This is a genomic window from Quisquiliibacterium transsilvanicum, assembly GCF_014202215.1.
Lineage (GTDB): Bacteria > Pseudomonadota > Gammaproteobacteria > Burkholderiales > Burkholderiaceae_E > Quisquiliibacterium > Quisquiliibacterium transsilvanicum.
The window spans coordinates 559,063-664,591 of record NZ_JACHGB010000002.1 but is presented as its reverse complement, the minus strand read 5'-3'; the positions used below and the strand labels follow the sequence as shown (position 1 = coordinate 664,591).

88 protein-coding genes, 1 tRNA gene and 1 pseudogene (1 of these 90 cut by a window edge) are annotated in these 105,529 nt (G+C 69.1%); 36 read left to right on the top strand and 54 right to left on the bottom strand.

The window, feature by feature from the left end; all coding sequences use genetic code 11:
- Positions 1 to 185: 185 nt before the first annotated feature.
- The 4 genes from HNQ70_RS06485 to HNQ70_RS06470 all read right to left on the bottom strand — a co-directional run bounded on the left by HNQ70_RS06485 (position 186) and on the right by HNQ70_RS06470 (position 3,229).
- Entirely contained in the window at positions 186 to 368 is a 183-nt protein-coding gene (locus HNQ70_RS06485; protein WP_183965424.1) for a hypothetical protein, read from the bottom strand.
- Between the two features lie 269 nt (positions 369 to 637).
- The gene (locus HNQ70_RS06480; protein ID WP_183965422.1) at positions 638 to 1,210 is read right to left on the bottom strand and encodes a hypothetical protein; all 573 of its coding nucleotides are present in this window, start codon (positions 1,208 to 1,210) and stop codon (positions 638 to 640) included.
- Between the two features lie 446 nt (positions 1,211 to 1,656).
- Positions 1,657 to 2,571 carry a restriction endonuclease gene (locus HNQ70_RS06475; RefSeq protein ID WP_183965420.1) on the bottom strand — a complete coding sequence of 305 codons (915 nt, stop codon included), beginning with the start codon at positions 2,569 to 2,571 and terminating at the stop codon, positions 1,657 to 1,659.
- A gap of 79 nt (positions 2,572 to 2,650) precedes the next feature.
- Positions 2,651 to 3,229, bottom strand: a complete 579-nt coding sequence (locus tag HNQ70_RS06470) for a hypothetical protein (protein WP_183965418.1) — start codon at positions 3,227 to 3,229, stop codon at positions 2,651 to 2,653.
- Between the two features lie 23 nt (positions 3,230 to 3,252).
- Between HNQ70_RS06470 and HNQ70_RS20610 the strand changes: the two genes are divergently transcribed.
- A complete protein-coding gene (locus tag HNQ70_RS20610) occupies positions 3,253 to 3,636 on the top strand; it encodes an addiction module protein (protein ID WP_425504336.1) in 384 nt (127 codons plus the stop codon).
- Complete coding sequence (locus HNQ70_RS06460; protein WP_183965414.1) at positions 3,633 to 3,929, top strand: type II toxin-antitoxin system RelE/ParE family toxin; 297 nt, start codon at positions 3,633 to 3,635, stop codon at positions 3,927 to 3,929. Before HNQ70_RS20610 ends, HNQ70_RS06460 begins: the two co-directional genes overlap by 4 nt.
- 113 nt (positions 3,930 to 4,042) lie before the next feature.
- On the opposite strand, the gene HNQ70_RS20360 is transcribed toward HNQ70_RS06460, so the two are convergent.
- From HNQ70_RS20360 to HNQ70_RS06440, 4 genes are all read right to left on the bottom strand, one after another.
- A complete protein-coding gene (locus tag HNQ70_RS20360) occupies positions 4,043 to 4,276 on the bottom strand; it encodes an excalibur calcium-binding domain-containing protein (protein WP_221302695.1) in 234 nt (77 codons plus the stop codon).
- A 181-nt stretch (positions 4,277 to 4,457) separates the two neighbouring features.
- Positions 4,458 to 5,078 carry a hypothetical protein gene (locus tag HNQ70_RS06450; protein WP_183965410.1) on the bottom strand — a complete coding sequence of 207 codons (621 nt, stop codon included), beginning with the start codon at positions 5,076 to 5,078 and terminating at the stop codon, positions 4,458 to 4,460.
- Positions 5,079 to 5,179: 101 nt separating this feature from the next.
- Complete coding sequence (locus tag HNQ70_RS06445; RefSeq protein ID WP_183965408.1) at positions 5,180 to 6,001, bottom strand: NYN domain-containing protein; 822 nt, start codon at positions 5,999 to 6,001, stop codon at positions 5,180 to 5,182.
- 7 nt (positions 6,002 to 6,008) lie between these two features.
- Positions 6,009 to 6,659: a hypothetical protein gene (locus tag HNQ70_RS06440; RefSeq protein WP_183965406.1), complete on the bottom strand. Its 651-nt coding sequence runs from the start codon at positions 6,657 to 6,659 to the stop codon at positions 6,009 to 6,011.
- Positions 6,660 to 6,936: 277 nt separating this feature from the next.
- On the opposite strand from HNQ70_RS06440, the gene HNQ70_RS06435 reads away from it, so the two are divergent.
- Positions 6,937 to 7,953: an integron integrase gene (locus tag HNQ70_RS06435; RefSeq protein ID WP_183965404.1), complete on the top strand. Its 1,017-nt coding sequence runs from the start codon at positions 6,937 to 6,939 to the stop codon at positions 7,951 to 7,953.
- A 9-nt stretch (positions 7,954 to 7,962) separates the two neighbouring features.
- On the top strand, positions 7,963 to 11,367 hold the full coding sequence (locus HNQ70_RS06430; protein WP_183965402.1) for an error-prone DNA polymerase: 3,405 nt from the start codon (positions 7,963 to 7,965) through the stop codon (positions 11,365 to 11,367).
- Between the two features lie 16 nt (positions 11,368 to 11,383).
- Here the strand turns inward: HNQ70_RS06430 and HNQ70_RS06425 are convergent, their stop codons facing one another.
- The 20 genes from HNQ70_RS06425 to aroC form a co-directional block, all read right to left on the bottom strand.
- Complete coding sequence (locus HNQ70_RS06425) at positions 11,384 to 12,550, bottom strand: acyl-CoA dehydrogenase family protein (RefSeq protein ID WP_183965400.1); 1,167 nt, start codon at positions 12,548 to 12,550, stop codon at positions 11,384 to 11,386.
- 99 nt (positions 12,551 to 12,649) lie between these two features.
- A complete protein-coding gene (locus HNQ70_RS06420; protein ID WP_183965398.1) occupies positions 12,650 to 13,864 on the bottom strand; it encodes an O-succinylhomoserine sulfhydrylase in 1,215 nt (404 codons plus the stop codon).
- Positions 13,865 to 13,948: 84 nt separating this feature from the next.
- A complete protein-coding gene (purF, locus tag HNQ70_RS06415) occupies positions 13,949 to 15,481 on the bottom strand; it encodes an amidophosphoribosyltransferase (RefSeq protein WP_183965396.1) in 1,533 nt (510 codons plus the stop codon).
- Between the two features lie 14 nt (positions 15,482 to 15,495).
- On the bottom strand, positions 15,496 to 15,993 hold the full coding sequence (locus HNQ70_RS06410) for a CvpA family protein (RefSeq protein ID WP_281381486.1): 498 nt from the start codon (positions 15,991 to 15,993) through the stop codon (positions 15,496 to 15,498).
- 6 nt (positions 15,994 to 15,999) lie between these two features.
- Positions 16,000 to 16,815 carry an SPOR domain-containing protein gene (locus tag HNQ70_RS06405; RefSeq protein WP_183965392.1) on the bottom strand — a complete coding sequence of 272 codons (816 nt, stop codon included), beginning with the start codon at positions 16,813 to 16,815 and terminating at the stop codon, positions 16,000 to 16,002.
- Positions 16,816 to 16,894: 79 nt separating this feature from the next.
- A complete protein-coding gene (gene folC, locus HNQ70_RS06400; RefSeq protein ID WP_343060666.1) occupies positions 16,895 to 18,223 on the bottom strand; it encodes a bifunctional tetrahydrofolate synthase/dihydrofolate synthase in 1,329 nt (442 codons plus the stop codon).
- Positions 18,220 to 19,089 (bottom strand): acetyl-CoA carboxylase, carboxyltransferase subunit beta, encoded by an 870-nt coding sequence (gene accD, locus HNQ70_RS06395; protein WP_183965390.1) that lies wholly within the window; start codon positions 19,087 to 19,089, stop codon positions 18,220 to 18,222. Before accD ends, folC begins: the two co-directional genes overlap by 4 nt.
- Positions 19,090 to 19,102: 13 nt before the next feature.
- Entirely contained in the window at positions 19,103 to 19,930 is an 828-nt protein-coding gene (gene trpA, locus HNQ70_RS06390; protein WP_183965388.1) for a tryptophan synthase subunit alpha, read from the bottom strand.
- Positions 19,930 to 21,129 (bottom strand): tryptophan synthase subunit beta, encoded by a 1,200-nt coding sequence (gene trpB, locus HNQ70_RS06385; RefSeq protein WP_183965386.1) that lies wholly within the window; start codon positions 21,127 to 21,129, stop codon positions 19,930 to 19,932. Before trpB ends, trpA begins: the two co-directional genes overlap by 1 nt.
- Positions 21,126 to 21,791: a phosphoribosylanthranilate isomerase gene (locus HNQ70_RS06380; protein WP_183965384.1), complete on the bottom strand. Its 666-nt coding sequence runs from the start codon at positions 21,789 to 21,791 to the stop codon at positions 21,126 to 21,128. The genes trpB and HNQ70_RS06380 overlap by 4 nt, the downstream gene beginning before the upstream one ends.
- 4 nt (positions 21,792 to 21,795) lie before the next feature.
- Positions 21,796 to 22,599 carry a tRNA pseudouridine(38-40) synthase TruA gene (truA, locus tag HNQ70_RS06375; protein WP_343060670.1) on the bottom strand — a complete coding sequence of 268 codons (804 nt, stop codon included), beginning with the start codon at positions 22,597 to 22,599 and terminating at the stop codon, positions 21,796 to 21,798.
- Between the two features lie 148 nt (positions 22,600 to 22,747).
- On the bottom strand, positions 22,748 to 25,822 hold the full coding sequence (locus HNQ70_RS06370) for a motility hub landmark protein FimV (RefSeq protein ID WP_183965380.1): 3,075 nt from the start codon (positions 25,820 to 25,822) through the stop codon (positions 22,748 to 22,750).
- Between the two features lie 185 nt (positions 25,823 to 26,007).
- Entirely contained in the window at positions 26,008 to 27,114 is a 1,107-nt protein-coding gene (asd, locus tag HNQ70_RS06365) for an aspartate-semialdehyde dehydrogenase (RefSeq protein ID WP_183965540.1), read from the bottom strand.
- A 15-nt stretch (positions 27,115 to 27,129) separates the two neighbouring features.
- On the bottom strand, positions 27,130 to 28,194 hold the full coding sequence (gene leuB / locus HNQ70_RS06360) for a 3-isopropylmalate dehydrogenase (protein WP_183965378.1): 1,065 nt from the start codon (positions 28,192 to 28,194) through the stop codon (positions 27,130 to 27,132).
- A 68-nt stretch (positions 28,195 to 28,262) separates the two neighbouring features.
- Complete coding sequence (gene leuD / locus HNQ70_RS06355) at positions 28,263 to 28,916, bottom strand: 3-isopropylmalate dehydratase small subunit (protein ID WP_183965376.1); 654 nt, start codon at positions 28,914 to 28,916, stop codon at positions 28,263 to 28,265.
- A 19-nt stretch (positions 28,917 to 28,935) separates the two neighbouring features.
- Positions 28,936 to 29,067 carry an entericidin A/B family lipoprotein gene (locus HNQ70_RS06350; protein ID WP_183965374.1) on the bottom strand — a complete coding sequence of 44 codons (132 nt, stop codon included), beginning with the start codon at positions 29,065 to 29,067 and terminating at the stop codon, positions 28,936 to 28,938.
- A 13-nt stretch (positions 29,068 to 29,080) separates the two neighbouring features.
- Positions 29,081 to 30,505 carry a 3-isopropylmalate dehydratase large subunit gene (gene leuC, locus HNQ70_RS06345; protein WP_183965372.1) on the bottom strand — a complete coding sequence of 475 codons (1,425 nt, stop codon included), beginning with the start codon at positions 30,503 to 30,505 and terminating at the stop codon, positions 29,081 to 29,083.
- Between the two features lie 97 nt (positions 30,506 to 30,602).
- Positions 30,603 to 31,445: a M48 family metallopeptidase gene (locus tag HNQ70_RS06340; protein WP_183965370.1), complete on the bottom strand. Its 843-nt coding sequence runs from the start codon at positions 31,443 to 31,445 to the stop codon at positions 30,603 to 30,605.
- A complete protein-coding gene (locus tag HNQ70_RS06335) occupies positions 31,445 to 32,587 on the bottom strand; it encodes an MFS transporter (RefSeq protein WP_281381498.1) in 1,143 nt (380 codons plus the stop codon). The genes HNQ70_RS06340 and HNQ70_RS06335 overlap by 1 nt, the downstream gene beginning before the upstream one ends.
- A 41-nt stretch (positions 32,588 to 32,628) precedes the next feature.
- Positions 32,629 to 33,729, bottom strand: a complete 1,101-nt coding sequence (gene aroC / locus HNQ70_RS06330; RefSeq protein ID WP_183965366.1) for a chorismate synthase — start codon at positions 33,727 to 33,729, stop codon at positions 32,629 to 32,631.
- 65 nt (positions 33,730 to 33,794) lie between these two features.
- On the opposite strand from aroC, the gene HNQ70_RS06325 reads away from it, so the two are divergent.
- Positions 33,795 to 34,781, top strand: a complete 987-nt coding sequence (locus tag HNQ70_RS06325; RefSeq protein ID WP_183965359.1) for a tripartite tricarboxylate transporter substrate binding protein BugE — start codon at positions 33,795 to 33,797, stop codon at positions 34,779 to 34,781.
- Between the two features lie 91 nt (positions 34,782 to 34,872).
- Here HNQ70_RS06325 and gltX read toward each other — a convergent pair whose 3' ends face one another.
- Positions 34,873 to 36,309 carry a glutamate--tRNA ligase gene (gene gltX, locus HNQ70_RS06320; RefSeq protein ID WP_183965357.1) on the bottom strand — a complete coding sequence of 479 codons (1,437 nt, stop codon included), beginning with the start codon at positions 36,307 to 36,309 and terminating at the stop codon, positions 34,873 to 34,875.
- A gap of 78 nt (positions 36,310 to 36,387) precedes the next feature.
- Here gltX and HNQ70_RS06315 point away from each other — a divergent pair, with 78 nt between their 5' ends.
- Together HNQ70_RS06315 and HNQ70_RS06310 are read left to right on the top strand one after the other, a co-directional pair.
- Positions 36,388 to 37,356 (top strand): magnesium transporter, encoded by a 969-nt coding sequence (locus HNQ70_RS06315; protein WP_183965355.1) that lies wholly within the window; start codon positions 36,388 to 36,390, stop codon positions 37,354 to 37,356.
- A gap of 70 nt (positions 37,357 to 37,426) precedes the next feature.
- Complete coding sequence (locus tag HNQ70_RS06310) at positions 37,427 to 39,082, top strand: Na/Pi cotransporter family protein (protein WP_343060665.1); 1,656 nt, start codon at positions 37,427 to 37,429, stop codon at positions 39,080 to 39,082.
- On the opposite strand, the gene HNQ70_RS06305 is transcribed toward HNQ70_RS06310, so the two are convergent.
- Together HNQ70_RS06305 and HNQ70_RS06300 are read right to left on the bottom strand one after the other, a co-directional pair.
- Complete coding sequence (locus HNQ70_RS06305) at positions 39,018 to 39,641, bottom strand: glutathione S-transferase family protein (protein ID WP_183965353.1); 624 nt, start codon at positions 39,639 to 39,641, stop codon at positions 39,018 to 39,020. The two genes, HNQ70_RS06310 and HNQ70_RS06305, sit on opposite strands and share 65 nt — an antisense overlap.
- A gap of 128 nt (positions 39,642 to 39,769) precedes the next feature.
- Positions 39,770 to 42,661 (bottom strand): adenosylcobalamin-dependent ribonucleoside-diphosphate reductase, encoded by a 2,892-nt coding sequence (locus tag HNQ70_RS06300; protein ID WP_183965351.1) that lies wholly within the window; start codon positions 42,659 to 42,661, stop codon positions 39,770 to 39,772.
- 259 nt (positions 42,662 to 42,920) lie between these two features.
- On the opposite strand from HNQ70_RS06300, the gene HNQ70_RS06295 reads away from it, so the two are divergent.
- From HNQ70_RS06295 to HNQ70_RS06265, 7 genes are all read left to right on the top strand, one after another.
- A tRNA-Val gene (locus HNQ70_RS06295) sits at positions 42,921 to 42,995 on the top strand.
- Between the two features lie 903 nt (positions 42,996 to 43,898).
- Positions 43,899 to 44,489, top strand: a complete 591-nt coding sequence (locus HNQ70_RS06290) for a restriction endonuclease (RefSeq protein WP_343060664.1) — start codon at positions 43,899 to 43,901, stop codon at positions 44,487 to 44,489.
- 168 nt (positions 44,490 to 44,657) lie between these two features.
- Entirely contained in the window at positions 44,658 to 46,403 is a 1,746-nt protein-coding gene (locus tag HNQ70_RS06285) for an N-6 DNA methylase (RefSeq protein WP_183965345.1), read from the top strand.
- The gene (locus HNQ70_RS06280) at positions 46,400 to 47,746 is read left to right on the top strand and encodes a restriction endonuclease subunit S (RefSeq protein ID WP_183965343.1); all 1,347 of its coding nucleotides are present in this window, start codon (positions 46,400 to 46,402) and stop codon (positions 47,744 to 47,746) included. The genes HNQ70_RS06285 and HNQ70_RS06280 overlap by 4 nt, the downstream gene beginning before the upstream one ends.
- Positions 47,743 to 48,609, top strand: coding sequence for a GIY-YIG nuclease family protein (locus HNQ70_RS06275; RefSeq protein WP_183965341.1), 867 nt, complete (start codon positions 47,743 to 47,745; stop codon positions 48,607 to 48,609). The genes HNQ70_RS06280 and HNQ70_RS06275 overlap by 4 nt, the downstream gene beginning before the upstream one ends.
- A 1,132-nt stretch (positions 48,610 to 49,741) precedes the next feature.
- Complete coding sequence (locus tag HNQ70_RS06270; protein WP_183965339.1) at positions 49,742 to 52,864, top strand: type I restriction endonuclease subunit R; 3,123 nt, start codon at positions 49,742 to 49,744, stop codon at positions 52,862 to 52,864.
- A gap of 420 nt (positions 52,865 to 53,284) precedes the next feature.
- Positions 53,285 to 54,319, top strand: coding sequence for a hypothetical protein (locus tag HNQ70_RS06265; protein ID WP_183965337.1), 1,035 nt, complete (start codon positions 53,285 to 53,287; stop codon positions 54,317 to 54,319).
- Between the two features lie 236 nt (positions 54,320 to 54,555).
- On the opposite strand, the gene HNQ70_RS06260 is transcribed toward HNQ70_RS06265, so the two are convergent.
- Both HNQ70_RS06260 and HNQ70_RS06255 read right to left on the bottom strand, forming a co-directional pair.
- Entirely contained in the window at positions 54,556 to 54,711 is a 156-nt protein-coding gene (locus HNQ70_RS06260; RefSeq protein ID WP_183965335.1) for a hypothetical protein, read from the bottom strand.
- A gap of 171 nt (positions 54,712 to 54,882) precedes the next feature.
- A complete protein-coding gene (locus HNQ70_RS06255) occupies positions 54,883 to 55,578 on the bottom strand; it encodes a TetR/AcrR family transcriptional regulator (RefSeq protein ID WP_183965333.1) in 696 nt (231 codons plus the stop codon).
- Positions 55,579 to 55,893: 315 nt separating this feature from the next.
- On the opposite strand from HNQ70_RS06255, the gene HNQ70_RS06250 reads away from it, so the two are divergent.
- The 4 genes from HNQ70_RS06250 to HNQ70_RS06235 all read left to right on the top strand — a co-directional run bounded on the left by HNQ70_RS06250 (position 55,894) and on the right by HNQ70_RS06235 (position 62,195).
- On the top strand, positions 55,894 to 57,117 hold the full coding sequence (locus tag HNQ70_RS06250; protein WP_221302658.1) for an ABC transporter substrate-binding protein: 1,224 nt from the start codon (positions 55,894 to 55,896) through the stop codon (positions 57,115 to 57,117).
- A 35-nt stretch (positions 57,118 to 57,152) separates the two neighbouring features.
- Positions 57,153 to 58,688, top strand: a complete 1,536-nt coding sequence (locus HNQ70_RS06245) for a class I adenylate-forming enzyme family protein (protein WP_183965331.1) — start codon at positions 57,153 to 57,155, stop codon at positions 58,686 to 58,688.
- Positions 58,689 to 58,755: 67 nt separating this feature from the next.
- On the top strand, positions 58,756 to 60,552 hold the full coding sequence (locus HNQ70_RS06240; RefSeq protein WP_183965329.1) for a thiamine pyrophosphate-binding protein: 1,797 nt from the start codon (positions 58,756 to 58,758) through the stop codon (positions 60,550 to 60,552).
- A gap of 74 nt (positions 60,553 to 60,626) precedes the next feature.
- Positions 60,627 to 62,195 carry a class I adenylate-forming enzyme family protein gene (locus tag HNQ70_RS06235; protein ID WP_183965327.1) on the top strand — a complete coding sequence of 523 codons (1,569 nt, stop codon included), beginning with the start codon at positions 60,627 to 60,629 and terminating at the stop codon, positions 62,193 to 62,195.
- Positions 62,196 to 62,298: 103 nt separating this feature from the next.
- Here the strand turns inward: HNQ70_RS06235 and HNQ70_RS06230 are convergent, their stop codons facing one another.
- The 5 genes from HNQ70_RS06230 to HNQ70_RS20605 form a co-directional block, all read right to left on the bottom strand.
- Positions 62,299 to 62,970: an SOS response-associated peptidase gene (locus HNQ70_RS06230; protein ID WP_183965325.1), complete on the bottom strand. Its 672-nt coding sequence runs from the start codon at positions 62,968 to 62,970 to the stop codon at positions 62,299 to 62,301.
- A gap of 36 nt (positions 62,971 to 63,006) precedes the next feature.
- Positions 63,007 to 63,798 (bottom strand): alpha/beta fold hydrolase, encoded by a 792-nt coding sequence (locus HNQ70_RS06225; protein WP_183965323.1) that lies wholly within the window; start codon positions 63,796 to 63,798, stop codon positions 63,007 to 63,009.
- A 639-nt stretch (positions 63,799 to 64,437) separates the two neighbouring features.
- Positions 64,438 to 65,292, bottom strand: coding sequence for a patatin-like phospholipase family protein (locus tag HNQ70_RS06220; RefSeq protein WP_183965321.1), 855 nt, complete (start codon positions 65,290 to 65,292; stop codon positions 64,438 to 64,440).
- A gap of 264 nt (positions 65,293 to 65,556) precedes the next feature.
- Positions 65,557 to 65,997: a hypothetical protein gene (locus tag HNQ70_RS06215; protein WP_183965319.1), complete on the bottom strand. Its 441-nt coding sequence runs from the start codon at positions 65,995 to 65,997 to the stop codon at positions 65,557 to 65,559.
- Positions 65,998 to 66,044: 47 nt separating this feature from the next.
- Positions 66,045 to 66,425, bottom strand: a complete 381-nt coding sequence (locus HNQ70_RS20605; protein ID WP_425504338.1) for a high-potential iron-sulfur protein — start codon at positions 66,423 to 66,425, stop codon at positions 66,045 to 66,047.
- 213 nt (positions 66,426 to 66,638) lie between these two features.
- Between HNQ70_RS20605 and HNQ70_RS06205 the strand changes: the two genes are divergently transcribed.
- Genes HNQ70_RS06205 through HNQ70_RS06175 form a run of 7 tightly spaced genes read left to right on the top strand, consistent with a single transcriptional unit; the run spans position 66,639 to position 73,099 of the window.
- Positions 66,639 to 67,310 carry a thermostable hemolysin gene (locus HNQ70_RS06205; RefSeq protein WP_221302657.1) on the top strand — a complete coding sequence of 224 codons (672 nt, stop codon included), beginning with the start codon at positions 66,639 to 66,641 and terminating at the stop codon, positions 67,308 to 67,310.
- Complete coding sequence (locus HNQ70_RS06200) at positions 67,294 to 68,811, top strand: AMP-binding protein (protein WP_183965313.1); 1,518 nt, start codon at positions 67,294 to 67,296, stop codon at positions 68,809 to 68,811. Before HNQ70_RS06205 ends, HNQ70_RS06200 begins: the two co-directional genes overlap by 17 nt.
- Positions 68,808 to 69,461 (top strand): iron-containing redox enzyme family protein, encoded by a 654-nt coding sequence (locus tag HNQ70_RS06195; protein WP_183965311.1) that lies wholly within the window; start codon positions 68,808 to 68,810, stop codon positions 69,459 to 69,461. The genes HNQ70_RS06200 and HNQ70_RS06195 overlap by 4 nt, the downstream gene beginning before the upstream one ends.
- 10 nt (positions 69,462 to 69,471) lie before the next feature.
- Complete coding sequence (locus HNQ70_RS06190) at positions 69,472 to 70,263, top strand: SDR family oxidoreductase (protein ID WP_183965309.1); 792 nt, start codon at positions 69,472 to 69,474, stop codon at positions 70,261 to 70,263.
- Positions 70,264 to 70,275: 12 nt separating this feature from the next.
- Complete coding sequence (locus HNQ70_RS06185; RefSeq protein ID WP_221302656.1) at positions 70,276 to 70,941, top strand: tetratricopeptide repeat protein; 666 nt, start codon at positions 70,276 to 70,278, stop codon at positions 70,939 to 70,941.
- Positions 70,942 to 70,976: 35 nt separating this feature from the next.
- Positions 70,977 to 71,636 carry a response regulator gene (locus tag HNQ70_RS06180; protein ID WP_183965307.1) on the top strand — a complete coding sequence of 220 codons (660 nt, stop codon included), beginning with the start codon at positions 70,977 to 70,979 and terminating at the stop codon, positions 71,634 to 71,636.
- Positions 71,636 to 73,099, top strand: a complete 1,464-nt coding sequence (locus HNQ70_RS06175) for an ATP-binding protein (protein ID WP_183965305.1) — start codon at positions 71,636 to 71,638, stop codon at positions 73,097 to 73,099. The genes HNQ70_RS06180 and HNQ70_RS06175 overlap by 1 nt, the downstream gene beginning before the upstream one ends.
- Before the next feature lie 16 nt (positions 73,100 to 73,115).
- On the opposite strand, the gene HNQ70_RS06170 is transcribed toward HNQ70_RS06175, so the two are convergent.
- Positions 73,116 to 73,472, bottom strand: a complete 357-nt coding sequence (locus tag HNQ70_RS06170) for an LPXTG cell wall anchor domain-containing protein (RefSeq protein ID WP_183965303.1) — start codon at positions 73,470 to 73,472, stop codon at positions 73,116 to 73,118.
- Between the two features lie 140 nt (positions 73,473 to 73,612).
- On the opposite strand from HNQ70_RS06170, the gene HNQ70_RS06165 reads away from it, so the two are divergent.
- The gene (locus HNQ70_RS06165) at positions 73,613 to 73,834 is read left to right on the top strand and encodes a CsbD family protein (protein ID WP_183965301.1); all 222 of its coding nucleotides are present in this window, start codon (positions 73,613 to 73,615) and stop codon (positions 73,832 to 73,834) included.
- Between the two features lie 122 nt (positions 73,835 to 73,956).
- Here HNQ70_RS06165 and HNQ70_RS19900 read toward each other — a convergent pair whose 3' ends face one another.
- On the bottom strand, positions 73,957 to 74,238 hold the full coding sequence (locus HNQ70_RS19900; RefSeq protein ID WP_221302692.1) for a helix-turn-helix domain-containing protein: 282 nt from the start codon (positions 74,236 to 74,238) through the stop codon (positions 73,957 to 73,959).
- Between the two features lie 75 nt (positions 74,239 to 74,313).
- Positions 74,314 to 74,511, bottom strand: a pseudogene (locus tag HNQ70_RS20510) (type II toxin-antitoxin system RelE/ParE family toxin); the annotation flags it as partial.
- Positions 74,512 to 74,832: 321 nt separating this feature from the next.
- On the opposite strand from HNQ70_RS20510, the gene recC reads away from it, so the two are divergent.
- The 5 genes from recC (at position 74,833) to HNQ70_RS06135 (ending at position 86,583) form a co-directional block, all read left to right on the top strand.
- Complete coding sequence (recC, locus tag HNQ70_RS06155) at positions 74,833 to 78,579, top strand: exodeoxyribonuclease V subunit gamma (RefSeq protein WP_183965297.1); 3,747 nt, start codon at positions 74,833 to 74,835, stop codon at positions 78,577 to 78,579.
- Positions 78,576 to 82,346: an exodeoxyribonuclease V subunit beta gene (recB, locus tag HNQ70_RS06150; RefSeq protein WP_183965295.1), complete on the top strand. Its 3,771-nt coding sequence runs from the start codon at positions 78,576 to 78,578 to the stop codon at positions 82,344 to 82,346. Before recC ends, recB begins: the two co-directional genes overlap by 4 nt.
- On the top strand, positions 82,343 to 84,382 hold the full coding sequence (gene recD, locus HNQ70_RS06145) for an exodeoxyribonuclease V subunit alpha (RefSeq protein ID WP_183965293.1): 2,040 nt from the start codon (positions 82,343 to 82,345) through the stop codon (positions 84,380 to 84,382). Before recB ends, recD begins: the two co-directional genes overlap by 4 nt.
- A gap of 151 nt (positions 84,383 to 84,533) precedes the next feature.
- Positions 84,534 to 85,733: a formate-dependent phosphoribosylglycinamide formyltransferase gene (purT, locus tag HNQ70_RS06140; RefSeq protein ID WP_183965532.1), complete on the top strand. Its 1,200-nt coding sequence runs from the start codon at positions 84,534 to 84,536 to the stop codon at positions 85,731 to 85,733.
- Positions 85,734 to 85,983: 250 nt separating this feature from the next.
- Entirely contained in the window at positions 85,984 to 86,583 is a 600-nt protein-coding gene (locus tag HNQ70_RS06135) for a Spy/CpxP family protein refolding chaperone (protein ID WP_183965291.1), read from the top strand.
- Positions 86,584 to 86,641: 58 nt separating this feature from the next.
- On the opposite strand, the gene HNQ70_RS06130 is transcribed toward HNQ70_RS06135, so the two are convergent.
- The 7 genes from HNQ70_RS06130 to HNQ70_RS06100 form a co-directional block, all read right to left on the bottom strand.
- A complete protein-coding gene (locus tag HNQ70_RS06130) occupies positions 86,642 to 86,995 on the bottom strand; it encodes a copper-binding protein (protein WP_183965289.1) in 354 nt (117 codons plus the stop codon).
- Positions 86,996 to 87,013: 18 nt separating this feature from the next.
- Positions 87,014 to 87,484 carry a DUF411 domain-containing protein gene (locus HNQ70_RS06125; RefSeq protein WP_183965287.1) on the bottom strand — a complete coding sequence of 157 codons (471 nt, stop codon included), beginning with the start codon at positions 87,482 to 87,484 and terminating at the stop codon, positions 87,014 to 87,016.
- A complete protein-coding gene (locus HNQ70_RS06120) occupies positions 87,471 to 87,962 on the bottom strand; it encodes a cupredoxin domain-containing protein (protein WP_183965530.1) in 492 nt (163 codons plus the stop codon). Before HNQ70_RS06120 ends, HNQ70_RS06125 begins: the two co-directional genes overlap by 14 nt.
- 104 nt (positions 87,963 to 88,066) lie before the next feature.
- The gene (locus HNQ70_RS06115; protein WP_183965285.1) at positions 88,067 to 89,479 is read right to left on the bottom strand and encodes a multicopper oxidase family protein; all 1,413 of its coding nucleotides are present in this window, start codon (positions 89,477 to 89,479) and stop codon (positions 88,067 to 88,069) included.
- Positions 89,480 to 89,492: 13 nt separating this feature from the next.
- Positions 89,493 to 90,980, bottom strand: a complete 1,488-nt coding sequence (locus tag HNQ70_RS06110; protein ID WP_183965283.1) for a TolC family protein — start codon at positions 90,978 to 90,980, stop codon at positions 89,493 to 89,495.
- Positions 90,977 to 91,390, bottom strand: a complete 414-nt coding sequence (locus tag HNQ70_RS06105; RefSeq protein WP_183965281.1) for a hypothetical protein — start codon at positions 91,388 to 91,390, stop codon at positions 90,977 to 90,979. Before HNQ70_RS06105 ends, HNQ70_RS06110 begins: the two co-directional genes overlap by 4 nt.
- A gap of 128 nt (positions 91,391 to 91,518) precedes the next feature.
- Entirely contained in the window at positions 91,519 to 91,896 is a 378-nt protein-coding gene (locus tag HNQ70_RS06100; protein WP_183965279.1) for a hypothetical protein, read from the bottom strand.
- Positions 91,897 to 91,985: 89 nt separating this feature from the next.
- On the opposite strand from HNQ70_RS06100, the gene HNQ70_RS06095 reads away from it, so the two are divergent.
- Positions 91,986 to 92,867: an HpcH/HpaI aldolase/citrate lyase family protein gene (locus HNQ70_RS06095; RefSeq protein ID WP_183965277.1), complete on the top strand. Its 882-nt coding sequence runs from the start codon at positions 91,986 to 91,988 to the stop codon at positions 92,865 to 92,867.
- A 59-nt stretch (positions 92,868 to 92,926) separates the two neighbouring features.
- On the opposite strand, the gene HNQ70_RS06090 is transcribed toward HNQ70_RS06095, so the two are convergent.
- On the bottom strand, positions 92,927 to 95,014 hold the full coding sequence (locus HNQ70_RS06090; RefSeq protein WP_183965275.1) for a 3-hydroxyacyl-CoA dehydrogenase NAD-binding domain-containing protein: 2,088 nt from the start codon (positions 95,012 to 95,014) through the stop codon (positions 92,927 to 92,929).
- Between the two features lie 182 nt (positions 95,015 to 95,196).
- Here HNQ70_RS06090 and HNQ70_RS06085 point away from each other — a divergent pair, with 182 nt between their 5' ends.
- Positions 95,197 to 95,442: an ArsR family transcriptional regulator gene (locus HNQ70_RS06085; RefSeq protein ID WP_183965273.1), complete on the top strand. Its 246-nt coding sequence runs from the start codon at positions 95,197 to 95,199 to the stop codon at positions 95,440 to 95,442.
- Positions 95,443 to 95,638: 196 nt separating this feature from the next.
- On the opposite strand, the gene HNQ70_RS06080 is transcribed toward HNQ70_RS06085, so the two are convergent.
- Entirely contained in the window at positions 95,639 to 97,060 is a 1,422-nt protein-coding gene (locus tag HNQ70_RS06080; protein WP_183965271.1) for a carotenoid oxygenase family protein, read from the bottom strand.
- Positions 97,061 to 97,146: 86 nt separating this feature from the next.
- Positions 97,147 to 98,568 carry an MFS transporter gene (locus tag HNQ70_RS06075; protein WP_183965269.1) on the bottom strand — a complete coding sequence of 474 codons (1,422 nt, stop codon included), beginning with the start codon at positions 98,566 to 98,568 and terminating at the stop codon, positions 97,147 to 97,149.
- A 406-nt stretch (positions 98,569 to 98,974) separates the two neighbouring features.
- Between HNQ70_RS06075 and HNQ70_RS06070 the strand changes: the two genes are divergently transcribed.
- Positions 98,975 to 99,727, top strand: coding sequence for an SDR family NAD(P)-dependent oxidoreductase (locus tag HNQ70_RS06070; protein ID WP_183965267.1), 753 nt, complete (start codon positions 98,975 to 98,977; stop codon positions 99,725 to 99,727).
- Between the two features lie 84 nt (positions 99,728 to 99,811).
- Here the strand turns inward: HNQ70_RS06070 and HNQ70_RS06065 are convergent, their stop codons facing one another.
- The 3 genes from HNQ70_RS06065 to HNQ70_RS06055 form a co-directional block, all read right to left on the bottom strand.
- Positions 99,812 to 102,319 (bottom strand): CaiB/BaiF CoA-transferase family protein, encoded by a 2,508-nt coding sequence (locus HNQ70_RS06065; RefSeq protein ID WP_183965265.1) that lies wholly within the window; start codon positions 102,317 to 102,319, stop codon positions 99,812 to 99,814.
- A 113-nt stretch (positions 102,320 to 102,432) separates the two neighbouring features.
- The gene (locus HNQ70_RS06060) at positions 102,433 to 103,518 is read right to left on the bottom strand and encodes an NAD-dependent epimerase/dehydratase family protein (RefSeq protein ID WP_183965263.1); all 1,086 of its coding nucleotides are present in this window, start codon (positions 103,516 to 103,518) and stop codon (positions 102,433 to 102,435) included.
- Positions 103,519 to 103,666: 148 nt separating this feature from the next.
- Complete coding sequence (locus HNQ70_RS06055; RefSeq protein WP_183965261.1) at positions 103,667 to 104,344, bottom strand: gamma-glutamylcyclotransferase; 678 nt, start codon at positions 104,342 to 104,344, stop codon at positions 103,667 to 103,669.
- A 117-nt stretch (positions 104,345 to 104,461) separates the two neighbouring features.
- Between HNQ70_RS06055 and HNQ70_RS20120 the strand changes: the two genes are divergently transcribed.
- Positions 104,462 to 105,520 (top strand): amidohydrolase family protein, encoded by a 1,059-nt coding sequence (locus HNQ70_RS20120; protein WP_246434745.1) that lies wholly within the window; start codon positions 104,462 to 104,464, stop codon positions 105,518 to 105,520.
- Positions 105,517 to 105,529 carry the beginning of an SDR family oxidoreductase gene (locus HNQ70_RS20115; RefSeq protein WP_246434743.1) on the top strand. Its footprint extends 740 nt past the window's final position, so 13 of the gene's 753 nt are visible here — the first part of the coding sequence; the start codon lies at positions 105,517 to 105,519; the stop codon falls past the right edge of the window. The genes HNQ70_RS20120 and HNQ70_RS20115 overlap by 4 nt, the downstream gene beginning before the upstream one ends.

Genomic DNA, 105,529 nt, shown 5'->3' with positions numbered 1-105,529 from the left:
GTTCAGTCCAAGGTCAGCTTGCTTCATGGCTCACATCGTCGCTCGCAACACGGGTCCCGGACAAGCTGATCGCGGGTCGATTTTGCAGACCTTCCCTAGGAAAGAAGACTTGCATTGAAGGCTCTGCGGAATGCGCGCAGCGCAAAGGGTTAGGACTGACTCCGGGAACGCTTGTCCGGTGAAGCTCAATTTGACAAGGGGCAATTCTGGTTGCCGGAAACGACCACTGTTTGCCCATCGCCATACTTGCAAAAAACCTTATCCGCGTCGACACCTGTGCCGCGCCATTGCTGAACGAGAGGCGATGAAAGAGTGGCGGCAGACCACAAAAGAAGCAAAGCGGTGAAAGCTAGTTGTGCATTCTTCATTTGTTACTTTCCAATCTAGTGGCTATAAAAAGCGATATGCGCCGACGGCGCATATCGTTTCGTAGGTGGGTGGAGTGTGCCAGATTGCAACCAGAAATACGTTCCAGTCGTGGGATAAACGTACTAGGTACTTTCGCTGTGTCACGACGGGGTGTTGTGATGCCTAACGTTGGAGTTGAGCGGCGCGCAACTGCATGGCGCCGCGTGGCCTATGATCACCTTCGGGCCTCGCGGCGCCATGCAGTTGCGTATCCGTCCCGAACGACCTGTTAGCCTGCATGCGCGCCTCCCTGGGTCACCGACCCTTTCCGGGTGAGGCGGAGAACTCCCGTTCGCGTACTCAACTCCATTTGCATGGACGTGCCGACGATCCGCTTGATATCTCGCACGGGAATCACGAACTTTTGAATCGGCGCCCGAACAGCCTTCGTGAGCCGCTGCAAGAAGCTCGGAGAGTCGAATACCTCGATCGTCAGCACCGCAGCATCAGATCCATGGAGTTCGTCCACTGCGAATGCGAAAATATCCAGATGGTTGCCGCGGTATCCCTCCAACAAGTCCGGGAGATACTTCGGAACCTCATCGCCCGAGAGATCAAACGTTAGCAGGTGTCCGACCTCGGCCATCCGCTGCCTAAGTCGCGCGATGAACTTCTGCTCCCACTCAGGGACTTTCGCTGCATGGGCTCTTGTCCCGACGGTGGACATTGAGACCGCCATCTTAAAACTGATGCGCTCGAAGGTATCTAGGTCCGGCAGGAGCTTTTCAACTAGGTCCGCGAAGTTGTTCTGGAAAACGGCGAGAACATGGCCGCCATCTCGAATGGCGATCATGTGCCACATGCTGTGAATTCGTCGATCGCTCATTCTGCAGGCTAACGTCTATGGTGAGCGGCCGGCCCGCTCGAAGAAACGTGCGCGGCGGTATCTCCGGCCGGTCCGCTCCACCTATGTGTTAGAGGCGCCCCGGATCCAGGCCCGCTCCGTTCATCGCAGGTGATCCGCCGGACCCAGCCCCGCGCCGGCCAACCGCGCGCTGGCGGCCCTCCCGATTCGCACCCGAATTGACAGAGACTGCGGCGCTTCGCGGCGGCGGAAATGCCCCGCGCGACTTTTACCCTGCTCGGCTGTGAATCGCTACGGCGCAACTTCATCGCTCCGACTTTCGGGTGAGCCAATTCGTGAATTGCCTCTAACGCCAGAGTTCAGCGGCGTTTGAGGAGACGACCGTTTTGCGGCAGCAAAATGGGCGGCGGGTCAAACGTCCGCTGCAACGAATTGTTATACGACTACTCCTCGAAGTAGTCGGAATCCAGCCGTTTGACCTCATACGTTGCAACCTTAGTAACTCCGACCCCGGCATCAATCATCAACCCCGCAAGTTGCTCACCATCGATTAGGACGATGCGCGAATCAATGAAAGAAGCGTACTCAATTGCTTCAGAGCTGAAGTTGGAGGTGGTCAGGAAAATTCCCTTTTTGGCCCTCTGGCCTTGAAGTGCGCCGGCGAACTTCTGAATTTCTGGCCGCCCAACCGTGCCATCCCAACGTTTCGCCTGGAGGTAAATGACATCCAGACCAAGCCGGTCTTCTTTTATTACCCCATCGATACCACCATCACCAGACTTGCCGAGAGTCTGACCGGCATCCTTCCTCGAACCGCCATAGCCCATCGACACGAGGAGTTCGACGACAAGTCGCTCGAAGAATGCGGGGGATGCTGATTTGATTTTGGAAATGAGCTCTTCTTCGAGCTCTTCACGAACCTGCTGGTACCCGAACTCGATGTGCTCAGACGGTGTGAGGCTGTCGGTTTCGACGGAAGTCGCGGTAGCCGATGACGCATCCGACTTCTCTGACTTGGAACCTGACTGAAACTCCTTGTACTCGTCGAATTGCCGCAGATACGCCATGTTTATCGGCTGGTCTTGCGCCAACGCGTCAAGGCCACGTTGTTTAATGCGATATTTGGCGCGGCTTGGGGCCTCAATGAGGCCAGCGCCTTTCAGGTGACTTTTGGCCCATCCAATTCGGTTATCGAATAATCTGGCGTATCCACTCGGCAGCATTTCGGCCAATTCATCCTCGGTCAATTCGAAGTGCTGGGCGAGATATTCATTGGTTTCGCGATTCCGTCGAATCTCGCCATCGGCAAGATGTTCCAGCAACGGCCGCATGATAGATTGAAAGTCAGGAATCGCCACTTATGTTTCCTTAGTCGTCTAACGCCTGACATGAGAGGCGGCGCCCGGCTTGCCGGGTGACGTCCTCTCGATGAACGAGTTAGGCGTTATTTTGCTGAGCCAGCGCAAAAGCCTCCTCAGGGTTGAAGCCTTCCATGATGAGCTCGACTACTTGATCACGACTTTCGCGGATCGATGGCGGCAGACTCGCCTTATGCAGCTGATAGTGAGCAGCCATGAGTTCAAGCGCCTTCGCCTCCTTGACGGGCTTGCGCGGTGCGATCACGGTTTCGGTGTGCTTCACGAAGCCATCGAAGTCAGTCGTCACGGCGCTCCAGTCGAACGAGAAGACTTCTTCTCGTGCAGCCTTTGGATCAAAGCTGCGGGTGAACCCAATTCCACATTCACCCGAGCCCTTATTGATAATTAAAGAAGTCAGGTCCGGAAGCTCGCGCTCAGTTGTAAACATGCGAACCACGTCCAGGCGGCGGCCTGTGGAGACAGCGATGGCCTTCTGTACTACGGGGCGATCCGGGTACTCCTTTCGTGCCCGCTCCACAAGCTCGCCATACGTAAGGCAATGCTTGTGCTTTGCGAGATCGATTAACAGAGGGTAGTAGGCAGACGCCAGTTGCACATCGACCAACGTGACATTGGTGTACTGGACTTGATTCGGCATTGGCATAGCAGACTCTCGATTGAATGGCGTCTAACGTCAGCGCTCAGCGGCGCTTGACGCGGCCGTGCGACCGCGCCAGCGGGCGTGCGGACGGGTCAAGCGTCCGTTGGAGCAACTGGTTAGACGCTGCTTGCGCCTCGGGAGGGCTCGCCGGCGATGGCCGCCCGGCGTACACTGCCGCTATGAATGCGTGGGTAGACCACATCCTGACAGAAGCTCTGGAACTGCCGGCGGACGAACGCTCCGCCTTGGTGGTGGCGCTACTCGACACCCTGGAAGGCAGTACGGACGCCTCGATCTCGGCTGCGTGGCGCGACGAGATTCGGCAGCGCAGGCAGGCCCTGAAGAGCGGGGCTTTGAAGCCAGTCCCCTGGGCTGAGGCCCGTGGACGCTTAAGCGCCCTGTGAGTCGATTCACGATCGGCGTTCTGCCACAGGCAGAGGCCGAGATCCGCGAGGCTTTTGTCTGGTACGCCGAGCGTAGTGCGATCGCGGCCGACGCCTTCCGAACCGAAGTGCTCAGCGCGATAGACAAACTTGCTGACTCGGCCGACATGTTGCCGGCCGACGAAGAGAACTTGCGGCGCTACGTACTTCGCCATTTCCCCTTCACCGTGCACTACGAACTGAACGGCCTGGATGTGATCGTGCTGGCGGTGGCACACCAGCGGCGCCGACCTGGTTATTGGCATGATCGCTGACAGGCTCACCGCTCGGTCGCCTTTCGTCTAACGCTTGAGTTCAGTGGCCGCGTTCAGCGGTCCGCTGCAACGACGAGTTAGAGCGGAGACGCGAGCCACGCGGGGGTGGAGTATCACCCGCACCACTGCTGCTCGCATGGGACACCGTCGCGGTTACCGTCCATCTTCGTTCCCGGGCAATTCTTGAGGAAGTACGTTGCCTCTGCGCAAGACGTCATTTGTGAACAGTACGTTCGACCATCGCAACTGAACCGCACTGCGCTCGCAGGGCTCGACTGCGAAAAACGATGAGAAATCGCGACAGCAGCCTCGGCGCCATCGACGGCCTCCTCATCCGCGTCAACCATGGATTGGTTCTTCGCATATCCGTGCCAGGCGAAGTAGCCGATTACGGCGATGATTATGAGTCGCTTCATTTTGTTCGCTAATCGAGAGAGCTCTAACGTCAACGCTCAGCGGCGCTTGACGCGCCCGTGCGACCGCGGCGGCGGGCGCGCGGACGGGTCAAGCGTCCGTTGGAGCAATAGGTTAGGCGCCAACTCTACGCCTGGGAACAAGGGTGCGCGCATCCGGCACAGCTGCGACAAACTCCGCAAAGAATGCCTCCATATCTGAGACCGCAGAGCGCGCCGTGTCAGGTACTCGCGAGTGAGGACGCGGGGTGCCAGCGGCAATATCGGAAATCTCGCGAGCCTTCGGATGCACTAGTGCATTTCGGCTCTGTGCAACTCGGTTCAATGCCAAAATCAATGGATCGTCTCCCGCAATAATCAAATTATCGCAGACGAGCAGCAGAGTTTTCGCCTTAGGCACCAGCGCTAGGCGCTCGAAGTTCTCGTTGAAGATTGCCTCGGTAAGCCGAAGAACGCCATACCAATTGAGGAAGCCCTCAGCCGCCATGGATGCATAAACCCGAACCGAGTCAGACAGGCGATCGCGCTCATCGACCATGGCATGCAGGTCTGGAAATTTTTCGGCCGCATCACGGACAGGCTCGTCGCGTGGAACCGGCCAAGCATCGAGAACCTCCCGGCATTTTGTCTCCAACGCGGGCAGCAGTTGTATTGCATATCTAAAGTAGCGCCCATGGTTGGACTCAAACCCTAGCGGTTCGTCGTGCGCTCTAAGTTTGAAGACTCCGCGTTCCATCAATTTCAGTGCCTAACGTCGGCGCTCAGCGGCGTTTGATGCGGCCGGGCGCCCGCGGAAGCGGGCACGCGGACGGATCAAGCGTCCGTTGGAGCAATAGGTTAGGTACGCTTTCTAGCCCGAACATAGAGAACCCTGTTGTTTCCATTCGGCGCCTCTCTCTCCTCGACCTCAAAGAGATCGCTCCGTCCGCGGACAAGATCAGAAAGCTTCTTAAACCCATACATGCGGGAATCAAAATCCGGCTGCACCTTCTGAAGGTAGCTCCCAAAGGTCCCCAAGTGAGACCAACCAGCATCGTCCACTGATCGATCGAGAGCTTCCATCAGGAACTTCTCGGGGAACGGTGGCCGAGCGAGTTCCAGTCCTTGTACTTCTACCTTCTGCTCCGAAAGCGCGGCCGGCTGATTGCCGGGAGAAACGACAGCGGGTTCAGGAGAAGGCGCGTGTTCGCGCAGCACCTCGGTAAAGATGAACTTGTGGCACGCATTGCGGAATGCCTCTGGCGTCTTCTGCTCGCCGAAACCGTAGACAAGCACACCTTCCTCCCGAAGCCGAACAGCTAGGCCGGTGAAATCGCTATCGCTTGTCACGAGGCAGAAGCCATCAAATCTTCGCGTATAGAGCAAGTCCATAGCGTCGATGATCATGGTGCTGTCGGTGGCATTCTTGCCGGTCGTGTACGCGAACTGCTGTACCGGCTTGATAGAGTGCCTGTTCAGAAATTTCTTCCACGAGGCACTGGCTGCCGACGTGAAGTCGCCATATATCCGCCGGACAGCCGCTTCTCCGAAGCGAGCGACTTCCTCCAGCAACCCTTCGATCACGGCCGGCTGAGCGTTGTCGGCATCGATTAGTACGGCAAGGCGCTTGCTGCGCTCATCGATTGCGCTATCGGAGGAGATTAATTGAACTGGATCCATGAATTGCCTAACGTTTGACTTCAACTGGGCCGTCAGGCGGCAACTGCAAGGACTTGTTAGCTTTCAAGGCGAGCCCCTGTTCGGCAAGGACCGCCTGCCAGACTGCCTTCATTGGGCGGCGATCTTTTCTGAAGCTTCGATGTTGAACCGCGAGGGCAAATGCGAAAGGAAGTAACGCTATGGCGTGGGGCCAAGCAAGCGAGTTCGTGAGCGAGAGGCAAAAAAGAAAGAGGGAGGATGCGGCCGCAAATAGTGACCAGAACACCAGCGCGACCGGGTCCTGTGATTCTCCTTTCATCAGCTCGCGAAAGCGAAACGATCTGACACCCCACTCAGCTCCACCCCATCTTTCCTCGAAGAATACATTGAGGTAGTAGCCCATTCGATAGATATCGCTGCGATGGGCAGCGAGCATGGCAAGCCCAAACACAAGCACAGGCATGACTGCAAGAAATAAATAGCAGTGATAGACCTCAAGCTTGCTTGGAACAGCTATGGATAGCTGAAAGGCATATGCAGCCACGGCCGCAAGGATGGTTGTCGAGCCAGTTACGCTTACATTGAGCAATTGGTTCATGGCCTCTTCTCGCTGGCGCATGTGCTGATGCAACTGGTTGAACTCTTCGATTGCGAGCCGCTCTGAGATCGAGGGTTCCATATACGGTTTCCAGGGGGGCTAACTTGTATTTCGCTGGTCAAGTCTAGCGGCTAACTCGGCGCCCCGGATCTAACCGCTGACGAGCGGCGTGCCGAATGCGGCGCCCTGGGCCGGTTCGCGGCGCCTACCGCCAGCTAACGCCGGCCGCACCCAGCCATCCAACTCGGCTGCCGCTTCGGACGGCCCAGGCCACCGTCCTCCCCCCGGCCCGCCCCACGGTCGTCCTAATCCATGCGCCCGACTTGCCGAGCGGTGCCCGGATTCGGATACTGTTGTTATGTACAGTATTCAAGAACCCGCTCCGCACGCCCTCCCGGCCCCGGGCGCCCCGCGCCTGCTGGACCGGGTGCGCGAACGCATCCGGTACCTGCACTACAGCCTGCGTACCGAGGAGGCCTACGTTCACTGGATCCGTGCCTATGTGCGCTTTCATGACCGTCGCCATCCGCGAACGCTCGGCGGCCCTGATGTGGGGCGCTTCCTGAACGCCCTCGTCAATGAGCGGAAGGTCTCTGCGTCCACCCACAAGCAGGCCCTGTGCGCCCTGCTCTTCCTCTACCGCGAGGTGCTCGGCGAGGACCTGCCTTGGATGACGCAGATCGAGCGGCCCGCGATCCGCAAACGGATCCCGTCCGTGCTAACGGTGGACGAGGTACGTCGTGCGCTCGACCTCATGCAGGGCGAGCCGGCCCTGATCTGCCGCCTGCTGTACGGCACCGGCATGAGGCTGATGGAGGCGATGCGCCTGCGCGTCAAGGACGTGGATTTCGCACGCCGGGTGATCGTGGTGCGCGACGGCAAGGGCGGGAAGGATCGCGTCACCATGCTTCCGCAGTCGCTGCTGGCGGAGATGCGCCAGCAATGCGCGCGCTCCCGCGCGTTCTGGGAGCAGGACCGCGCCCTGAACCGTCCCGGTGTGGAGATGCCCAACGCGCTCGCCCGCAAGTACCCGAACGGCGGCAGCTCCTGGAGTTGGCACTGGGTGTTCGCCGCCGATCATTGCTCGCGTGACCCGCGCAGCGGCGTCATCCGCCGGCACCACATGCACGAGCAGGCCGTCCAGCGTCAACTGAAGCGCGCCCTGCTGGCGGCGGGGGTCGATCGCATCGCCTCGGTGCACACGCTGCGCCACTCCTTCGCCACGCACCTGCTGCAAGGCGGCACCGACATCCGCACGGTTCAGGAGCTGCTCGGCCACGCCGACGTGAGCACCACGATGATCTACACGCACGTGCTTCGCATCGCGGCGGGTACGGTGGCGAGCCCGCTCGACCGCATGCCCGCTGCTGCCTGAGCCCCCGCCATGCTCTCCCCCTACGCCGAACTCCACTGCGTGAGCAACTTCACCTTCCTGCGCGGCGCGTCGCACGCGGAGGAACTGGTGGAGCGCGCCAAGTCACTCGGTTACGCCGCGCTGGCCATCACCGACGAGTGCTCGCTCGCCGGCATCGTACGTGCCCACCTGGCGGCGCGCGAGGCCGGCCTGCCGCTGATCGTGGGCTCGGAGTTCTCGCTGCACGAGGTTTTTCCTGCCACCGGCCCGGTGGCAACGAGTGACGGAACCGCGCCCGCAAAGCGGGGCGCCCGTGCCGGCGCTGCACCGACCGCCGACGCCTCACCGGCTTCCCCTGCCCGCCTGGTGCTGCTGGCCCGCAACCGCAACGGCTACGGCAACCTCTCCGAGCTGATCACCACGGCCCGCATGCGCGCCGACAAGGGCAGCTACCGCCTGCCGCGCGAAGACCTCGAGCCTGGCATCGACGACTGCCTGGCCCTGCTGGTGCCCTCGCCCGCCGTGGCCGCCACCCACGGCGGCGTAGCGGCCCGTGCGGCGCTTCTCGCGCAGGCGCGCTTCCTGCGCGAGCGTTTCGAGGGCCGTTGCTGGATCGCGGTGGAGCTGCTGGCGCGCGGGCACGACATGCCGCTGCTCGAGCACCTGCGCGAGGTCTCGCGCGCCACCGGGCTGCCGCTGGTGGCCGCGGGCGACGTTCACTTCCACCTGCGCTCGCGCAAGCGCCTGCAGGACACCCTCACCGCCATCCGGCTGCGCACGCCGGTGCGCGAGCTCGGCTACGCGATGCAGCCCAACGCGGAGCAGCACCTGCGCAGCCGGCTGCGGCTGGGCCAGCTCTATCCGGCCGATCTCCTGGAGGAGACGCTCGAGGTGGCCGCGCACTGCGGCTTCTCTCTGGACGAGCTGCGCTACGAGTATCCGGAGGAAATCGTCCCCGCAGGCGAGACGCCCGCCTCCTGGCTGCGCAAGCTCACCTATGACGGCGTGGCCGTGCGCTATCCGGGCGGGATGCCCGGCAGGGTGCGCGAGCAGATCGAGCACGAGCTGGCCCTGATCTCCGAGCTGCGCTACGAGCCCTACTTCCTCACGGTGGCCGACATCGTGGCCTTCGCGCGCGGCCAGGGCATCCTGTGCCAGGGCCGGGGCTCGGCGGCCAACTCGGCGGTCTGCTACTGCCTGGGCATCACCGAGGTGGACCCTTCCCGGATGAGCGTGCTCTTCGAGCGTTTCATCAGCCGCGAGCGCAACGAGCCGCCGGACATCGACGTCGACTTCGAGCACCAGCGGCGCGAGGAGGTGATGCAGTACCTCTATCGCAAGTACGGCCGGCACCGTGCGGCGCTCACCGCCAACGTCATCACCTACCGGCCGCGCTCGGCGCTGCGCGACGTGGGACGGGCGCTCGGGATCGATTCCCAGCGGCTCGACCAGGTGTCCAAGACCCAGCAGTGGTGGGATGGCCGGCAGGTGCTCGCGGAGCGCCTGGCCGAGTCCGGCTTCGATCCCGAGTCCCCGGTGGTGCGGCAGTGGGTGGGGCTCACCAATACGCTGCTGAGTTTCCCGCGCCACCTGTCGCAGCACAGCGGCGGCTTCGTCATCGCGCGCGACAAGCTCACGCGGCTGGTGCCGGTGGAGAACGCAGCCATGGCCGGGCGCAGCGTCATCGAGTGGGACAAGGACGACCTGGACGCGCTGGGGCTGCTGAAGGTGGACGTGCTGGCGCTGGGCATGCTGAGCGCCATCCGCCGCACGCTGGAGTTCGTGACCGAACGGCGCACCGGTGCCCACCACGGCATCGATGCACACGGCGTGGCGCACCCCTTCCGGATGCAGGACATCCCGGCCGAGGATCCCGCCACCTACGAGATGATCTGCCGCGCCGACACCGTGGGCGTGTTCCAGATCGAGTCGCGCGCGCAGATGAGCATGCTGCCGCGCCTCAAACCCCGCACCTTCTACGACCTGGTGGTGGAGGTGGCCATCGTCCGCCCCGGCCCCATCCAGGGCGGCATGGTCCATCCCTACCTGCGCCGCCGCCAGGGGCTGGAGCCGGTGGACTATCCGCGCGACGAGATCCGCCCGGCGCTGGAGCGCACGCTGGGCGTGCCGATCTTCCAGGAGCAGGTGATGCAGATCGCGATGCTCGCTGCCGGTTTCTCCGCCGGCGAGGCCGATGCGCTGCGCCGTGCGATGGCCGCGTGGCGGCGCAAGGGCGGACTGGAGAAGTTCGAGCAGCGGCTGATCGACGGCATGCTCGCGCGCGGCTACACGCAGGAGTTCGCGCAGGCCATCTTCCGGCAGATCCAGGGCTTCGGCGAGTACGGCTTCCCGGAGTCGCACGCGGCCAGCTTCGCGCTGCTGGTCTACGTGAGCAGCTGGCTCAAGCGGCACGAGCCCGCGGCCTTCCTGGCCGCGATGCTCAACAGCCAGCCGATGGGCTTCTACGCGCCCGCGCAGCTGGTGCGCGATGCGCGCGCGCACGGAGTGGAGGTGCGCGGGGTGGACGTCCTGGCCAGCGGGCTGGAGTGTTCTCTGGAGGAGGAGGCGCCGCCGAAGGCGCCGTCGTCCGCCCCGGTGACGCCAGGGGCTGCCTTCTTCCAGAACGCCATCGACCCCCGCGCCCAGCCCGCGGTGCGCCTGGGCCTGAACATGGTGCGCGGCCTGGCGTCGGACGCCGCGCAGCGGCTGGTGGAGGCGCGCGAGGCCCGGGCGGCCCGACCCGGCGCGCGCAGCGACGTCGGTGCGCAGGCCTTCGCCTGCGACACCGGCGCGCAGTCGTTCGCTTTCGACAGCGTGGAGGACCTGGCCCGCGCGGCGCGCCTGGAGCGCCATCACCTGCAGGCGCTGGCCCAGGCCGGCGCGCTGGCGCCGCTGGCCGGGCACCGGGCCGCGGCGCACTGGGAGGCTGCGGCCATCGCGCCGATGCCGGCGCTGCTGCACGAGGCCGGCTTCGACGAGGCGCCGGTGGTGCTTGCGCCGCCCACCGAGGGCGAGGAGATCGTGGCCGACTATGCGTCGGTGGGCATCCCGATGGGACGGCATCCGCTGGCGCTGCTGCGACCGATGCTCGGGCGCTTCCGTGTGCAGCCGGCGGCGGTGCTGCGCGACTACCCGAATGGCCGGCTGGCGCGCGCCAGCGGGCTGGTCACGCACCGGCAACGGCCGGAGACCGCCAAGGGCACGCTCTTCGTGACGCTGGAGGACGAGACCGGCACGGTCAACGTGATCGTCTGGCCCGATCTCTTCGAGCGCTACCGCAAGGAAGTGCTGGCCGCGCGGCTGATGACGGTCTACGGGGTGTGGCAGCGCGACGAGGAAACCGGCGGCGAGGTGATGCACCTGCTCGCGCGCCGGGTGGTGGACCACACCGCGCTGCTGGGGCGGCTGACGCTGCGCAGCCGCGACTTCCGCTGAGGAGGCGGCCGTGAACTCAGTACGACTTCGGCAGCCCCAGCACCTTCTCGGCCACGAAGCTGAGCACCAGCTCGCGGCTCACCGGGGCGATGCGCGGGATCAGGCTTTCGCGCAGGTAGCGCTCCACGTGGTACTCGCGGGCGTAGCCCATGCCGCCGTGAGTCATCACCGCGGTCTCGCAGGCGCGATAGCCCGCCTCGGCGGCCAGGTACTTGGCGGTGTTGGCCTCGGCGCCGCACTGCTCGCCGCGGTCGTGCATCCACGCGGCCTTCATCACCATCAGCCAGGCGGCCTCCAGCTCCATCCAGCAGCGCGCCAGCGGGTGCTGGATCGCCTGGTTCTTGCCGATCGGTCGCTCGAACACGATGCGTTCGTTGGCGTAGGTCGCCGCGCGCTTGAGCGCCGCGCGGCCCAGGCCCACGGCCTCGGCGGCGATCAGGATGCGCTCCGGGTTCATCCCGTGCAGGATGTACTCGAAGCCCTTGCCCTCCTCGCCGATGCGGTCGGCCGCGGGCACCACCAGGTTGTCGATGAACACCTGGTTGGAGTCCACCGCCTTGCGGCCCATTTTGGCGATTTCGCGCACCTCCACGTGCTTGCGGTCCAGGTCCGTGTAGAAGAGGCTCAGGCCCTCGGTGGGCTTGCGCACCTCCTCCACCGGCGTGGTGCGCGCCAGCAGCAGCACCTTCTCGGCCACCTGCGCGGTGGAGATCCACACCTTCTGGCCGTTGACCACGTAGTGGTCGCCCTTGCGGGCGGCGAAGGTCTTGAGCTTCAGCGTGTTCAGACCGGTGTTCGGCTCGGTCACCGCGAAGCAGGCGCGCTCGCGCCCCTGGATCAGCGGCGGCAGCCAGCGCTCGCGCTGCTCGTCGTTGCCGTGCATCACCACCGGATGCAGGCCGAAGATGTTCATGTGCACCGCGGAGGCGCCCGAAAGCCCCGCGCCGGAGGCCGACACCGTGTGCATCACCAGCGCTGCCTCGGTGATTCCCAACCCCGAGCCGCCGAAACGTTCGGGCATCGCCACGCCCAGCCAGCCGGCGTCGGCCATCGCGCGGTGGAAATCCGCGGGGAAGCCGCCTTCGGTGTCCTTGCGCAGCCAGTAGTCGGCGTCGAAGGGCTTGCACAGCTGCTCCACCGCTTCAATGATGGCCTGCTGGTCGGCGCTGAGCGCGAAATCCATTCCTGTCTCCTCCGTGGGCTGGGTGGCCGGAGGTCCGCATGCCCCCGACTTCTTCATCCTAACCGGCCAGGCCGGGGCGGCGCCCCGGCCCGCGTTCCATCAGGCGGCGAGCCCGCGCCCGAGGTCCGCGCAGATGTCGGCCGGGTTCTCGAGGCCCACCGCCAGACGCAGCAGGCCTTCGCCCACGCCCGCGGCGCGGCGCGCCTCCGGGCCGATGCGGTGGTGGGTAGTGCTAGCCGGATGCGTGATCGTGCTCTTCACGTCGCCCAGGTTGCCGGTGATCGACAGCACGCGGCAGCCGTCGATCACGCGCCAGGCGGCCGCGCGCGCGCTGGCGTCGTCCGCGCCCTTCAGCTCGAAGGCGACGATGGCGCCGCCCGCGCTCTGCTGTCTCCTGGCCAGCGCATGCTGCGGATGCGACTCCAGCCCCGGGTAGAACACGCGCGCAACGCCCGGCTGCGCCTCCAGCCAGCGCGCCACTTCAAGCGCATTGGCGCACTGCTTCTCCATGCGCACCGACAGCGTCTCCAGGCCCTTGAGGAGCACCCAGGCGTTGAATGCGGACAGCGTTGGGCCGGCGGTGCGCAGCACCGGCAGCACGCATTCGTCGATGAATTTCTGGCTGCCCAGCACCGCGCCGCCCAGCACGCGGCCCTGGCCGTCGATGTACTTGGTGGCCGAGTGGACGACCACGTCGGCGCCCTGCGACAGCGGCTGCTGCAGCGCAGGCGTCGAGAAGCAGTTGTCCACCACCAGCAGGATGCCGTGGCGCCTGGCCACGGCGGAGATCGCATCCAGGTCCGCGATCTCGGTCAGCGGATTGGAGGGCGTCTCCAGGTAGAACATCTTCGTTTCGGGCCGCACCGCCGCCTCCCACGCCGCCGCGTCGGTCAGCGGCACGTAGGTGGTCTGTACGCCGTAGCGCCCGAACATGTTGAAGAGCTGCGCCGTGGCGCCGAACACGCCGGCCGAGGACACGATGTGTTCGCCGCCCTTCACCACGCCCATCACCACCGCGAGGATCGCGGACATCCCCGACGCGGTTGCCAGGCAGGCCTGCGCGCCCTCGAGCGAGGCGAGCCGGTCCTGGAAGGTGCGCACCGTGGGATTGGAGAAGCGCGAGTAGACGAAGCCCTCCTCGTCACCGCTGAAGCGCGCAGCCGCCTGCGCGGCGCTCGTGAAGACGAAGCTGGAGGTGAGGAAGAGCGGCTCGGCGTGCTCGCCGAACTGGGTGCGCTCGATGCCTGCGCGCACCGCGCGCGTCTCGAAGCCGAGATCGGCGAGCGGGTCGTGGGGAAGGTCGTGTTCGTTCATGGGGTCTCGCGTTCGCGCCGGCCCGGCCGCGCCGCGTCCCGGGGGCGCGGCACGCCGCCCGGGGCATCCGGGCCGCGCTGCCGCTCAGTCGGCAGCGGTCGAAAACTGCAGGTTCATCTGGTTGCGCACCGGCTCGTCCTCGCCCTGCTGGGGCTTGGGCGCCTCGTTGCGCGCGTTCTCGATCCGATCCAGGTACTCCGGCGTGACGTCGCCGGTGACGTAGATGCCATTGAAGCAGGAGGCCTCGAAGCGGGTGAGCGCCGGGTTCACGTCGGTGACCGAGCGCATCATCGCGTCGATGTCCTGGTAGACCAGCGCGTCCGCGCCGATCGACAGCCGGATCTCGTCGTCGCTGCGGCCGCTGGCGATCAGCTCGCGCCGCGTGGGCATGTCGATGCCGTACACGTTCGGGAAGCGTACCGGCGGCGAGGCCGAGGCGAAGTAGACCTTGTTGGCGCCGGAGTCGCGCGCCATCTGCACGATCTCGTGCGAGGTGGTGCCGCGCACGATGGAATCGTCAACGAGCAGCACGTTCTTGCCCTTGAACTCGACGCTCATCGCGTTAAGCTTCTGGCGCACCGACTTCTTGCGTACGGCCTGCCCCGGCATGATGAAGGTCCGGCCCACGTAGCGATTCTTCAGGAAGCCCTCGCGATACTGGAGGTTCAGCTTCATGGCGAGCTGCATCGCGGAGGGGCGCGAGGTGTCGGGGATGGGCATGACCACGTCGATATCGCCCAGCCGCAGCTCTCGCGCGATCTTCTCGGCGAGGTATTCGCCCATGCGCAGGCGCGCGTCGTAGACCGAGGCACCGTCGATCAGCGCATCCGGCCGCGCGAAGTACACGTACTCGAAGATGCAGGGGTTCAGCGACGCGCCGGGCGCGCACTGGCGCGAGTGGAAGTTGCCGTCGAGGTCGATGAACACCGCCTCGCCCGGCGCCACGTCGCGCACCAGCCGGAAGCCCAGGCCTTCGAGCACCACCGACTCCGAGGACACCAGATGCTCGACGCCGTCGTCGGTCTCGTTGACGCCGTAGCACAGCGGCCGGATGCCGTACGGGTCGCGGAAGGCCAGCAGGCCATAGCCGGCGATCTCGGCGACGCAGGCATAGGCGCCACGCGCCCGGCGATGCACGGCGGCCACCGCGCGGAAAATTGCGTCCGGATCCAGGCTCACGCCAACCGCGGCTTCCTGCAGCTCGTGGGCCAGCACGTTGAGCAGGACCTCCGAGTCGGAGTCGGTGTTGATGTGGCGAAGGTCGCGCGAGAACAGCTCCTCGCCGAGCTGGCGCGAGTTGGTCAGGTTGCCGTTGTGCGCGAAGGTGATCCCGAAGGGCGCGTTCACGTAGAAGGGTTGCGCCTCCTCGGAATTGGCCGCCGACCCCGCGGTGGGATAGCGCACGTGGCCGATGCCGCTATGGCCGGGCAGCGAGCGCATGTTCCGCGTGCGGAACACGTCGCGCACCAGGCCGTTGGCCTTGTGCATGTAGAAAGATTTGCCCATCGCGGTGGCGATGCCAGCCGCGTCCTGCCCGCGGTGCTGCAGCAGCAGCAGCCCGTCATAGAGCAGCTGGTTGACCGGACCGCGGGAGACGACTCCCAGGATTCCACACATCGGAGCTCTCGCTTTCAGGTTTGGCGAAAATCGCCGCCGCGTTGCGGCAGGTGCGGTTCGACCCAGTCGACCAGCGCCTCGAGCAGCGGGCGCGAAAGCGCGTCCCGCCATGCCGAAGTCTGGTCCAATTCGAGCGAACGTGCAGCAATCGCGGCGATGAGGATGAGCAGGAGCGCGCGCGCGGCGCCAAGTGCGCCGCCCAGCCCGCGATCGGCCCCGCCCAGGCCGATCTTTCCGAGCAGGCTGGCGGTCAGCCCGCCAAGCAGTTTGACCGCCACCAGGATGGCGACGAACAGCAGCACGATCACGACCCAGGGCTGCGCTTCCATCCGGGTAGCCTCGATGACCGGCGGCGACAGCATCGGCGCCCCGATCACCGCGGCAATCCACGCGGCCAGTCCGAATACCGTGCGCACCAGCCCGCGCCAGATGCCCAGGACGATCGACAGCAGGAACACGATCAGGACGAACCAGTCCCAGGCGGTGAGGGAAGACAGTGATAGCCCGGTCATCGGGCGTCAGGGCGCGATCAGCGCAGACTCCACGCCCGCGGCCTTCAGAGCGGTCCGCGCCTTGTCGGCAGCGTCGCGGCTGGCAAACGGCCCGACGCGCACCCGGATCCGCGGGCCCTGGCTGGTGCTGATTTTTTCCGTGTATGCCTTGAGCCCCGCCTTGCTCACGCGCGCCTGCTGCTCGGCCGCGCTCTTCTCGCTGGCGAAGGCGCCCGCCTGCAGCACGAAGCCGGTGCGGTTGTCGGCGGGACGCAACTCGGGCCGCGCTTCCAGCTTCGGCTCCTGTGCCGGCACGGACAGCGAAGGCGGAGCACCGGCGGCTGCGGCTGCGACGGCGGACTTCGTCGCCCCGGCGTCCAGCCCGGCGGGCGGCGTCTTGGCAGGGGCTTTGGAGGGGGCAGGAGACGCGCCAGTGCGCGAGGCGCCGGTCGCGCCGGCAGCGGCGCTGGAGGTTGCGCCCGCGGAGGCTGCGCCCGAGGAAGCAGCGCCCGCGGAAGCAGCACCAGCCGCCGGGCTCGCGCCGGCCGCAGCGTCAACGCCGGCCTCCGCCTCGGGATCCGGCATCGGCTCGCCCGCTGCATCCTCGTCCTGGCCGCGCGCCGTGGCGCCCTGCCCGGCGCGCGCTGCGCCGCCGATCACGCCCTGCACTGCCCCGTCCTCGGCGTCGCGCAGCGGGGTGTCCCGCGACGGAATGCGCACCTGGACATCTTCGCGCGCATGGCGCGGCTCGGAGTCGAGGATGATGGGAAGCAGGATCGCGGCCAGCAGGCAGACGGCCGCCGCACCGACGAGGCGGCGACGGGCTCGCTTCTTCTGGGGCAACGCGGGGTCGAGGGCGCCGTTCTTCCCGGCGGACGAGTTGCGCGTGGCCATATGGGAGTGGGTGCGGGAGCCTGTTGGATCAGCCGCGGCTGCGGCGCGAGTCGAGCACGTCAGCCACGGTCAGGAAGGAACCGAAGACCACGATTCTATCATCCTGACCCGCCCGTTCCCGGGCCGAGGCCAGCGCATCGCGGGGCGTCGGGTACGTCTCCACGAGACGATCTCCGGCCGCGCTCACGCCGGCAGCCGCAAGCCGCTGCACAAGCGTTTCCGCGCTCGCGGCGCGCTCGCCTGGCAGGTCGACGAGCAGCCAGTTCTGGATCCGGCTCTTCAGGTGCCCGACCATCGCCTCGATGTCCTTGTCGGCCATCGCACCGAACACGCCCCAGGTGGTGCGCGACGGGCCCATGCCGTCGAGGTTGTTGGCAAGATGCGCCGCGGCGTGCGGGTTGTGCGCGACGTCCAGCACCACCGGCGGGCGCCCGGGCAGTACCTGGAAGCGCCCCGGCAGCTCCACCGTGGCGAAGCCCTGGCGCACCGCCTGCTGCGACACCGGCAGCCGCTCGCGCAGGGCTTCGAGCGCGGCCAGCACGCCGGATGCGTTCAGCAGCTGGTTGGCGCCGCGCAGCGCCGGGTAGGCAAGGCTGCTGCGGCGCTGTCCGCGCCCGCCGTAGGACCACTGCTGGCGGTCGCCGGAGTAGTTGAAGTCACGTCCGAACAGCCAGAGGTCGGCGTCGATTTCCCGGGCGTATTCGACCAGCGAGGTCGGCGGAACCGGGTCGCTGCAGATCGCCGGGCGGCCGGTGCGGAACACGTGCGCCTTTTCCCAGCCGATCTTCTCGCGGGTGTCACCGAGGAAATCGGTGTGGTCGATGTCGATGCAGGTGACGATCGCGCAGTCCGCGTCGACGACGTTGACTGCGTCGAGCCGGCCGCCCAGGCCCACCTCGAGGATGGCCACGTCCGGCGCGGCCTGCGCGAACAGCCGCAGGATGGCCAGCGTGGTGAACTCGAAATAGGTGAGCGCGGTGTCGCCGCGCGCATGCTCCACCGCCTCGAAGTGCGGCAGCAACTGCGCGTCGGTCGCCGGCGCGCCGTCCAGCCGGGCCCGCTCGTTGAAGTGGACCAGGTGCGGCGAGGTGTAGAGCGCCACCCGGTAGCCTGCGTGCAGCAGGATGGCCTCGAGCATCGCGCAGGTGGAGCCCTTGCCGTTGGTGCCGGCTACCGTGATGACGGTGCACGGCAGGCGCAGTTCCAGGCGATCGGCCACCGCGCGCACGCGCTCCAGGCCGAGCTCGATGTTGCGCGGATGAAGCCTCTCGATCCAGGCGAGCCAGTCGGCCAGCGTCACGGGCGGCGAGGTGGGCAGCGTGACAGCCGGCGAGGCGGACAGCGGCGGCTGGCTCACGCGACTGCGTCGCTGGGCTGGCGCAGCAGCAGCGCGAGCAGGCGCGCGATCTCTTCGCGAAGCTGCCGGCGGTCGACGATCATGTCGATCGCGCCCTTCTCGAGCAGGAACTCGGCGCGCTGGAAACCCTCGGGGAGCTTCTCGCGCACGGTCTGCTCGATGACGCGCGGACCGGCGAAGCCGATCAGCGCCTTGGGCTCGGCGATGACCACGTCGCCCAGGAAGCAGAAGCTGGCGGACACGCCGCCCATCGTGGGATCGGTCAGCACCGAGATGTACGGCAGTTTCTTCTCGGACAGGCGCGTGAGCATCGCGGTGGTCTTGGCCATCTGCATCAGCGACAGCACGCCCTCCTGCATCCGCGCGCCGCCCGAGGCGGCCAAGGTCACGAAGGGAACCTTCTGCTCGATCGCGGCCTGCACGCCGCGCGCGAAGCGCTCGCCGACCACCGAACCCATCGAGCCGCCCATGAACTCGAACTCGAAGGCCGCCACCACCACCGGGATGGTGCGGATGGCGCCGCCCATCACGATCAGCGCATCGGTCTCCTCGGTGTCCTCGAGCGCCTCCTGCAGGCGGTCGGAGTACTTGCGGCTGTCCTTGAACTTGAGCGCGTCGACCGGCAGCACCTCCTGGCCGATCTCGTACCTGCCCTCGGCGTCGAGCAGCGTGTCGATGCGCTTGCGGGCGCGCAGGCGAAGATGGTGGCCGCACTTCGGACAGACGTGCAGGTTGCTCTCGAGGTCGGCGCCGTACAGCACCTCGTCGCAGGACGGGCACTTCACCCACAGCCCTTCGGGCACCCTCCTGCCGCCCGCGTTCGAGCGCTTGATGCGCGGGGGCAGCAGCTTGTCGAGCCAGGTCATGAGGAATCCTAGGTCAGATGGTCGCGGCGACCGCGGCGGGTTTGAGTTCGTCCAGGGCGGCGCGCACTTCGGCGATGAAGGCGGCTGCGCGGGCCGGCGCGCCCGCGGGCTCGCCGTCCTCCAGGAGCTGGATCATGCGCGACCCGATGATCACTGCGTCGGCGTGGGTGGCGATCGCCTTGGCGGTAGCCGCGTCGCGGATGCCGAAGCCCACCCCGACCGGCAGCGTGGTGCTGCGCTTGATGCGGTCGACGCGCTGCGCGACCTCGACGGTGTCGACGTTGCCTGCCCCGGTGATTCCCTTGAGCGACACGTAGTAGACGTAGCCCGACGCCAGCCGCGCGACCTGCTCGATGCGATCGTCGCCCGAGGTGGGCGCCAGCAGGAACACCATGTCGATGCCGCGGGCGCGAGCGGCCGCAGTGAAGTCCTCGGACTCTTCGGGCGGATAGTCGACCACGATGAGTCCGTCGACCCCTGCGCTGAGCGCCTCGTCGAGAAAGAGGCTCACGCCCATGCGTTCGATCGGGTTGGCGTAGCCCATCAGCACCACCGGCGTCACGTCGTCGGTGTGGCGGAACTCGCGCACCATCGCCAGCACGTCGCGCAGGCCGATGCCGCGCGCCAGCGCCGCCTCGTTGGCGCGCTGGATGACGGGGCCGTCGGCCATCGGGTCGGAGAACGGCACGCCGAGCTCGATCGCATCCGCGCCCGAGGCCACCATCGCATGCATCAGCGGCACGGTGATCTCGCGGCCCGGATGGCCGGCGGTGACGTAGGGAATGAGGGCCTTGCGGTGCGCGGCGGCGAGCCGCGCGAAGGAAGCAGCGATGCGCGACATCAGAAGTCCAGCCCTGCGCGCTGCGCGACGGTGTGCATGTCCTTGTCGCCGCGGCCGGAGAGGTTCACCAGCACGATGCGGTCCTTGGCCAGCGTCGGCGCCAGCTTCGCGGCATAGGCGATCGCATGGCTGGATTCGAGCGCGGGGATGATGCCTTCGATGCGGCAGCAGTCGTGGAAGGCCTTGAGCGCCTCCGAGTCGTCGACGGCCACGTACTCGGCCCGGCCGATGTCCTTGAGCCAGGCGTGCTCAGGTCCGACGCCGGGATAGTCGAGGCCGGCCGATACGGAATGGGTGTCCGCCACCTGCCCGTTCTCGTCCTGCAGCAGGTAGGTGCGGTTGCCGTGCAGCACGCCCGGCGTTCCCTTGAGCAGCGAGGCGGAGTGGCGGCCGGTATCCAGGCCGTCGCCCGCGGCTTCGACGCCGATCAGCCTGACGCCGGCGACGTCGATGTAGGGGTGGAAGATGCCGATCGCATTGGAGCCTCCGCCGACGCAGGCGACGATGCAATCCGGCTGGCGCCCGGTCATTTCGGGCATCTGCAGCTTGCACTCCTCGCCGATCACCGACTGGAAGTCGCGCACCATCATCGGGTAGGGGTGCGGGCCCGCCACGGTGCCGATGATGTAGAAGGTGTCCTCGACGTTGGTGACCCAGTCGCGCATCGCCTCGTTGAGCGCGTCCTTCAGCGTCTTCGAACCCGACTCAACCGGCACCACCTCGGCGCCCAGCAGGCGCATCCGGTAGACGTTCTGCGCCTGGCGGGCGACGTCCTCGGAGCCCATGTAGACCACGCACTTCATTCCGTAGCGCGCCGCCACGGTGGCGGTGGCCACGCCGTGCTGGCCGGCGCCGGTCTCGGCGATCACCCGCGGCTTGCCCATGCGGCGCGCGAGCAGCGCCTGGCCGATGGTGTTGTTGATCTTGTGCGCGCCGGTGTGGTTGAGGTCTTCGCGCTTGAAGTAGATCTGCGCGCCGCCGAGCATCTCCGACCAGCGCCTGGCGTGGTAGATGGGGCTGGGGCGGCCGACGAAGTGGGCGAGTTCGTCGTTGAACTCGGCGATGAACTCGGGGTCCGTGCGGTAGTGCGCGTAGGCCTGCCTGAGCTCTTCGAGCGCATGCACCAGGGTCTCGGAGACGAAGATGCCGCCGTAGGGACCGAAATGCCCGCGGGCATCCGGAAGGTCGTAGGGCTTCATGGGTGGATTGCGTTCCTCGCGATGAGCAGGCTGGCGTCGGCGGCCACGACGGCCGCCACGAACTGCTCCATCAATGCCTTGTCCTTGGTTCTCGGGTCGGTCCCCTGGATGCCGCTGGAGACGTCCACCCAGGCGGGCCGGACGCTGGTGATCGCCTCGCCGACGGACTCCGGACCCAGGCCACCCGACAGGATCAGCGGCCGATCGAAGCCGGGCGGGATCCAGGACCAGTCGAAACGCTTTCCGGTACCGCCGTAGGCCTCGCTGTATGCGTCGAGCAGCAGCGCTTCGGCCGCCCCGAAACGATCCGCCGATTCTAGCAAATCGCCGGGTCCGCGCATGCGCACGGCCCGCCAGTACGGCAGGTGCCCGGCGCAGGCACGCGCGCAGTCCTCCGGGGTCTCGTCGCCGTGGAACTGCAGCACGTCGAGGCCCACCTGCGCGGCCGTCGCCGAAACCTTGTCGGGGGCCTCGTTGACGAACAGCCCGACCGCGCCCACCCAGGACGGCAGCCGGCGGCGCAGCGCGCGCGCCGCCTCGGGATCGACGTGGCGCGGGCTGCGCGCGTAGAAGACGAAGCCGACGGCGTCCGCGCCCAGCGCGACCGCCGCGTCTACGTCCTCGGGCCTGACCAGGCCGCAGAACTTGATCCGGGTTCTCATCGTTTCAGGCCTTGGCCAGCGGCGGGCTTGTCGGTGGCCACGACCCGATGTCGTAGCGCGCCGGGTACTCGACGCCAGCGAGATAGAGCCCGTCGGGGGCGAAGGTCGGGGCCGCGAGCCGCCGGTCGCGGGCGGCCAGCAGCTCGCCAGTCCAGTCCGCCGGCCGTCGCCCGACGCCGATCCAGACCAGCGCACCGACGAGGTTGCGCACCATGTGGTGCAGGAAAGCGTTCGCCTCGAGCTCGAAGACCACCAGCGGGCCGGACTCGCGGATCTCCAGGCGGTCGAGCCGGCGCACCGGGGAGCGGGCCTGGCACTGCGAGGAGCGGAACGCGGAAAAATCGTGCTCGCCGACCAGCGCCGCGGCGGCCTCGCGCATGCGGTCGACATCCAGCGGCCGGAAGGACCAGCCCGCGCGCCCGGCGTACAGCGGGTGGCGCGTCGGGCTGCGGTAGAGCAGGTAGCTGTAGGCGCGCCGGAGGGCGCCGTAGCGCGCATGGAAGCCCTCGTCCACTTCACGCACCTCCTGCGCGGCCACCTGCGCCGGCAGCAGCGCGTTGACTCCGCGCACCCAGGCCGATGTCGAGCGGTTCACGCGGGTCTCGAAGTGCACCACCTGCCCCAGCGCATGCACGCCGGCATCGGTGCGGCCGGCGCACACGGTGGCGATCCGCTCGCCGGCGATCGAGGACAGCGCGCGCTCGAGCAGGTCCTGGATGGCTGCGCCCGAGGGTTGGGTCTGCCAGCCGGGGAAAGAGGCGCCGTCGTAGGCTACGCGCAGCGCGAAGCGCTGGCCGGCGGGCGCGATGGCGGCCGGCGCCGGGGCTGGCGCGACGGACGACGTCGGAGACTGCGTCGCAGACCCGGCCCGCACAGCGCTCACCCGGGACATCGGCCGGCCCCAAAGAAAACGGGGAAGCTGCGCTTCCCCGCGAGACTGCGGCGCGCCGCGGCGCTCAGACGATCCGGGCGAGCATCGAGCGCGCCTTCTTCTGCTGGTCGCCGTCGCCGCCCTTGACCACTTCATCCAGGAGCTCGCGCGCGCCTTCCTTGTCGCCGATCTCCTCGTAGGCGGATGCCAGGTCGAGCTTGGTGGCCATCTCCTGCCAGCGCTCGCCGTCCGCGCCAGCCGGCACGGCCGGAGCGGGCTCGAGGTCGAGACCGATCGCGGACAGATCGATCTCGGGCATCGCGCCGTCGGCCAGGGCCGCGGACCGGGGCACTGCCGTGCGCGAGAGGCTCTCGAGCGACGGCAGGTCGATGTCCAGGTCGTCCTCCAGGCCCAGCACCGCATCCTGCTCGGTATCGGCTGTGGCAGCACGCTCGGCGCCGGACTTCTCGGAAAGGTCGAGGTCCAGCGACGGCAGGTCGAACCGCCCTCCCACCGCCTTCTCAAGCTCGGAGGCCGCCGGCTGCGACGACGGTGCACCGGACAGGCCGTTGTCGATCTTGCCGATGGTGGAATCGAGATCGAAGTCGAAGTCGAGGGCCGGGATCTCCGACTCGGCGCCGGCACGCGCCTCGGCAGCGACCTTCGGCTCGTCTTCGGTCAGCGGCCGGGTGTCGATGAACTTGCGGGGCGCTGCGTCGAGCACGCTGAAGTCGACCGCATCGAAGTCCGACCCGGCAGCGGCCGGGGCAACGCGATCGTCGGCGGAAGCATGCGGCGCCGAAGCGGACGCAGCGTCAGCCGCGCCGAGCGCCGCAGCAGCCGCGGCGATGGTGCCGCCAGCCGGGGCCATGGAGGGACGCTCGCCGACGAAGTCCTGGGCGGCCGCGGCGGTGCGGGCCGCGCCGCCGCCGGCGGGCCGGCCGGTGTACAGCGGGTTGTCCGGATCGAGGGCCAGCCCCATCGTGACGATCTTGGGCCACTCTTCGTTCAGGCCGCCGGTCTGCTCGTACATCTCGCCGGCCAGCGCGCCGTAGGCCTGCGCATCCTTGCGCCCGGCCAGGATGTCGAGCAGCTTGGCGCGAATGGCCTGGCGCTCGGGCTGCTTCTTGAGCGCCTCGCGCAGGATTTCCTCGGCCTGGGCCTCGCGGCCGTAGGCGATGTAGACCTCGGCTTCCGCGATCGGATCGACCTCGGTGGCATGAACGTCGACGCCGCTGTCGCGGGTGCTCGCTTGGAAGACGCTGCTGCTGGTCGTGTCGACGCTCTGGCCGCCGGTGGAGCCGAACAGCGAGTTGGTCGCGAAGCCGTCCGCGGCGATCAGGCTGTCCTCGAACTTCTCCACCTTGCGCCGGCGGCGCATCGAATACCAGCCGTAGCCCGCGCCGAGCGCGAGGATGGCGGCCAACCCGGGCAGCATCAGCGGGTTGGACATGACATCGTCCATCAGGCTGGGTTGCGCGGCGACCTTGGCCGGTGCGGGCGTGGCGGCCGGCACCGCCGCCGGGGCCTCGCCGGCCGACTGGACCGGCGCGGCCGACTGACTGTTGCCGGCTTGCTGCGCCTCTTGCGCCGCTCCAGCGGAGGGCGCAGCTGCCTGGGAATCGCCGGCGGTCGCGGCATCCGCAGCAGGCGCCGCAGTGCTCGAATCTGCCGCCTGCGAACCAGCCGCAGCACTCGAGCCCTGGGCCTGGGCGGATGCAGCCGAGCCCGAGCCCGCCGCCTGCGCGGAACCCGGCGAGGCGGAAGAGTCGACCGCAGACGCCGCAGCGCCCGACGCCGCGGGAGCAGCAGCGACGGAGCCTGCGGCCGCTTGCGGGGCGATCGCGCCTGCGGCTGTCTGGCCGGCCGCGCCAGCGGCTTCGACCTGCTTCTGCAGTTCGGCCAGCTGGCGGTTCTTCAGTTCGAGCAGCTGCTGCAGGTTGGCGACGTTCTTCTCGAGATCGGAGACGCGCGACTGGGCCTCGCGGACCGCGGCGTCGCGCGCCACGCCCTGCTCGGCGGCACGCGATGCGGCCGTGCCGGTCGCGCCGGCGCCCGTGGCCTCGGCGCCGGGCGTGCTGCGCGAGAGCCGCAGCTGGTCGCCAGCCTCGGCTGCGCCGCGCTCCTGGACGGTGGCGCCGATGCGGCCTTCAGCAGACTGGCCCGCCGACGCTGCGGCAACCGTGCGTGCGCGCTCGGCGAGCCTGGTGCGGTAGGCGTTGAAATCGCGGGTGTGGGCGCGGACCTGCTCGCGGGCGCCGCCTGCATCGACCGACGCCATTGCCTGCTCATCGGGGATGGCGAGGGTGGCGCCGGAACGCAGCTGATGCACGCCGCCGAAGAAGGCGCCGGGGTTGGCCTGGTAGATGGCGATCAGCGCCTGGTCCAGCGACACGCTGGCCGGCTTCACGCGGGAGGCGATCGCCGCAAGGGTCTCGCCGCCACGCACTTCGACCGAGCTGCCGCCGGCCTGGGACGACGCCTCGCGGGCCTTAGCCTGGCGAGCCGAATCCTGGCGGGCGGCGGCTTCGGCGGCCGCAGCTTCGCGGGCCGCGGCCCGGCGAGCGCGAGCCGCAGCGGCCGGCGTTTCCGCCGCAGCAGAGGACTGGGCGGGAGCAGCAGCAGCCGACGGCGCCGCAGCTGCAGCCGCCACCTCCCTGGGCTGCACGCTGGCGGCCACCGCAGGCGGCACCACCTCGTTGCGCACCACCGCGCCACCCTCGACCACCTCGCGCGCTGCGGTGCGCAGCTCGGGCGGATCGAGGAGGAAGGTGTATTCGCGGACGAAGCGGCCGCTGGCCCAGTTCAGCTCGACCAGCAGATCGACGAAGGGCTCGTTGATCGGCTGGGCGGAGGTGATCCGCACCACGCTGCTGCCATTCGCACGCCGGTCGATGGCGAAGCGCAGGTTGGAGAGCGCGGGGTTGAACTGCAGGCCCGCCTGCCGGAAGGCGTCGGCCGGTGCCAGCCGCGCGTTCAGCGAGGCCGCCTCGGCGGGCGTCAGCGCGGAGATCTCGACCTCGGCCCTGAGGGGCTGACCAAGCGCGGATTGAACGGTAAGCCTGCCCAGACCAGCAGCCCAAGACGAGCTCGCAACCCCGGTCGCCAGGGCAAGGGCGACAGCAGCAGCGATGCGCTTGGGAGAGGGCCTGGACGGCATGGATACGTCGGTAGTTTTTCCGCCAGCCACGCTTTTCCCCGAGGTGCCACTAGAGTGAATTGAGCCTAACATCAGCTATTTACAGGTGCAAGCTCACACGATTCCATAGCTTTACCGCCGAAATCCGCTTCACTCCCAGCGCAACGCGACGGGCGGCACGCGCCGCCCGCCTGAAGGTCGATTGCTCAGGAAAGGAGGATGCGCAGCATCCGGCGCAGCGGTTCTGCGGCGCCCCACAGCAACTGGTCGCCAACGGTGAAGGCGCTCAGGTATTGCGGACCCATCGACAGCTTGCGCACACGTCCGACTGGAACGTGCAGCGTGCCGGTCACTGCCGTGGGCGTCAGGTCGCGGATGCTGGCCTCGCGGGTGTTCGGCACCAGCCGCACCCATTCGTTGGCGGTGCTGATCATCGCCTCGACCTCGGCCAGCGGCACGTCCTTGTTCAGCTTGATCGTCAGCGCCTGGCTGTGGCTGCGCATCGCGCCGATGCGCACGCAGATGCTCTCGACCGGAACGTGTCCCTCGCCGGAGGCCGGCAGGCCGAGGATCTTGTTGCACTCGGCGTCGCCCTTCCACTCCTCGCGGCTGGTGCCGTTGCCGAGGTCCTTGTCGATCCAGGGGATCAGGCTGCCCGCCAGCGGCACGCCGAAGTGCTCGGTGGGAAAGGACGAGCCGCGCATGGCCGCGGCCAGGCGACGGTCGATCTCGAGGATCGGCGAGGCCGGATCGGCCAGCAGGTCGGCGACCGAGGCGTGAGCCGCCCCCATCTGGCCGAGCAGCTCGCGCATGTTCTGGGCGCCGGCGCCCGAGGCGGCCTGGTAGGTCATCGCGCTGATCCACTCGATCAGCCCTTCGCGGAACAGGCCGTTGAGCGCAAGCATCATCAGGCTGACGGTGCAGTTGCCGCCGATGAAGTCCTTGGCGTGGCCCGCCAGGGCGCGCTCGATGACGTGCTTGTTCAGCGGGTCGAGGATGATGACCGCGTCGTCCTTCATCCGCAGCGTGGAAGCGGCGTCGATCCAGTAGCCCTTCCAGCCGGCCGCCCGCAGTTGCGGATGGACCTCGGTGGTGTAGTCGCCGCCCTGGCAGGTGATGATGGTGTCCATCTTCGCGAGCTCGGACACCGACATCGCGTCCAGCAGCCGGCCGCCGCCCAGCGGCGCGTCGCCGCCCACGTTGGACGTGGTGAAGAACACCGGCTCGATCAGCGCGAAGTCGTTCTCTTCGCGCATCCGCTGCATCAGCACGGAACCGACCATTCCGCGCCATCCGACCATTCCAACTTTCATCATGACGATCTCTCCTTAGAGGGCCGCGATCACCGCGTCGCCCATCTCGCGGGTGCCCACCGTGCGCTTGCCCGGCTCGGCGATGTCCGCGGTGCGCAGGCCCTGCGCGAGCACCTTGCGCACTGCGGCCTCGATGCGCTGCGCCGTGGCCTCCTGGTTCAGCGAGTAGCGCAGCAGCATCGCCGCCGACAGGATGGTGGCCAGCGGGTTGGCGACCCCCTTGCCGGCGATGTCCGGCGCCGAGCCGTGGATGGGCTCGTACAGCCCGTAGTTCTTCGCGTTCAGCGACGCCGACGGCAGCATCCCGATCGAGCCGGTGAGCATCGAGGCCTCGTCCGACAGGATGTCGCCGAACATGTTGCCGGTGACCATCACGTCGAACTGCTTGGGGTTGCGGATCAGCTGCATCGCCGCGTTGTCGACGTACATGTGCGACAGCTCGATGTCAGCGTACTCCCGGTGCACGTCGGTGACCACGTCGCGCCAGAACTGGGTGGTCTCCAGCACGTTGGCCTTGTCCACCGAGCAGACCCGCTTCGCGCGCTTGCGCGCCGCCTGGAAGGCCGCATGCGCGATCCGGCGGATCTCGCTCTCGGTGTAGCGCATGGTGTCGAAGCCCTCGCGCTCGCCCGCCTCGTTGATGCGCACGCCGCGCGGCTGGCCGAAGTAGATGTCGCTGGTCAGCTCGCGCAGGATGAGCAGGTCGAGCCCGGCGACCACCTCATGCTTGAGCGTCGACGCATGCGCGAGCTCAGGGTAGACAACCGCCGGGCGCAGGTTGGCGAACAGGTCGAAGTGCTTGCGCAGCCGCAGCAGGCCCTGCTCCGGGCGCTGCGGACGCGGCAGCGTGTCGTACTGCGGGCCGCCCACCGAACCGAACAGGATTGCATCGGCCTGCTCGGCGACCTTCAGCGTTGCCTCGGGCAGGGGGTCGCCGCTGGCCTCGTAGCCGGCGCCGCCGACCGGGGCCTGCTCCATCTCGATGCGCAGCCCGTCCGTGGACAGCGCCTTGAGCACGCGCACCGCCTGCTCGGTGATCTCGGGGCCGATGCCGTCGCCGGGCAGCACTGCAATCTTCATCTTCTGTTCCTGAACGGGATTCTTGGGGGGATTCGGGCGGGTTCCGGGAGAAGCCGCCGCCACGCGGGTCAGCCCGCGAGCACCCGGGTGAGCCAGGGCTGCTCGGCGATCCGGCGATTCTCGAACTCGTGGATCTTGTCGGCATGACGCAGCGTCAGGCCGATCTCGTCCAGACCGTTGACCAGGCAGTACTTGCGGAAGTCGTCGATCTCGAAGCGATACGCGATCGAGCCGTCGGCGCTGGCGACCGTCTGCGCGGGCAGGTCGACGACCAGCTCGAAACCGGGGAAGGCGGCGACCTCATGGAAGAGCCGGTCGACCTCGGACTCCGCCAGCACCACCGGCAGCAGGCCGATCTTGTAGCAGTTGTTGTAGAAAATGTCGGCGAACGACGGAGCGATCACCACCCGGAAGCCATAGTCCTGCAACGCCCAGGGCGCATGCTCGCGCGACGAACCGCAGCCGAAGTTCTTGCGCGCCAGCAGCACCGACGCGCCCTTGAACCTGGGCTGGTTGAGGATGAAATCGGGATTCAGCGGCCGGCGGGTGTTGTCCATCCCGGGCTCGCCGTGATCCAGGTAGCGCCATTCGTCGAACAGGTTCGGACCGAAGCCCGTGCGCTTGATCGACTTCAGGAACTGCTTCGGGATGATCGCGTCGGTGTCGACGTTGGCCCTGTCGAGCGGCGCGACCAGCCCGCGGTGAACCGTCAAGCTATCCATGTTCTTCGATTCCGTAGCGTTACTTCTTGGCGGCGCCCTGGATGGTTTCGCCAGCGCGCTCGATGTCCTTGCCGGCGCCCGCGACGGTGTTGCACGCGGAGAGCGACATGCCGAATGCGGCGGCCGCGAGGATCAGAACGATCTTCTTCATGTTGCCCACTCCTTCAGTTCAGACGCCGCACGTCGACGAAATGACCTGCGATGGCCGCGGCGGCCGCCATTGCGGGACTGACCAGATGGGTGCGCCCGCCATTGCCCTGGCGCCCCTCGAAATTGCGATTGGACGTGGACGCGCAGCGCTCGCCCGGCTCGAGCTTGTCGGCGTTCATCGCCAGGCACATCGAGCAGCCCGGCTCGCGCCATTCGAAGCCCGCGTCGCGGAAGATGCGGTCGAGCCCCTCGGCCTCGGCCTGCGCCTTCACCTGGCCGGAACCCGGCACCACCAGCACCAGCTTCACGCCGTCGGCCTTGCGGCGGCCGCGGGCGACCGCGGCGGCGGCGCGCAGATCTTCGATGCGCGAATTGGTGCAGGAGCCGATGAAGACCTTGTCGATGGCGATCTGCTCCATCGGGGTGTTCGGCTTCAGGCCCATGTACTGCAGCGCCCGCTCCATGCCCTCGCGGCGGGTCGCGTCCTTTTCCCTGTCGGGATCGGGGACGCGCTCGTCGATGGCCACGACCATCTCCGGGGAGGTGCCCCAGGTGACGTGCGGGCGGATCTGCGCGGCGTCCAGACGCACCGTGGCGTCGTAGCTGGCGCCCTCGTCGGAACGCAGCGTGCGCCAGTGGGCGACCGCGCGATCCCAGTCCTCGCCGGTGGGCGCCATCGGGCGGCCCTTCAGGTAGGCGATGGTGGTTTCGTCGACCGCGACCATGCCGGCGCGCGCGCCGGCCTCGATGGCCATGTTGCAGATGGTCATCCGGCCTTCCATCGACAGCGCACGGATGGCGGAGCCGCCGAACTCGATCGCAAAGCCGGTGCCGCCGGCGGTGCCGATGCGGCCGATGATGGCCAGCACGATGTCCTTGGCGGTGACGCCGCGCGGCAGCGCGCCGTCGACCTGGACCAGCATGCTCTTCATCTTCCTGGCCATCAGGCACTGGGTGGCGAGCACGTGCTCGACTTCCGAGGTGCCGATGCCGAAGGCCAGGCAGCCGAAGGCGCCGTGGGTGCTGGTATGGGAGTCGCCGCAGACCACCGTCATTCCCGGCAGCGTGGCGCCCTGCTCCGGCCCGATCACGTGGACGATGCCCTGGCGGCGGTCCATGAAGGGGAAGTAGGTGGAGATGCCGAACTCGCGGATGTTGCGGTCGAGCGTGACCACCTGCTCACGCGAGGTGAGGTCTTCGATGCCCTCGATGCCACGTTCCCAGCCGGTGGTGGGCGTGTTGTGGTCGGCCGTGGCCACCACCGACGAGGTGCGCCAGGGCTTGCGGCCCGCGATGCGCAGTCCCTCGAAGGCCTGCGGACTGGTCACTTCGTGGACCAGGTGGCGATCGATGTAGATCAGGCTGGTGCCGTCTTCCTCTCGGTGGACGAGGTGGGCATCCCAGAGCTTGTCGTAGAGCGTGCGTGCGGCGAGCTGCATGTGGCTTTGGCGGGGGCCGGGGCCCCGGCGGATCGATTGACCGGAACCGTCGATTATGCCACGCACCCCCGGCCAGCGCCGCCGCGGCGGGCCCTCGTCAGCGCCGCGACTTCGCCTGCTGGTACAGAGGCGCCACCCGCGCCGCGTACACCTCGAGGTCGCGGATCCGGGTGTCGGCGGCCGGGTGCGTGCTCAGCCATTGCGGACCGCCGCTGCCGCCCGCCCGGGCCATCTTCTGCCAGAGGGTGACGGCCGCGCGGGGATCGTAGCCGGAGCGCGCTGCCAGCTCGACACCGATCCGGTCGGCCTCGCTCTCGTGCAGCCGGCTGTTGGGCAGGCCCAGCGTGACCTGGTAGGCCAGCTTGGCCATGTCGACCGAGCCGCCCGGCGCTCCGAGCACCATGGCCCCGCCCTGGATCAGCAGCCCCGCGGTCACCTGCTCGGAGGCGCGCTCGCGGGCATGCTCGCGCAGCGCGTGCGCGATCTCATGGCCCATCACCGCGGCGATCTCGTCGTCGTTGAGCGCCAGCTTGTCGATCAGTCCGCTGTAGACCGCGATCTTGCCGCCCGGCATGCACCAGGCGTTGATCGAGTCGGAGCGGATCACGTTCACCTCCCAGGCCCAGGCCGGCGCATCCGGCCGGAATGCGCCGGTCGCCGGGATCAGCCGCGCGGCGATCGCCTTGACCCGCGACGTCATCCCCGGATCGGCATTCAGGGTGCCGTTCTGGCGCTCCTTGGTGATCTGCTCGCGGTAGGCCTGCACCGCCCCCTGGCGCAGCTCGGCCTCGGAGACCAGCGCCGACATCCGCTGCTGCCGTTCCACGCCGACCACGCCAGCGCCCGTGGTCTGGACCGATTGGCAGGCGGAAAGCCCGAGGGACAGGCCCAGCGCCAGCCCGGCCGCCTTCACCCACCCGAATCGCATCGCATCGAACATCACGGCATCCTCCTTCGATCGTCAGAGCTCCGAGCGTAGTCGAAGCGCTGGCACAGTGCCACCGCCCCCCAGCCCAGGGCAGCAGCGATCGCGGCCCCGTAGAAAGCCGCCGCGGGCCCCGCATGCTCCCAGAGCCGGCTGGCGACGATGCCGCCCGCGGCGCCGCCCAGGCCGTAGCCCAGCGTGATGTACATCGCCTGCGCCCGGCCTTGCTCGGCCGGGCCGAACCAGCGGTGCAGCAGCGCCATCACCGCGCTGTGATGCACCCCGAAGGTGATCGCATGCAGCAGCTGGCCGACGACGACCACGGCAAGCGCGCCGCCGCCCCAGCCGATCAGCGCGAAGCGCAGCGCCGCTGCGGCGAAGCTCGCCGCCAGCAGCGGCAGCGCGCCGAAGCGATCGAACAGGCGCTTCTGCACGCGGAACACCACGATCTCCGCCAGCACGCCGATGGTCCAGGCCAGCCCGATGAAGGTCTTCGAATACCCGAAGCCGTGCAGGTGCAGCGAGTAGAAGGCGTACAGCGCGGCGTGCGCGAGCATCATCAGGAAGCAGGATGCGAAGAAGGCGGCGAGCGCCGGCTCGCGCAGCCGGCCCCAGACCGGCACGCCGGCCACCGGCCGCGGCGGCGCCACCTCGGGCAGCCGCCAGGCCACCGCCAGCACCGCCGCGGCCATGAGCGCAAGCAGCAGCGGCAGGCCGGATGTGCCGAGCCAGTCGAGCAGCGGGCCCATCAGCACCACCCCGCCGGTGAAGCCGACCGAGCCCCAGAGCCGCACCCGGCCGTAGCGTCCGGAGTCGCCCGCCGCCACCGAGATCGCCATCGACTCGCTCAGCGGCGACTGCGCGGAGGTGGCGAACTGCAGCAGGGCGATCAGCACCAGCAGCGCTGCGAAATGGCTGCCGGCCAGCCAGATGCCCACCGCCAGGACGATTGCCGCCGCGGAACTGACGCGCAGCAGCGGGCCGCGCTGGCCGCTGCGGTCGGCCAGCGCGCCCCAGAACGGCGGGCCGATGATGCGCATGACCGGCGGCAGCGCCACCAGGATGCCGATCTGCGAGATGCTCAGCCCCACCGCCGCGAAGTAGAGCGCGAGATAGGGCGAGATTGCGCCGATCATCGCGAAGTACGCGAAGAACAGCGCCTTGACGCCGGTCTCCGGCGCGAACCGGCCGGCAGCGCTCAGGAACTCGAGCCGGGGATGGCCGGCGTGGACACGTGGACGCCGGCGTTCTGCGCCCGGTGCCGCAGCGCGTGGTCGATCAGCACCAGCGCCAGCATCGCCTCGGCGATCGGCGCCGCGCGGATGCCCACGCAGGGGTCGTGCCTGCCGAAAGTCTCGACCATCGCGGGCTCGCCGCCCACGTCGATCGAGCGGCGCGGCGTGCGGATGCTGGAGGTGGGCTTGATGGCGAGCGAGACGGTGATCGGCTGGCCGGTGGAGATGCCACCCAGCACGCCGCCCGCGTTGTTGCCGACGAAGCCCTGCAGCGTGAGCTCGTCGCCGTGCTCGCTGCCGCGCTGAACGATCGACCCGAACCCCGCGCCGATCTCCACGCCCTTGACCGCATTGATGCCCATCATCGCGTAGGCGATGTCGGCGTCGAGCTTGTCGTAGATCGGCTCGCCGAGTCCCACCGGGACGTGCTCGGCCACCACATTCACCCGTGCCCCGCAGGAATCGCCCGCGCGGCGCAGCTCGTCCATGTAGGCCTCGAGCTGCGGGATCACCGCGGCGTCCGGGGCGAAGAAGGGATTGCGGGCGACCTCGTCCCAGCTGGTGAAGGGAATGGCGATCTCGCCGACCTGGGCCATGTAGCCGCGGATCACCGTGCCGAACTGGCCGTGCAACCACTTGCGCGCGATGGCCCCCGCCGCCACCGCGGGCGCGGTGAGCCGCGCCGACGAGCGGCCGCCGCCGCGATGGTCGCGGATGCCGTACTTGTGCCAGTAGGTGTAGTCGGCGTGACCGGGGCGGAAGCTGCGCGCGATGTTGCCGTAGTCCTTGCTGCGCGCATCCTGATTGCGGATCAGCAGCGAGATCGGCGTGCCCGTGGTGCGCCCCTCGAACACCCCGGACAGGATCTCCACCCGGTCGGGCTCCTGGCGCTGGGTGACGTGGCGCGAGGTTCCCGGCCGGCGCCGGTCCAGGTCCTGCTGGATGTCGTCCTCGGAGAGTTCGAGGCCCGGCGGGCAGCCGTCGACCACGCAGCCGATGGCCGGGCCGTGCGACTCGCCAAAGGTGGTGACGGTGAAAAGGTGACCTAGGGTATTGCCGGACATGAGGCCTTCTTATGGGGCGATTCGTGTAGTTTCATGATTCTACCGACCGAAAGGAGACCGTCCCGATGTTCAAGCGTCGCGATCTGCTCAAGACCCTGGCCGGCACCGCCGCAGCCGCCGCACTGCCCAGCTCGGCCTTCGCGCAGGCGGCCTTCCCGAGCCGCCCGGTGCGCCTGATCGTGCCCTTCGCGCCAGGAGGCACCACGGACATCATCGCGCGCGCGATCTCCGACAAGCTGCGCGAGAACCTCGGCCAGACGGTCGTAGTAGAAAACAAGGGAGGCGGCGGCGGCGTGATCGGCGCGCTCGAGCTGGCGAAGGCCGCGCCGGACGGGCACACGCTTGGCATGGCCACGGTGTCGACCACCGCGGCCAACCCGGCGATCAACCCCAAGATCCCCTACGACACGCTGACCGACTTCACGCCGATCATCAACATCGCAGCCACGCCGAACCTGATCGCGGTCCATCCGTCGTTCCCGGCGAAAAACTTCCAGTCCTTCCTGGAGGAGCTCCGACGCAACCCCGGCAAGCACTCCTACGCCAGTTCGGGCACCGGCGGCATCGGCCATCTGCAGACCGAGCTGTTCAAGTCGCTGGCCCGGATCTTCATGACCCACATCCCCTACCGCGGCGCAGGCCCGGCGCTGGCGGACGTGGTCGGCGGGCAGGTGCCGATCATCTTCGACAACCTGCCGTCGGCGCTGCCCTTCGTGCGCGACGGCCGCCTGGTGCCCATCGTGGTGGCCGCGCCCGAGCGGCTGCAGGCGCTGCCCAACGTGCCCACCTTCAAGGAAGTGGGCATGGAGCCGGTCAACCGGATGGCGTACTACGGCATCCTCGGCCCCAAGGCGATGGCGCCCGCGGTCGTCGATGCGATCCACGCGGCGGTCAGGAAGACCGTCGAGGATCCCGCGGTGCGCAAGCGGATCACCGACACCGGCTCGCTGATCGTCGCGAACTCGCCCGCCGAGTTCGCGCGGCAGATCGCCGCGGAGTACGAGGTCTACAAGAAGGTGGTGTCGTCCCAGAAGCTGTCGCTGGGCGCCTGACACAGGGGCACCTGACAGGGGCGCGGGGCGCGCGCGCGGCGGAGCACGCTACGCAGCCCAGCCCTGCGCTTCGGGCGCCCGCCCCTCCCAGTCAGAGCGCGTGCGCCAGCCCCTGCGCAAGACGGTGCACCACCACCTCGCGCGGCATCAGCGCGAGCACCGCCTCGAGCGCGGGCGTCTGGGTGCGGCCGAACACCAGCAGCCGCGCCGGAATGCCGAACTGCGGCATCTTGATGCCGTGCTCGGCCACCGCGGCCTTCACCGCCGCAGCGATGGCCTCGCGGGTCCACTCGATTCCCGCGCAGGCATCGGCGAACGCGCGCAGGGCCGGACGGGCCTGCGGCTTGAGATGCTCGGCGAGCTGGTCGGCGTGCACATGGGGCTCGACGTAGAACATGGTCGCCAGGTCGGCGATCTCGTTGAGCGTGGCGGCACGGTCCTTGAGCAGCGCGCAGACCGCCGCGAGATCCACCGGCGAGGCGGCCACCTTCTCCGGCGCAAGCCCGCGCTCGGCCAGCCGCGGCGCCACCAGCGCCGCCAGCCGCCCGTCCGCAGCGGCACGGATGTAGTGGTTGTTCAGCCACTTGAGCTTCTCGGGGTCGAACTGCGAAGGTGAGCGCGACAGGTGCCGGCCGTCGAACCACTGCACCAGCTGCTCGCGGGTGAAGATCTCGTCGTCGCCGTGGCTCCAGCCCAGCCGTGCCAGGTAGTTGATCACCGCCTCGGGCAGAAAGCCGTCCTCGTCGTACTGCATCACTGAAACGGCGCCGTGCCGCTTGGACAGCTTCTCCCCGTCCGGGCCGTGGATCATCGGCACGTGTCCGTAGACCGGGATCTGTGCGCCCAGCGCGCGCAGGATGTTGATCTGGCGCGGCGTGTTGTTGACGTGGTCGTCGCCGCGGATCACGTGGGTGATCCGCATCTCCCAGTCGTCGACCACGACGCAGAAATTGTAGGTGGGCGTGCCATCGGAGCGCGCGATGATGAGGTCGTCCAGTTCCTGGTTGCCGATGCTGATCGGCCCCTTGACCAGGTCGTTCCAGGCGACGGCGCCCTCGTCCGGGTTGCGAAAGCGCACCACCGGGCGCACGCCCTCGGGCGGGGTGCGGCCGGCCGCGTTCTCCGGACGCCAGCGGCCGTCGTAGCGGGGCTTGAGTCCGCGCGCCCGCTGCTCCTCGCGCATCGCGTCCAGCTCCTCCGGCGTGCAGTAGCAGTGGTAGGCAGTGCCGTCGGCCAGCATCTGGTCGATGACCTCGCGGTACCGGGGCATGTTCTGCATCTGGTAGAACGGGCCCTCGTCCGCGTCGAGCCCCAGCCAGGACATCCCGTCGAGGATGGCCTGCACCGCCTCGGGCGTGGAGCGCTCGACGTCGGTGTCCTCGACGCGCAGGATGAAGGTGCCCTGGTGGTGGCGCGCGAAGGCCCAGGCGTAGAGCGCGGTGCGCGCGCCGCCGATGTGCAGGAAACCGGTGGGGCTGGGAGCAAAGCGTGTGCGCACGCCGCCGGAGGGAGTTGCGGAATCGGTCATCGCGGGTTCGTCCCCGACCGCTGAAAGGCGCGGGGCGTCACGTGTGGTAAACCAGCGATTCTAGCCGAGCGACCCGCCATGCCCGCCCCCGCCGTCGAGACTGCGCACTTCCATCTCGAGACCCGCATCCCTGTTGCGTCGCCAGAGGACACTGCGGCCTCGCTCGTCGCCCTGCTGGCCGGCGGGGACTTCGCGATCGCCGACCCCGCCTACCTGCTGGACGCGCGCGGGGCGCCCTGCGGCATCGTGCCGCTGTCCCGCCTGCTCGGCGCCCCGCCGGCGGCGCGGCTGGCCACGCTCGCCCTAGCCTGCCCGCCCGCCGTCAGGCTCGGCACCGACCAGGAGCACGTCGCCAGCCACGCGATCGCCCACGGCGTCAGCGCGGTCCCGGTGGTCGACCGCGATGGCCGCTGGCAGGGCGTCGTGCCGCCGCTCGCGCTGCTGGAGGTGCTGCGGCACGAGCACGTCGAGGACCTGCACCGCTTCGCGGGCATCGCTCACGACGCCGAGGTCGCCAGCCGCGCGATCGAGGAGCCGCCGGCGCGGCGCGCCCGCCACCGGCTGCCCTGGCTGCTCGCCGGCCTGGGCGGCAGCGTGCTCACGGCGCTGGTCATGCAACGTTTCGAAGCCACGCTGCAGGCCAACGTGGCGGTGGCCTTCTTCATCCCCGCAATCGTCTACCTGGCCGATGCGGTGGGCACGCAGAGCGAGTCGATCGCGGTGCGCGGGCTGTCGCTGAGCCACAAGCCGCTGCCCGCGCTGCTGGGTGGCGAGCTTCGCACCGGCGCGCTGATCGGCACGGTGCTCTCGCTGCTCGCGCTGCTGCCGATCTGGCTGGTGCTAGGCGACGTCCGCCTCGCCGCGGCCGTGGCGATCGCGCTGTTCGCGTCGAGCTGCATGGCAACGGTCATCGGGTTCACCCTGCCCTGGCTGCTCGCGCGCACCGGCGCCGATCCGGCCTTCGGCAGCGGCCCGCTCGCCACCATCCTCCAGGACGTGCTGAGCCTGCTGATCTACTTCGGCGTGGTGGTCGGGCTGCTCGGATGAAGCGCACCGTGTCGATCGCTGGCTTCGCCAAGTCTGCGCCGCAGGCTGCCGTGACTCGCAGGGCTGCGCTGTGAGCGCCTGGGCACTCGCTACCGGGCTGGCAGGCGGCGTAGGGCTGTTCCTGCTGGGCATGACGATGATGACCGACGGCCTGCGGGTCGCGGCCGGCCCCGCGCTCGAGCGGATCCTCGCGAACGCCACGCGCACCCGCTGGCACGCGCTCGGCACGGGCGTGCTGGTGACTGCGCTGGTCCAGTCGTCGACGGCGATCACGGTGGCCACGATCGGCTTCGTCAATGCGGGACTTCTCGGGCTCGCGCCCGCGCTATGGGTGGTCTTCGGGTCCAACCTGGGCTCGACGATGATCGGCTGGATCGTCTCGCTGCTCGGCCTCAAGCTCGGCATCGAGGCCTTCGCGCTGCCGCTGATCGGCCTGGGGGTCGCGCTTCGGCTCACTGGCATGGGACTGCGCAGGGGCGACATCGGCAGCGCCCTGGCCGGCTTCGGCCTGATGTTCCTGGGCATCTCGATGCTGCAGGAGACCTTCACCGGGCTTGCCGGGCAGGCAAGCATTCCGCGGGGTGAAGGCCCCTTCGCGGTGGCGGCCCAGGTGGCGGCGGGCGCACTGCTGACGATCCTGGTTCAGTCCTCCAGCGCGACGATCACGATCGCGATCACCGCGGCGCAGGGGGGACTTCTGGACGCCCAGAGCGCAGCCGCGGTGGTGATCGGCGCCAACGTGGGCACCACCTTCACCGCGATCCTCGCGGCGATCGGCGCCACCTCGAACGCTCGGCGGGCAGCCGCTGCCCACGTGGCCTTCAATCTGGTCGCGGCAGCAGCGGCGCTGGCCCTGCTGCCCTGGCTGGTCGATGCGATCGCCGCCGGCCCCGCGGCGCTGGGTCTCGCACCCGGTCCCGCGATCAGGCTGGCGATGTTCCACACCGCCTTCAACCTGATCGGGGTGGTCCTGATGTGGCCGCTGGCGCAGCCGCTGACCCGCTGGCTGCAGGGGCGCTTCCGGGCCCGCGAGGACGACGAGGCGCAGCCGCGGCATCTCGACGAGACGGTGCTTGCCGTGCCTTCACTGGCGGTGGACGCGTTCGAGCGGGAGGTCGACCGGATCGGCCATGTGGCAACCCGGATGGCGCGCACCGCGCTGAGCGGCGCGCAGCCGCGCGCGCTGCGCGCCGACCAGACGATCGTCGAGGGCCTGGTACGCGCCGCCGAGGGCTTCGTCGAGCGCTTCAGCCGGGACGCCATGGCGCGCGGCGACAGCGAACGGCTGGCGCGCATCCTTCGCGTGCAGCGCTACCACGAGGCGGTGGCCGAGCAGTCGCCGTCGATCGCCCCGCTGTCGCTGCCGCCAGTGCACGACCAGCGCGTGGTCGGGCTGCACAAGGACCTGCTCGGCGCCGCCGAACGCCTGTTCGCCCTGTGCGACCCGCTCGCGCCCCGCGCCAGCGAGGATGCGATCGACGCCGCCGCGCAGTCGCTCGAGACGGCCTACCAGGTGCTCAAGGCCGCGCTGCTGGACTCGGGCGCCACCGGCAGCGCCCGGCTCACTGAAATGGACGATGCGCTGCGACGCTACAGCGCGCTGCGCCGCGCCGCGCAACAGGCCGCCAAGGCCGCGCGGCACAGAGCAGCGCTCGCTCGGCTCAGCGGCCCGTCTTGGCCAGCTGCCGGACCTTCTGGTGCGCCGGACGATCCAGGCAGCGCTTGAGCCAGTCGGCGAGCTTCGGGTTCGCTTCCATCAGCTTGCGCGAGGGCTGCGCCCAGGCCAGCACCGAGGCCACGTTGACGTCGACCACGGTGAAGCGCTCGCCGGCGATGTAGGGGCGCGTGGCCAGGTGCGCGTCCAGGATGGCCAGCGGCCTGGCGAGATTGCCCTCGGCCTGGTCGGCCACCGCGTGATCGCGCCTGTCCGCCGGCATCGCCACCCGGTGCATCAGCACGCTGAGCGCGTCCTTCTCGCACTCGGTGACCGCCCAGAAGGTCCAGCGCAGCGCCTCCGCCTCCTCGGCAAGGTTGCCCGGCGCCAGCGGCCCGCCGAACTTGCGCGCCAGGTACAGCGTGGTGGCCATCGACTCCCAGACCACGATGCCGTCGTCCTCGAGCACCGGAATGTGCCCGTTGGGATTGAGCGCCAGGAACTCGGGCGTGCGCGTGGCGCCGCCCAGGTAGCTTTGCGACACGTGCTCGTAGGGAACGCCGAGCTCCTCGAGCAGCCAGAGGGGGCGCGCAGCGCGCGAGGCGGCGATGCCGTGAATCTTCAGGGTCATGAGGTCTCCGTGTGCCAGCGGCGTGCCGGCGGGCAGGTTTGCTGGAAAGTTTGCTGGAAAAGCAGCGCCCCCGCAGCTCGAAGAACTGCGGGGGCGGGCTCAGGGGATGCGCCCGGGCGCGGCGTCGATCAGCCGCACTCGCCCTGGTGACCGCAGGCGGTGCAGAACATGCAGCCGTCCTTCTTGATGTAGGCATGCGCGCCGCAGGACGGGCAGGCCAGTCCCGCGATGATCGCGGACTGCAGCGGCCGGCCGGCCGGCGAGGCGTCGGGGATGGCCAGCGCGCCTGCGCCGCCGATCGCCCTGCCCTCGGAATCGAGCAGGCCCAGCACCTTGTAGCGATGCAGGATGAGCGCGGCCAGGTAGGCCACCGTGCTCGGCCAGACCTGCTGGCGCTGCTCGCCCGGCACCTGCGCCCAGAACGCGCCGTTGAGCTCGCCGAAGCTCAGCAGCTTGCGCAGCTTCAGGCCGATCCAGTTGACGTCGATGACCCGCATGTCCAGCGACAGCAGCTTGCACAGGCCGTCGAGCACGCGCGGATAGTCGCCGGCGAGCCAGATCGAGTACGGGCGGCGCGTGCCGTCGGGCAGCTGCAGCTCCTTCACGCCCAGCACGAACTCGTCCTCGGTGGCCGCGTTGGTGATGTCGGCGGTCCAGGACAGTGTTCCCAGCGGACCCGACTTGGGCTCGGAGCGGAAGATCATCGCGTCGACCATGGGCGTGGGCTGCTCCTCGAGCGCGTCGAACAGGCCCAGCTCCTCGCAGCGGAAGCGCACGATGTCGGCGAAGGCCGCCACCACGCCGGGCTTGAACGCCAGCTCGCCGCCAGGGGGCATCGCCAGCTGCAGCGGCTTCTCGTCACGAGTGCGCGACAGGTGGTCCAGCTTCATCTTGAGCCAGGCCCGGTCGTTGGAACGCAGGTCCATCGACAGCGCCTTGGCGAGCGCGCCCAGGCCGCGCGGCTGCTCGTTGCCGTTGACCCAGGTCTCGAAGGCGACGCTGCGGGTGGCGATGCTGCCGTCGCGCCGCGTGACCGGCTCGTCGGTCTGGCCGATGAAGATGCAGAACGAGGCCCGGCCGTCGGTGGACTCGACCATGTACGACCAGGCCAGGTTGCCCGCGGGCAGCTTGGGGCGGCCCGGCCAGCGCAGCGACGAGAGCGCCGGCTGCGGCACCTTGTCGAGCAGCAGCCGGCGGTCGGCGTCGCCGCCGAGGTCCTGGGGCATCTCCGGCGTGGCGGAAGACGTGCCGCCCACCGACAGCACCGAGCCGATGACCGCGTTGGGCCGGTAGGTGGTGATGCCCTTGAGCCCCGCCTTCCAGGCCTCGAGGTACAGCGCCTTGAACTCCTCGTAGGGATAGTCCTCGGCGACGTTCACCGTCTTGCTGATCGCGGAATCGATGTAGGGCTGGACCGCGGCGCTCATGCGCATGTGGTCCAGCGCATCGATGTCCATCGCCGCGGTGAAGTACTCGGGCAGCGCGGCGGTGTTGCCGCCCATGTGCCGGTACAGGCGATAGGCGAAATCCTCGACGTCGTACTCGCGCTTGCTGCCGTCGGGCATCCGCTTCTTGCGGGTGTAGGTCCAGGAGAACGCGGGCTCGATTCCGCCCGAGGCATTGCCCGCGAAGGCGATCGAGATGGTGCCGGTGGGCGCGATCGACATCAGGTGCGAATTGCGGATGCCGTGCTTGCGGATCTCGGCCTTGAGCTTGGCCGGCAGGCGCGAGGCCGAATGCGGCTCGGCCAGGTAGCCGTCGGCATTGAACAGCGGGAAGGCGCCGCGCTCCTTGGCCAGCTCAACCGAGGTGCCGTAGGCGGAATCGCGCATCGTCTGCGCCACCTTGGACGCGAAGGCGCGCGCCTCCGCGCTGTCGTAGCGCAGCTTGAGCATGGTCAGCGCGTTGCCCAGCCCGGTGAAGCCCAGGCCCACGCGGCGCTTCTCCTTGGCCTCGCGGTCCTGCTGCGGCAGCGGCCAAAGCGTTAGGTCGAGCACGTTGTCCAGCGCGCGCACCGACACCGCGGTCACGCGGCTGAAGCGCTCGAAGTCGAAGACCGGCTTGTCGCCGAAGGGATCGGAGACGAAGCGCGTGAGGTTCAGGCTGCCAAGGTCGCAGCAGCCGTAGGGCGGCAGGAACTGCTCGCCGCAGGGATTGCTCGCGGCGATCGACTCGCAGTAGCCGAGGTTGTTGTCGGCATTGACCTTGTCAATGAAGATCACGCCCGGTTCGGCGTGGTTGTAGGTGGACCGCATGATCTGGTCCCACAGCTCGCGCGCACGGATGCTGCGGTAGACCCACTTGCCATCCTCGCGCTGCGCGTCCGCCACCGCCTCGAAGGGCTGCACCTCGTGCACCAGCTCGAACTGCCCGTCGATGTCGACCGCAGTCATGAACGCATCGGTGACCGCCACCGACATGTTGAAGTTGGACAGCGAGCCGTCACGCTTGGCGTGCACGAACTCCTCGATGTCCGGATGGTCCACGCGCAACACGCCCATCTGCGCGCCACGCCGCGACCCGGCGGACTCCAGGGTCTCGCAGGACTTGTCGAACACCCGCATGTAGGAGACCGGCCCCGAGGCGCGCGAGTGCGTGCCCTTGACCAGCGCGCCGCGCGGACGGATGGCGGAGAAATCGTAGCCCACGCCACCGCCGCGGCGCATGGTCTCGGCCGCCTCCTGCAGCGCCGCGTAGATGCCGGGCGTGCCGTCTTCGGCATAGCCCCAGACCGCATCGCCGATCGGCTGCACGAAGCAGTTGATCAGCGTGGCCTTGAGGTCGGTGCCCGCGGCCGAATTGATGCGGCCCGCCGGGATGAACCCGTTCTCCATCGCCCAGAGATACTCCCCGGCCCAGCGCTCCTGCTCCGCAGGCTTTTCCACCGAAGCCAGCGCCTTCGCGACCCGCTGGCGGATCTCGTGGGGAGTTCGCTCGTCCCCCTTGGCGTACTTCTCGACGAGGACGTCGATGGTGACTTCCTGCTCCGGCAGGGCGGCGAGGATGTTCTCGATCTTCATTGGCGGCGGTGGTTCTCGGGTGGTTTCGGGGGGTGAACGGCGCTGCGAAGCGGTGTGCGACGTCGTTCGCTGGACACCAATTGTACGCATCTGGCGGCCGTTGAGCACTACCCGTAGTGTTTTTACTGATGAGCGGCGCAACACGGCCTGCACGGCGCAGCACGCGGACGCGAGCCGTCCGGCGCTGCCCTGGAAGGCTACGCCCGAACCGCTCTTCCAACACCTGAGAAATTTCCGCTATAATTTCAGCTTCGCTTGCGGGCGGCTAGCTCAGCGGTAGAGCACTGCCTTCACACGGCAGGGGTCACAGGTTCGAACCCTGTGCCGCCCACCAGATTTCCCAAGCGAAATCCAAGACTTACGGCCCCTTTCGGGGCCGTTTGCGTTCATGGCGCGGAAAAAGCGCGGCAAGCGGCAGGTTAACCTACCGCTGGTGGCAGCCTTCGGTCGGCGCCACGTCGCGTTACGCATCTGCGCCCGCACACGTACCCGATGACCCGCAGTGCGGCCACCAACAGCCACTTCGTCGGGCTCAGCCCCTCGACGCGCCCGTCGAGCAGGATCCGGAGCCGCCGTCCGCACGGGTAAACGAGCAGTACAGACCCGTCCGGCTCGCGGTGGATGGCAGGCATCACAACGGCGGGAATCACGTCAGGTTCCCCGGTCCGCTGCTGGCGTCGATAGGCCGCCTGGCCAACTTGCGCCCCTTGTCCCGCGCGCTCCAACCATCCGCGTGCGGGACGCGCCGACGCCGCACATCGAGCAGCGATGGTGCGGTGTCCGACGGCCGTTCAGCGGCTGGAGGTTCTCATCGATCCAGCACGATCCTACGCTCGGGCGATCAAGTCCAATTCCGGAGACCGCCGTGCGTCGATCAAGTGCAGGTCGCCGGTCGCCCCGTCGGCGACGCAATGCTGCCCTCCAGCTCCTGCTGACCGGCCTCGCGCTAGTCATGCTCCCGGCGTTCCTGGGCGAAGGGGCTGCCAAACGCGCCCTGGCGCCGCTGAGCAGCTTGGGCGGCGTTCTCATGGTCGGCGGGGTCGCCCTACTCTGGCTGACGTCGCGCAGGTCTCAGCGCGGTAAGCCCATAGCACCGGCCGGTGGAGAGGGAGCAGCCCTGCCCCGGGCCCGCCGGCACCCGGCGCAACATGGCAGCCCGCCCGACCCCGACGACTCCCCGGCCGCCTGCACCGTGCAGTCGGCTGCGCCACCAAGACCCACCTACTGGAGCACCGCAGTGCTCGACGTCATTGAGTGGCGGCGCCTCGAGGCCCTGGTGGAGGCGCTATACCGCCAGGTCGGCTTCGAGACCAGAGCGCAGTCGCACGGCGCGGACGGCGGCGTCGACGTCTGGCTCCACGCGCGGCAGGCGCCGGAGAAGCCCTTGGGCGTCGTGCAATGCAAGCACCACCGCAAGCCTGTCGGTGTCGACAAGGTGCCCGAGCTGCGGGGCGTGATGGCTGCTCATGGCGTGGGTCGTGGCCAATTCTTCAGCACGGCCGGTTTCACGCCAGATGCAGAGGCCTTCGCGCGCACGAACGGCATCAACACGCTGGACGGCGCCGGGTTGCTGAAACTGATCCAGCGGCGCACGGCGCAGCAGCAGGCCGAACTGCTCGCCGTGGCCACGGAGGACGAGTATTGGCGGCCGACCTGCGCGAGTTGCGGGGTGAAGATGATCGAGCGGACACCGCGCGAAGGCGGACGTGCGTTCTGGGGGTGCGGCAACTATCCGCGGTGTCGGTCGACGCTGCCGATGCGTGCGGAACGGCCTCGGAGAGCCGATGCGGAGCGAATGCCGGCGGCGACTGACATAGGCTCCGGGTGACCCTAGGGGCTCCCTCCTCCCGAACACACTCGCAGGAGCGCTCCGGTCGGCGTCGATCCATGGGTTTCGCCCGGGAACAATCCTAGCGTGCACGGGCGCACGTCGTGCGCCCGGCCCTCGGTTATCCTCGCCGAGCAGTCCCATTGGAAACCGCGAGACTTCTGCCCTGTGAACCAACCCGCCCTCTCCGCCTTCATCTGGTCAGTCGCCGACCTCCTGCGCGGCGACTTCAAGCAGTCCGAGTACGGCCGCGTCATCCTGCCCTTCACCGTGCTGCGCCGCCTGGACTGCGTGCTCGAGCCCACCAAGGCGAAGGTGCTGGCCGAGCACGCGGCCCGCGCCCAGGCCGGCCTGAACCCCGAGCCCTTCATCGAGCGCATCACCGGCAAGGGGGTGTGGAACGTCTCGCCGATGGACCTGGGCAAGCTGATGGGCGACCCCGACCACATCCGCGAGAACCTCTTTGCCTACCTGCAGGCCTTCTCGCCCGCAGTGCGCGACATCTTCGAGCGCTTCGAGTTCCACGCGCAGGTGGAGCGGCTGGCCAAGGCGAAACTGCTCTACCCCGTCACCGAGCGCTTCGCGCAGATCGACCTGCACCCGGACGTGGTGGACAACCACCAGATGGGCCTGGTGTTCGAGGAGTTGATCCGCAAGTTCGCCGAGATCTCCAACGAGACCGCCGGGGAGCACTTCACCCCGCGCGAGGTGATCCGGCTGATGGTGAACCTGATCTTCATCGAGGACGACGACGCGCTCTCCGTGCCCGGCGTGGTGCGCACCCTGTACGACCCGACCGCGGGTACGGGGGGCATGCTGTCGATCGCCGGCGAGTACCTGGCCGAGCACAACCCGGGCGCCCGGCTCACCGTCTACGGCCAGGAGCTCAACCCCGAGTCCTACGCCATCTGCAAGGCCGACATGCTGATCAAGGGCCAGGACGTGGCCAACATCGCCTTCGGCAACACACTCTCCGAGGACGGCCACCCCGCCACCCGCTTCGACTACATGCTGTCGAACCCGCCCTTCGGCGTGGAGTGGAAGAAGGTGGAGAAGGCCGTGCGCGACGAGCACGAGCGCCAGGGCTTCAGCGGCCGCTTCGGTCCGGGCCTGCCGCGGGTGTCCGACGGCTCCATGCTCTTCCTGCTGCACCTGGTGGCCAAGATGCGCCCGGCGGCCGAGGGCGGCTGCCGCTTCGGCATCGTGCTCAACGGCTCGCCGCTGTTCACCGGCGGCGCGGGCTCGGGCGAGAGCGAGATCCGCCGCCACGTGCTGGAGAACGACCTGGTGGAGGCCATCGTCGGCCTGCCCACCGACATGTTCTACAACACCGGCATCGCCACCTACGTGTGGATCCTGTCGAACCGCAAGCCCGCGCACCGCAAGGGCAAGGTGCAGTTGATCGACGCCAGCGCGATGTGGCGCAAGATGCGCAAGAGCTTGGGCGCCAAGCGCAGGGAACTGGGCGAGGACCACATCGAGCGGATCACCCGCATCTTCGGCGACTTCGTCGAGGCGCAGGACGACGACAACCGGCCGATCAGCCGCATCTTCGACACCGCCGATTTCGGCTACCGCAGCATCACCGTGGAGCGGCCGCTGCGCGACGAGGCGGGCAAGGTGGTGGTCGGCGCCAAGGGCAAGCAGAAGGGCAAGCCGCAGCCAGACTCGGCGCTGCGCGACAACGAGAACGTGGCGCTGAAGGAGGACGTGCAGGCCTACTTCGAGCGCGAGGTGCTGCCGCACGCGCCGGACGCCTGGATCGACCCGGAAAAGACGAAGGTGGGTTACGAGATCCCGTTCAACCGGCACTTCTACGTGTTCAAGCCGCCGCGGCCGCTGGTGGAGATCGACGCGGAACTCAAGCAGGTGACCGACCGCATCGTGGACATGATCCGAGGGCTGTCGGCATGAGCTTCCCGCGGTATCCGGCGTACAAGGACAGCGGGGTGGAGTGGCTGGGGGAGGTGCCGGAGCATTGGGCGGTTCGGCCACTGAAATACGTCACGGCGCTCCGCAGCGGCGGTACGCCGAGCAAGGACAACCTGGACTTCTGGGATGGTTCGATTGCGTGGGCCTCGGCCAAGGACCTGAAGCGCGAACGGCTCGACGACACCGAGGACCACATCACGCAGGCGGCCGTTGACGCGGGCGCCGCCGAACTCGTGCCTACGGGGGCGGTGCTCGTGGTCGTACGCGGCATGATCCTGGCGCGTACGTTTCCGGTCTCGATCACCACGACGCCGATGGCGATCAACCAGGACCTCAAGGCGCTCGTACCTTTCAAGAAGGTGCACCCAGCCTATCTTGCCCGCGCACTTCAGGCCGCCGCTGAGGAGTCCACGCGACGGATCGACGAGGCGGGGCACGGCACGAAGGCACTGCGCATGGATGCTTGGACGTCGATGCCACTCCCCATGCCCCCCGACCATGAGCAAGCCCTCATCGCCGCCTTCCTCGACGGCGAGACCACCAAGATCGACGCGCTGGTCGCCGAGCAGGAGAAGCTGATCGCCCTGCTGCAGGAGAAGCGCCAGGCCGTGATCTCGCACGCGGTCACCAAGGGGCTCGACCCGAACGTGCCGATGAAAGATTCCGGGGTGGAGTGGCTGGGGAAGGTGCCGGAGCACTGGTCAGTCTCTCCGTTGAAGTCTCTCGCAGAAGTCGGGAACGGATCGACGCCGCATCGTGAACGCCCGGAATATTGGACAGAGAACGGCTATCCGTGGCTCAGCAGCACAGCGGTAAACGACGACTTCATTAATGAGGCCGATGAGTTCGTCACTGAACTTGCTTTGCAGGAGTGCCACCTACCGAAAGTACGCCCACCCGCCGTGCTCATCGGCATCACCGGTCAGGGGAGGACGCGCGGCATGGCTGCGACCCTCCTGATCGAGGCCACGATAAACCAGCACATAGCCTTTGTGAGACCGCGCGCCGCGAGCGTGCATGTAGGGTATCTGCGTCGATTCTTTGACATGGCTTACCAGTGGATGCGCTTCGAGAGCGACGGCGTGGGAAGTACGAAGGGAGCGATCACTTGTGAACAGGTAGCCGGTATGCGGATGCCCGTGCCGCCGCAATTCGAGCAAGTGTCGATCGGGTGCTACCTCGAGGCCGCAACCGCAAAGATCGACGCCCTCGTCGCCGACGCCGCCCGCGCCATCAACCTCCTCAAGGAACGCCGCGCCGCCCTGATCTCCGCCGCCGTGACCGGGCAGATCGACGTGTGCAGCGCCGTCGCGGAGCCAGCATGAGCACCACCCCCAAGACCATCCAGATCTTCCTGCCCGGGGGCGACCCGCGCGGCATCCGCGTCGCCGAGCTCACGACCCGCATCGTCCAGGTCATCGAGGTGCCCCGCAGCCTGTTGGGCGAGTTCCTGCAAATGCCCGAGAGCGGCCAGGTGGCGCTCTACTTCCTGTTCGGCGAGACCGAGGACGGCAGCGACCCCCGGGTCTACATCGGCCAGACCGGGGACCTGCGCGCGCGCCTGGCCGCGCACAACAAGGAGAAGGACTTCTGGCAGCGGGCGCTGGTGCTGATCTCGCGCACCAACAGTCTGACGCAGACCCACACCCTGTTCCTGGAGTGGTTCAGCCTGCAGGCCACGCGCAAGGCCGGGCGCTACGTGGACGAGAACGGCAACGCCGGCAGCCGGCCCTACACGCCCCCGCCGCTGGAGGCCGACTGCCACGAGATCTTCGAGACCGGCGGCGTGCTCCTGTCCACGCTGGGCTACCCGTTGTTCGAGCCCGTGGCCCAGCCGGTTGGTAAGGCAGATTCGCCGGAGATTTTCTACTGCCGGTCATCGGGCGCCAATGGCCGGGGCATGTACACGCCCGAGGGCTTCGTGGTGCTCGCCGGGTCCACCGGGCGGCGCGAGAACGTGCCCTCGATCGTCGGCACCAGCGGCGAGCGCCTTCGCCAGAACTTGGAGCAGGCCGGCGTCTACCGGGTCGAGGGTGACCAGGTGGTGTTCCAGCGCGATCACCTGTTCCGCTCGCCCAGCATGGCGGCGCTGGCCCTGATGGGCCGCACCGCGAACGGTTGGATGGACTGGAAAGCCGCCGATGGCAGGACGCTGGACGAGGTCAAGCGCCAGACGGCGGACGCATGAGGGCCCAGGGTACGCACCGATGAGCCTGACTCACGAAAATCAGTTCGAAGAACAGCGGATACAGCCGCCTAACCTGGAGGGCCGCTGTAGCAGTCCGCTATATGACCAACCGGAGTTGGGGCGTGACCTGTTACCCGAGCGACGAGGCCCCGATCGGCCTGCTGGGGAACGCGAAGCCGCTCCGATCTGCATAGCCGTGACCGGGGGACCCGTCTTCCTTCGGTCAATGAGGTCGAGGCGTATGGATTTCGTCTCTGGGCCTGCTTCATTCACGACGGATTCGATCGCTCCCGTGGAAACAGCAGATGAAGATTCGATTTCTTCTTGAGGGGCCCCGTGGGGACGGACGTGATTATCCTGTCGAGTCGATTGCGACGGGGAAGATCTATTACCTCGGGAGTGGAAGAAACGCGTGGCACTCGACATGGTCCATGCGGTACTACCCTGACGCGTTTCACATCACCCAAGCGGATGCAAAGCACGCCGCGGAGAAAAGACGCACGCAAGGGGCCGTTTTCTACGTTTCAGAGCTCCCAGCTTTGGTGTTGGTTACGCGGTACAGCAAGTACGTCATCACGCAGATAAACACAGGGACCCCTTTGTTGGAGTACCGACATTCGCTGGCGCTTGAGCCAGCCGCGGGCGCGTCCGTCCGATTGTCAGGTGTCACTTGTCCCGTCGCGATCGGATTTCCAGTTGGGAATGCAATCGATAGCTTTCGTGCAGACAGCGCGCACTGGCGTCATAGGCCGCCCAAGCAAAATTCCGTCCTGATCATGCGCGCGGTACGCACACAAAATGCGCGATTTAACGGCAAAGACTATCATTTAATTGAGAGTTATAAGGATGCGGAGATCGATCCTCTGATAGGCGCGGTCCGCCGTTGGTCCTCGTTCCCTCGGGGCGAAAATCGTTCTCTTGGATGGATTCAAGCGAAACCGCGGGTCCATGCGGAGTCAGTCCTCGCCCTATCGGCTCGTTTAAGAGATGAAGGCTATTGCTTGTAAGCCGGTCGGACTCTGTGCAATCGAGCGATAGAGCTGAACGGACGACGACCGGCGACCGTCCGTAGAAGGGCGATCCGCAAGTTTGCACAACAGATCGCGCGCACGATGCGAGAGTCCAACGACAGATGAGCCTGCACAAGGAAATCGAGTTCGAGAACGACATCTGCGCCCACCTGGCCGCGCACGGCTGGCTCTACGCCGAGGGTGACGCCGCCGCCTGCGACCGCGCCCGCGCCCTGTTCCCCGCCGACCTGATCGCCTGGGTACAGGACACGCAGCCCAAGGCCTGGGAGGCCCTCACCAAGAACCACGGCGCCGCCGCCGAGGCGGTGCTGCTGGACCGCGTGCGCAAGCAACTCGACGACCGCGGCACGCTTGATGTTCTGCGCCACGGCGTGGAGCTCGTCGGCCTGCGCCAGCCCCTGACGCTCGCACAATTCAAGCCGGCGCTGTCCATGAACCCGGACCTGCAGGCCCGGTACGCGGCCAACCGGCTGCGCGTGGTGCGTCAGGTCCGCTACTCGCTGCACAACGAGAACGCCCTCGACCTGGTGCTGTTCGTCAACGGCCTGCCGGTGGCCACCGCCGAGCTCAAGAGCCAGTTCACGCAGCGCGTGGACGATGCGGTGGACCAGTACCGATTCGACCGCCACCCGCGCCCCAAGGGCCAGGCGGCCGAGCCGCTGCTGGACTTCCCGCGCGGGGCGCTGGTGCACTTCGCGGTCAGCAACGAGGCGGTGCGCATGACCACGCGCCTGGAGGGCGCCACCACCCGCTTCCTGCCCTTCGACCAGGGCGACCATGGCGGCGCGGGCAACCCGGTGAACCCGAAAGGACATCGCACCGCCTACCTGTGGGAGCGGATCTGGGCGCGCGAGAGCTGGCTGGAGATCCTCGGCCGCTACCTGGTGGCCCGGCGCGACAAGAAGAAGATCATCGCGTCGATCATCTTCCCCCGCTACCACCAGCTCGACTGCACCCGCGCACTCGTGGCCACGGTAATGGCCGAGGGCCCGGGCCAGAAGTACCTGATCCAGCACTCGGCAGGCTCGGGCAAGACCAACTCCATCGCCTGGACCGCGCACTTCCTGTCCGAGCTGCACGACGCGGCCAACAACAAGCTCTTCGACTCGGTGCTGGTGGTGAGCGACCGCACGGTGCTCGACGCCCAACTGCAGGAGGCGATCTTCGACTTCCAGCGCACCGTCGGCGTGGTGGCGGTGATCGCGGGCGACTCCGGCAGCAAGAGCGCGGAGCTGGCCGCCGCGCTGTCCGGAGACAAGAAGATCGTGGTCTGCACCATCCAGACCTTCCCCTTCGCCATCAAGGCGGTGCAGGAGCTCGCGGCCACCCAGGGCAAGCGCTTCGCGGTGATCGCCGACGAGGCGCACAGTTCGCAGACCGGCGCGGCCGCGGCCAAGCTCAAGGAGGTGCTGTCGGCCCAGGAGCTCGCCGAGCTCGAGGACGGCGGCGAAGTGGCCACCGAGGACCTGCTGGCCGCGCAGATGGCCGCGCGCGCTGGCGAGGCCGGCATCACCTACGTGGCCTTCACGGCCACGCCCAAGGCCAAGACGCTTGAGCTCTTCGGGCGCCGCCCGGACCCCGCCCTGTCCGCCGGCCCGGCCAACCTGCCCGCGCCCTTCCACGTCTACAGCATGCGCCAGGCCATCGAGGAGGGCTTCATCCTCGACGTGCTGCGCAACTACACCCCCTACAAGCTCGCCTTCCGGCTGGCCAACCAGGGCAAGGAATACGACCAGAAGGCGGTCGAGCGCAACGAGGCGATGAAGGGGCTGATGCGCTGGGTCCGCCTGCACCCGCACAACATCGCGCAGAAGGTGCAGATCGTGGTCGAGCACTTCCGCGAGAACGTGGCGCCGCTGCTGGCCGGCCAGGCCCGTGCGATGGTGGTGGTGGGCAGCCGCGTGGAGGCGGTGCGCTGGCAGTTGGCCATCGACAAGTACATCAAGGCCCGCGGCTACGGCATCGGCACGCTGGTGGCCTTCTCGGGCGAAGTGAACGACGCCGAATCCGGCCCCGACCCCTTCACCGAGAACAGCAAGACGCTGAACCCGGGCCTGCGCGGGCGCGACCTCCGCGAGGCCTTCGCCACCGACGAGTACCGCATCCTCTTGGTGGCCAACAAGTTCCAGACCGGATTCGACCAGCCGCTACTGTGCGGCATGTACGTGGACAAGCGCCTGGACGGTATCCAGGCGGTGCAGACCCTGTCGCGCCTGAACCGCGCGCACCCGGGCAAGGACACGACCTACATCCTGGACTTCGTCAACGCCCCCGAAGAGATCCTCGCGGCCTTCAAGACCTACTACGAGACCGCCGAGCTCGCCGGCGTCACCGACCCCGCGCTGGTGCTGGACCTGCGCGCCAAGCTGGACGCCACCGGCCACTACGATGACAACGAGGTCGAGCGCGTGGTGGCCGTGGACCTGAACCCGCGCGCCAGCCAGGCCGAGCTCTCGGCGGCGATCGAGCCGGTGGCCGACCGGCTGCTCAAGCGCTACAAGGCGGCCGCCGGGATGCTCAGGGCCGCGCAGGACGCCAGCGACGCCAAGGCCGAGCAGGAGGCCCAGGACGAGCTCAACGCCCTGCTGCTGTTCAAGCGCAACCTCGGGGCCTTCCTGCGCGTTTACAGCTTCCTGTCGCAGATCTTCGACTACGCCAACACCGACATCGAGAGGCGCGCGATCTTCTACCGCCGGCTGCTGCCGCTGCTGGAGTTCGGCCGCGAGCGCGAGGGGGTGGACCTGTCCAAGGTGGTGCTCGTCCAGCATGGCCTGAAGGACCAGGGCAGCCGCAACCTGCCGCTGTCGATCGAGGACCCGGCCAAACTGCAGCCAATGACCGCCCCGGGCGGCGGCGAGGTGCGCGACAAGGACAAGGTCCTGCTCGACGAGATCATCGAGAAGGTCAATGAGCTCTTCGGCGGCGAGTTCAGCGACAGCGGCGCCGTGGCCTTCGTCGACGGAATCAAGGGCAAGCTGCTGGCGTCCGAGATCCTGGTGCAGCAGGCCGCCAGCAACACGCCGGCGCAGTTCGGCAATTCCCCCGACTTCGACCCCGCGCTGCTGGACGCGATCATCGACGCCTTCGACGAGCACGAGGCCATGAGCAAGAAGGCGCTGAACTCGGGGCAGGTGCGGGCGGGGCTCAAGGAGCTGCTGCTGGGGCCGGTGCAGTTGTATGCGGCGCTGCGGGCGCGGGGGGAGGCGCGGCGGAGCATCCCATGACTGGATTGCCGTCACCCGTGGGTGCACCTTCCGCCTGTAGGTAATCGAGCCAGGCCCGATGCGATGCCGCCACGCCGGACGGCTCGACCTTCAGCGCAGTCCTGCCATGTGCAAACGTCTCGGCAAAAATGACTCGTCTGCATCAGCAATCTGGCGGGATGCCCGTGACCCCTCTGGATATACATTGACCCTGGATATAATCACAGTAGTCGCCTGCTTGTCCGCTGGAACGGTTGCTTGGCGTAATCAGAGCGGCCTGACTTTTCCTTGAGGGAATCGCGATGACAGACAAGCCACCGAAATGCGCGCTCGACCACGACAAGAAGAGGGAACAATGACGAACGACACGACTAACAAGGTCGTGAAACGCTTCGACACGACAGACGAGGCGACGAGTGGCGACATGCTGGGAGCGGCGCCATGACCCGAAGACTGCTGAGGCCCGGAGGCCCACTGAATTTACGCGATCTCGGCGGCGATAAGTTCCAGGCAACGATTGAGATTCCGAAGGACGCGGACGGGCGTGTGGCCCGCGAGTGCCCGGACAGGGCGTGCTCGCCAGGCTATTTCAAGGTGAAGCTCGGCACGGGGATTATTGGCGGGCAGGTGCATGCGTACTGCCCGTACTGCCGTCACGAGGCAGGGCCAGACAGCTTCGATACAAGGGAGCAGGCAAGGTACGCCAAAGACCTGCTGATGCGCGAGATTCGCGAGGGCGTGGACGCTATGACCCGCGACGCGCTGGGGCTAGGTTCCTCGGGAAAACGCAAATTCGGGAGTGCCTTCATCTCGATGGAGATGTCGCTGAAGTCGACCCCAGTGCCTCATGTCCGGCCACCGCTCGAGGACGAGGTACGGCGCGACGTAGTATGCCCGCGCTGCACCCTTGACCAGACCGTGTTCGGCCTTGCTATGTGGTGCGCGGATTGCGGCTCCGATATCTTCGTCACGCATGTCGCCGCCGAACTAAACGTCACGCGGAGCATGGTGGGTGACATCGACCGGCGACGCGAGGCGCTTGGCCTCAGGGTTGAGGCAAAGGACCTAGAGAACTGCCTGGAAGACTCGGTGTCCCTCTTCGAGGCGGCGCTGAAGGCGATGGCCCGCCGGTGGCTGGCCGGGAGGGAAGCGTCGGCGGAGGCCGTCGAGTCGCGTCTGAAGAAAATCGGCAACAAATTCCAAAGCATCCCGCTGACACAGGAGGTGCTCTCGGAAATCTTCGGCCTGCCGCCGATGCCGGATGTGCCGTGGGCCGCCCTGAACGCGGCATTCGAGAAGCGGCATCCCATCGCGCACAATCTGGGCGTCGTCGACAGGAAGTACCTTGAGCGAGCCCAGGCAAGTGGCCGCCCTGGCAGGGAGGTACGCATTACTGCTGCCGAAGTCAACACACTGCTGGACAATGTGCTGACTGCTGTCGGCGCCGTGCACACGAAGCTGTTCCCCGCGGCCTAAGCCGAGACGTAGCTCGCACGCAACTGTGTAAGTACACATGACACCCTCCCCGCGGGTCGTGTCGGCGGACGCCCTGGTGAACGCGCCCACCGAGACCGCACAAGGCCGTGCCGGCATGCTCCTCCAGCGCCAGCAGCCAATGACAGTAGCGGCAGAGGCGCGGATCGGTGTGGGGTTGGAAGCTGGCCATCCACGGAGGATGGCGGACGCCGGGCGCAGGACATGCGCCCGGGCGACTACCCGGCGCGCGACGTCTGGGCGAGCGGCCCGGCGGCGAACAGTTCAACCCCCGGCACCCGCATCAGCACCCGCGCGTCCTCGGCGAGAAACAAGTCGCGCCGGTCGTTACGACAGGCGTATCGCCGAGAGGTATAGGAAACTTCGAAGATCACGCGCCCAATGCATACAAGCTAGGCTTGCCTCACCGTCATCGCACGCGACTCCTTCAAACGGCCAGCGTCCCAGGTTCGAACCCTGTGCCGCCCACCATCAGCACCAGGCGAACGCAGAGGCTTACGGTTCCTTCGGGGGGCCGTTTGCGTTCCCGGCCTTCGGAAAACGTGCTACCGATTCGCGCCAGGCGATGACGCGCCGCCGCGCGGCTCGCGATCGGGATCGATCTCTTCCGCGCCCGCACGATAGACGGTACGACACCACATGTCGGTCACCTGTTCGACCAGCCGCTCCAGTTCAAAGGGCTCGCCCCATGGGTGGAACTTCACCACGGCCTGCTGGTAGGCGAGCCACTCAAGCAGCCCGCCCAGAGAGTACGCGGTGATCCGCGGTTCGACGGGATTGCAGCGACCAGTTTCGATGTTACGCGCTATGTGTCGCTCGATCCGGTAGAGGCTGAGTGCGCGAACGTCGTTGAAGTACCGGGTGAGTTCCGGCTTGCTCGAGGCCGTCTCGAAGAAGCAGCGGAAGACGCCCTGCTCCCGCTGGAAAAACGCGAAATACGTGCTCACCGAGGCCCGGACCCTCTCGCGGTAGCTGCCCTTCTCGGGCGCGTTCAGCGCATGGTGCATCTCGATCGAGACCTGCCTGAACAGTTCCTCGAACAGGACGTCCTTGTCTTGGAAATACAGGTAGAAGGTGCCGCGCGCGATGCCGGCCCCAGCGATCACGTCCGCGACCGTGGTGTGGGCGTAACCCTTCTCCCCGAAGACTCGCTTGGCAGAGATCAGGATCTTGTCGCGGGTGTTGGCTGCGCCGTCAGCGGGACGCTCACTACGCCGGGATTTCTCAGGCTTGCTGGACAAGGAGCGACTCCTGGATCTAGATTATGACGTCATTGTCAGTGAAGTATGACATCGGACTGCGGACACTGCTGCACATCGACCTACCGACCACCTCTGTGCGCGAAATCGAGGGCCTGTCGTCTCAAACGCCTACCTTCTCGATAAGTCGACCGCCAGTTGACAGACCCCTGCCAGACTCCATAAACTGAATGACACTGACGTCAGTGTCATTCGAATTTCACTGGAGGTCAGAGGAATTCAACCCGCCGACCGGTCTAGCGTCGCCCGTCCACCGCCGGGCCCACCGATCGAGTCGCAACAGGAGATGGAGAAGACATGATTCCCGCACTGAGAACCGGGCTTGGCGTTGCCGCGATGGCCGTGGCGTTCGGGCTGGCCGCATCCCCGGGCGGCGCGCTCGCACAGAAGAGCCACGGACCGGGTGTGACCGACCGCGAAATCAAGCTCGGCCAGACCGCCCCGTACAGCGGCCCCCTGTCCAGCTTTGGCACGCAGGGGAAGGCGCAGGCGGCGTACTTCAAGATGATCAACGAGCGCGGCGGAGTAAACGGCCGCAGGATCAACCTCGTCTCGGTCGACGACGGCTTCAGCCCCCCGAAGGCCATCGAGCAGGCCCGACGGCTCGTAGAGCAGGACGAAGTACTGCTGATGTTCGCCCCCTTCGGCACACCGACCAACGCCGCGATGCAGAAGTACCTGAACCAGAAGGGCGTGCCGGCCATCTTCCTCGCGAGTGGCGCCACGCGCTGGAACGACCCGAAGGCCGCGCCCTGGTCGATGGGATTCTCGCCGAATGTGAAATCGGAAGGCGCGATCTACGCCCGCTACATCCTGAAGAACGTGCCGGAGCCGAGGATCGGCATCCTCTTCCAGAACGACGATTTCGGAAAGGACTTCGTCGCCGGCATCAAGCAGGTGCTGGGCGATCGCGCCGGCAAGCTGATCATCAAGGAAGTCAGCTACGAGCCGACCGACCCCACGATCGACTCCCAGATCGTGACCCTGCAGGGCGCAGGCGCCAACGTCTTCATGAACGTGACCGGCCCCAAGTTCGCCGCGCTGGCGATCCGCAAGGCAGCGGAGATCGGCTGGAAGCCGCTCCAGTTCCTGAGCTCAAGCGCGAGTTCGGTTGCCGCCGTCCTGGTGCCTGCGGGCGTGGACAACGCGGTCGGCGCGCTGACGTCGGTCTACCTGAAGGACGCAAACGATCCGCAGTGGGCCAATGACGCTGGTGTGAAGGATTACCTCGAGTTCATGAAACGCTACTACCCGGAGGGCGACCCTAAGGACTGCAGCAACGTCTACGCGGTGACGGTTGCAGCGGCCTTCGTGGAAGTGCTTAAGAGTGCTGGCGACAACCTGACCCGCGAGAACGTGATGAAGCAGGCCGCCAGCCTGAAGGACGTCGAACTGCCCCTGCTGCTGCCCGGCATCCGGCTCAACACGACAGCGACGGACTTCGCTCCCATCAGCCAGCAGCAGATGGTGCGCTTCGACGGGAAGTCCTGGGTGCGGTTCGGCGAAATCATCTCCGAGTGAGTGATGGCGCACGTCCTGATCGGGAGCGAAGCCTGATGCACCGTCATCTGCTGGATGTGAACACGAACCTGCGCTCGGTCGTCGAGCGCACGCCCGACAAGGTGGCGGCGATCAGTCGATCGCGCTCGCTGACCTACAGCCAGCTCGACCGACGCATCGACAAGGTCGCCAACGCGCTGCTCGCATCCGGGCTGCGCGAGGGCGACGCGGCCGCAGTATTCGCCCGCAACAGAATCGAGTGGATCGAACTGCTGTTCGGGTGCGCCCGCGCGGGGGTGACCTGCGTCCCGGTCAATGCGAGGTTCGCACAGGCCGAGGTCGACTACGTCCTACAGCACTCACAGCCTCGGCTGCTGGTCTGCGAGGACGAGCTGCTCGACGGGTTGATGGCTGGAGGATCGCCGCTGGATCCGTCGTGCATCGTGGTCCTTGGCGACAGACCCGGCGGCCTGCGCGCCTACGAGGACTGGCTCGCCCCTGCTTCGGAGAAGCGGGTGGAGGTTCCCTCAGGCATCGACACCTGCTGGTTCCTCGGCTACACCTCTGGAACGACCGGGCGACCAAAGGCAGTCATCAAGACGCAGCACAGGCTTGCGGTCAGCGCACTCTACGCGGCGTCGGCCTTCGGTCTCCGCGCGAGCGACACGAGCCTGATCGTGATGCCGCTCTTCCATGCCAACGGGATCTTCTTCCAGCTCGTGCAGTTGTCGGTCGGCGGAACGATCTACGTGATGGAGCAGTTCGACGCCGAGGAGGCGCTGAGGGTCATAGACCAGCATCGCATCTCCTTCGCTTCGCTCGTGCCGACGATGTACTCGCTGATCATGGACCTGCCAGTAGCCGTGTCGGAACGCTACGACCGCTCCAGCTTCCGTTCGCTGCTTTCGTCGTCGGCGCCCCTGGCGATGGCGACCAAGTACCGGATGCGCGAGTTCTTCCCTGGCGCGGCCATGCACGAGTTCTACGGCGCCACCGAGACTGGACTGGTAACGCACCTCGCACCCGCCGACCAGATGCGCAAGGAGGCCTCGGTGGGCCAGGCCTTCCCCGGCGTCGAGGTGCGTCTACGCCGCGCCGACGGATCGGAGTCCGCGGTCGGCGAGGTCGGCGAGATCCACGCGCGCGGTGTCGCTTTCGCCTACGAGGGCTATTACAAGGATCCCGAGCTGACCGCGCGCAGCTTCGATGCCGACGGCTGGTTCTCAGCCGGCGACCTCGCGACCAGAGACGACGAGGGATTCTTCCATCTCGTCGATCGCAAGAACGACCTGATCATCTCGGGCGGCGAGAACATCTATCCGACCGAAGTCGAGGGCGTGCTGCTGGGACACCCGGCGATCGCCGAGGTCGCAGTGGTCGGCGAGCCGGACGAGAAGTGGGGCGACCGCGTCTGCGCTGTGGTGCGGCTGCACGAGGGCGAGAGCCTCTCGGCAGAACAGTTGCGCGCCTGGTGTCGCGACCGGATCGCCAGCTACAAGATCCCCCGAAAGCTCCTCGTCTGGAACGAGATCCCACGAAACCCGACCGGCAAGGTGCTGCGCCGGGTCATCCGCGAACGCCTGCGCGCCTGACGCGCATCCCCGCAAGCGCGCCGGCGGTCCGGTTGCGCTCCAACACTCACCTCGAAGGAATCCCAAGATGGCGAAGTACTGGCCTGCCGAACTCGCAGTGCGCGCACTCCTCGACGAGGGCGTGGACACCATGTTCGGCCTGATGGGCGGGCACATCCAGCCGATCCAGGACCATGCGTACCGCGCGGGCATCCGCGTCGTCCAGGTCCGCCACGAGCAGGCCGCGGCGCATGCGGCCGACGGCTACGCGCGCGTCACCCGAAAGCCCGGCGTGTGCTTCGGCACGGCCGGGCCCGGCATGCTGAACATGGTCACCGGCATCCACATGGCGCACGTCTCTCGCACGCCGATGGTCTGCCTCTTCGGCGGACACAAGGAAGCCGAGAGCCACCGCGCGACGATGCAGGAGGCCTATGCGGCCGAGGTCTGCCGAAGCCTGACCAAGTGGACGGTCCGCGTGACCGACCCGGCCCTGATCAACCACTTCATCCGCAAGGCCTTCCGCGACGCGATGACGCCGCCCTACGGGCCGGTCGGCATCGAACTCCCAATCGACTGCTACAACGCCGACCGGATGGACGAGCGCGCTGTCGCAGCCTATAGGCCCGGCGCCTGGCGCGCCGAGCCCGCCGCGCGGGCGTTCACGGATCCGGCAATCGCGCGCAAGGTCGCTCAGGCGCTGATGTCGGCGAAGCGCCCGCTGATCTTCGCAGGCGAAGGCATCCACTGGTCCTGGGCCGACCAGGCGTTGCGCGGCCTTGTCGAGCGGACCGGCATCCCCTTCAACGTCCGCCGCCTCGGACGGGGCGCCATTCCCGAGGATCACCCGCTTGCGGTCAGCGCGGGCGCCCGCAAGGCGCTGGTCGACGAAGCCGACCTGATACTCGTGGTCGGGCTGCAGATGGGCTATCTGGAGGGGTTCGGCGAGTGGAAGACCCCTGCGCGCTTCATCCAGGTCCAGTCGTGCGCGCAGGATGTGCTTCCCTCGCTGCCCACCGAGTTCGAGATCGTTGCCGATCCGCGCGCAGCCCTCGAGCAGATCCTCGATGCCTGCGACGGCCTGGTTCCCGACGACGGCCGCAGCGCCTGGGGTTCCCGTGCAGGAGACCTGCAACGCGAGGCGAACTCGAGGCTCGCCCGGGAGGCCGAATCGGTATCAGGGGACGCGCCGATCCACCCCAGGTGGCTGGCGAAGGTCGTCAACGACTGCGTCACCGAGGACACGTCCGTGGTGTTCGACTCCTTCACCTCTTCGACCTTCCTCGGCGAGCAATTCAGGGCGCGCCGCTCCGGACAGGTGCTCGATGCAGGGCTGAACGCTGCATTCGGCCATGGCGTGGGGATGTCGATCGGCGCGCAGATCGGGCGACCTGGCACCCCAGTCCTGGCCATGATGGGCGACGGCGGCATGGGCCTCGGAGGTGGCGACATCGAGACCGCGGTGCGCTATGGCCTGCCGGTGGTCCATCTCGTCTACAACGACAGCACCTTCTGCGCTGGCGTCGAGGACTACTGCTATGGCAAGGACTTCCGCGTGCTCGGGCCCAATGCCAACAAGGGCTTCCTGCTGACGCCAGATGTGCGCTACGACCTGATGTACGCGACGCTCGGATGCCACGCCGAGCACGTGGAATCGCCGGATCAGATCGTGCCCGCGCTCGAACGCGCGTTCGACTCCGGGAAGACCGCCGTGATCAACCTGATCGGTACCAGGAACGTGAAGCACCCGCTGTACGACTCCCCGAGCGCCCGCGAAATGTTCTGGCACCTGCCGGCCGACGAGGTCGAGGAGCCGGCACGCAAGCGTCACCACGAGGGCTTCTATCCGCGCTTCCACGCAGGGCGACTGCTGACCGACGACTGACGCCGCTGCCCCCCCTGCCCCACCCGGCGCCCGCCCCGGGGCATGGATGACGCGCAATCCAACAGGAACAACCAATGCGGATCATCGACTTCTTCGACCGTGGCGCACTGATCGCACGCAACCGCGCCTGCACGCACGACCTCGAAACCGGGCTCGAACGCACCTACGCCCAGGTGCAGCGAGCCACCCACCAGATCGCCAACGGGCTGCTGCGCCTGGGCGCCGTGCCGGAGCGGACCAAGGTGGCCGTCTACAGCCCCAACTGCGGCCGTGCGCTCGAATCGATCCTCGGCGTCCTTCGCTCGGCCGCAATCTGGGCGCCGGTCAACGCCCGGAACTCGACGCAGGACATTGCCTACCTGCTGGACAACAACGACGTCGAGATCCTGCTCTACCACAGCGACTACGCGGACCGCATCGAGGAGCTCCGCGCTGCGTGCCCGAAGCTTCGCGCCTTCGTGCCGATCGACGCCGATGCGCCCGACGCACAGCAGTCGGTGGACCGCTGGCTGGCAGCAGCGTTCGTACCCGCGCCGGAAGCGACGGAGCGCCCAGATGCGCCCATGGCAGTCTTCGGATCCGGAGGGACCACCGGCCGGCCCAAGGGCGTGGTGCACAGCCACCGCACGTGGGAGTGCCTGGCGATGAATGTAAACGTCTCGATGCCGCCGAAGGCCGGTGAACCGGTGCACCTGGTCGTGGCGCCGATGACGCACGCCGCCGGCGCGATGACGCTGCCGCTGCTCGCTGTGGGCGCGACGCACGTCCTGATGAAGGCGTTCGACTCGAAGGCCGTGCTCGACGCGATCGAGACGCACCGGGTGACGCACCTGTTCCTGCCGCCGACCGCCGTCTACATGCTGCTTGCCGATCCGGGTGTGCGCAGCCGCGACTACTCGTCGCTCGAATATTTCGTCTATGCAGCAGCGCCGATGTCGGTCGAGAAGATACGGCAATCGATCGAGGTGTTCGGGCCGGTGATGGTGCAGACCTACGGGCAGACTGAAGCCGGCGCGCTGATCGGTACCTTCTTCTCCGCGCAGGCGCACGTCCACGCTCTGCGCGAGCGCCCCGGGCGCCTGGCGAGCTGCGGACAGGCGACGCCCCTCACGAAGGTGAAGATCGTCGACGACGAAGGCCGGGCGCTGCCGCCCGGAGAGCGCGGCGAGATCGCGATCGGAGGAGACTTCCAGATGATCGGCTACTACAAGAACGACGCCGCCACCGCAGAGGTCCGGCGCGACGGCTGGATCCTCACCGGGGACGTGGGCCAGATGGACGAGGACGGCTTCGTGTACATCGTGGACCGCAAGCGCGAGATGATCATCACGGGCGGCTTCAACGTCTACCCGTCGGAGATCGAGCAGGCGATCTTCTCGCACCCGGCGGTCCAGGATTGCGCGGTCATCGGCGTGCCCGACGAGAAATGGGGCGAGGCGGTCAAGGCGATCGTCCAGCTAAAGCCGGGCGCCGCTGCCACCGAGGCTGAGATCATCGACGCCTGCAAGCAGCGCCTGGGGAGCGTGATGGCACCCAAGAGCGTCGACTTCTGGCCGGAGCTGCCGAAGAGCGCGGTCGGCAAGGTGGTGCGCAGGACGGTACGCGAGCAGTTCTGGGCGGGGCGCGAGCGGGCGATCGTCTAGCCGGTCTGTCTAGACGCAAGTCTGACGGGTGGGGCGGTGTGAAGTTGAGAGCGGGCCATCCGGAGCATGAAGGTCACCGGACGCGGGAGATGCGGCCAGGGGCCTACACGCTTCGAAGTGCCCTGGCGACCGGCCCCGCGTCGAACACATCCACCCGCGGCACCCGCATCAGCGCCCGGGCATCCTCGACCGATCCCGCCAGCCAATGCTCCGCGTCCGCTCGCTCGATCGGGATCACGCTGCGCTTGTCCTGGGCGTCCGGTGGCAGCGCGGGGTCGGGCTTGTGCATGCGACCCATCAGCGCGTGCCCATCGGCGTTGATCGTGAGCATCGTGTAGCTCTCGTGGATCTCGCCGGTGGCGCGGTCGATCCAGGTGTTCCGCAGCCCGGCCAGGCCCCAGGGCTCGCCGTCGGCGCGCCGGAAGCGCCACCAAACATTGCGGCCGGTCTCCCAGTTGGGCTCGTCGAAGCTGACGGCCGGGATGATGCAGCGCTGCCCGCGCGCCCAGGCGGTGCGGTAGGTCGGCCTCTGCGCGAGTTCCTCGCTGCGGGCGTTGATGGTCGAGTAGCGGATGTCCGGCGCCGAGGCGAAGTGCGGGATCAGGCCCCAGCGGCCGACGACGAGCTCGCGGCGGCCGTCGCGGTCGAGGCGGACGAACGGGCCGGGTGCGCGCGGGAAGATCTCGCGCGGCCAGGGAGGCAGCGGGTTGCGCCGGCCGATCTCGAAGAAGCGCTCGATGTCGGCCTGCTCGGGGCTGACGTATCGGTTGCACATTGCGCCCTCCCGGCACTGAGCGCCTTCGGTTGCAAGTCAGCCGAGACGCTCGGCGAAGAAGCTGTCGATCTCTCGGGCAACATCCATCGGCCGGGTCATCGCAGGCAGGTGGCCCGATCCCTTCATCACGACCAATCGACTGCCAGGGATCAGGGAGTGCATGTACTCCATCACCTCGGTCCGGCAACGCACATCCAGTTCGCCGTGGATCAGAAGCGTGGGCAGCGCCAGTCGTGGGAGGCTGTCCGCCCAGTCGACCTGCTCGGTCGGCTTCATCGTGAAGATCCGGTCGGCCACGTCCGGCGTGGACCGCGACAGCACGTTAACTGCCCACCGCCTGATGTGCTCGCTGTCTGGTTCCGGCACGCACCCCGCGGCGAACCACTCCAAGTGATCGCGGAAGGTCTCGCCGGGCCATTGGGACGGCACCGGCCGCGCCGCTGGCGCCTCGCCAGGCAGTTGCACCTCCCCGTGCCCGTTCATCAGCAGCAACCCGTCGAAACGCTCGGGGCTGCGGAGTACCGCCCGTAGCGCCGTTACCGTTCCCCGGGAGAATCCGGCCATCACACAGCGCTCGATCTTCATCGCGTCCATCACCCGGAAGACGTCGTCCACCAGCGCCTCGTGCGAGATCCGCTCCACCGGCACCACGGTCTCTCCGGCGCCGCGGTGGTCGTAGACGACGGTTCGCCAGCGTTCACTCAAGGGTGCCAGCGTCGCGATCCAGTCCTCGAAGTTGCCGATCCAACCGCTGTGCGCAAGGATCGTGCGCGGCCCCGCGCCGAAGCTGAGGGCGAAGACCTTGTTGCCGTCGATGTCCAGAAACATATCTTTCTCCCGAGACGGTATCCATCCGCGATACTGCGGGCGCGTGCCGCAGTAATGCCACGCCACCGGCCGAGCGTTGCTCGGTCCCCGTCGACACGCTCTCCCTCGGCAGCACGCTGGCAGCTACGAGCCGGGTTGGCAGCACTTGGACCTGCGCGCGCTGTGGGACCAGAGACATCGGCAGCTTCATGCAACCGCAGACGGAAATCAAGATCACAGCGGACACTCCCAACGACGGATGCGTGCCGACCGCAGCCTCCATGCTGTCCGGCCCCTGGCACAGTTGCTCGACGTTGTTTACACTTGCCTCACCGTCGTAGCAGGCGACTCCTTCACACGGCAGGGGTCACAGGTTCGAACCCTGTGCCGCCCACCAGATTTCCCACGCGGAATCCAAGACTTACGGCGCCTTCGGGCGCCGTTTGCACTTCTGGTGTCTGGAACCGGTCCAAGACCGCCCCCTGCGACGCTGGCGCGAAATGGATGACGATGACTGCGCACTGACCAGTTCGTGCGTCGATCCGACGCCCTTCCCTGCTGGATCGGGTTCGGCAACCTCGACCGTGCCGATCGCCGCCACGCCCAACTCGATCTGGCCGCGCTGGCGGAATCGCCGCACAGATCAGCGTGCTTTTCGCGTCAATGGGTGTGCGGGCGCAGCGCCTTGGGTATGCGCTCGCGGTGCAGCCCGCCGCGGTCGAGCCAACGCTGGGTCTGCTCGCCGGCGCGCTCGATCAGTTCACCGGCGTGGGAGAAGTCGTAGGGCGACACCTCGAGCGGACACAGCGGCGGCACCGTGACGATCTCGGCCAGGTCGCGGTAGCGCTCGAGTTCCATCACCAGCTGATGCGCGATCAGCAGGGTGATGGCGTGCAGTGCGCTGGCGAGCGCTCCGCGCGGCGGTGCCGCGAGCGAGCAGGCGAAGCCGGTCGGCAGCACGATCACGCGCCTGGCGCCCAGCTCGACCGCGACACTAATCGGCGTGTTGGAGGCGACTGCGCCATCGATCAGGTAGTGCTCGCCTATGCGCACGGGCGGAAACGCAGCGGGTATCGCGCAACTGGCGAGCACGGCATCGACGACCGGTCCGCTGGACAGGCGCACCGTGCCGCCGCCCATCAGGTCGGTGGCCACCAGATGTAGCGGCAGGGCCGCCTGTTCGATGGTCCGGTACGACAGATGTTCCTCCACGAGCCGGCGCAGCCCGCGAGGATCGACCGCGGAGCCGCGCCTGAGCAGGCCCAGCGCACCGCGCCAGCCGATGGCAAAGACCTCGCTGCGGCGCAGGCCGCGCCAGATCGCCTCGAGCCGCGCGACGCCGCCTGCGTTCGGCGCGCCGGCAAAGTAGGCGCCGTTGATCGCCCCCACCGATGAACCGACGACCAGATCCGGCGCCACGCCGTGGGCGACCAGCGCGCGCAGCATGCCGACCTGCATCGCGCCGAAGCTGCCGCCGCCGGCCAGCACCAGGGCCGTGGGCGTGACGTCTTTCATGCAATCCATGGGCTCATCCGACCGTCCCGGCGAGCGGATCAGCCTGTACCCTGCGATCGCCCTGGCGCGTGGCAATCGTGCCGTGCGCGACTTGCTCGCGTCCGCGCAGCCTGGACTCATGAGCGGTCACTTTGTGTCTCCCGTCGATCGCGTTGCCAGGGCGTTGGATGCGGCGACGCCGCGTGGCGTTCCCACGTCGATGCAACGGGGCGGCATTTGCGCGGTCACTGTCCTGCTGCGACTCCCGCTGCCCGCCCCAGACACTCACCCGTCGGCATCAACCCCGTCGCCGACCTGCCAGTGCCGCCCGCAGCGCGCACAGTGCACTGCCAGCGCGCGCCCGTCCGGCGGCTGCAGCGGGTCGCAGCGGAAGCCGAAGCGCTCGCAGCCGGGGCACACGGCCTGCTCGCCCAACATCGCCGCCAGGTACATGCCGGTCGCGTAGCGTCGCCATGCGAACCAGGCCAGCAGCGCGCCGGCGGCAACGAGCGAGGCGTCGAGGATGAGCTCGGCGGCCGAGCCCCGCAAGCGCAGCAGCTCGACGCCAGCGGCAACGATCACCATCGACAGGAAGCAGGCGGCAAGCCAGGCGTGGGCCTCGATGAGCCTGCGCTCGTACCAGCGGCGGAATCCCAGCCGGGCGATCGCCCGAAGCAGCGCTACGCGCGAACTGGAACCCGGGTGGCGGGCAGGGGCGGATCGCATGACGCTCTCCTGAAGCCCACACTATGCTGCGCCGCCGCCCTGCCCGCCTACGACCGCTTCGCCCACAGCGTGCACCAGCCGTCCGGCACGATCTGGCCTTCGACCAGCCTGCAGCTGCCTGATTCCGCGATGAAGTGCTGGCAGTCGGCGCACCGCCTGCCCTCGTTCGGCTGCGCCTGATAGTTCACGCTGGCCTGCGGCACCTTGACGGGACCTGCGCCAGCCGCCGAGCCGGCGCTCCCGGGCGTCGCGCCCGACGAGGCCGCAGGCGGAGCCGCGGACGGGGACGATCCGGATGAGCCCGAGTTGGACGACGACTGAGCTTGCGGCGGCCTGTCGCTCGAGTCGCAACCCCAGATGACGGTCGGCAGGCACACCCCGCAGCCGATCCCCAGCGCTCGGCGCAGGACGTCCCTGCGCGTGGACATTCGATCGTTTGCCATGGTCGGTCCTCCTGACTTGAGCACCCTCGACTGAACCGCACGTCCAGCCGAGCAGAAAAGCTTGCGCCTTCCAGACGCGGCACGCAATGCTGCGTTCCGGCCGTCACGCGCGGCAGCCAGTTAATGTTCACCTAAGGCGCGCCCGCCAGCATCCGATCCCGGATTCATTCATGGCGACGACCTGTGAAACCATTGGGATTGGATCGAAGTGCGCCGCGGGCGCGCAGCCGCGGCGAGACGGCGGGACTGAAGCTCGTCCCCGCGCTGCACGGCGAGCGACGGGCGAGCGTGGAGGCCTTCATTCGCCGGCGGTTTGCCGAGCGCTACCAGGCGAAGGTGCGGCACTTCATGCCGCGCCTGCTCGGGCTGGAGTCGGGCGACGCCAGCCTGCACGGCGCGGTCGGATACCGCAGCGCCGGCGAATTCCCGCTGTTCCTGGAGCGCTATCTCGATGTCCCCATCGAGCAGGCCATCGGGCAGCGCTTCGACAGGCCGGTGGCGCGCGACGAGATCGTAGAGGTGGGCAACCTCGCCGCCGCCGGGGTCGGAACGGCCAGGCGCCTGATCGTCGCGCTGACGGACCTGCTCGCGGCGGAAGGCTTCCGCTGGGTGGCCTTCACCGGCACCGCCACGCTGCTGAACAGTTTCCTGCGCCTGGGCCTGTCGCCCTGCGTGCTCGGCCTGGCCGACCCCGCGCGCGTCGGCGACGAGCTACCCGACTGGGGCACCTACTACGACGACGGACCGCAGGTGATGGCCGGCGAGATCCTCGGCGGACACCAGCGGCTGTCGAAGCTCGGCGTGTACGGTCACCCGGATGGCCTGGCCTGGTTCGATTCGATGGAGGCGTGCCATGTCGCCCGCCATTGAGGAACTCTGGCGCGCGCTGGGCGAGCACGGCGCGCAGCCGGCCGTCCAGGCGGGCGGGCGAACGCTGACTTACGCGCAGCTGCGCGATGCGGTGCGGCAGCGCATGGAGCTGCTGGCGACGCTCGGCGCACGGCGCGTTGCACTGGCACTGGACAACGGGCTGGACTGGGCGCTCTGGGACCTGGCGCTGCTGTTCAGCGGGCGCGTCTGCGTCCCGCTGCCGGACTTCTTCTCGGCGGCGCAGCAGCGGCACGTGCTGGACAGTTCGGGCATCGATACGCTGATTTCGGCCGGACCGATGCCTGATCGGCCAGCGGCGCCGGCCGAGCGGGGCGCGATTGCCGAACTCGCCGGCGCCTGCGGCTTCGCGGATGGCGGCGACGGTATCTGGCAGCGCAGGCCGGCGAGCGTGCCCGCAGTGCCCACCGGCACGCTGAAGATCACCTACACCTCGGGCACCACCGGCCAGCCGAAAGGCGTGTGCCTGGACGGCGAGGCGCAACTGGCGGTTGCCCGCAGCCTCTGGCAGGCCAGCTCGGGCTGCGGCGTGGAGCGGCACCTCTGCGTGCTGCCGCTGGCCACGCTGCTGGAGAACATCGCCGGCATCTATGCGCCGCTGCTCGCGGGCGCGTGCATCGAGCTGCGCCCCATGGCCGAGATCGGCCTGCAGGGCGCCAGCGGCCTGGACCTGATGCGCTTCGTCGGCGCAATCGGCGCAAGCCGGCCGCACAGCCTGATCCTCCTGCCGCAGCTGCTGCTCGCGCTGGTGGCGGCTGCCGAGCGCGGCCTGCCCCTGCCGGACAGCCTGCGCTTCATCGCCGTGGGCGGCGGGCGGGTGGCGCCGCAGCTGCTGCAGCGCGCGGACGCGCTGGGGCTGCCGGTGTTCGAGGGGTATGGGCTCTCGGAGTGCGCGTCGGTGGTCTGCCTGAACACTCCGTCGGCGCGCCGCATCGGCACCGTCGGCCGCCCACTCGCGCACGCGCAGGTGCGCATCGCCAGGAATGGCGAGGTGCAGGTACGCGGCGCGCGCATGCTGGGCTACCTGGGCGAGCCGCCCCTGCAGCGGGGCTGGCTGCACACCGGCGACCTCGGCCACTTCGAGGATGGCTTCCTGGTGCTGCACGGCCGCATCAAGAACCAGTTCATCACCGCGTTCGGGCGCAACGTGAACCCGGAATGGGTCGAGGCCGAGCTGATGCAGCAGTCGCCCGTCGCACAGGCCTGGCTGCACGGCGAGGCGCTGGCGCGGAACGTGGCCGTGCTGGCGCCACGCAGCCCGGAGTGCAGCGACGCCGAGCTCGACGCCGTCGTGGCCGCCGTCAATGCCCGTCTCCCCGACTACGCCCGCGCGCACCACTGGCTGCGCGCGGACGCGCCCTTCAGCGCCGCGAACGGCCTCGCCACCCCCAACGGCCGCCTGCGTCGCGATGCGCTGTTCGAGCATTACCGGGCCGCGATCGACGCGCGGCTCGCCACGCAACACGACGAGATCCGCGCATGACCTTCTTCCAGCAGCTCCAGGACCAGACCGCCGCCGAGCGCGAGTACCTGCTCGCCGCACCGATCATCCGCCAGGCCATGGCCGGCGATGTCGGCCTCGACAGCTACGTGGCCTTCCTCACGCAGGCCTACCACCACGTCAAGCACACGGTGCCGCTGCTGATGGCCTGCGGCGCGCGCCTGCCCGAGCGCCTCGAATGGCTGCGCGTGGCGATCGCCGAGTACATCGAGGAGGAGACCGGCCACCAGGAGTGGATCCTCGACGACATCGCCGCCTGCGGCGCCGATGCGGATGCGGCGCGCGCGGGCACGCCGGCCCTGCCCACCGAGCTGATGGTCAGCTATGTGTACGACCGGATCGCGCGCTGCAATCCGGTGAGCTTCTTCGGCATGGTCAACGTGCTCGAGGGCACGAGCATCGCGCTGGCCACCCGGGCCGCCGGGATCATCCAGGACCGACTAAAACTGCCGAAGCAGGCGTTCAGCTACCTGAGCTCGCACGGCAGCCTGGACCTCGAGCACATGAAGCTGTTCGAGGGGCTGATGAACCGGCTGGACGGCGACGACGAGAAGGCCGCCGTGGTGCACACCGCCAAGGTGGTCTACCGCCTGTACGGCGACATGTTCCGCAGCCTGCCGCTGTCCGCCTGAGGAGCGCGCGATGAAACTCTCCGAATGTCGTGTGTTGCTCACCGGCGCCAGCGGCGGCATCGGGCAGGCGCTTGCGCAGCGGCTGGCCGCCGGCGGGGCCAGGCTCCTGCTGGCCGGTCGTCAGGGCGAGGCCATGGAGGAACTGGCCCTGCGGCACCCCGGGCAGGTGGGCCTGGTGCGCGCCGACCTGCGCCTGGCCGAAGGCCGGGAGGCGGTGATGGCTGCCGTGCGCCAGTTCGGCGGCCTGAACTGCGTGATCAACGCCGCCGGGGTCAACCAGTTCGCGCTGCTCGAGCGCCAGGACGAAGACGCGATCTCCCGGCTGATCGAGCTCAACGTCACCGCCACGCTGCAGCTCACGCATCGCCTGCTGCCGCTGCTTCGGATCCCGCCCAGGGCGCTGCTCGTCAACCTGGGCTCGACCTTCGGATCGATCGGCTATCCGGGGTTCGCGGCGTACTGCGCCAGCAAGTTCGCGATGCGCGGCTTCTCCGAGGCGCTGCGCCGCGAGCTTGCCGACAGCCGCATCAAGGTGCTCTACGTTGCGCCGCGCGCCACCCGAACCTCGATGAACTCCAGCCCCGTGGTCGCCATGAACGAGGAACTGCACGTGGCCATGGACGACCCGCAGGCAGTGGCGGCGCAGATCGTGCGGGCGATCGAGCGCGAGCGGGAGGAGCTCTACATCGGCTGGCCCGAGAAGCTCTTCGTGCGGCTCAACGGGCTGCTGCCCCGGGTCGTCGACCAGGCGCTGCGCAAGCAGTTGCCCGTCATCCAGCGCTTTGCGCGAAGCAACCACTGAAGGAGCCGACCAATGAACGAAACGACCATGAACACGCTGCGCAGGATCTTGCTGCTGATGCTTGCGCTGACCAGCCTGCCCGCCCTGGCCTTGAGCACTGGCGGCCTGGGCCAGCTGGAGCGAATCCAGGGCCGCTGGGCCGAGATCAACTACCAGTTGCCCGCCGCGCAGCGCGAAGGCGCCTTTGCGGAGCTGGCGGCGCTGGCCGGCAACGCGGTGAGCGCCGAGCCGCAGGCGGCCGAGCTGCACATCTGGCGCGGCATCGTCCTGAGTACCTGGGCCGGCGCCAAGGGCGGGCTGGGCGCGCTCGACCTGGTCAAGCAGGCCAGGTCCGAGCTGGAGCAGGCGCTCAAGCTCGACCCCAGGGCGCTGGACGGCTCCGCCTACACCAGCCTCGGGACTCTGTACTATCAGGTGCCCCGCTGGCCGATCGCTTTCGGTGACGACGAGAAGGCCGAGGAGCTGCTGAAGAAGGCGCTGACGATCAACCCCGATGGCATCGACCCCAACTACTTCTACGGCGACTTCCTGCTGCGCAAGAAGCGCTATGCGGAAGCCAGGACGGTCCTCGAGAAGGCCCTGGCAGCGCCCGACCGCCCCACCCGTGCCAGCGCCGACGCAGGCCGCCGCGCCGAGGCGCGGGCACTGCTCGAAGTGGTCAAGGGAAAGCTTGGATAAGCGCGCGGCGCAGGCGAGGCCGGAACGGAGCGGCCGTGCGCATCCTGCTGGTTGAAGACGACGTCGCCCTTGGCGAGGGCATCCGCGTGGCGCTCAAGCCCGAGGGCTACACGGTGGACTGGCTGCAGGACGGCGCCAGCGCGCTGCACGCGCTGACCCACGAGAGCTTCGAGCTGGCCATCCTGGACCTGGGCCTGCCACGGATGGACGGTCTGGAGGTGCTCAGGCGCCTGCGCTCCTCAGCCAATCCGGTGCCCGTGCTCGTGCTCACTGCCCGCGATGCGACCGGGGACCGCATCGCCGGGCTGGATTGCGGCGCGGACGACTACCTGGTCAAACCCTTCGACGTCGCGGAGCTGAAGGCGCGGCTGCGGGCGCTGCTGCGCCGCAGCTTCAACCGCCCGCAGCCGGCGCTGGAGTACCGCGACATCCGCCTGGACCCGGTCAGCCAGCAGGTCAGCTATCGCGGCCAGTCGGTGGTGCTGCAGCGCAAGGAGTTCCTGCTGCTGCACCAGCTGCTGTCGCAGCCCGGCCGCGTGCTGACCCGCGACAAGCTCGATCAGGCGCTGTACGGCTGGAACGAGGCGGCGGAGAGCAATGCGCTGGAGGTGCACATCCACCATCTGCGCAAGAAGTTCTATCCCGAGCTGATCCGGACAGTGCGCGGCGTGGGCTACCTGGTGGACAAGGCCTGATGCGCTCGATCCGTGCCCGCATCCTCGTTCTTCTGCTCGCGCTGCTCGGCCTCTCCCTCTCGCTGATCTCCTTCAAGACCTACCGCGACGCCGAGCACGAGCTCCAGGAGGTCTTCGACGCCGAACTGGCGCAGACGGCACGGCTGCTTGCCGGGATGGTCAGCCGTGACATGCAGGCCGAGGCTCGGGCGGTCCTGCAGGCCTCGCTCGACGAAGCGGTGCGACTCGCGGAAGGCGAGGAGGCGCAGCGCCTGGGCCACAAGTACGAGGGCAAGCTGGTCTTCTTCGTGTTCGATTCCGTTGGCAATCGCCTGCTGCAGTCGGCGAGCGCAGCCGCCGCCGATCTCGAGCAGTCCGTGATCGACGAGGTCCGCCCCGCCTCGGCCGCGGGCGCAGCCGGCAAGGTCGATGGCCTGGTGGGTCGCATTCCGGCCGGCTACCACGATGCCGTGCACAAGGGGGTTCACTGGCGGCTGTTCATGCTGCACGACCAGGCCGACGACCAGCGGATCCTGGTCGGCGAGCGTGCGGACGTCCGCGGCGAGCTCGCTGAGAGCATCGCGCTGCAGAGCCTGCTGCCCGCCCTGATCGGCCTGCCGCTGATGGCCGTGTCGATCTGGCTCGCGGTCGGCTGGGGACTTCGTCCGCTCAGGCAGATGGTGCGGATGCTCAAGCGCCGCGACCCGGACAACCTGTCGCCGCTGCTGCTGGCCCCGGTGCCCGATGAGCTGTCGCCGGTGGTGGCGTCGCTCAACCGCCTGCTGCTGCAGGTCACCGAGCTGCTGGAGCGGGAGCGGCGCTTCGTTGCCTACGCCGCGCACGAGCTTCGAACGCCGCTGGCGGTGCTGCGCCTCCAGGCGCACAACGCGGCGCATGCGCAGGATCCGCTCGACCGCGACGAGGCCCTGGGGCAGCTCGACAGCAGCGTCGCGCGCGCCACCCGGGTGGTGGAGCAGCTGCTGACCCTGGCGCGGCTGGAGCCTGGCGCGGCCACGCTGGAGATGCGGCGGCAGGACCTGCTGACTCTGGTGCGCAGGCAGCTCGCCGAGCTGGCGCCGCTGGCGCTGGAGCGTCGGCAGGATCTGGCGCTGGAAGCCGACGAAGGCCGGGACTACGACGCGCTGGTCGACGAGCACTGCTTCGGCGCGCTGCTGCAGAACCTGGTCGGCAACGCGGTTGCGCATGCCCCCGAGGGGGGCAGCATCCGGGTCAGCCTGCGGGCGGCAGATCAGGCCGTGGAGCTGAGCGTGCAGGACAGCGGTTCCGGCCTGCCGCCCGATTTGCGCGACAGGGCTTTCGAGCCATTCTTCCGGGAAGGGCCCGGACAGGGCGCCGGCCTGGGGCTGTCGATCGCTGCCCGGGTGGCGGAGCTGCACGGCACCCGGATCAGCCTCGGCGACAGCCCACTCGGCGGGCTGGCGGCGCACGTGGAGTTTCCTCGGCCGCGCACGCCTGCGGGGTGAGCGGCGGGCGGAGGCGTCAGTCCCGCCTTCGCCGTATGGCCAACAGGCCGGCGAATCCGAGGCTCAGAATTCCGAGCAAGGCGGGCTCGGGGTCCCCGAGCGTTGAGAACAGCGCAAGCTTTTCGGTTTGCGCTGTTCGCAGGCTTCCGACTGCGTTGGCCGCCTGGCCCTGACTTTCGATGATTGCCTTGTCGTCGGGTGTCGTGACCGGGGTCGCACGAACATCGACGGCCCACGAATTCGCCAGCAGGAAGATCAGGAGTGCGCGTCGCAAGGCGTTGGCTTCCAGGAAACGTAGGACTTCAGCGGACGCCGTCGGGATCGCGCCGGTCTCGAGTGGAGAACTGCCGCGAGCCGGGGCACCTGCCAGCATTCGTGGATGCTTTCATGTTCGCCAGGCGTCGTCCGTTCGGTAACGCACCCAGCCGCCGGCCACGCGTTACGTTCGTCAGCGCACAGACCGCCGGGAGCGGTGGGCCGAAACTGGGCTTTCCATCGAAGAAGGAGACGCAAATGAACTGGGATCAGATCGAGGGCAACTGGAAGCAGGTCACGGGCAAGGTCAAGGAGCAGTGGGGCAAGCTGACCGATGACGACCTCGACGTCGTCTCCGGTCGCCGTGACCAGCTCGCGGGCAAGATCCAGGAGCGCTATGGGATCGCCAAAGACGAAGCCGAGAAACAGCTCGCGGATTGGGAGCGCAAGGCGAGCGATTCCTGGTTCACCAAGCGCTAGGCTGGAAGGACCGCGCTTGCCGATGCGATGGCGAGCATTGGCAAGCGCTGAGCGCTGAGCCCTGGCGACGCGCGGCTGGCCAACCGTCGCGCCCTACGCGGCCAGTGATTCCATTGGAGCGCCTAAGCCGCCGGCTGCACTTCCATCGTCACCCGCAGCCCCGCCGCGTGTGCAAGCCTCACCAGCGCATCCAGGCTGAATACGTCGATCTTCCCTCGCAGAAGGTCCGAGATTCGCGGCTGCGTCACGCCGAGCTGCGCCGCGGCTTCGACCTGGGTCAGGCCTGCGGCTTCGATCCGATCTCGCAGCGCCATCATCAGCTCCGATCTGAGCCTGAGATTGTCGGCCAATTCTGGATCGTCTTCGATCGCATGACAGACATTGGCGAAGCGCTTGGATTTCATCAGCCAGCCTCCAATACGAGCTTCCGAAACCTCGATCTTGCGAGTTCGAGGTCCTTGCTTGCAGTCATCGCGAATACGGATCTCCCGAACGCCGACGCCGATGGAGGACATCGGCTTCCAGTCCGCCGACGGGCGGCCGGTCTGCACCCGGTGGATCTGGTGTCCGGCTTCGTGCTTCGCCGCATCTGGAAATGCCCGCAAGGCACTGAGTGAGTCGCCAATGAATTCTACTGAGCGAGCCGATCCATGGAGGGAGTATACAAACTTCTGCATATTTCGTGCTCGACGCCCCAGAACTGCGGGAATGGCCGCAAACCCTTGCTGTTCCCGGACCTCTCATCTGTCGATTCAGCCGAAGGTCCTAGCTCTTCAACACGCGTAGTTGGCCCGCTCGCGCGGCCGAAGAACGTAGGTGACCCGCCCCCTGCACAGGATTGCCTGAGCCACGAACGCGGGCGCTCCCTGCTCCCGTGTTGTCGCGGTGCCCGATTGTTTAGACTCCCGGAGTCGCGACGCTCGCCTCGTTGAGACGACGAGCGCTGCCCCCTCGCGCGAATCGCCCGCTTCCCTGCCACACGCCCCACCCGCCCCGGAATGCCCGCTCCCCTGACCCCCGGTTTCATCGCCCTCCACGGCAACCGCACCGAGGTGCTGCTCGACGCGGTGGCGGCCTGGCTGCAGCAGCATCCGCTCGGGCCGCTGGAACCTGAGGTGGTGCTGGTGCAGAGCAACGGCATGGCCGAGTGGGTCAAGATGGCGCTTGCCCAGCAGGCCGGCATCTGCGCGTCGGTGAGCGTGCAGCTGCCGGCCCGCTTCCTGTGGCAGACCTACCGTCAGGTGCTGGGCCGCGCGGAAGTGCCCCCGGGCTCGCCGCTCGACGAGACGGCGCTGGCCTGGCGGCTGATGCGGCTGCTCCCTGCGCTGTCGCTGGAGCCGGGCTTCGAGCCGATCGCCGGCTATCTTGCGGACGACTCGCCGGGCCGGCGCTTCCAGCTCGCGCTGCGCATCGCCGACCTGTTCGACCAGTACCAGGTGCATCGGCCCGACTGGCTGGGCACCTGGGCCGACGGGGGCGAGCTGCTGCTGGATGCCGGCGGGGCCGCCACGCCGCTGCCCGAGGACCAGCGCTGGCAGGCGCGGCTGTGGCGGCGGGTGATCGGCGAGCTGGCCCCCGGGCAGCGCGCGCTGACGCGCCCCCGGGTGCACGAACGCGCGCTCGAAGCGCTGACCGCTCGCGCACCGGGCGACGGCGCACTGGTTCACGGCGCACGGGGCCACGGCGCACCGGCCGGGGCGCGCAGCGACGCGCTGCCCAGGCGCGTGGTGCTGTTCGGGCTGACTCACGTGCCGCTGCCCACGCTGCAGCTGCTGGCGGCGCTGTCTCGCCACAGCCAGGTGCTGCTCGCCATCCCCAACCCCTGCCGCTTCCACTGGGCCGACATCATGGACGGCCGCGAGTGGCTGCGCAGCGCGCGCCGGCGCCTGCCGCTGCGCGAGGGACGCGACCTGCAGGTCCTGGGCCTGGAGCAGATGCACCTGCACGCTCATCCGCTGCTGGCCGCCTGGGGCCGGCAGGCGCGCGACTTCGTCCGCCAGCTCGATGCCTTCGACGATGCGGAGCAGGCGAAGGCGCGCTTCTCGCTGCCGCGCGTCGACCTCTTCGACGAGGACGAGGACGAGGGCGCGCCGCTGCTGACCCAGGTGCAGAACCGCATCCGCGACCTGGTGCCGCTGGGCGAACACACGCGAGAGACGCCGCCCGCGACTGACCGCTCCATCGTATTCCACGTCGCCCACGGTCCGGTGCGCGAACTGGAGATCCTCCACGACCAGCTGCTGCAGCTGCTCGCCGATCCGCCCGGCGGCAGGCCGCTGCGCCCGCGCGACATCGTGGTGATGGTGCCGTCGATCGATGCGTTCGCGCCCGCGATCCGCGCGGTGTTCGGCCAGTACGGTCGGCACGATCCGCGGCACATCCCCTTCGACGTCGCCGACCTGTCGGCGCGCGCCAGCAGTCCGCTGATGACCGCGGTGCAGTGGCTGATGCGCCTGCCCTACGAGCGCTGCCGACTCTCGGATCTGTGCGCGCTGATCGACGTGCCGGCGATCGCGGCGCGCTTCGGCATCGACGCCGACGGACTGCCGGTGCTGGCGCGATGGATGACTGGCGCGGGAATCCGCTGGGGGCTGGACGAGGCGCACCGCGCCGGCCTTTCGCTGGAGGCGTGCGGCGGGCAGAACACCGCGCTGTTCGGCCTGCACCGGATGCTGATGGGCTACGCAGCGGGCCGCGCCGACCAAGCGCCGGCCGAGACGCCCTTCGCGGACATCGAGCCCTACGACGAGGTGGGCGGGCTGGACGCGGAGCTCGCGGGTGCGCTCGCCCGGCTGCTCGAGCGACTGATCCGCTGGGAGCAGGAGAGCCGCACGCAGGCGGCCCCGGCGGACTGGGCGCAGCGCCTGCGCGCCCTGCTCGTGGACCTGGTGCGGCCGCGCGACGACGGGGACCGCGACACGCTGGCCGCGCTGGACGACGCGCTGGGCGCCTGGATCGACGCCTGCGACGATGCGGGCTTCGAGGACGCATTGCCGTTGGACGTGGTCGGCGACGCCTGGCTGAGCGTGCTCGAGGCGCCGTCGCTGGGCAAGCGCTTTCGCGCCGGCGGCGTCACCTTCTGCACGCTGATGCCGATGCGCGCCATTCCCTTCGAGGTGGTCTGCCTGCTCGGCATGAACGATGGCGACTATCCGCGGCGCGGCACGCGCAGCGACTTCGACCTGATGGCCCAGCCCGGACAGCAGCGGCCCGGCGACCGCGCCCGGCGCGACGACGACCGGCAGCTGATGCTCGAGGCCCTGCTCTCCGCGCGACGGCTGCTGTACCTGAGCTGGTCCGGCCGCAGCGTGCGCGACAACGGCGAGCAGCCGCCGTCGGTGCTGGTCTCGCAACTGCGCGACTACCTGGCCGCCGGCTGGTCGCAGCAGACGGTCGACGAGCGCACCACCGAGCATCCGCTGCAGCCCTTCAGCCGGCGCTACTTCGAACGGGGCGCGCCGCTGTTCACGCATGCGCGGGAGTGGCGGGCCGCGCACGCGCCCGACGCGGCGGCCGCCACGGGCGCAGCGGTCCGGGAGGCAGGGGCCGCGGCGAGCGCGACCGTCCCGGACACAGGAGCCGCCCGCGTGCCGGCACCCTTCGAGCCGGGCGCCGCTGTGCCATTGACGGTCGCCAGGCTCGCCGCCTTCCTGCGCAATCCCGTCAAGGCCTTCTTCAGGGACCGGCTGGGCGTGCACTTCGACGAGACGCTGGAAGCGGTGCCGGACACCGAGGCCTTCGGCTTCGACAAGCTCGAGGAGTACGGACTGGTCGACGAGCTGACCGAGGCGGTGGTCGCGGCCCTCTCCGAAAGCACATCCGGCGAATCCGTCCGGGAAGCAGGGCATTCCGTCCGAGACGCCGGTCACTCCGCCGGTGACGCCGGTGACGCTGGCGGCGCTGGCGGCGCCGGCGCGCCGCCGGCTAAAGACGACCTGTTGCGGGCGATCGACCTCCAGCTGCGCAGCCTGGAGCGCGCCGGGCGCCTGCCGATCGGCGGGATGGCGGCGCACTCCCGCGCCCACTTCGCCGCGCTGCTGCTGCCGATGCTGAGCAGTTGGCGCCAGGCACTGGCCGACCACCCGCGCGAGGTGCCGCGCCAGGCGCTGCGTTTAGAGCACCCGGCCAGTCCGATGGAGGACTGGCTGGACCGCCTGGTCGCCGGTCCCGACGAGGCCGACGCGCCGCGCTGGCTGGAGCTTTCACCGGGCCGCCTGCTCGATGGCAAGGACAAGCAGGGCCAGAACGGCGACAAGCCCCGGAAGGATGCGAAGAAGCCCGCGGTCCGCGCCGACAAGCTCGTCAGGCCCTGGGTGCTCGGCCTGCTCGCCGCCGCCTCGGGAGCGCCGACCGGAGGCCTGCTGGTGGCGCGCGACTGCGTCCTCGAAATCCGGCCCCTGGAGGTGGAGTCCGCGCGCGCGACGCTCGCCATGCTGATCGATTCCTGGCGCGAGGGCATGGCGGCGCCGCTGCCGGTGGCGATCAGGACCGCCCTCGATTTCGTGACCGGCAAGGACCCGGTGCCGACCTACGATGGCCGGGAGGCCGAGAACGCGATTCCGGGCGAGGGCACGGAATCCTGCCTGGCCCGCTGCTACCCGGACTTCGAGTCGTTGAGCGCCGACGGCCGCTTCGAGACGCTGGCCGGCGAGCTCTACGCTCCGCTCGCCCTCTGGGCAGCACAACACGTCACGGTGCGCCCCCACGCGGGGCCGGCCGGCGCCACGCAAGGGTCCGCAGCATGAGCCATCTCCTGGATGCCGCCACCTTCCCGCTGCACGGCAGCCGCCTGATCGAGGCAAGCGCCGGCACCGGCAAGACCTGGACCATTGCCGCGCTCTACCTGCGCCTGGTGCTCGGCCACGGGCCTGAGGGGGCGCGCTTCGGGCGCGCGCTGCTGCCCGCCGAGATCCTGGTGATGACCTTCACCCGGGCGGCCACCAAGGAGCTGTCGGACCGGATTCGCGCCCGCCTGATCGAGGCGGGCCAATGCTTCCGGGGCGACGCCACGCCCCAGCCGGGCGACACGCTGCTGTCCCGTCTGCTGGCCGACCATCCGGACCCCGCCGATCGAACCCAGGCGGCCTGGCGCCTGTCGATGGCCGCCGAGGCGATGGACGACGCCGCGGTCTTCACCATCGACGCCTGGTGCCAGCGCATGCTGCGCGAGCATGCCTTCGACAGCGGCAACGCCTTCGACGAGGAGCTGGACGCGGACGAGGACGCGCTGTTCGCCGAGGCGACGCAGGACTACTGGCGCCAGCAGTGCTACCCGTTGTCCGCCTGGCAGCTGAGGGTCGCGCTGGGCGTCTGGCCCGACGTGCAGGCGCTGGCAAAGGACATGCGGGCGCTGGTCGGCAAGCCGCTGCCCGCCACGGACGACAACGAGACCCTGGGCGGCTGCATCGACCGCGTGCAGGGCGGGCACGACGCGACGCTCGAGCAGATGAGCGAAGGATGGGTCGAACGCGCGCAGCGGATGAAAGAATGGATTGACGCTCAGCTCGCCGAGAAGCCCTGCGGCTGGGAGAAGTCCCTGCTCAAGTCGAACTGGTATCCGAACTGGCTCGCGTTGGTGGCCGTCTGGGCGCGCGATCCGAAGGCGGCGCCGCTCCAGCTCACCGAGCCTGCGCGCCGCCGGCTGATCCCGGCCGGAATGCTCGAGGCCCGCAAGGCCGATGCCCCACCGATCCACCTGCCGGAGGACTTCGCGGCCCTGGAGGCGCTGCTCGAGGCCTGTGACGCGCTGCCCGACCCCAGGGTTGCGCTGCGGCTGCACGCCGCCGGCCACGTGGCCCGCCGCATGGCCGAGCTCAAGCGCCGCGCCCGCCGCTTCGGCTTCGCCGACATGCTGCACCGGCTCGACGACGCGCTCGCCGGCCCGCAGAGGCAGCGCCTGCGCGAGCGCATCCTGGCCCAGTACCCGGTTGCCCTGATCGACGAATTCCAGGACACCTCGCCGCTGCAGTACCGGATTTTCGACGCGCTGTACCGCGCCGGCGCCAACGATCCGGACTCCGCGCTGCTGCTGATCGGCGACCCGAAGCAGTCGATCTACGGCTTTCGCGGCGCCGACATCCTCAGCTACCTGCAGGCGCGGCGAGCCACTGTCGGCCGGCACTACGCGCTCGGCACCAACTACCGTTCGACCGGGCCGCTGGTGGCCGCGGTCAATGACTGGTTCACGCAGGCCGAGGCGCGCGACGGCGACGGCGCCTTCATGTTCCGCAGCACTGACGACGACCCCCTGCCCTTCGAGCCCGCGTCGGCCAGGGGACGCGAGGAGCGCTTGCGCTCGACGCAGGGCCCGGTGCCGGCGCTGACGGTCGAGTACGACCTTCAGTTGCTCAGCGCAACGGACAGCCGGCGGCTGTTCGCCGCGCGCTGCGCCGAGCGCATCGTCGGCTGGCTCAACGACGAGGCCGCCGGCTTCGACCATCCGCAGGCCGGCTTCCAGCGGCTTCGGCCCGCCGACATCGCGGTGCTGGTGCGCACCGGCATCGAGGCCTCCGCGGTGCGGCGCGAGCTGCGCCAGCGCGGCGTCGCCTCGGTCTACCTGTCGGACAAGGACTCGGTGTTCGCGAGCGACGAGGCGCGCGACCTGGTGCACTGGCTGCGCGCGGTGGCCTCGCCGCTGGATGCCCGGCTGGTGCGCGCCGCGCTGGCGACGCGCACCGTGGGCCTGCCGATCGAGGAGCTGATCCGGCTGGCCGGCGACGACGAGGCCTTCGACGCACGCAGCGAGCAGGTGCGCGAACTGCACGGCGTCTGGCGCGACCAGGGCGTGCTGACCATGCTGCGCCAGACCCTGCATCTGCTGGACCTGCCGGCGCGCTGGCTGGCGGAACCGGACGGCGAGCGCAGGCTGACCAACTTCCTTCACCTCGCCGAGCTGCTGCAGAACGCCAGCGGCCAGCTCGAAGGAGAGCAGGCCGCGATCCGCTGGCTGGGGATGCAGATCGAGGGAGGCGAAGGCACGACCGACGAGCAGGTGCTGCGACTGGAGAGCGACGCCGATCTCGTGAAGGTGGTGACGGTGCACAAGAGCAAGGGCCTCGAATACCCAGTGGTGTGCCTGCCCTTTCCATGCAGCTTCCGTCGGGTGGAGCGCAAGAACACCAGCCATCTGAACCTGCCGGACGACTCGGGCCATCGCGAAGTGAAGCTGCAGTACAGCGACGCGGAGCTCCAGCGCGCCGACCGGGAGCGGCTGCGCGAGGACCTGCGGCTCTTCTACGTGGCGCTGACCCGCGCGCGGCATGCGCTGTGGATGGGCTTCGCCGCGATCAAGGTCGGCAACGGCAACGATTGCCTGACGCATCTGAGCGCCGCGGGCTACCTGCTCGGCGGCCCCCAGGCCCGCGGGCCGTCGGACTGGCTGGCGCCGCTGGAGGCGCTTGCCGTGCGGGCTGCCGGACCGGACGGCGCCGTGACTGCCGCAGGCGCCGCCGACGGAGCCACGGACGTAGCCGCCGAAGGAGCCTCCGTCGGAGCGGAGTCGCGCGCAGGCGCGCCCCGCCGGATCGTGCTGCGAGCCGCCGGCCAGGACCTGCCCCGCACCGCGCTGCGGGCGCGCGAAGCGCCGCCGCCGCTGCAGGACCGCCCGCCCTACGACGCCCGCTTCGAGCGGAGCTGGTCGCTGGGCAGCTTCTCGTCGCTGGTGCGCGACCTGCCCGCGCCGCCGCTCTCGCCCACCCAGGGCCGGCGCCCCGCGGCGGACGAGCAGGCCGGCAGCGACGCCCTGCCGATGCCCGGCGCCTCGCCGGCCGCGAACCTCCCGCCCTGGCATCGTTTCCCCGGCGGCCCGCTGGCGGGGGACTTCCTGCATGGCCTGCTCGAATGGCTGGCCGCCGAGGGCTTCGCGCTGGCCGGCGACGAGGCGCTGGCCGCCGGCCTGCGCCGGCGCTGCGAGCGCGCGGGGCACGGCCAGCGGGCCGACGAGCTCGTCGACTGGATGAGGGCCATCCTGGCCACGCCGCTACCGAGCCTGGGCGTCCCTCTGCAGGAGCTGCGGGTGCAGCAGGCCGAGCTGGAGTTCTGGCTGCCGTCGGAGCAGCTGCGCGCCTCGGCAGTGGACGCGGGCTGCCGGCAGGCACTGCTCGGCGGACGGGCGCGCCCCGAGCTGCCGCAGCGGGTGCTGCACGGGATGCTGATGGGCTTCGCCGACCTGGTCTTCGAGCACCAGGGACGCTACTGGGTGCTCGACTACAAGTCGAACCGGCTCGGCGAGCACGGCGCCGACTACGACCGAGCCGCGCTGGAGGCCGCAATGGCGCATCACCGCTACGACGTGCAGGCCGCCATCTACCTGCTGGCACTGCACCGGCTGCTGCGCGCGCGGCTGGGCCCGTCCTACGATCCCGCGCGGCAGCTGGGCGGCGCGCTGTACCTGTTCCTGCGCGGCATCGACGGCCCGGAGCGCGGCGAGTACGCGATTGCCGCCGACGCCCGCGTGCTGGGACTGCTCGACACCCTCGACCGGGCGCTCGCTGCCGAGGAGGCGCAGGCATGAACCTAGCCGCCAATCCAGTCCGTCCGGGCGCCCCCGCGGCGATCTGCCCCGGCACCGGAGAGCTGCTCGAGCGGCTGCGCGCCTGGAGCGATGCGGGCCTGCTGCGCCACCTGGACAGCGCCTTCGCCGTCTTCATCGCCACCCTCGACCCCGAGGCGTCGCCGGCGCTGCTGGTCTCGGCGGCACTGCTGGCCCAGGTCGAGGGACGGGGCCACAGCTGCCTGCCGCTCGCGCCGCTGCCGGCCGACCCGCAATCGGTGCTCGCCTGGCCGGCCGAGACGCACGCGGCAGTCGATGCGCTGTGGCGCAGTCTTCCCGCGACGCCCGCAGCCTGGCTGGCCGAGCTGCAGCGCAGCCCCACGGTGTGGCGGGTCGGCGCCGGCGCGGACCTCGGTCAGCCGCTGGTCGTGGACGGGGAGGACGCGGCGCCGCGCCTCTACCTGCGCCGCTACTGGCGCCAGGAACGGACGGTAAGCATGGCGGTCGTCGAGCGCAGCGCCAGCCCTGCGCAGGTCGACGAAGCGCGTGCGCGGGGCTGGCTGGATCGGCTTTTCCCCGCTCCCACCGACACCCTGACGCTGGACTGGCAGAAGCTCGCCTGCGCCGTAGCGCTGCGCGGACGGCTGTCGATCATCACCGGCGGCCCCGGCACCGGCAAGACCTACACCGCCGCCCGGCTGCTGGCGCTGCTGTTCGCGATGAGCGAGGCCCCGGACCGGCTGCGCATCGCGCTGGCCGCGCCAACGGGCAAGGCGGCCGCGCGCCTGACGCAGTCGATCGACAGCTCGCTGCAGGAGCTGCAGCAGGGCCTGGGCCCGGCGCTCGACCTCCAGCTGCTCACGCGGCGCATCGGCGCGGCTCGCACCCTGCACGCGCTGCTGGGCGCCCGCCCCGACACGCGCCGCTTCCAGTATCACGCGGGCAAGGCGCTGGACGTGGACGTGGTGATCGTCGACGAAGCCTCGATGGTCCACCTGGAAATGATGGCCGCCCTGCTCGAGGCGCTGCCGGCCGACGCCCGGCTGATCCTGCTCGGCGACAAGGACCAGCTGGCCTCGGTGGAGGCCGGCGCGGTGCTGGGAGACCTGTGTCGCGACGCGGCGGCAGGCCGCTACGGCAGCGAGACCGTGCGCTACCTGCTCGAGACCACCGGCATGCGCCTGCCGGAGCGATACCTGTCGGAGCAGGAGCCGGCGCCAGCGCTGGCCCAGCAGACCGTGATGCTGCGCGAGAGCCGGCGGTTTGGCGGCCCGATCGGCGCGCTGGCACGCGCGGTCAACGACGGCACCGACCCCGCCGAACCCGGCCGCCTGATCGCCACGGACCGGACCGGTGCGCTGTTCGGGGCGCAGGACGGCCGGCTGGCGACCGTGATCGAGCTTGCCGTCGATGGGCGCCCGGGCACCAGCGCCGGCTACCGCGATTACCTGGAACTGCTCGCCCGGGGCCCGGGGCGCGACGATGCGGACGGCCATGCCGGATGGGCAACCGGGGTGCTCAAGGCCTTCGACCGCTTGCGCATCCTGTGCGCGGTGCGCGATGGCGACTGGGGCGTGCAGGGCCTGAACCGGGCGATCGAGCGCGCGCTGGAGCAGACTGCGCGCAGCGACGGCAGCGGCAGGCTGCTGGCGCCGCGCGGCGCCTGGTACCCCGGGCGCCCGGTGATGGTCACCCGCAACGATCCTGCGCTCGGGGTATTCAACGGCGACATCGGCATCGCGCTGCCCGCCGGCGACGCGGGCGGGCGTCTGCGGGTGTACTTCCTCGACGGCGACCGGCTGCGCTCGGTGGCGGTGAGCCGGCTGGCGCACGTGGAGACGGCCTTCGCGATGACGGTGCACAAGAGCCAGGGCTCGGAGTTCGAACACACGGTGCTGGTGCTGGCGGCGCACAGCGGCAACGTGCTCAGCCGCGAGCTGGTCTACACCGGCATCACCCGCGCCCGCAGCGCCTTCAGCCTGGTGGCGGAGCGGCCGGGCCTGCTGGAACAGGGCGTGCGGCAGGCGACGCGAAGGGAGAGCGGGCTGGTGGCATGAACGCCGCCGCGCGGCGCGCCGTGACCGCTGGCGGGCGCCCTCGCCACGACCGCCCTGCATCGCCGATAATCCGGCGACTGCCCGCCCCCCGGCGCCCCTCCACCGCCCCAGCCCGCCCACCGCCATGTCCAACCCGATCGAACCGTTCGGCATTCCTTCCATCGGCACGCCCAACACCCCCCAGGCCACCCGGGTGATGCTGCTGGGCAGCGGCGAACTGGGCAAGGAAGTCTTGATCGCGCTGCAGCGGCTGGGCGTCGAGACCATCGCCGTCGACCGCTACGACGGCGCGCCGGGACAGCAGGTGGCCCACCATGCGCGCACCATCGCGATGAGCGACCCCGCGGCACTGCGCGCGCTGATCGAAACCGAGAAGCCGACGCTGGTGGTCCCGGAGATCGAGGCGATCGCCACGCCGGTGCTGCAGGAGCTCGAAGCCGAGGGCAAGGTGCGGGTGGTTCCCACCGCCCGCGCGGCCCGGCTGACCATGGACCGCGAGGGCATCCGCCGACTGGCCGCGGAGACGCTGGGTCTGCCGACCAGCCCCTACCGCTTCTGCGACTCCCTCGAAGAGCTGCAGGCCGCGATCGACGGCGGAATCGGCTATCCCTGCATCGTCAAACCGGTGATGAGCAGCTCCGGCAAGGGCCAGAGCAAGGTCGACGGCCCGCACGACGTGGCGCGGGCCTGGGACTACGCAATGGCCGGGGGCAGGGTCAGCCACGGCCGGGTCATCGTCGAGGGCTTCATCGACTTCGACTACGAGATCACCCTGCTTACGGTGCGCGCCCTGGACGGCGGCGAGGTGCGCACGCAGTTCTGCGCACCGATCGGCCACATCCAGGTAGGCGGCGACTACGTCGAGAGCTGGCAGCCGCACGCGATGCCTGCCGCCGCGCTGGGCCGCGCACAGGAGATCGCGCGCCGGATCACCGACGACCTCGGCGGCCAGGGCGTGTTCGGCGTCGAGCTCTTCGTGCGCGGCGACGAGGTCTGGTTCAGCGAAGTGAGTCCGCGCCCGCACGACACCGGCCTGGTGACGATGGTCACGCAGTGGCAGAGCGAGTTCGAGCTGCACGCGCGGGCCATCCTGGGCCTGCCGGTCAGCACCGCGCTGCGCAGCCCCGGCGCGAGCGCGGTGGTCTACGGCGGCATCGACGCGCAGGGCATCGTCTTCGACGGCGTGGCCGAAGCCCTCGCCGAACCGGGCACCGAGCTGCGCCTGTTCGGCAAGCCCGAGAGCTTCCCGAAGCGCCGCATGGGCGTGGCGCTGGCCTTCGACCAGGATGTGGAAGCCGCGCGCGCCAAGGCCAAACGCGTCGCGGCAAAGGTGCGCCCGCGGCGGGCGTGAAGCCCACGCGGATCCCTCCTGGACTTCGCGCCCGCGGGGACTAGACTGCAAGCTGGCGGAGCGCCCGGCGCGGTTCCGCCCCGTGCGCTCCGGGCGGGCGCGGCCTGCTTCCCGCCCCTGCGCAAGATTGAACCGTCCTGCCCCGGCGAAGGCTGCCCCGGAGCGAAGGACAACGGACCCTCGGCAGCCTTCGCGGTCGACGTCGTCGGATCCCCGGATCGAGGCTCGATCGCCATCGAGGATGGTCGCCATGAAGATCATGCTGACGCGAACCTGCATCGCTGCGCTTGCGCTCGGCGCGGGCATCGGCTGCGCCCACACCGGCGCGGGCCCGATGGGGCCTGGAATGATGGATGGCTGCGGCCCTGGCCACGGGATGATGGGTGGCCACGGGCCCGGCCAGGGAATGGGCCCCGGGATGATGGGGGGCTCCGGGCCCGGCTCCGGGATGGGCCCCGGGATGATGGGTGGCTCCGGCCCGGGCATGGGCATGGGCCCGGGAATTATGGGCGGCGATGTCGCAGGTTCCGGCGCAGGCCGCGGGCTGGGCGCGCTGGATCTCAACGAAAGCCAGCGCACCGAGATCGCGAAGATCCAGGACGAGAACCGCCGCAGGCATCGGGAGCTGATGGGCCGGATGCGGGACGAGATGTCACGGATGCGCGACGCGTTCTCGGGCGGAACGCGCGACCGCGCGGCGATCGCCGCCGCTCTCGACCGGATGCACGAATTGCGCAAGCAGCGCGTCGAGCAGGCGCTCGACGGGGCGGAGCGGATCGAGAAACTGCTCACCCCCGAGCAGCGCGAGCAACTGCACAAGCGCTCGCCTGCCTGGATGATGTGGGAGTGAGCGCGGCTTCACGCGACGCTGCACCCGAGGGCAGGAGCCCACCTCCGCTGCAGGCCGGTCAGGGAGCGGGCTGGATCTCGGTCACCACGTAAGCCCCGCCCTCTTCCACGACCCGGAAGCGGACCTTGTCGCCGGGCTTGAGCGCCTCGAGCACCGCCGGATCGCGGACCGCGAACACCATGGTCATCGGCGGCATGTCGAGGTTGCGGATCTCGCCATGCCTGAGCGTGAGCTTGCCGGCGGCGCTGTCCACCCGGCGAACCTCGCCCTCGGTCATGTCGGCGGCCTGCGTGGCAGCCGGTGTCGCCGGCGCTGCGTGATGCGCATCGTGGCCCTGCTGCCGCTCCTGAGCCGCCGCGGGCATCGAGATCAGCAGCAGGGATACGGCAATCAGCGGGATCGATCGTTTCATCGTGGAGTTCCTCCTGGTTCAGCGATGTGACGCGAAGACACGGGTGCCACCGCCCTTCGCGACCAGCAGCACGTCGTAGGGATCGCGGCGCCCGCCGTATTCGGGGCCGTCCATTCCCGGCGAGCCGATCGGCATGCCCGGCACCGCGAGCCCGACCGCTTGCGGACGGTCCCGCAGCAGCCTGCGCACGTCCGCGGCCGGAACGTGTCCTTCCAGCGCATAGCCCGCCACCCTGGCGGTGTGGCAGGAGCCGAGCTCCAGCGGAATTCCCAGGCGTTCGCGCATCGCAGCGTTACCGCTCTCGTGAACGGCCACGCGGAAGCCGGCGGCCTCCATGTGCGCGATCCAGTCCTTGCAGCAGCCGCAGCTCGGGCTCTTCCAGACGTCGATCTGGGCGGGGGACTGCTGCGCCCAGGCGGACGGCACCATCAGGGATGCGCCCGCGAGCAGAATGGAGCGCCGCAGGGGGCGCGAGTCAGCGTCGTTCATCTTGTTTCCTTCCTTCTGTGGAACTCGGGGATGCCGGCAGGACGCGGATGGTCCCTGTCATGCCGGCCTGGTAGTGCCCGGCGATGAGGCAGGCGAACTCGAAGTCGCCGGGGCGATTGAAGGTCCACAAGATCTCTCCCGATCTGCCGGGCGCCACGTGAGCCATGTGGGGCTCGTCGTGTTCCATGCCGGGAAAGCGCGCCATCAGCGCGGAGTGCGCGTCGAGTTCGCTGCGGGTGCCAAGCACCAGCTCATGCATGAGCCGCCCGGAGTTGCGCACCCGCAGCCTGACGGTCTCGCCTTCTCGCACCTCGAAGCGATCGGGCACGAAGCGCAGCCGGTCGTTCATGCCGATCAGGATCGTCCTGGTGACGGCCGCGGGCTCGGCCGCGATGCCCCAGGCGGTCTGCTCCGCGGGGGCCCGCGATTTCGTCCCGGAATGCGGCTTCTCGCCGTGCGCCAGGACGGGAGCGGACATGGCGAACAGGCCCGCGGCGAGCAGCGCGCCGCACAAGCCGAGGACGGCCCTTGCTCCGGCCAGCCGGGCGCGGGGGTCCGCCCTGCGCTGCGATCTCGATTCGCTCATCGATGCGCTCCCCCATGCCTGCCCGGCTTGCGCACCGCCACCTCCACGTCGGCTTGCGCCGCCGGGGCCATCGCGCCGCTGCCCGGGGCACCCGAGCGCGACGGCTCGGGCAGGCTGCCGGTGAACTCGTAGGCCACCGTGCCCGGCGGATGCCGGTACCAGCCGGGGTCCGCGTAGTCGCGCGGCTTCTGGTCCTTGCGCACCTTCACCACGGAAAACATCCCGCCCATGCCGATCGCGCCGAACGGTCCCTTGCCGGCCATCATCGGAGCGGTGTTCGCGGGCAGCGGCATCTCCATCTCGGTCATGTCCTTCATCCCGCGTTCGCCCATCACCATGTAGTCGGGCACCAGTGCGGCGATGTCGCGCACCACGCCGCTGTGGTCCACGCCGATCATCGTCGGCACCCCATGCCCCATCGCGTTCATCGTGTGGTGGCTCTTGTGGCAGTGGAAGGCCCAGTCGCCCTCCTCGTCGGCAAGGAACTCGAGCTGGCGCATCTGGCCCACCGCGACGTCCGCGGTCACCTCGTGCTGGCGCGCCGACTTCGGCGTCGGCCCGCCGTCGGTGCCGGTGACCAGGAACTCGTGGCCGTGCAGGTGCATCGGGTGATTGGTCATCGTCAGGTTGCCGACGCGCACGCGGATCTTGTCCATGTGCCGCACCACCAGCGGATCGATGCCGGGGAAGATCCGGCTGTTCCAGCTCCACAGGTTGAAGTCGAGCATCGTCATGATTCGCGGCGTGTAGCTGCCGGGGTCGATGTCGTAGGCGTTGAGAAGGATGCAGAAGTCGCGGTCCACCTCGTCGATCAGCGGGTGCCTGCCCTTCGGATGGGTCACCCACATGCCCATCATCCCCATCGCCATCTGCACCATCTCGTCGGCATGCGGGTGGTACATGAAGGTGCCCGGCCTGCGCGCCTCGAACTCGTAGACGAAGGTCTTGCCCGGCGGGATTCCCGGCTGGGTCAGGCCGGTGACCCCGTCCATCCCGTTGGGCAGGCGCTGGCCGTGCCAGTGGATGCTGGTGAGCTCGCCAAGCCGGTTGGTGACGAAGATGCGGACGCGGTCGCCCTCGACCACCTCGATGGTCGGGCCGGGGCTCTGGCCGTTGTAGCCCCACAGGTGGGCCTTGAAGCCGGGCGCCATCTCGCGCACCACGGGCTCGGCCACCAGGTGGAACTCCTTGACGCCGGCGTTCATGCGCCAGGGCAGCGTCCAGCCGTTGAGCGTGACGACCGGGTTGTAGGGACGGCCGCTCTGCGGCACCAGCGGCGGCATCGTGTCGGGCCGGGTCTGGAGGACCGGCTCGGGCAGCGCGGCCAGCGCGGACCTGCCCACCGAGGCGGCGCCGACCGCGGCGGCGATCGCGCCTGCGCCGCCCAGGAAACTTCTGCGACTGGACATGGCGGATTCCTCGCTAGTGGGGGGCCGCGCCGGAGGCGGCAGCGGCGGGGACGGCGACCGCCATCGGCGCAGCCAGGCCGGGCCGGCCCACCATCGCCATGTCGAGGTCCGCCTGGGCGATCCAGAAGTCGCGCAGCGCGTCGATCGCCGCGTTGACGCTGGCGATCTGCACGCGGGCATCCGCGAGCAGTTCGAAGACCCCGATCAGCATGCCGTTGTAGCGCAGCAGGTTCTCCTCGGCGATGCGCTGCCTGAGCGGCACGATCTCCTCGCGGTGATGGCGCGCGATGTCCCAGGCGGAGCGGTAGGCGCCGTAGGCCTCGCGCACCTCGGAGCGGGCGTCGATCGCGGTCTGCGCGGCGCGGTTGAACTCGCGCATGTAGACGCCTTCGGCGCGCGCCACCCGGGCCGTGCTCCAGTCGAAAATGGGCAGCTCGAAGCCGACCTCCCAGCCGCGCCGGGTCGGCGCCTCGTTGGAGCGCTCCTGCGCGTAGCCCAGCTCGAGGACGTTGACGAAGCGCGTCGCCCTTGTCAGCCCCAGGTTGCGGGCGGACTGCTCGACGGCCAGGCGGGCGCCGAGCACGTCCAGCCGGGACTCGAGGGCGGTGCGCTCGATGTCCGGCAGCTCCTTCGGGCTAGCGGGCAGGTCGGGCAGGCGCGGCGGCAGGCTGAAGGACGCCTGCGCGCCCCAGAGACCGAGCAGGCGCGTGAGCCGCTCGCGCGCGGCGCGCTGCGCCTGCTGCGCCCGAGCGAAGCCCAGCGCGGCATCGGCGTAGAAGGACTGCTCGCGCGCGCGCTGCAAGGCATTGAAGTTGCCGGCCTGGGCCATCCGGCGCGCCAGCTCGGCGCTGGCCTGCGCAGACTTCATGACCTGTGCCCCGTAGCGCACCGATTCCTCGGCCGCCACGGCGCGCACCCAGGCCCGCCGCGTCTCGGCCGCAAGCGACAGCACCTGCAGCGCGGCGGCGGCCTGCGCCTGCTCGAAGCGCCTCGTCTCCACCTGCCGCACCAGCGGCATCGCGAGCAGCCGGGCGAGGTCGAAATGCAGCCCGCGCTCCAGTTCCACCTCGTCGCCGCGGGTGAAGCGGCCGAAGCTGAAGCCGGGGTTGCGCAGCCGGCCGGCCTGTACCAGCTCGGCCTCCGCGATGCCCAACTCGGCGAACGCGGCCTGCAGCCGCCGGTTGTTCAGCAGCGCCAGCTGCACCGCGTCGTCCATCGACAGCGGGCTGGCCAGCAGCTGCGCCACCCGCCCGGAAATCGCCTCACGGTCCGCGTCGGAGCGCGCCCAGTGAAGGTCCATGCCAAGCCGGTCCCGGGCCGCCTGCTCCACCGGAGCGAAGCCGCCGTCGGCGCTGAAGGACACGCAGCCGCCCAGGATGGCTGCGGCCAGGGCCGCGGCAAGCAGGCGCAGGCCCGGCGCGCGGGAAGGCTGGCTTGTCGGCTTGCGGGTGGGCGCGCGGACATGCGACGGCGGGCGACCCGGGCGGGAGCGCCGCGTCATTGCAAGGCCCCTCGGTGTGCGCCGTGCCCCGGCATCGAATGGGCGGGTTCGGCTGGCGCGGGCTGGACGGGCGTACCTGGCGGGGGCTGGATGGACCCGCCAGGTACGGGCTGGACCGGCGCGCCCGCCCCGCCGGGGGCCGCGGGCGCTGGCCGGCTGGCCTCGCGGGCGTACGCGCGCCAGCCGCCGATGCGGTTCACCGCCTCGTTGGCCTCGCGCCAGGAGCCCACGTCGGCCTCCCCGGCCGATCGATAGCCAGCGAACGCGGACTCATGGGAGACGGGCGGCACCGCGGCCCGCGCATCCAGCGGATCAGGAAGGTCCGCGGCGCGCGCGCGCCCTGCCTGCGCAATCGGCGCTGCCAGGAGCAGGGCCGCCGCCAGGCAGGCGCTCAGGGTTCTGTGGTTCATCGAATCCTCGCATCGACGCATCGGGGGCCCGTCCGGCGACCGGACGGCGCGATGGGCGGGCGGTCGAGCGCCTGCGCTGCGCATCCCGGCACGATCGGCGCGCGGGCGCAGCGGCCGCTCGGCCGCGCTCAGGCGAGGATGGCTCTGGGGGGTCGCTCGAGACCGGGAGGCACGAAGGAGGCGACGCGTTCGGGCGCCGCCGGGATGAGCTCGGCCGCTGCCCCGGACGCCGCAGCGAAGACGACGGCGGACGGCAATGCCGCAGCGGTGCAGCAGGCAGCGCAGGCGCCGCACTGGTGGCCGGCAGCAGGAGATTCCTGGCCTGCGGTGACATGCTCCGCGTCGGCGTGGGCATGCATATGACCCGCGTCGTGGGCGGCCGCAGCCACCTGCCCCGCGCGCTCATGCACCGGGCCGCACGCCTGCATGCCGACCGCAGCGATGCCCTGCAGGGGCAACGCCAGCGCCATCAGCCAGACAAACAGGGAACGCAGCAGCGACCGCATGGCGCGAATCTACCAGATGCGCGCGGGCTCGGCTGGCAGCCGCGTCCGCGCTACCCTTGCAGGCATCGAACGCTCCAGGACGACCAGAAATGAATGCCCCACGTCCCCGCCGCTCCGCGATGTACGTCCCTGCCATCAACCAGCGCGCGATCGAGAAGTCGCGCAGCCTCGAAATGGATGCGGTGATCTTCGACCTCGAGGACGCGGTGGCGCCGGAGATGAAGCCGCAGGCCCGCGCGCAGCTCGTCGAAGCCTTCGCCGCCGGCGGATTCGGGCATCGTGAGACAGTCATCAGGGTCAATGCGGTCGACACCGACGACTTCGAGCAGGACCTGGACGCAGTGGCCCGCTGCCAGCCGCATGCGGTGCTGCTGCCAAAGGTCTCGCGTCCCGAGGACCTGGAAGCGCTGTCGGGCCGCCTGGCTGCGCACGGCCTGCCCGCGTCGGTGCTCGCCTGGGCCATGGTGGAAACCGTCGATGCCCTGGCGGACCTGGACGCGATCGTCACTGCCGGCAGGTCGCGGCGCTCGCGCCTGGACTGCCTGGTGGTGGGCACCAACGACATCGCCAAGGAGACCGGCGTCGACCCCGGTGAGCAACGCCGTTACCTGATCCCCTGGCTGATGAACGTGGTGCTGGTGGCCCGGCGCCACCGGATCTGCGTGCTCGACGGGGTCTGGAACGACTTCTCGGATCGCGACGGCTTCGACGCCGAGGCCCGCCAGTCGGTGAAGATGGCCTTCGACGGCAAGACGCTGATTCATCCGTCGCAGGTGGAGCCTGCCAACAATATCTTCTCGCCCTCCCCGCACGCCGTGGCCAAGGCGCGCAGCATCGCCGCGGCCTTCGAGCGCCCGGAGAACGCCGGCAAGGGCGTGATCAATCTCGACGGAAAGATGGTGGAGCGGCTGCACCTGGAGCAGGCGCAGCGGCTGCTGGAGATCCAGGCGGCGATCGCGGCGCGGGGGTGAGGCGGTGCGGGGGTGAGGCGGCGCGGACCCCGAGAGGCGCCCGCGCCATCCCCATCCAATCACCCGTTCTTCACCTCGCTCAACCGCTTGCCTTCGGCCGCCAGCCGCTCCAGCAGCGGCGAGATCGTGAAGTCGGCGCCCATCCTCGGCCCGTACTCCCTGAGCTTCTCGACCACCGTCTTCAGCCCGACGGTATCCGCGTAGAACATCGGTCCGCCGCGGTAGACCGGGAAGCCGTAGCCGTTGATCCAGACGATGTCGATGTCCGAGGCGCGGATCGCGATCTTTTCTTCGAGGATCTTGGCGCCCTCGTTGATCATCGCGTAGACGCAGCGCTCGAGGATCTCCTGCTCGGTGATGGTGCGCGGCTGGTTGCCGGCCTTGGCCATGAAGTCGCGGACGATCTTCTCGGTGACCGGCGACGGCTTCGCATTGCGCTTCTCGTCGTAGTCGTAGTAGCCGGCGCCGGTCTTCTGGCCGCGGCGGTCCATCTCGCACAGCACCTCGCGCACCGTCGAACTCTTCGAGGTCTCCTTGAACCAGCCGATGTCCAGGCCGGCCAGGTCGGACATCGCGAACGGGCCCATCGGCAGGCCGAAGTCGTAGAGCACCTTGTCGATGTCCCAGGGCATCGCGCCTTCCAGCAGCATCGCCTGCGCCTGGCGGGTGCGGGCGGCCAGGATGCGGTTGCCGATGAAGCCGGGGCAGACCCCGGACAGCGCGGCGATCTTGCCGGTCTTCTTGCCCATCTGCATCGCGGTGGCGATGGCGGCCTTGGAGGTCTTGTCGCCGCGCACCACCTCGAGCAGGCGCATCACGTTTGCCGGCGAGAAATAGTGCATGCCGACCACCGCATCGGGACGCGCCACCGCGGTGGCGATCTCGTTGACGTCGAGCGCCGAGGTGTTGGTGGCCAGCACCGCGCCCTGCTTGACGATGCGGTCGAGCCTGGCGAACACCTCCTTCTTGACGTCCATGTTCTCGAACACCGCCTCGATCACCAGGTCGCAGTCGGCCAGCGACTCGAGCGCCATCGAACCGGTGAGCAGGCCCATCCGCTGCTCCACCTGCTCCATCGTCAGGCGGCCGCGCTTTGCGGTGTTCTCGTAGTTCTTGCGGATCACCGACAGCCCGCGCTCGAGCGCGTCCTGCTTCGCCTCCACCAGGGTGACCGGGATGCCGACGTTGGCGAAGTTCATCGCGATGCCGCCGCCCATGGTGCCCGCGCCGATGATGCCCACCTTCTTCACCGGCACGACCGGGGTGTCGGCGGGGACGTCGGGAATCTTCCAGACCTCGCGCTCGGCGAAGAAGACGTAGCGCTGCGCGGCCGACTGCGTGCCCGAGATCAGCTCGCCGAAGAGCCTGCGCTCGGCCTCGATGCCCTCGTCGAAGGGCAGGTTCACCGCCGCCTCGACGCAGCGGATGTTGTGCTCGGGCGCCAGGAAACCGCGGAACTTGCGGGCATTGGCCTTGCGGAAGCTCTCGAAGAGCTCGGGCTTGCCGCGCGCGGCGATCATCTTCTCGTCCATGTCGCGCACCCGCTTGAGCGGCCGCTTCTCGGCGAGGATCCTGCGGGCGAAGGCCACGGCGCCCTCGCGCAGCTGGCCTTCGGGAACGATCTCGTCGAGCAGGCCCCACTCGAGGCAGGTGGGCGCAGGCACGTGCTCGCCCGAGGTCAGCAGTTCGAGCGCCTTCTCGACGCCGACGATGCGCGGCAGCCGCTGCGTGCCCCCCGCGCCCGGCAGCAGGCCGAGCTTGACCTCGGGCAGGCCGCACTTGGCCGACGGCACCGCCACCCGGTAATGGCAGGCCAGCGCGGTTTCCAGCCCGCCCCCCAGCGCCGTGCCGTGGATCGCAGCGATCACCGGTTTGGGCGAGTTCTCCATCGCGTCCTGGGTTTCAGTGAGACCCGGACCCTGGCGCGGCTTGCCGAGCTCGGTGATGTCGGCCCCTGCGATGAAGGTGCGCCCGGCGCACATCAGCACGACCGCCTTGACCGCCGGATCGTCGATGGCCTTGCGCACGTTGTCGTAGATGCCGGTGCGCACCGCCTGGGAGAGCGCGTTTACCGGCGGCGAATCGATCATGATGACGGCGATTTCGCCATCGAGGCTCATGCTGGCCACGGATTCCGGGGTTGCCATCGATGTGTCTCCTGCCTGTATGTTTGGGGGACCGCCCGCGGCGCGCGACGAAGGAGCGGCGCGGCGATCCGGCATCTTCTCACCGGGCTCGGCCGAGGCGCAGCCCCGCCAGCCTGAAATCGGATCGGGCCTGCCGGGCGCCAGTCTGTTAGACTGGGGTTTCTTCAAGGACTGGGCATACCGTGATCGAAATCCTCAAATGCCTCAAGAAACACGGTGAGCGCCTCGACGCCGAGATCGCCGAGGAAACCGGCATGTCGCTGGCCGTCGTGCGCGAAGGCGCGGCCGGGCTCGCGGCCTCCGGCGCGCTGATCGCCTGCGCTGTCTCCCGTTTCGACGCCGGCAAGCAGACCGACTCCTGGTTGTATCGCGCCTCCGGCTTCATCCCGAGGGCCGCGCCCGGACGCAGGGCCAAGCCCAAGGCCTGAGACCCGGCCGGCATTCGCTGGCGCCATGGCGGGCAAGGAGGAGGCCCGCACGAGGACAGGCGAGTTCACCGGCTAAGAAGTCACATTGCGCGATCAAGCGCAACCTGATCGAAACGCTCACCCAGGCACAGATGGACAACGCGGTCCGCGTGATCGCGTTCACCGGCACCGGCCGCGCGTTCGCCCGTCCCCGCACTCAGTGGAACCTGAACGCCGCGTGGAAGCCGAAGGGCACGATCTGCGGCGTCCGCAGCTCAGCGAGGCACTCCATCGACCGCGCATCGAGCACGCCGATGACCGTGGCGTCGTCCGCATCGGCGAGCGTGGGGACCAGCAGCACCCCGTCATCATCGCCCTCGCCCCCGGGGCGCGGCACGAACAGCGGCTCGAGCTGGATGGCCTGCGGGCGCTGCCAGCTGGACACCCCCCCGCCGTCGAGGTCGATGCGATGGGTCCGGTCGCTGAACTCGCCATGCTCGCCGTTGCCGCCGCCCCAGCACACCTGGGCGCGCCTGCGGCCGACTCGCCACGGGTGGACTTGCTGCAATTCGATCGCGGGACCCGCGATGGCCTCCGGGTCCGCATCCCGATGGTCGGCGCGCAGGCGATAGCGAACGTGCCTCGGCAAGGACTTCAGCGGTGCCCCGGCACGACGCCGGTCCAGTCGCAGGTCGTCGAAGACCGCGGCATCGTCGTAGACGGCCAGCTCGAGCACGAGATCATTGCCGTCGCCCCACGCCTGGGTGCAGTGGAAGGCCATGATCGGCGGGATGCGCCAGGTTCGCACGCCGCCGGTATCGAGCGCCACGGCATGGATCGCGGATCCGTCGCGCGGTTCCCAGCGGAAATTTCCCGCGTAGGACCTCGACCCGAACCGGAAGGCGAGCGGCTGGGCGCGCAGCGCAGTCTCCCAGATCAGTGCGTGCCCGGGCGCCAGCCCGAATCCATGCGTGTAGCCTGAGCGCGGCATGGCGATGCGCCCGAGCACCTCCGGGCGGGCGCTTCCCGGCCGCAGGCGGAACAGCTTCATCTCGCAGCGGCGTCCCAGCGCGGTGGCGAGGTTGAGGTAGCTGCCGTCGGCCAGCGTGAAACCGTGAGCGCTCATCAGGTGCATGACCTCGTCGCCATGGCCGAGGTCCAGCCGCTCCTGCGTTTCGAGCGTATCCGGGTCGAAGTAGGTGAGGAACGGTGTTTCCGTGACCGAGAGCCAGCGATCGCCATGGCGCGACATGACCACGGCCGGGTTGTCGGTGACCTGTGGCGACCGCAGCCGGGTCAGCAGTCCTGCAGGATTCGGGCTGCCGAACTCACCGAAGACGGGCATGCCCGCCGCCGAACTGCGCCGGTACGCGTCGCTGAGCGCGAAACGGCTTCGATACCGGACACCGTCGTCCGCGATGCGCAGGGCGTGCCACATCGCATAGCCGTCGAACCAGTGCTCATGGCGTCCCCCGGGCAGTTCCCACAGGGCCGGACCGTTCAGCAGATGGGTGCCGCGCAGCCAGGACGGCAGCGTGCCGCGGATGTCGACGCGTGCGTCGTCGATCTCCCTGGCCCCGGAAAGGAAGCCCCGGGCGCGACCGGAGGCGGCAATCGGATCGTGGGTCGGAGTGTCCATGCAGACCTCCTCGGCGTTAACGCCACGTTTTCGAGCTTAGACCCGGCCGGCGCGCGGCGCAATCGCTGCGCGACCGGGGCCGGAGCTCAGGCGTGGGCGCGGCCCGCCACCCCGGCCGGAAGGCGCGTGGCCAAGAGCGCGGCGACCAGGGACAGCAGCGCAGCGGCCCCGAACGCCAAGCGGAACCCACGTACCAGCCCGTCTGGCGCACGGTCGCCGCTGGCACTCTGGGCAAGCAGCTCGGACAGTCCCGCGCCCGGCTGATCGGACGCGCCTGCAACGGCGAAGACGATGGAACTCAGCACCGCGATCCCCATCGCCCCGCCCAGCGTGCGGAACAACGCCACCGTGGCGGTGGCCACCCCCACTTCGCGCGGCGCCACTGCGCTCTGGGCCGCCACCAGCGCGGGCGCCATGCTCAGCCCGAGCCCGAAACCCAGCAGGAGCATTCCGCCGAACTGCACCGCTCCGGCGGCGGCGGGATCGACCGCGAAGAAGGACACGCCCGCCGCGGCCAGCAGGCCCGAAGCCACCACCGGCGGCCGGATGCTGGCGGTGGCGTACAGCCAGCGGCCCCCGGTGAAGGCGCCGCAGGGAATGCCCAGCGTGAGCGGCAGCATCCGCAGCGCCACCGCGTCCGGGCCGGCCCCGGACAGGGCCTGCATCGCCATCGGCATCATCACGGTGCAGCCGATCAGCACGAAGAACTGCATTCCCAGGATCGCGCAGCACAGCACCACCGTGGGTTTGCGCAGCAGCGCCGGCGGAATCAGCGGCTCAGCCGCGCGCCGCTCCTGCAGCGCGGTGAGCGCGAGCAGCAGCGCCGCAGCGCCGAACAGCAGCAGCGTCGTCGGCTCCGTGAGCCCATGGCCCCGCCCCATCCGCGTGAGCCCGATCATCATCGACGACAGGCCCGCGGCCAGCAGGATCGCGCCCGGGTAGTCGATCCGGTGGGCGCGCCGCTCCTCGCCGCGCCCGGGGAGCACCCGCCGCGCGGCCAGCAGCGCCGCCAGGCCCAGCGGCAGGTTGAGCCAGAACACCGCGCGCCAGGACAGGTAGTGGGTGAGGTAGCCGCCCAGGATGGGGCCGGCCACCGCGGCGAACGCGAACACGCCCGACAGATAACCCTGGAAGCGCCCGCGTTCGCGCCCCGGCGCGACGTCGGCGACCACGGACTGCACCAGCACCATCAGGCCGCCGCTGCCCAGCCCCTGCAGCACGCGCAGCGCGATCAGCTGCGGCATCGACTGCGCGAACGCGCAGAGCACCGATGCCGTCATCGTCAGCAGGATGGCGATGCTCAGGAGCCGGCGGCGGCCATAGACGTCGGACAGCTTGCCGTAGATCGGTGTGGCGACCGTGGAGGCCACCAGGAAGCCGGACACCACCCAGGGCGCCAGCGCCAGTCCGTCCAGGTCGCGCCCGATCGACACCAGCGCGATCGACACCAGGGTCTGGTCCAGCGCGGCCAGCAGCATCGCCAGCAGCAGCCCGAGGACGACGCGCAAGGCGTTCGAGGGAGGGCCAGACGTCGGCAAGGCCGCGCCCGGCGCCGCGCCGGCGCTGGCCGGTCGGGCGCCCGCTTGCAGCGCTTCGGGATCGGAGCTCATCGCGGGAATGGTGGAATTCGGGGCAGGCGCGGCCGTTGCCCGCTGGAAAGGCGGCGCCGGACCAAGGCAGCAGCCTACCAGCGCAGTGCCCTGCCTTGCGCGCATCGGCGCGGCGCCGATCCGTTTCCTGCCGCCCGCGCATGGACGCGCCGCTCTGCGAGCCGGCCTTGCGCGAAACGAACCGGCTGCCCTGGACGCTCGAGCACGCGCTGCGCGACCATCGACGCGCAGGCCGCGCGGCGCCACGGCGGCGGGCGGCTGTCATCGTTTCAGACATTCCACCGAAGCAGGAGCGGGCACGACAATGAAAGATCTCTTCGACCTCACAGGCAAGGTTGCGCTGGTCACCGGCGGCAGCCGCGGCATGGGCCGCGAAATGGCGCTGGCCTTCGCGCAGCATGGCGCCGACGTCATCGTCGCCTCACGCAAGCTGGACGCCTGCGAAACCGTCGCCGCCGAAGTGCGCGCGCTCGGCCGCCGGGCGCTGCCCATCGCCGCGAACGTCGGCCGCTGGGCGGACTGCGACGCGCTGGTCGACGCCGCCTACAAGGAGTTCGGCAAGGTCGACGTCCTGGTGAACAACGCCGGCATGTCGCTGCTCTACGACAAGCTCTCGAACGTCACCGAGGCGATGTTCGACAAGGTCGTCTCGCTGAACCTCAAGGGCCCCTACCGCCTGAGCGCCCTGATCGGCGAGCGCATGGCCGAGGGCGACGGCGGCAGCATCATCAACATCTCGTCGGTGGCGGGCGCCAATCCGGCTCCCAACGCCGAGCCCTACGGCGCGGCCAAGGCCGGGCTGAACAACCTCACGCGCTCGTTCGCGTTCGCGCTGGGCCCGAAGGTGCGGGTCAACAGCATCATGGCCGGCCCCTTTCTGACCGACATCTCGAAGGCCTGGGACATGGAGGCCTTCAAGGAGCGGGCGCGCACCGCGATCGCACTGCAGCGCGGCGGCGAGGCGCACGAGATCGTCGGCGCAGCGCTGTACCTGGCGAGCGCCGCATCTTCGTTCACCACCGGTTCGGTGCTGCGCGTGGACGGCGGCACGCACTGAGTCCCGCCTAGTCGGGGGCGGGAAAGCCCCGGGCGACGCTGCCCGGGGCGACGGCCCCGGGGCGCCGCAGCCCCGGGTGCCGCCTCAGGCGATCCGGCGCTGGGCCGGGACCTCCACAGCAGGCGGCATCGCGCTGCGCAGCCCCTTCGGGGCGAAGGTGACGACGTCATCGCGGACCAGCCGCTCATAGCGCGCAGGGTCGACCCCGGCCCGCGCGAGCAGCACCTCCCGGCTGTGCTCGCCGAGCAGCGGAGCCGGCTGGCGCGCCCCCAGCCGCCGTCCGTCCTGGACGATGGCGATCCCGCCCTGGCGCTGGGGCCCCGAGAACTCGCGGACCAGGTCGATGTAGAAGCCGTTGGCCTCCAGGTGAGCGTTCTCGAACAGTTCCTCGGCATGGTGCAGCGGCGCAGCGGCGACGCCGGCGTCCTGGAGCAGCTGAGCCGCCTCGTCGCGGTCGCGGATGCTCGACCAGGCCGCAATCGCGGCGTCGATCTCGTCGTGGCGGGCGGCGCGGCGCTCAAGGGTCGCGAACGCCGGGTCCTGCGCCCATCCGGGTCGCCCGATGACCCGGGCAAGCCGCGCGAAGGCGTCATGGTCGGGCGCCGATGCCGCGATCCACTGGTCGTCGCCGGCGGCCGGATAGAAGCCATGCGGCGCCATCGCGGCGTGCCGGTTGCCGCGGCGCGGCGGCTCCGCGCCGCCGAGCTGCCGCTCGAGCAGCGCGGGCGTGGTGAACTGCAGCATCGCCTCGACCATGCTCAGGTTCACGTACTGGCCCTGGCCGCTGCGGCGCCGCTCGTGCAGCGCGGTGAGCAATGCTGCGCAGCCGAACAGTCCGCCGAGCGGATCGCCGTAGGCTAGGTGGTACATCGTCGGCTGGGTGCCCGGGAACCCAGCGAAGCTCGGCACGCCGGCCCCCTGCTCCAGCGTCGAGCCATAGGCGCGGGTATCGGACCAGGGATTGCCTGTGCCGAACGCTGACATCGACACCATCACCAGCCCCGGGTTGTGCGCGAGCAGGGTCTCGTTGCCCAGCCCGAGCTTGCCCATCACGCCGGCGGCCTGGTTCTCGACCACCGCGTCGGCGCCCGCGATCAGTTCCAGCGCCAGCCGGCGGCCGACCTCGGTGGTCAGGTCGACGCTGATGCCGCGCTTGCCGCGGTTCATCGCGCAGAAGGGCTTGGCGTCCTCGTAGGAGCGCGCCTCGATGTACTCCGGGGTCCAGTTGACGCCGCGCCACCAGTCCGGGTAGCGACCGGCCTCGATCTTGAGCACGTCCGCGCCCAGGTCGGCCAGCAGCCGGGTGGCCAGCGGACCGGCCCAGCCCATCGCAAAGTCGACCACCGTTAGGCCGGCGAGCGGACCGGCGTCGCCGGGGACTGCACCGGCCTTCGCTGCGGCGGCGGGGGCCGCGCTGGCCAGGGCGGCGTCTGACGCCGCAGGCGTGCCGCGGACTGCGGATGCTGCGGATGCTGCGGGTGCTGCGGGTGCTGCGGACGCGCCCGGCCCCTCCGGGGCGGCCTGCTGCAGCGGCTGCAGGCGCTGCGCCACCGGGGTGCGGGTCAGCCCGAAGGGCGTGCGCGGCACCTTCAGCGTGACGTCGCCGCGCGGCAGCTCGGCCAGCGCCGAGCGCAGCTCGAAGATCGGATGGGTGAGGATTCCGGCAGCGTCGGGCACCACCACCATCGGCACCTTGTGGCGACGACCGGCCGCAGCCCATTCCTCGGCGCTGCGGCGCGACAGCGCGCGGACCATCGCCTGCTCGACCTCGTCGAGGCGGGTGAAGCGCAGCTCGCGCGTCGCCAGCCCTTCGTCGGCAGCCTGCTCGTCCATTTCCAGCGCGGCGCACAGCGACTTCCACTGCTCCGGGGTGGTCGCGGTGATGCCGATCCAGCCCTCCCGGGACGGATAGACGCCGACCGGGCTGTTGGGCATGAAGCGGTTGATGCCGCAGCGCTTCATCGGCAGGCCGTCGCGCTCGAAGAAGTGCATGTGCATTTCGCTCAGCACGAGATTGGCCTCGAGAATGCCGACCTCGAAGCGCCGCGGCGCCGTGGCGGGCGGCGCCAGCAGCGCGGCCAGCGCAGCGATGTAGGCGGTGACGCCGGCCACGTTGGTCGACTGCCGGTCGCCCGCCTGGACCGGCGGCCCTTCCATGCTGCCGGCCATCTGCGGCATGCCGGTGAGCGCCTGCACCACCAGGTCGTTGCCGGTCCAGTCGCGGTATGGCCCCTGGCGGCCGAACCAGTTCAGCTCCACGGTCGCGCGGCGCGGCAGTGCCGCGCAGGCATCGAAACCGGAGGCCTCGCCGACCAGCACCAGGTCGGCATCCCTGCACAGCGCTTCGAGGGCCGCGCGGTCGGCGACGCGCGCCAGGCGCTTGCCGGCCGACATGCAGTCGGCCCAGGCCTCCTCCAGCGGAGTCTGCACGCGCACGATGCCGCGCAGGCGCTGCCCCGGCGAAGTCTCCGCCAGCACCACAGTCGCGCCGGCATCGGCGAGCATCCGCCCGCAGTAGGCCGCCGCCGCACCTCCAGCCACTTCAACGACGACGATGCCCTCGAGCGGCCGCCGACGATCCGATCCCGTCATGTCCCCTCCTCGCTCCAATCCGGCCTTCCAGTCTCTCGGGGCCCCAGGGCCCTGCCGGATGCGGCCATGCATCGCTGCGCGCGGCGGCGCCTGCGCCGCGCGCAGCGCCTGGTTCAGCTGCGCGGCGCGAACCCCGCCCGCCGCTTCGGCTGGACACCGGCGACGCTCACCAGCGACTCCGCGCAGTCGCGCAGCGATTCGTCCCAGGGCCGGAACGCGACCCCAGTGACGCGCCGGATGCGTTCGTTGCGCAGGTCGCAGCCCGCCCAGATCGCCCGCAGCTCGGCTTCACGCGCGCGGATGTGCTCGGGAAACTGGTCGATGACCGGCGGCGTGTCGTGGCCGAGCTCCGGCAGCAGCCGGTCGATGTCGGCGCAGACGTCCTCCACCTTCCTGGTTTCGGTGGACCAGGCGATGTAGCGCTCGCCGTTGCGGACCTGGTCGCTCTCGAGCAGGCCGATGTGGCATTCAGCGTCGTCGCGCACGTCCACCGGCATCCACGGGCGGTAGGCGCCCAGCGAGTTCTGCCGGCACTCGCCCAGCAGCATCAGCTCCACCAGATGCTGCCAAGGGCCGCCGTCCTTCTGGTGCGCCGACTGGATCGGGCCGACGTTGTCGCCGGGGCAGCAGGTGATCGCGTCCCAGCGCCCGCCGCTGCGCTCGGCAGCCTCGGCGAAGGCGCGCTCGGCCAGCACCTTGCCCATCGAGTAGCCCTGCCCGCGGTCGGGGCGGCGCTTCGGGTTGGTCTCGTCCGGATAACGGTCTTCGTTGATCACCGGACGGCGCACCAGCTCGGTCACGTCGGCCTCGGAGATCACCGCCGCCACGCTGGAGGTGACCACCACGCGGGTGACCGAACCGGACTTCTCCACGCTGGCGATCAGGTGGTCGCAGACGCCCTTCACGTAGTCCTGGTCGTTGTAGGTGCTGACGTGCGAGATGTGGGCCACGCCGTGGCAGCCCTTGAAGATCTCGTCGAAGCTGCCGGGATTGTCGAGGTCGGCGGCATGCAGCGTCAGCCGGCCGGATGCGTACCCCGGCATCGCCTTCAGGAAGCCGGTGCGCGCCTCGTCCTCGACCTTGCGAACGCAGGCGCGCACGCGGTAGCCCTTTTCGAGCAGCCGGCGCACGACCCAGCCGCCGACGAATCCGGCGGCGCCGGTGACGGCCACGAGGCCTCGCTTGGGTACTGGGGCCATGGATGATTTCCTCTCTGATGTGTGGATGCGCGGATGCCGGCAGGCGCCGGCAAGGTCTGGGCAGCAGTGTCCGGGATCGCGGCGCCTGCGTCGACGCCGGAAGGCGGATTCTCGGTATGCGCGCGCCACGACGGCGCGCCGGGCCGGATCAGCTCTCGTCGACGCGCGCCCGAACGCGCGCCGCGAGCGCCTCCAGCCGGCGGTCGCGGATGCCGAGTTCGCGCAGGTGATGGACGGTGTCGAACAGGTAATCGCAGCAGCGGCCCAGCGCGCCTGCCCCGGTTGCGAGCAGCCCCGCCACGGTGTCCTCGTCCAGCCCTGGCGCGTAGCGGTCGTGATGTCGGTTGACGGTGAACGCGATCGCCGGTTCCGGCCCCTCGGGGGTGCGCGCCAGGGTCCAGACCGGCCGGTAGGCGTGGGTCAGCATTTCCCGCCGCCAGAGGACGTCGAGCTCGGTCACCTCGGTGCCTGGTGCAAGTCGATACACGACGCCGACGCAGCTGCCGCCCGCCTCGAGCGAGAGCATCAGGCCGGGGCGCTCCGGACTGCCGCGCCCGGCCTGCAGGCGCAGGCAGAACTGGCGATGGAAGCCGTGGATGCGCGCGGTGCGGCGCTCAGCGAAGTGGAAGGCGGGGTTCCAGATCAGCGAGCCGAAGGCGAACACCCAGACCCTGCCCGGCCGCGGCGCCTGCGCGAGCATCTCGAGCACCTGCGAATGGCGCTCCTCGTCGGTCATCATCCGCACGTCCGGGCCGAGCTGCGCCCGCACGGTCGCATGCAGCGATCCGTCGAGCAGGCTTTCACGGGTCAGTTTCACGACGCTCATCGACGGGCATTCTTGCACGCCGCGGCGCGCGGCGGCGGTCCGTTCGGCGCCGCGCCGCTGCCGCCGCGCGGCGTGGCGCGTGCGAAGATCGGCGCCGAGCGCACACCAGGAGCCGCGATGTCCACCCACCCCGGCACGCCCGCCGCCGACCCCTTCCACCCGCCCGCCGATCCCCGATGGCTCGCCCTGCGCACCGAGGCGGCGCTGGAGCCCGGACTGCCGATCGTCGACGCTCATCATCATCTCTTCGACCGTGCGGCGCGGCGCTACGCTGCCGAGGACCTGCTCGCGGACCTGGCCGGCGGCCACCGGGTGACGGCCACCGTCTACCTGCAGTGCGGCGAGGCCTATCGCACCGAAGGCCCGGCGCACCTGCGCCCGGTCGGCGAGACCGAAGCGATGGAGTCGCTGGCGGCGCGCTGCGCGGCGACGCCCGGCAGCCCGCGGCTGTGCGCGGCCATCGTCGGCCATGCCGACCTCACGCGCGGAGCCGCCGAGGCCGAGGTCCTCGAGGCGCACCTGGCGGCCTCCCCGGCGCGCTTCCGGGGCATCCGCCAGACTTCGGCCTGGGAGCCGGACCCCGCCTTCGTGCGGGTCGGGCCCCGCCCGGGCCCCGGCCTGCTGCTCGACCAGCGATTTCGCGAGGGTTTCGCCACGCTGGCGCCGCTCGGGCTGAGCTTCGACGCCTGGCTCTACCATCCGCAGCTCGACGACCTGGTCGACCTGGCCCGCAGCTTTCCCGCGACCTCGATCATCCTGGATCACGTGGGCGGTCCGCTGGGCCTTGGCGGCTACGCCGGCCGGCGCGACGAGGTGTTCGCGCAGTGGCGGGCCGGGATCGGGCGCCTGGCAGCCTGCCCCAACGTGACGATCAAGCTGGGCGGCATGGGCATGCGGCTGTTCGGCTTCGGCTTCCACGAGGCGCCCGAGCCGCCCTCCTCGGCCGCGCTCGCCGAAGCCTGGCGCCCTTACGTCCACGAGTGCATCGAGGCCTTCGGCGCGCAGCGCTGCATGTTCGAAAGCAACTTCCCGGTCGACCAACTGTCCTGCGACTACGTGGTGCTCTGGAACGCCTTCAAGCGCCTCGCGGCCGGCTGCAGCCCCGCCGAGAAGGCGGCGCTGTTCGCCGGCACCGCCGAGCGCGTCTACCGCATCCCCCAGGAGAGCCAGCAATGAATCATTCGA

Coding starts and splice junctions, on each gene's coding strand:
- HNQ70_RS06485 (WP_183965424.1), bottom strand. CDS start 368: ATGAAGAATGCACAACTAGCTTTCACCGCTTTGCTTCTTTTGTGGTCT.
- HNQ70_RS06480 (WP_183965422.1), bottom strand. CDS start 1,210: ATGTGGCACATGATCGCCATTCGAGATGGCGGCCATGTTCTCGCCGTT.
- HNQ70_RS06470 (WP_183965418.1), bottom strand. CDS start 3,229: ATGCCGAATCAAGTCCAGTACACCAATGTCACGTTGGTCGATGTGCAA.
- HNQ70_RS20610 (WP_425504336.1), top strand. CDS start 3,253: ATGGCGTCTAACGTCAGCGCTCAGCGGCGCTTGACGCGGCCGTGCGAC.
- HNQ70_RS20360 (WP_221302695.1), bottom strand. CDS start 4,276: ATGGTTGACGCGGATGAGGAGGCCGTCGATGGCGCCGAGGCTGCTGTC.
- HNQ70_RS06450 (WP_183965410.1), bottom strand. CDS start 5,078: ATGGAACGCGGAGTCTTCAAACTTAGAGCGCACGACGAACCGCTAGGG.
- HNQ70_RS06445 (WP_183965408.1), bottom strand. CDS start 6,001: ATGGATCCAGTTCAATTAATCTCCTCCGATAGCGCAATCGATGAGCGC.
- HNQ70_RS06440 (WP_183965406.1), bottom strand. CDS start 6,659: ATGGAACCCTCGATCTCAGAGCGGCTCGCAATCGAAGAGTTCAACCAG.
- HNQ70_RS06435 (WP_183965404.1), top strand. CDS start 6,937: ATGTACAGTATTCAAGAACCCGCTCCGCACGCCCTCCCGGCCCCGGGC.
- HNQ70_RS06430 (WP_183965402.1), top strand. CDS start 7,963: ATGCTCTCCCCCTACGCCGAACTCCACTGCGTGAGCAACTTCACCTTC.
- HNQ70_RS06425 (WP_183965400.1), bottom strand. CDS start 12,550: ATGGATTTCGCGCTCAGCGCCGACCAGCAGGCCATCATTGAAGCGGTG.
- HNQ70_RS06420 (WP_183965398.1), bottom strand. CDS start 13,864: ATGAACGAACACGACCTTCCCCACGACCCGCTCGCCGATCTCGGCTTC.
- purF (WP_183965396.1), bottom strand. CDS start 15,481: ATGTGTGGAATCCTGGGAGTCGTCTCCCGCGGTCCGGTCAACCAGCTG.
- HNQ70_RS06410 (WP_281381486.1), bottom strand. CDS start 15,993: ATGACCGGGCTATCACTGTCTTCCCTCACCGCCTGGGACTGGTTCGTC.
- accD (WP_183965390.1), bottom strand. CDS start 19,089: ATGACCTGGCTCGACAAGCTGCTGCCCCCGCGCATCAAGCGCTCGAAC.
- trpA (WP_183965388.1), bottom strand. CDS start 19,930: ATGTCGCGCATCGCTGCTTCCTTCGCGCGGCTCGCCGCCGCGCACCGC.
- trpB (WP_183965386.1), bottom strand. CDS start 21,129: ATGAAGCCCTACGACCTTCCGGATGCCCGCGGGCATTTCGGTCCCTAC.
- HNQ70_RS06380 (WP_183965384.1), bottom strand. CDS start 21,791: ATGAGAACCCGGATCAAGTTCTGCGGCCTGGTCAGGCCCGAGGACGTA.
- HNQ70_RS06370 (WP_183965380.1), bottom strand. CDS start 25,822: ATGCCGTCCAGGCCCTCTCCCAAGCGCATCGCTGCTGCTGTCGCCCTT.
- asd (WP_183965540.1), bottom strand. CDS start 27,114: ATGAAAGTTGGAATGGTCGGATGGCGCGGAATGGTCGGTTCCGTGCTG.
- leuB (WP_183965378.1), bottom strand. CDS start 28,194: ATGAAGATTGCAGTGCTGCCCGGCGACGGCATCGGCCCCGAGATCACC.
- leuD (WP_183965376.1), bottom strand. CDS start 28,916: ATGGATAGCTTGACGGTTCACCGCGGGCTGGTCGCGCCGCTCGACAGG.
- HNQ70_RS06350 (WP_183965374.1), bottom strand. CDS start 29,067: ATGAAGAAGATCGTTCTGATCCTCGCGGCCGCCGCATTCGGCATGTCG.
- leuC (WP_183965372.1), bottom strand. CDS start 30,505: ATGCAGCTCGCCGCACGCACGCTCTACGACAAGCTCTGGGATGCCCAC.
- HNQ70_RS06340 (WP_183965370.1), bottom strand. CDS start 31,445: ATGTTCGATGCGATGCGATTCGGGTGGGTGAAGGCGGCCGGGCTGGCG.
- aroC (WP_183965366.1), bottom strand. CDS start 33,729: ATGTCCGGCAATACCCTAGGTCACCTTTTCACCGTCACCACCTTTGGC.
- HNQ70_RS06325 (WP_183965359.1), top strand. CDS start 33,795: ATGTTCAAGCGTCGCGATCTGCTCAAGACCCTGGCCGGCACCGCCGCA.
- gltX (WP_183965357.1), bottom strand. CDS start 36,309: ATGACCGATTCCGCAACTCCCTCCGGCGGCGTGCGCACACGCTTTGCT.
- HNQ70_RS06315 (WP_183965355.1), top strand. CDS start 36,388: ATGCCCGCCCCCGCCGTCGAGACTGCGCACTTCCATCTCGAGACCCGC.
- HNQ70_RS06305 (WP_183965353.1), bottom strand. CDS start 39,641: ATGACCCTGAAGATTCACGGCATCGCCGCCTCGCGCGCTGCGCGCCCC.
- HNQ70_RS06300 (WP_183965351.1), bottom strand. CDS start 42,661: ATGAAGATCGAGAACATCCTCGCCGCCCTGCCGGAGCAGGAAGTCACC.
- HNQ70_RS06280 (WP_183965343.1), top strand. CDS start 46,400: ATGAGCTTCCCGCGGTATCCGGCGTACAAGGACAGCGGGGTGGAGTGG.
- HNQ70_RS06275 (WP_183965341.1), top strand. CDS start 47,743: ATGAGCACCACCCCCAAGACCATCCAGATCTTCCTGCCCGGGGGCGAC.
- HNQ70_RS06270 (WP_183965339.1), top strand. CDS start 49,742: ATGAGCCTGCACAAGGAAATCGAGTTCGAGAACGACATCTGCGCCCAC.
- HNQ70_RS06265 (WP_183965337.1), top strand. CDS start 53,285: ATGACCCGAAGACTGCTGAGGCCCGGAGGCCCACTGAATTTACGCGAT.
- HNQ70_RS06250 (WP_221302658.1), top strand. CDS start 55,894: ATGATTCCCGCACTGAGAACCGGGCTTGGCGTTGCCGCGATGGCCGTG.
- HNQ70_RS06245 (WP_183965331.1), top strand. CDS start 57,153: ATGCACCGTCATCTGCTGGATGTGAACACGAACCTGCGCTCGGTCGTC.
- HNQ70_RS06240 (WP_183965329.1), top strand. CDS start 58,756: ATGGCGAAGTACTGGCCTGCCGAACTCGCAGTGCGCGCACTCCTCGAC.
- HNQ70_RS06235 (WP_183965327.1), top strand. CDS start 60,627: ATGCGGATCATCGACTTCTTCGACCGTGGCGCACTGATCGCACGCAAC.
- HNQ70_RS06230 (WP_183965325.1), bottom strand. CDS start 62,970: ATGTGCAACCGATACGTCAGCCCCGAGCAGGCCGACATCGAGCGCTTC.
- HNQ70_RS06225 (WP_183965323.1), bottom strand. CDS start 63,798: ATGTTTCTGGACATCGACGGCAACAAGGTCTTCGCCCTCAGCTTCGGC.
- HNQ70_RS06220 (WP_183965321.1), bottom strand. CDS start 65,292: ATGAAAGACGTCACGCCCACGGCCCTGGTGCTGGCCGGCGGCGGCAGC.
- HNQ70_RS06215 (WP_183965319.1), bottom strand. CDS start 65,997: ATGCGATCCGCCCCTGCCCGCCACCCGGGTTCCAGTTCGCGCGTAGCG.
- HNQ70_RS20605 (WP_425504338.1), bottom strand. CDS start 66,425: ATGTCCACGCGCAGGGACGTCCTGCGCCGAGCGCTGGGGATCGGCTGC.
- HNQ70_RS06200 (WP_183965313.1), top strand. CDS start 67,294: ATGTCGCCCGCCATTGAGGAACTCTGGCGCGCGCTGGGCGAGCACGGC.
- HNQ70_RS06195 (WP_183965311.1), top strand. CDS start 68,808: ATGACCTTCTTCCAGCAGCTCCAGGACCAGACCGCCGCCGAGCGCGAG.
- HNQ70_RS06190 (WP_183965309.1), top strand. CDS start 69,472: ATGAAACTCTCCGAATGTCGTGTGTTGCTCACCGGCGCCAGCGGCGGC.
- HNQ70_RS06185 (WP_221302656.1), top strand. CDS start 70,276: ATGAACGAAACGACCATGAACACGCTGCGCAGGATCTTGCTGCTGATG.
- HNQ70_RS06175 (WP_183965305.1), top strand. CDS start 71,636: ATGCGCTCGATCCGTGCCCGCATCCTCGTTCTTCTGCTCGCGCTGCTC.
- HNQ70_RS06170 (WP_183965303.1), bottom strand. CDS start 73,472: ATGCTGGCAGGTGCCCCGGCTCGCGGCAGTTCTCCACTCGAGACCGGC.
- HNQ70_RS06165 (WP_183965301.1), top strand. CDS start 73,613: ATGAACTGGGATCAGATCGAGGGCAACTGGAAGCAGGTCACGGGCAAG.
- HNQ70_RS19900 (WP_221302692.1), bottom strand. CDS start 74,238: ATGAAATCCAAGCGCTTCGCCAATGTCTGTCATGCGATCGAAGACGAT.
- recC (WP_183965297.1), top strand. CDS start 74,833: ATGCCCGCTCCCCTGACCCCCGGTTTCATCGCCCTCCACGGCAACCGC.
- recB (WP_183965295.1), top strand. CDS start 78,576: ATGAGCCATCTCCTGGATGCCGCCACCTTCCCGCTGCACGGCAGCCGC.
- recD (WP_183965293.1), top strand. CDS start 82,343: ATGAACCTAGCCGCCAATCCAGTCCGTCCGGGCGCCCCCGCGGCGATC.
- HNQ70_RS06135 (WP_183965291.1), top strand. CDS start 85,984: ATGAAGATCATGCTGACGCGAACCTGCATCGCTGCGCTTGCGCTCGGC.
- HNQ70_RS06130 (WP_183965289.1), bottom strand. CDS start 86,995: ATGAAACGATCGATCCCGCTGATTGCCGTATCCCTGCTGCTGATCTCG.
- HNQ70_RS06125 (WP_183965287.1), bottom strand. CDS start 87,484: ATGAACGACGCTGACTCGCGCCCCCTGCGGCGCTCCATTCTGCTCGCG.
- HNQ70_RS06120 (WP_183965530.1), bottom strand. CDS start 87,962: ATGTCCGCTCCCGTCCTGGCGCACGGCGAGAAGCCGCATTCCGGGACG.
- HNQ70_RS06115 (WP_183965285.1), bottom strand. CDS start 89,479: ATGTCCAGTCGCAGAAGTTTCCTGGGCGGCGCAGGCGCGATCGCCGCC.
- HNQ70_RS06110 (WP_183965283.1), bottom strand. CDS start 90,980: ATGACGCGGCGCTCCCGCCCGGGTCGCCCGCCGTCGCATGTCCGCGCG.
- HNQ70_RS06105 (WP_183965281.1), bottom strand. CDS start 91,390: ATGAACCACAGAACCCTGAGCGCCTGCCTGGCGGCGGCCCTGCTCCTG.
- HNQ70_RS06100 (WP_183965279.1), bottom strand. CDS start 91,896: ATGCGGTCGCTGCTGCGTTCCCTGTTTGTCTGGCTGATGGCGCTGGCG.
- HNQ70_RS06095 (WP_183965277.1), top strand. CDS start 91,986: ATGAATGCCCCACGTCCCCGCCGCTCCGCGATGTACGTCCCTGCCATC.
- HNQ70_RS06090 (WP_183965275.1), bottom strand. CDS start 95,014: ATGGCAACCCCGGAATCCGTGGCCAGCATGAGCCTCGATGGCGAAATC.
- HNQ70_RS06080 (WP_183965271.1), bottom strand. CDS start 97,060: ATGGACACTCCGACCCACGATCCGATTGCCGCCTCCGGTCGCGCCCGG.
- HNQ70_RS06070 (WP_183965267.1), top strand. CDS start 98,975: ATGAAAGATCTCTTCGACCTCACAGGCAAGGTTGCGCTGGTCACCGGC.
- HNQ70_RS06065 (WP_183965265.1), bottom strand. CDS start 102,319: ATGACGGGATCGGATCGTCGGCGGCCGCTCGAGGGCATCGTCGTCGTT.
- HNQ70_RS06060 (WP_183965263.1), bottom strand. CDS start 103,518: ATGGCCCCAGTACCCAAGCGAGGCCTCGTGGCCGTCACCGGCGCCGCC.
- HNQ70_RS06055 (WP_183965261.1), bottom strand. CDS start 104,344: ATGAGCGTCGTGAAACTGACCCGTGAAAGCCTGCTCGACGGATCGCTG.
- HNQ70_RS20120 (WP_246434745.1), top strand. CDS start 104,462: ATGTCCACCCACCCCGGCACGCCCGCCGCCGACCCCTTCCACCCGCCC.